Origin of the sequence: Shewanella waksmanii ATCC BAA-643 (assembly GCF_000518805.1) — a bacterium.
Lineage (GTDB): Bacteria > Pseudomonadota > Gammaproteobacteria > Enterobacterales > Shewanellaceae > Shewanella > Shewanella waksmanii.
Genome location: NZ_JAEH01000016.1, coordinates 1 through 101,591, shown reverse-complemented (window position 1 = coordinate 101,591; position 101,591 = coordinate 1). Strand labels below are relative to the sequence as shown.

General features: G+C 45.8%; 98 protein-coding genes and 1 other annotated feature. Of the genes, 70 read left to right on the top strand and 28 right to left on the bottom strand.

What is annotated here, in order from left to right; translation table 11 throughout:
* The first annotated feature begins 219 nt into the window (after positions 1 to 219).
* On the top strand, positions 220 to 417 hold the full coding sequence (locus L865_RS25505; protein ID WP_028773091.1) for a hypothetical protein: 198 nt from the start codon (positions 220 to 222) through the stop codon (positions 415 to 417).
* Positions 418 to 603: 186 nt separating this feature from the next.
* Here the strand turns inward: L865_RS25505 and L865_RS0109900 are convergent, their stop codons facing one another.
* Entirely contained in the window at positions 604 to 2,433 is a 1,830-nt protein-coding gene (locus L865_RS0109900; RefSeq protein ID WP_028773090.1) for an ABC transporter ATP-binding protein, read from the bottom strand.
* A gap of 177 nt (positions 2,434 to 2,610) precedes the next feature.
* Between L865_RS0109900 and L865_RS0109895 the strand changes: the two genes are divergently transcribed.
* The 6 genes from L865_RS0109895 to sstT all read left to right on the top strand — a co-directional run bounded on the left by L865_RS0109895 (position 2,611) and on the right by sstT (position 9,029).
* On the top strand, positions 2,611 to 3,093 hold the full coding sequence (locus tag L865_RS0109895) for a methylated-DNA--[protein]-cysteine S-methyltransferase (RefSeq protein ID WP_037470932.1): 483 nt from the start codon (positions 2,611 to 2,613) through the stop codon (positions 3,091 to 3,093).
* Between the two features lie 97 nt (positions 3,094 to 3,190).
* Positions 3,191 to 4,498 (top strand): DEAD/DEAH box helicase, encoded by a 1,308-nt coding sequence (locus tag L865_RS0109890; protein WP_028773088.1) that lies wholly within the window; start codon positions 3,191 to 3,193, stop codon positions 4,496 to 4,498.
* A 38-nt stretch (positions 4,499 to 4,536) separates the two neighbouring features.
* Positions 4,537 to 5,007 carry a dual specificity protein phosphatase family protein gene (locus tag L865_RS0109885; RefSeq protein ID WP_028773087.1) on the top strand — a complete coding sequence of 157 codons (471 nt, stop codon included), beginning with the start codon at positions 4,537 to 4,539 and terminating at the stop codon, positions 5,005 to 5,007.
* 48 nt (positions 5,008 to 5,055) lie between these two features.
* Positions 5,056 to 6,561 carry a phospholipase D family protein gene (locus L865_RS0109880; RefSeq protein ID WP_245608418.1) on the top strand — a complete coding sequence of 502 codons (1,506 nt, stop codon included), beginning with the start codon at positions 5,056 to 5,058 and terminating at the stop codon, positions 6,559 to 6,561.
* Positions 6,562 to 6,643: 82 nt separating this feature from the next.
* Positions 6,644 to 7,531, top strand: a complete 888-nt coding sequence (locus L865_RS0109875) for a chemotaxis protein CheV (RefSeq protein ID WP_028773085.1) — start codon at positions 6,644 to 6,646, stop codon at positions 7,529 to 7,531.
* Positions 7,532 to 7,811: 280 nt separating this feature from the next.
* Positions 7,812 to 9,029, top strand: coding sequence for a serine/threonine transporter SstT (gene sstT / locus L865_RS0109870; protein WP_028773084.1), 1,218 nt, complete (start codon positions 7,812 to 7,814; stop codon positions 9,027 to 9,029).
* Positions 9,030 to 9,083: 54 nt separating this feature from the next.
* Here sstT and L865_RS0109865 read toward each other — a convergent pair whose 3' ends face one another.
* Positions 9,084 to 10,451 carry a Gfo/Idh/MocA family protein gene (locus L865_RS0109865; protein WP_028773083.1) on the bottom strand — a complete coding sequence of 456 codons (1,368 nt, stop codon included), beginning with the start codon at positions 10,449 to 10,451 and terminating at the stop codon, positions 9,084 to 9,086.
* A gap of 311 nt (positions 10,452 to 10,762) precedes the next feature.
* Here L865_RS0109865 and L865_RS0109860 point away from each other — a divergent pair, with 311 nt between their 5' ends.
* Entirely contained in the window at positions 10,763 to 11,170 is a 408-nt protein-coding gene (locus L865_RS0109860) for a hypothetical protein (protein ID WP_051484547.1), read from the top strand.
* 27 nt (positions 11,171 to 11,197) lie between these two features.
* Here L865_RS0109860 and L865_RS0109855 read toward each other — a convergent pair whose 3' ends face one another.
* Together L865_RS0109855 and L865_RS0109850 are read right to left on the bottom strand one after the other, a co-directional pair.
* Positions 11,198 to 11,851, bottom strand: a complete 654-nt coding sequence (locus L865_RS0109855; protein ID WP_028773081.1) for an RluA family pseudouridine synthase — start codon at positions 11,849 to 11,851, stop codon at positions 11,198 to 11,200.
* A gap of 78 nt (positions 11,852 to 11,929) precedes the next feature.
* The gene (locus tag L865_RS0109850; protein ID WP_028773080.1) at positions 11,930 to 12,523 is read right to left on the bottom strand and encodes an acyl carrier protein phosphodiesterase; all 594 of its coding nucleotides are present in this window, start codon (positions 12,521 to 12,523) and stop codon (positions 11,930 to 11,932) included.
* Positions 12,524 to 12,666: 143 nt separating this feature from the next.
* On the opposite strand from L865_RS0109850, the gene L865_RS25725 reads away from it, so the two are divergent.
* The 10 genes from L865_RS25725 (at position 12,667) to L865_RS0109800 (ending at position 21,140) form a co-directional block, all read left to right on the top strand.
* Positions 12,667 to 12,831: a hypothetical protein gene (locus tag L865_RS25725; RefSeq protein ID WP_169732698.1), complete on the top strand. Its 165-nt coding sequence runs from the start codon at positions 12,667 to 12,669 to the stop codon at positions 12,829 to 12,831.
* A gap of 193 nt (positions 12,832 to 13,024) precedes the next feature.
* On the top strand, positions 13,025 to 14,062 hold the full coding sequence (queA, locus tag L865_RS0109840) for a tRNA preQ1(34) S-adenosylmethionine ribosyltransferase-isomerase QueA (RefSeq protein ID WP_028773079.1): 1,038 nt from the start codon (positions 13,025 to 13,027) through the stop codon (positions 14,060 to 14,062).
* A gap of 173 nt (positions 14,063 to 14,235) precedes the next feature.
* Positions 14,236 to 15,360, top strand: coding sequence for a tRNA guanosine(34) transglycosylase Tgt (tgt, locus tag L865_RS0109835; protein WP_028773078.1), 1,125 nt, complete (start codon positions 14,236 to 14,238; stop codon positions 15,358 to 15,360).
* Between the two features lie 27 nt (positions 15,361 to 15,387).
* The gene (gene yajC, locus L865_RS0109830; RefSeq protein WP_028773077.1) at positions 15,388 to 15,720 is read left to right on the top strand and encodes a preprotein translocase subunit YajC; all 333 of its coding nucleotides are present in this window, start codon (positions 15,388 to 15,390) and stop codon (positions 15,718 to 15,720) included.
* 17 nt (positions 15,721 to 15,737) lie between these two features.
* Complete coding sequence (gene secD, locus L865_RS0109825; RefSeq protein WP_028773076.1) at positions 15,738 to 17,588, top strand: protein translocase subunit SecD; 1,851 nt, start codon at positions 15,738 to 15,740, stop codon at positions 17,586 to 17,588.
* A gap of 13 nt (positions 17,589 to 17,601) precedes the next feature.
* Positions 17,602 to 18,549: a protein translocase subunit SecF gene (secF, locus tag L865_RS0109820; protein WP_028773075.1), complete on the top strand. Its 948-nt coding sequence runs from the start codon at positions 17,602 to 17,604 to the stop codon at positions 18,547 to 18,549.
* A gap of 194 nt (positions 18,550 to 18,743) precedes the next feature.
* Positions 18,744 to 19,061 carry a putative signal transducing protein gene (locus L865_RS0109815; protein WP_028773074.1) on the top strand — a complete coding sequence of 106 codons (318 nt, stop codon included), beginning with the start codon at positions 18,744 to 18,746 and terminating at the stop codon, positions 19,059 to 19,061.
* Positions 19,062 to 19,220: 159 nt separating this feature from the next.
* Positions 19,221 to 20,135, top strand: coding sequence for a precorrin-2 dehydrogenase/sirohydrochlorin ferrochelatase family protein (locus L865_RS0109810; protein ID WP_028773073.1), 915 nt, complete (start codon positions 19,221 to 19,223; stop codon positions 20,133 to 20,135).
* Positions 20,136 to 20,214: 79 nt separating this feature from the next.
* A complete protein-coding gene (locus L865_RS0109805) occupies positions 20,215 to 20,751 on the top strand; it encodes a YaeQ family protein (RefSeq protein ID WP_028773072.1) in 537 nt (178 codons plus the stop codon).
* Positions 20,752 to 20,897: 146 nt separating this feature from the next.
* Positions 20,898 to 21,140, top strand: coding sequence for a YecH family metal-binding protein (locus tag L865_RS0109800; RefSeq protein ID WP_028773071.1), 243 nt, complete (start codon positions 20,898 to 20,900; stop codon positions 21,138 to 21,140).
* A gap of 43 nt (positions 21,141 to 21,183) precedes the next feature.
* On the opposite strand, the gene L865_RS0109795 is transcribed toward L865_RS0109800, so the two are convergent.
* The 5 genes from L865_RS0109795 to suhB form a co-directional block, all read right to left on the bottom strand.
* Positions 21,184 to 21,531: a hypothetical protein gene (locus tag L865_RS0109795; protein WP_028773070.1), complete on the bottom strand. Its 348-nt coding sequence runs from the start codon at positions 21,529 to 21,531 to the stop codon at positions 21,184 to 21,186.
* The gene (locus L865_RS0109790; RefSeq protein WP_028773069.1) at positions 21,518 to 22,186 is read right to left on the bottom strand and encodes a division plane positioning ATPase MipZ; all 669 of its coding nucleotides are present in this window, start codon (positions 22,184 to 22,186) and stop codon (positions 21,518 to 21,520) included. The genes L865_RS0109795 and L865_RS0109790 overlap by 14 nt, the downstream gene beginning before the upstream one ends.
* Before the next feature lie 102 nt (positions 22,187 to 22,288).
* On the bottom strand, positions 22,289 to 22,591 hold the full coding sequence (locus L865_RS0109785; RefSeq protein ID WP_028773068.1) for a PilZ domain-containing protein: 303 nt from the start codon (positions 22,589 to 22,591) through the stop codon (positions 22,289 to 22,291).
* Positions 22,592 to 22,733: 142 nt separating this feature from the next.
* A complete protein-coding gene (locus L865_RS0109780) occupies positions 22,734 to 23,132 on the bottom strand; it encodes a phosphate-starvation-inducible protein PsiE (protein ID WP_028773067.1) in 399 nt (132 codons plus the stop codon).
* Positions 23,133 to 23,398: 266 nt separating this feature from the next.
* On the bottom strand, positions 23,399 to 24,202 hold the full coding sequence (suhB, locus tag L865_RS0109775) for an inositol-1-monophosphatase (protein ID WP_028773066.1): 804 nt from the start codon (positions 24,200 to 24,202) through the stop codon (positions 23,399 to 23,401).
* A 155-nt stretch (positions 24,203 to 24,357) separates the two neighbouring features.
* On the opposite strand from suhB, the gene trmJ reads away from it, so the two are divergent.
* The 19 genes from trmJ to purF all read left to right on the top strand — a co-directional run bounded on the left by trmJ (position 24,358) and on the right by purF (position 43,262).
* Positions 24,358 to 25,104: a tRNA (cytosine(32)/uridine(32)-2'-O)-methyltransferase TrmJ gene (gene trmJ, locus L865_RS0109770; protein WP_028773065.1), complete on the top strand. Its 747-nt coding sequence runs from the start codon at positions 24,358 to 24,360 to the stop codon at positions 25,102 to 25,104.
* 27 nt (positions 25,105 to 25,131) lie between these two features.
* Positions 25,132 to 25,953 carry a serine O-acetyltransferase gene (gene cysE, locus L865_RS0109765; RefSeq protein WP_028773064.1) on the top strand — a complete coding sequence of 274 codons (822 nt, stop codon included), beginning with the start codon at positions 25,132 to 25,134 and terminating at the stop codon, positions 25,951 to 25,953.
* A gap of 220 nt (positions 25,954 to 26,173) precedes the next feature.
* Positions 26,174 to 26,635 carry a Fe-S cluster assembly transcriptional regulator IscR gene (gene iscR / locus L865_RS0109760; RefSeq protein WP_028773063.1) on the top strand — a complete coding sequence of 154 codons (462 nt, stop codon included), beginning with the start codon at positions 26,174 to 26,176 and terminating at the stop codon, positions 26,633 to 26,635.
* Between the two features lie 80 nt (positions 26,636 to 26,715).
* Entirely contained in the window at positions 26,716 to 27,930 is a 1,215-nt protein-coding gene (locus L865_RS0109755; protein WP_028773062.1) for an IscS subfamily cysteine desulfurase, read from the top strand.
* A 39-nt stretch (positions 27,931 to 27,969) separates the two neighbouring features.
* The gene (gene iscU, locus L865_RS0109750; RefSeq protein WP_028773061.1) at positions 27,970 to 28,353 is read left to right on the top strand and encodes a Fe-S cluster assembly scaffold IscU; all 384 of its coding nucleotides are present in this window, start codon (positions 27,970 to 27,972) and stop codon (positions 28,351 to 28,353) included.
* Positions 28,354 to 28,366: 13 nt separating this feature from the next.
* Positions 28,367 to 28,690, top strand: a complete 324-nt coding sequence (iscA, locus tag L865_RS0109745; RefSeq protein WP_028773060.1) for an iron-sulfur cluster assembly protein IscA — start codon at positions 28,367 to 28,369, stop codon at positions 28,688 to 28,690.
* An 18-nt stretch (positions 28,691 to 28,708) separates the two neighbouring features.
* Positions 28,709 to 29,230, top strand: a complete 522-nt coding sequence (gene hscB, locus L865_RS0109740; protein ID WP_028773059.1) for a co-chaperone HscB — start codon at positions 28,709 to 28,711, stop codon at positions 29,228 to 29,230.
* 64 nt (positions 29,231 to 29,294) lie between these two features.
* Positions 29,295 to 31,157: a Fe-S protein assembly chaperone HscA gene (gene hscA, locus L865_RS0109735; protein WP_028773058.1), complete on the top strand. Its 1,863-nt coding sequence runs from the start codon at positions 29,295 to 29,297 to the stop codon at positions 31,155 to 31,157.
* Between the two features lie 8 nt (positions 31,158 to 31,165).
* Positions 31,166 to 31,507: an ISC system 2Fe-2S type ferredoxin gene (gene fdx / locus L865_RS0109730; RefSeq protein WP_028773057.1), complete on the top strand. Its 342-nt coding sequence runs from the start codon at positions 31,166 to 31,168 to the stop codon at positions 31,505 to 31,507.
* Positions 31,508 to 31,637: 130 nt separating this feature from the next.
* Positions 31,638 to 31,838 carry a Fe-S cluster assembly protein IscX gene (gene iscX / locus L865_RS0109725; RefSeq protein ID WP_028773056.1) on the top strand — a complete coding sequence of 67 codons (201 nt, stop codon included), beginning with the start codon at positions 31,638 to 31,640 and terminating at the stop codon, positions 31,836 to 31,838.
* Between the two features lie 175 nt (positions 31,839 to 32,013).
* Positions 32,014 to 32,445, top strand: coding sequence for a nucleoside-diphosphate kinase (ndk, locus tag L865_RS0109720; protein WP_028773055.1), 432 nt, complete (start codon positions 32,014 to 32,016; stop codon positions 32,443 to 32,445).
* 110 nt (positions 32,446 to 32,555) lie between these two features.
* Positions 32,556 to 33,686, top strand: a complete 1,131-nt coding sequence (locus L865_RS0109715; RefSeq protein ID WP_028773054.1) for a 4-phosphoerythronate dehydrogenase — start codon at positions 32,556 to 32,558, stop codon at positions 33,684 to 33,686.
* A 2-nt stretch (positions 33,687 to 33,688) separates the two neighbouring features.
* Positions 33,689 to 34,705 carry an aspartate-semialdehyde dehydrogenase gene (locus L865_RS0109710; protein ID WP_028773053.1) on the top strand — a complete coding sequence of 339 codons (1,017 nt, stop codon included), beginning with the start codon at positions 33,689 to 33,691 and terminating at the stop codon, positions 34,703 to 34,705.
* Positions 34,706 to 34,897: 192 nt separating this feature from the next.
* Positions 34,898 to 38,011, top strand: coding sequence for a FimV/HubP family polar landmark protein (locus tag L865_RS0109705; RefSeq protein WP_028773052.1), 3,114 nt, complete (start codon positions 34,898 to 34,900; stop codon positions 38,009 to 38,011).
* A 163-nt stretch (positions 38,012 to 38,174) separates the two neighbouring features.
* Complete coding sequence (gene truA / locus L865_RS0109700) at positions 38,175 to 38,960, top strand: tRNA pseudouridine(38-40) synthase TruA (protein ID WP_028773051.1); 786 nt, start codon at positions 38,175 to 38,177, stop codon at positions 38,958 to 38,960.
* 54 nt (positions 38,961 to 39,014) lie between these two features.
* The gene (gene folC / locus L865_RS0109695) at positions 39,015 to 40,274 is read left to right on the top strand and encodes a bifunctional tetrahydrofolate synthase/dihydrofolate synthase (protein WP_028773050.1); all 1,260 of its coding nucleotides are present in this window, start codon (positions 39,015 to 39,017) and stop codon (positions 40,272 to 40,274) included.
* 11 nt (positions 40,275 to 40,285) lie between these two features.
* Positions 40,286 to 40,939, top strand: coding sequence for a cell division protein DedD (gene dedD, locus L865_RS0109690; protein ID WP_028773049.1), 654 nt, complete (start codon positions 40,286 to 40,288; stop codon positions 40,937 to 40,939).
* 217 nt (positions 40,940 to 41,156) lie between these two features.
* Positions 41,157 to 41,645 (top strand): CvpA family protein, encoded by a 489-nt coding sequence (locus tag L865_RS0109685; protein WP_028773048.1) that lies wholly within the window; start codon positions 41,157 to 41,159, stop codon positions 41,643 to 41,645.
* 102 nt (positions 41,646 to 41,747) lie between these two features.
* The gene (gene purF, locus L865_RS0109680) at positions 41,748 to 43,262 is read left to right on the top strand and encodes an amidophosphoribosyltransferase (protein WP_028773047.1); all 1,515 of its coding nucleotides are present in this window, start codon (positions 41,748 to 41,750) and stop codon (positions 43,260 to 43,262) included.
* Positions 43,263 to 43,352: 90 nt separating this feature from the next.
* Here purF and L865_RS0109675 read toward each other — a convergent pair whose 3' ends face one another.
* On the bottom strand, positions 43,353 to 43,619 hold the full coding sequence (locus L865_RS0109675; protein WP_028773046.1) for a hypothetical protein: 267 nt from the start codon (positions 43,617 to 43,619) through the stop codon (positions 43,353 to 43,355).
* Positions 43,620 to 43,834: 215 nt separating this feature from the next.
* Here L865_RS0109675 and L865_RS0109670 point away from each other — a divergent pair, with 215 nt between their 5' ends.
* The 3 genes from L865_RS0109670 to L865_RS24535 all read left to right on the top strand — a co-directional run bounded on the left by L865_RS0109670 (position 43,835) and on the right by L865_RS24535 (position 47,466).
* Positions 43,835 to 45,835 carry a DNA topoisomerase III gene (locus tag L865_RS0109670; RefSeq protein ID WP_028773045.1) on the top strand — a complete coding sequence of 667 codons (2,001 nt, stop codon included), beginning with the start codon at positions 43,835 to 43,837 and terminating at the stop codon, positions 45,833 to 45,835.
* Positions 45,836 to 45,991: 156 nt separating this feature from the next.
* The gene (locus L865_RS0109665; RefSeq protein WP_028773044.1) at positions 45,992 to 46,726 is read left to right on the top strand and encodes a hypothetical protein; all 735 of its coding nucleotides are present in this window, start codon (positions 45,992 to 45,994) and stop codon (positions 46,724 to 46,726) included.
* A complete protein-coding gene (locus tag L865_RS24535; RefSeq protein WP_051484546.1) occupies positions 46,723 to 47,466 on the top strand; it encodes a type 1 glutamine amidotransferase in 744 nt (247 codons plus the stop codon). The genes L865_RS0109665 and L865_RS24535 overlap by 4 nt, the downstream gene beginning before the upstream one ends.
* Here L865_RS24535 and L865_RS0109655 read toward each other — a convergent pair.
* Positions 47,435 to 48,718, bottom strand: coding sequence for an alpha/beta fold hydrolase (locus L865_RS0109655; protein WP_028773043.1), 1,284 nt, complete (start codon positions 48,716 to 48,718; stop codon positions 47,435 to 47,437). The genes L865_RS24535 and L865_RS0109655 overlap by 32 nt on opposite strands.
* A 162-nt stretch (positions 48,719 to 48,880) precedes the next feature.
* On the opposite strand from L865_RS0109655, the gene L865_RS0109650 reads away from it, so the two are divergent.
* The 7 genes from L865_RS0109650 to L865_RS0109620 all read left to right on the top strand — a co-directional run bounded on the left by L865_RS0109650 (position 48,881) and on the right by L865_RS0109620 (position 56,484).
* Entirely contained in the window at positions 48,881 to 49,525 is a 645-nt protein-coding gene (locus L865_RS0109650; RefSeq protein ID WP_028773042.1) for an MBL fold metallo-hydrolase, read from the top strand.
* Between the two features lie 123 nt (positions 49,526 to 49,648).
* A complete protein-coding gene (locus L865_RS0109645; protein WP_028773041.1) occupies positions 49,649 to 50,698 on the top strand; it encodes an XdhC family protein in 1,050 nt (349 codons plus the stop codon).
* Between the two features lie 13 nt (positions 50,699 to 50,711).
* On the top strand, positions 50,712 to 51,332 hold the full coding sequence (locus L865_RS0109640) for a nucleotidyltransferase family protein (protein ID WP_028773040.1): 621 nt from the start codon (positions 50,712 to 50,714) through the stop codon (positions 51,330 to 51,332).
* Positions 51,333 to 51,402: 70 nt separating this feature from the next.
* Positions 51,403 to 51,900: a (2Fe-2S)-binding protein gene (locus L865_RS23510; RefSeq protein ID WP_051484545.1), complete on the top strand. Its 498-nt coding sequence runs from the start codon at positions 51,403 to 51,405 to the stop codon at positions 51,898 to 51,900.
* On the top strand, positions 51,897 to 54,140 hold the full coding sequence (locus L865_RS0109630; protein ID WP_028773039.1) for a xanthine dehydrogenase family protein molybdopterin-binding subunit: 2,244 nt from the start codon (positions 51,897 to 51,899) through the stop codon (positions 54,138 to 54,140). Before L865_RS23510 ends, L865_RS0109630 begins: the two co-directional genes overlap by 4 nt.
* 325 nt (positions 54,141 to 54,465) lie before the next feature.
* Entirely contained in the window at positions 54,466 to 54,963 is a 498-nt protein-coding gene (locus L865_RS0109625; protein ID WP_028773038.1) for a DUF1097 domain-containing protein, read from the top strand.
* A gap of 63 nt (positions 54,964 to 55,026) precedes the next feature.
* Positions 55,027 to 56,484, top strand: coding sequence for a methyl-accepting chemotaxis protein (locus L865_RS0109620; protein WP_028773037.1), 1,458 nt, complete (start codon positions 55,027 to 55,029; stop codon positions 56,482 to 56,484).
* 77 nt (positions 56,485 to 56,561) lie between these two features.
* Here L865_RS0109620 and xthA read toward each other — a convergent pair whose 3' ends face one another.
* The 7 genes from xthA to L865_RS23495 all read right to left on the bottom strand — a co-directional run bounded on the left by xthA (position 56,562) and on the right by L865_RS23495 (position 60,248).
* Positions 56,562 to 57,368 carry an exodeoxyribonuclease III gene (xthA, locus tag L865_RS0109615; protein ID WP_028773036.1) on the bottom strand — a complete coding sequence of 269 codons (807 nt, stop codon included), beginning with the start codon at positions 57,366 to 57,368 and terminating at the stop codon, positions 56,562 to 56,564.
* Positions 57,369 to 57,398: 30 nt separating this feature from the next.
* On the bottom strand, positions 57,399 to 57,698 hold the full coding sequence (locus L865_RS0109610; RefSeq protein WP_028773035.1) for a YciI family protein: 300 nt from the start codon (positions 57,696 to 57,698) through the stop codon (positions 57,399 to 57,401).
* Positions 57,699 to 57,766: 68 nt separating this feature from the next.
* Entirely contained in the window at positions 57,767 to 58,318 is a 552-nt protein-coding gene (locus L865_RS0109605; RefSeq protein WP_028773034.1) for a septation protein A, read from the bottom strand.
* A gap of 150 nt (positions 58,319 to 58,468) precedes the next feature.
* Positions 58,469 to 58,969 carry a CIA30 family protein gene (locus L865_RS23505; RefSeq protein WP_051484544.1) on the bottom strand — a complete coding sequence of 167 codons (501 nt, stop codon included), beginning with the start codon at positions 58,967 to 58,969 and terminating at the stop codon, positions 58,469 to 58,471.
* Between the two features lie 28 nt (positions 58,970 to 58,997).
* Positions 58,998 to 59,597: an HAD family hydrolase gene (locus tag L865_RS23500; RefSeq protein WP_051484543.1), complete on the bottom strand. Its 600-nt coding sequence runs from the start codon at positions 59,595 to 59,597 to the stop codon at positions 58,998 to 59,000.
* A 71-nt stretch (positions 59,598 to 59,668) separates the two neighbouring features.
* Entirely contained in the window at positions 59,669 to 59,935 is a 267-nt protein-coding gene (locus L865_RS0109590) for a DUF3081 family protein (RefSeq protein ID WP_028773033.1), read from the bottom strand.
* Positions 59,936 to 59,954: 19 nt separating this feature from the next.
* Complete coding sequence (locus L865_RS23495) at positions 59,955 to 60,248, bottom strand: DUF6482 family protein (protein ID WP_028773032.1); 294 nt, start codon at positions 60,246 to 60,248, stop codon at positions 59,955 to 59,957.
* A gap of 273 nt (positions 60,249 to 60,521) precedes the next feature.
* Between L865_RS23495 and L865_RS0109580 the strand changes: the two genes are divergently transcribed.
* Entirely contained in the window at positions 60,522 to 62,588 is a 2,067-nt protein-coding gene (locus tag L865_RS0109580; RefSeq protein ID WP_028773031.1) for an alpha/beta hydrolase family protein, read from the top strand.
* A 64-nt stretch (positions 62,589 to 62,652) separates the two neighbouring features.
* Here L865_RS0109580 and hypF read toward each other — a convergent pair whose 3' ends face one another.
* The 7 genes from hypF to L865_RS0109545 all read right to left on the bottom strand — a co-directional run bounded on the left by hypF (position 62,653) and on the right by L865_RS0109545 (position 71,906).
* On the bottom strand, positions 62,653 to 64,980 hold the full coding sequence (hypF, locus tag L865_RS0109575) for a carbamoyltransferase HypF (protein WP_028773030.1): 2,328 nt from the start codon (positions 64,978 to 64,980) through the stop codon (positions 62,653 to 62,655).
* A 211-nt stretch (positions 64,981 to 65,191) separates the two neighbouring features.
* A complete protein-coding gene (gene trpA, locus L865_RS0109570) occupies positions 65,192 to 65,995 on the bottom strand; it encodes a tryptophan synthase subunit alpha (protein WP_028773029.1) in 804 nt (267 codons plus the stop codon).
* Positions 65,988 to 67,190, bottom strand: coding sequence for a tryptophan synthase subunit beta (gene trpB, locus L865_RS0109565; RefSeq protein ID WP_028773028.1), 1,203 nt, complete (start codon positions 67,188 to 67,190; stop codon positions 65,988 to 65,990). The genes trpA and trpB overlap by 8 nt, the downstream gene beginning before the upstream one ends.
* Positions 67,191 to 67,265: 75 nt before the next feature.
* On the bottom strand, positions 67,266 to 68,723 hold the full coding sequence (gene trpCF, locus L865_RS0109560; RefSeq protein WP_028773027.1) for a bifunctional indole-3-glycerol-phosphate synthase TrpC/phosphoribosylanthranilate isomerase TrpF: 1,458 nt from the start codon (positions 68,721 to 68,723) through the stop codon (positions 67,266 to 67,268).
* Positions 68,723 to 69,754, bottom strand: a complete 1,032-nt coding sequence (gene trpD / locus L865_RS0109555) for an anthranilate phosphoribosyltransferase (protein WP_028773026.1) — start codon at positions 69,752 to 69,754, stop codon at positions 68,723 to 68,725. Before trpD ends, trpCF begins: the two co-directional genes overlap by 1 nt.
* The gene (locus tag L865_RS0109550) at positions 69,751 to 70,353 is read right to left on the bottom strand and encodes an aminodeoxychorismate/anthranilate synthase component II (protein ID WP_028773025.1); all 603 of its coding nucleotides are present in this window, start codon (positions 70,351 to 70,353) and stop codon (positions 69,751 to 69,753) included. Before L865_RS0109550 ends, trpD begins: the two co-directional genes overlap by 4 nt.
* Positions 70,350 to 71,906 (bottom strand): anthranilate synthase component 1, encoded by a 1,557-nt coding sequence (locus L865_RS0109545; protein WP_028773024.1) that lies wholly within the window; start codon positions 71,904 to 71,906, stop codon positions 70,350 to 70,352. Before L865_RS0109545 ends, L865_RS0109550 begins: the two co-directional genes overlap by 4 nt.
* A 64-nt stretch (positions 71,907 to 71,970) precedes the next feature.
* Positions 71,971 to 72,079, bottom strand: a sequence feature (Trp leader region).
* A 230-nt stretch (positions 72,080 to 72,309) separates the two neighbouring features.
* Here L865_RS0109545 and rnm point away from each other — a divergent pair.
* From rnm to L865_RS0109505, 7 genes are all read left to right on the top strand, one after another.
* Positions 72,310 to 73,203 (top strand): RNase RNM, encoded by an 894-nt coding sequence (rnm, locus tag L865_RS0109540; protein ID WP_028773023.1) that lies wholly within the window; start codon positions 72,310 to 72,312, stop codon positions 73,201 to 73,203.
* A 23-nt stretch (positions 73,204 to 73,226) separates the two neighbouring features.
* Positions 73,227 to 73,847 carry an L-threonylcarbamoyladenylate synthase gene (locus tag L865_RS0109535; RefSeq protein WP_028773022.1) on the top strand — a complete coding sequence of 207 codons (621 nt, stop codon included), beginning with the start codon at positions 73,227 to 73,229 and terminating at the stop codon, positions 73,845 to 73,847.
* Positions 73,848 to 73,951: 104 nt separating this feature from the next.
* A complete protein-coding gene (locus L865_RS0109530) occupies positions 73,952 to 74,740 on the top strand; it encodes a segregation and condensation protein A (RefSeq protein ID WP_028773021.1) in 789 nt (262 codons plus the stop codon).
* A gap of 72 nt (positions 74,741 to 74,812) precedes the next feature.
* The gene (scpB, locus tag L865_RS23490) at positions 74,813 to 75,385 is read left to right on the top strand and encodes an SMC-Scp complex subunit ScpB (RefSeq protein ID WP_051484548.1); all 573 of its coding nucleotides are present in this window, start codon (positions 74,813 to 74,815) and stop codon (positions 75,383 to 75,385) included.
* Complete coding sequence (gene rluB / locus L865_RS0109520; protein ID WP_028773020.1) at positions 75,378 to 76,241, top strand: 23S rRNA pseudouridine(2605) synthase RluB; 864 nt, start codon at positions 75,378 to 75,380, stop codon at positions 76,239 to 76,241. Before scpB ends, rluB begins: the two co-directional genes overlap by 8 nt.
* 162 nt (positions 76,242 to 76,403) lie before the next feature.
* The gene (locus L865_RS0109515; RefSeq protein WP_028773019.1) at positions 76,404 to 77,336 is read left to right on the top strand and encodes a hypothetical protein; all 933 of its coding nucleotides are present in this window, start codon (positions 76,404 to 76,406) and stop codon (positions 77,334 to 77,336) included.
* Between the two features lie 688 nt (positions 77,337 to 78,024).
* Complete coding sequence (locus L865_RS0109505; protein WP_028773018.1) at positions 78,025 to 80,649, top strand: TonB-dependent receptor plug domain-containing protein; 2,625 nt, start codon at positions 78,025 to 78,027, stop codon at positions 80,647 to 80,649.
* Positions 80,650 to 80,947: 298 nt separating this feature from the next.
* On the opposite strand, the gene L865_RS0109500 is transcribed toward L865_RS0109505, so the two are convergent.
* Both L865_RS0109500 and dusC read right to left on the bottom strand, forming a co-directional pair.
* A complete protein-coding gene (locus L865_RS0109500) occupies positions 80,948 to 81,301 on the bottom strand; it encodes a TraR/DksA C4-type zinc finger protein (protein ID WP_028773017.1) in 354 nt (117 codons plus the stop codon).
* Between the two features lie 159 nt (positions 81,302 to 81,460).
* A complete protein-coding gene (gene dusC / locus L865_RS0109495) occupies positions 81,461 to 82,390 on the bottom strand; it encodes a tRNA dihydrouridine(16) synthase DusC (RefSeq protein WP_028773016.1) in 930 nt (309 codons plus the stop codon).
* A 317-nt stretch (positions 82,391 to 82,707) separates the two neighbouring features.
* Here dusC and L865_RS0109490 point away from each other — a divergent pair, with 317 nt between their 5' ends.
* From L865_RS0109490 to L865_RS0109425, 13 genes are all read left to right on the top strand, one after another.
* The gene (locus L865_RS0109490) at positions 82,708 to 83,124 is read left to right on the top strand and encodes an HvfA family oxazolone/thioamide-modified RiPP metallophore (RefSeq protein ID WP_028773015.1); all 417 of its coding nucleotides are present in this window, start codon (positions 82,708 to 82,710) and stop codon (positions 83,122 to 83,124) included.
* A gap of 95 nt (positions 83,125 to 83,219) precedes the next feature.
* Positions 83,220 to 84,056 carry an HvfB family MNIO-type RiPP peptide maturase gene (locus tag L865_RS0109485; protein ID WP_028773014.1) on the top strand — a complete coding sequence of 279 codons (837 nt, stop codon included), beginning with the start codon at positions 83,220 to 83,222 and terminating at the stop codon, positions 84,054 to 84,056.
* Positions 84,056 to 84,811 carry an HvfC family RiPP maturation protein gene (locus L865_RS0109480; protein ID WP_028773013.1) on the top strand — a complete coding sequence of 252 codons (756 nt, stop codon included), beginning with the start codon at positions 84,056 to 84,058 and terminating at the stop codon, positions 84,809 to 84,811. The genes L865_RS0109485 and L865_RS0109480 overlap by 1 nt, the downstream gene beginning before the upstream one ends.
* A 327-nt stretch (positions 84,812 to 85,138) precedes the next feature.
* Positions 85,139 to 85,510 carry a YbaN family protein gene (locus L865_RS0109470; protein ID WP_028773012.1) on the top strand — a complete coding sequence of 124 codons (372 nt, stop codon included), beginning with the start codon at positions 85,139 to 85,141 and terminating at the stop codon, positions 85,508 to 85,510.
* Positions 85,511 to 85,715: 205 nt separating this feature from the next.
* Positions 85,716 to 86,267 (top strand): adenine phosphoribosyltransferase, encoded by a 552-nt coding sequence (gene apt / locus L865_RS0109465; protein ID WP_157577519.1) that lies wholly within the window; start codon positions 85,716 to 85,718, stop codon positions 86,265 to 86,267.
* 213 nt (positions 86,268 to 86,480) lie between these two features.
* Positions 86,481 to 89,393, top strand: coding sequence for a DNA polymerase III subunit gamma/tau (gene dnaX, locus L865_RS0109460; RefSeq protein ID WP_028773010.1), 2,913 nt, complete (start codon positions 86,481 to 86,483; stop codon positions 89,391 to 89,393).
* Between the two features lie 109 nt (positions 89,394 to 89,502).
* Positions 89,503 to 89,832 (top strand): YbaB/EbfC family nucleoid-associated protein, encoded by a 330-nt coding sequence (locus tag L865_RS0109455; RefSeq protein WP_028773009.1) that lies wholly within the window; start codon positions 89,503 to 89,505, stop codon positions 89,830 to 89,832.
* Between the two features lie 4 nt (positions 89,833 to 89,836).
* Entirely contained in the window at positions 89,837 to 90,436 is a 600-nt protein-coding gene (gene recR, locus L865_RS0109450) for a recombination mediator RecR (protein ID WP_028773008.1), read from the top strand.
* A gap of 180 nt (positions 90,437 to 90,616) precedes the next feature.
* Positions 90,617 to 92,536 carry a molecular chaperone HtpG gene (gene htpG, locus L865_RS0109445; protein ID WP_028773007.1) on the top strand — a complete coding sequence of 640 codons (1,920 nt, stop codon included), beginning with the start codon at positions 90,617 to 90,619 and terminating at the stop codon, positions 92,534 to 92,536.
* 70 nt (positions 92,537 to 92,606) lie between these two features.
* Positions 92,607 to 93,449 carry a co-chaperone YbbN gene (locus L865_RS0109440; RefSeq protein WP_028773006.1) on the top strand — a complete coding sequence of 281 codons (843 nt, stop codon included), beginning with the start codon at positions 92,607 to 92,609 and terminating at the stop codon, positions 93,447 to 93,449.
* Positions 93,450 to 93,629: 180 nt separating this feature from the next.
* Positions 93,630 to 94,274, top strand: coding sequence for an adenylate kinase (gene adk, locus L865_RS0109435; protein WP_028773005.1), 645 nt, complete (start codon positions 93,630 to 93,632; stop codon positions 94,272 to 94,274).
* Between the two features lie 372 nt (positions 94,275 to 94,646).
* On the top strand, positions 94,647 to 95,654 hold the full coding sequence (gene hemH / locus L865_RS0109430) for a ferrochelatase (protein WP_028773004.1): 1,008 nt from the start codon (positions 94,647 to 94,649) through the stop codon (positions 95,652 to 95,654).
* 150 nt (positions 95,655 to 95,804) lie between these two features.
* Complete coding sequence (locus L865_RS0109425; protein WP_028773003.1) at positions 95,805 to 97,109, top strand: inosine/guanosine kinase; 1,305 nt, start codon at positions 95,805 to 95,807, stop codon at positions 97,107 to 97,109.
* 76 nt (positions 97,110 to 97,185) lie between these two features.
* On the opposite strand, the gene L865_RS0109420 is transcribed toward L865_RS0109425, so the two are convergent.
* Entirely contained in the window at positions 97,186 to 98,505 is a 1,320-nt protein-coding gene (locus L865_RS0109420) for a dicarboxylate/amino acid:cation symporter (protein ID WP_028773002.1), read from the bottom strand.
* A 217-nt stretch (positions 98,506 to 98,722) separates the two neighbouring features.
* On the opposite strand from L865_RS0109420, the gene L865_RS0109415 reads away from it, so the two are divergent.
* Together L865_RS0109415 and L865_RS0109405 are read left to right on the top strand one after the other, a co-directional pair.
* Positions 98,723 to 101,191 carry an Ig-like domain-containing protein gene (locus tag L865_RS0109415; RefSeq protein ID WP_028773001.1) on the top strand — a complete coding sequence of 823 codons (2,469 nt, stop codon included), beginning with the start codon at positions 98,723 to 98,725 and terminating at the stop codon, positions 101,189 to 101,191.
* Positions 101,192 to 101,382: 191 nt separating this feature from the next.
* The coding region (locus tag L865_RS0109405) for a helix-turn-helix domain-containing protein (protein WP_028773000.1) at positions 101,383 to 101,591 on the top strand (209 nt) is incomplete at its 3' end.

Here is a 101,591-nt window from a genome sequence, read left to right as displayed (position 1 = left end):
GAGGTGCATGAAAAAGCCAGTTGGGAATACCAACTGGCTTAATAAAAACCGTCACCTATTTTAGGACTAGACATTTTTAGGTTTAGCGAGTCGATTTTTCATCCTTGTTAGCGTGTTATACCAATCAGTATAAGAATTTGATCTACTCAGCGCGCTTTTGGCAAACTAATTCAAGGCCGGCTAATTCAAAGTGAGTACTGAAACAATGGTTGCTCCCTTGTGAGGTTATTCAACGCAGAAGTAGGTAGCCAAAAACGCGCCAGAATGGCGAGTTTTAGCAGTCCTGATGCTGTGTTAACGAGCTTAACCGTAGAACAACTATGCTCTTCACTCGTTGCAAGCCACATGGATGCGGTGAATGTCATTAATGCAGGAGCATTTAATGACCTTGCCTCAGAACCGCTAAACTCTCGCTGAGTGACTAAATGTTTATACTGATTGGTATTAATCGGCCCTTTGTAACGTACTTTGCAATAATAATCGTGCTAAATAAGCGTATTGGACTTTTGGGTTTGATGAATTACCAGTGTCGTTTAGTGGTTTGAGCCGAGCTGCACCAGCAGCAGCAATAATCATTTTACTGCTGCTGGTACTAATCACTGCTTAATCGGTGCCGATAAAGCCACCCGTTTGATGTGCCCACAGTTGAGCATAGATTCCGCCTTTAGCTAACAGTTGCGTATGTGTGCCTTGTTCAACAATCTCGCCTTTATCGATAACCACTAAACGATCCATTGCCGCAATTGTGGACAAGCGATGGGCGATAGCAATAACAGTTTTATCTGCCATCAGCTGGTAGAGGCTTTCTTGTATGGCGGCTTCAATTTCTGAGTCGAGTGCTGAGGTGGCTTCATCTAGCACCAATATCGGTGCATTCTTAAGTAATACTCGGGCAATGGCGATGCGCTGACGTTGGCCGCCAGATAGTTTGACACCACGTTCGCCGACTTGGGCATCGAGGCCCTGGTTACCATTAGGATCGCTAAGTTGCTCGATAAAGTCATATGCTTGCGCTTTTTTCATCGCGTTGATCAACTCTTCATCTGTGGCATCGGGTTTGCCGTAGCGAATGTTTTCTCTAATTGAGCGATGCAACAAGGAAGTATCTTGGGTAACCATACCAATTTGGGCGCGCAATGACTCTTGGGTCACACTGGTTATTGGTTGATCATCAATGACAATTTCGCCTGATTCGACATCATGAAAACGCATCAACAGGTTGACTAGTGTGGATTTGCCGGCCCCCGAACGACCGACTAAACCGACTTTCTCACCCGCTTTAATCGCCAGTTGTAGCTGTTCAATTACGCCGGATTTTTCACCATAGTGAAAGGTGATGTGATTAAAATCGATTTGACCATGGCTAACCGTTAATGCCGGCGCATTGGGTTGGTCATTGATGTTGGTAGGCTTAGCAATGGTAGACATACCGTCAGCAACCGTCCCAATGTTTTCGAATAAAGAACTAATCTCCCACATTATCCATTGTGACATGCCGTTAAGGCGCAGCGATAAGCTAATGGCGACTGCAATGGCACCAATAGTGATAGCGTTTGCTTGCCATAACCATATCGCGATGGCTGCAATGCTAAAAGCGAGGACATAGTTAATCACTTGCACGCTGACGTTAACCCCGGTTACTAGGCGCATTTGTTTATGCACAGTATCGAGGAACAACTGCATGCTGTTTTTAGCGTAGCTGGCTTCCTGGCTGGTATGTGAGAACAACTTCACTGTGGTGATATTGGTGTAACTGTCCACAATTCGACCTGTCATTAACGAGCGAGCATCGGCTTGTTCAGTGGAGATTTTTTTCAACTTGGGAATAAAGTGCAGTTGCAAACCTACGTAAGCCGCGAGCCAAACTAGCATAGGTAACATTAGTCGCAGGTCTGCATCGGCAATGATGACTAACATCGATGTGAAGTAAACGAAAATGTACACCATAACATCAAGCAGTTTAGTGACCGTCTCACGCACTGCAAGCGAGGTCTGCATTACTTTAGTGGCAATACGTCCTGCGAAATCGTTTTGATAAAATGAGACACTTTGTTTAAGTAAGTAGCGGTGGGCTAACCAACGTATCGACATCGGGTAATTACCCAATAACCCTTGATAAACCACAAGCGCGTGCAACAACACGACAATGGGGATAACAACCAGAGTCAGTACCGTCATTGTAAGGAGTTCGGTGCTATGCTCCTCAAACAAGTTTTGTGGTGTACTATTGGCCAGCAGATCCACAAGATCGCCCATGAATGCAAATAGGTATACTTCTAAAATAGCTAGCGTTGCAGTTAACACTGACATGATTATTAGTGGCACTTCAAATCCACGGGTGTAGTGGCGACAAAAAGCTAATAGCCCGGTAGGAGGCTGACTGGGATCACTGTCAGGTAACGGTTGTACCCATGACTCAAATAACTTAAACATCCAATTCCTTATGCGTTTTTAAAGATATTATTGGCTCAGTAGTCACTCTACTATAGCTGGTATGATTTAACCGCACACAGCGGGTAAATTTTGTAATTTTACTATTGTGTCTACCGAGCTTGTTTCACGTTACCGACTGCGATATAAAAGTGCGACTGTCTAATTGTAAGGAATCCTATGCAGCGCGTTATTTCAAGTCCGATTGGGCCTATTGGGATCCAGGCCAGCAAAAGCGGATTGACACATTTATGGTTTGTTGACCAAGATAATCAGCAGCGTGAATCTAGCTTGGATCCTTGTTCACAATCAGCAAAAATCTTAGATCAAACTGAGCAGCAACTGAGTGCTTTTTTCGCCGGTAAGCTCCCGCAATTTTCACTGCCATTAGCACCCAAGGGCACAGAGTTTCAGTGTCAGGTGTGGCAGGCGTTAACCGAGATTCCATTTAACCAGACGGTAAGTTATAGCGATATTGCCAACGCAATTGCGCGGCCAAAGTCGGTGAGGGCGGTTGGTGCTGCTAATGGCGCTAACCCGATTCCAATCATCATTCCTTGCCATCGAGTGATTGGTAAAAACGGTAAATTGACTGGTTATGCTTATGGTTTGGCGTTGAAACAAACGTTACTTGATATTGAAGCACGATCGAGCTCGGAATAATTAGATATTTTGCCCTGCATCTGTGACTTGTTTGAGCAATTGTGCTTGAGGTGCGGTACAATTAGCTTCTGATTTTTAGGTTATCACCGTGGCTTCTATGTCTACCTCGTTAAATAGTAATTCCGCACAAAGTGAAGGTTTTGAGCAACTTCAACTGTTGCCGTCGATCACCGAGCGTTTGTCTGAGCTAGGTTATCAAAAACCTACTGCGATTCAATCGCAGGCCATCCCATCTGTTTTAGCGGGTAAAGATGTGTTAGCCGGTGCGAATACCGGCTCAGGGAAAACTGCAGCGTTTGCATTACCGCTACTGCAGGTTTTATCGCAGGGAGCAGCCGCACCGAAAGGGGCTAACTACATTCGCACACTTGTATTGGTGCCAACTCGAGAACTCGCTGCTCAGGTTGCCGATGCGTTTCAGTCTTATGCGAGCCTTGTTAAACCAAAACCGAAAATTGTGGCGGTGTTTGGTGGTGTATCGATTAACAGTCAAATGTTAAGCCTGCGTGGTGGTGCCGACGTGTTAGTCGCAACGCCAGGGCGTTTACTTGATCTACAGCAAAGTAATGCCGTTAATCTATCGAAAGTGACTAGCTTGGTATTGGATGAAGCTGACAGAATGCTTAGTTTGGGCTTTGCAGAGGAATTATCCGCCTTACTGAACTTGGTGCCCAAACAACGTCAAACTTTGATGTTTTCAGCGACCTTTCCTGACGAAGTAAAAGCGATTACCGCGCAACATTTACAACATCCTGTTGAGATTGAGATCCAAAGTGTTGCGACTAATACCGTTCAACAGCAGGTCTATACGGTAAATAAAAACCGCAAAACAGCCTTATTGAGCGAGTTGATCAAGCAAAGTAATTGGCAACAAGTATTGGTTTTCGCCAGCGCCAAAAATAGCTGCAATCGCGTGGCACAAAAACTTGAAAAAGCGGGTATTGCTGCCCAAGTATTTCATAGTGATAAAGCCCAAGGCGCAAGAAGCCGGGTGTTAGATGGATTTAAACAAGGTGATATTTCAGTATTAGTTGCCACCGACATTGCAGCGCGGGGTATTGATATTGCTAAGCTGCCGGTGGTAATCAACTATGAATTGCCCCGTAGTCCGAGTGATTATATGCACCGCATTGGCCGTAGTGGACGCGCTGGTGAGTCAGGATTAGCCATAAGCCTTATTTCCCACGATGAATATCATCACTTCAAAGTGATAGAGAAGCGTAACAAGATACGCTTGCCGCGCGAGCAATATCAAGGCTTTGAGGCCGATGAAGAAGCGCCGTTGGATTGCCCTTCCAGACAGGAAAAGCCACAAGCCAAACCTGCTGGAACGGGTAAAAAGCAGCGTAAAAAAGCGCAACAAGCAAATCAAGCTGTTTGGCAACAGTTAAAACCCAAATCATAGCTCGACATGTAGTAGTGAAGCAGTAACAAAGGTGAACAATGCAAGAAGTTTTTTGGCTTGAAGAAGGGGCATTAGCAGGACGCTGTGGGCCTAACAAAGTGGATTGGGATTTAGCGCAGTTAAAACAAGTTGGCATTGGTGCTATTTTGTCGGTCAATGGTGGAGAAGCCGTTGATGTTGATGAACTTAGTACGATGGGCATTGACTATGCCTGTTATCCATTTTCAGCCAATATTCCCCCACAACCAGGCGATTTAGAAATTTGTGTTGCGCAAGTGCCGAAAGCGCTGGCTTTTATTCATGCTTGTCAGCAACAGGGCAAAGCGGTGTTGGTTCATTGCCGCTCAGGAAAGGACAGAACCGGCTTGTTAATGGCTTACTATTTGATGGAACGTGGCGCAGCGCCAGTCCATGCCGTTAGTCAGGTGAGAGTGGCCCGTGAGATAGCATTTAGTGCTGATGGCTGGGATCAATTTGCATTTGATGTGCTTTATGCGTTACAAGAGTAGACTTAGTTAATAAAATCAAGGGATAGCATGTTCGCAAAAGGACGTTGTATGCGACTGTTAATATTGCTTTGCTGCATGTGCATCGGTGCTTGCAGCAGTGTCCCTGTATTACCAGAAAAAACTCCTAGTTATAAAGTTAGTCCACCCCACGACACGAATTTGGGCGAGTTTATCGCCAAGAGTTTGCAACAGCATGCCGGTGAAACTGGGGTCCTTCCTTTGATGTCAGGAGTCGATGCTTACATAGCACGCTTAGCCATTGTCAAAGGTGCCACTAAAAGCATTGATATGCAGTATTACATTTATCGTAATGATGATACTGGCAAGTTGCTGTTATGGCAGCTTATCGATGCGGCAGATCGTGGTGTCAGGGTGCGCATTCTGCTCGATGATCTAACTACGAAAAACCAAGATGAAAACCTGCTTTTACTCGCAAGACATCCTAACATCGATGTAAGGTTGTTCAATCCCGCATTTGAACGACGTTTTCGTGGCTGGGCGATGATTGCCGATTTCGGTCGCCTAAATAACCGCATGCACAACAAGTCGCTGACAGTTGATAATCAAATCTCCATTGTTGGAGGCCGCAATATAGGCAATGAGTATTTTTCTAATAATGATGATGTCGATTTTGGTGATTTTGACTTACTCAGTGTTGGTAAAGCCGTTGATGAGATATCTGAACAGTTTGATCAATACTGGAATGCGCCCATTGCAGTCGAGATTGCAGAGTTAAGTGACCCTAAATTTGATCAACTTGCCATTACCAGTGCGACAGAAGCTGTTGAATTACAAAAAGAAGCGTTTAAAAACAATCCATATCTTGAAAAGTTAAAAATGAGTGAATTGCTAGCGGCCATTCAAAACCAGTCTTTGGGGTGGTATTGGGGGGATGCACAAGTGATTTACGACCCGCCAGAAAAAGTACTTGGCGAGCAGCAAGAGCATTGGCTGTTATCTGATCTGTCATCGTTTTTATCACAAGCCAAGCAGCAGGTGGTTATCGTGTCACCCTATTTTGTGCCGACCAGCAGCGGAACGGATGAATTGGTCCGCGCGGCACGTTCGGGGATCGATATCACAGTGATCACTAATAGTTTAGCTGCCACTGACGTGTTAGCAGTGCATTCAGGATACCAACGCTACAGAGAGCGTCTGCTGCGTGGCGGGGTAAAAATCTTTGAAGTAAAAGCTGATGCCGAAGATAAACCCAGCGGTTGGAAGGGCAGCTCTAAAACCAGCTTACATGCTAAAACTTTTATCATAGATAGCCAATCCATCTTTGTTGGATCGTTTAATTTTGATCCGCGTTCAGCCTATATAAACACCGAAATGGGCGTCATTTTTGATGCTCAGGATCTTGCCAGCGAATTGCAACAAGGGGTGATGGCTTCACTAAACAAAACGGCCTATGAAGTTAAGTTGGTTGATGATGAATTGGTTTGGCTGGACAAGGCAACAGGGCAGTATAAATATGCTGAACCGAGCGCCGGATTTTGGCGGAAATTTATGGCGGGTTTGTTGTCGCTGTTGCCGATTGAGTCACAACTATAATCGACACAAGTTTGATTGTCGTCATCACCCTCACGCTATGATAGGTTTAAGCTGATAGCGAATAATAATGATAGAGGTGCCCATGAAAAGTAAAGCGAGCCAGTCCCAAGGACTGTTGCTATTTAAGTTGTCGCAAACACAGCTCTTTGCTCTTGGCACACTAAAAATTCGCGAGTTGGTACCTTATACGCCGTTAAGTGCGATACCTCAGTCCCATCCAACTATTATTGGCGCAGCAACCGTTCGAGGCCATACCATTCCGGTAATTGATATGGCTGCTGCGGTGGGTTATCAGCCAATATCCAAGCAAGAATACAGTAAGAGCTACATTATCATCACCGATTGTCAGCGAATGGTGATTGGTTTTCTTGTGCGGGCGATAGATAAGATTATCGAGTGTAACTGGCGAGATATTGAATCTCCACCAAACAACTTGGGAAAGAATGCCTATTTGACCGGTGTGACACGATTTAATGAACAATTGGTGCAACTATTAGATGTAGAGCTGCTAATGGCTAAGGTTTTTCCTACTAGTCCAGAGATGGCCAGAGCGATTTTGACCGACGTACAGCGTGAGAAGCTCAAACCACTGCATATTTTACTGGTTGATGACTCTAAGGTTGCACGCAAGCAGTTATCCGATGCGCTCGACAGTATTAATATTCCCTATCAAGTGACTGCCGATGGTCGTGAGGCTCTGGCAATTATGGAGAATGCGGTCAGTGACGGCCGGCCAGTTGATCTACTCGTGAGTGATATTGAGATGCCGGGGCTTGATGGTTATGAGTTGGCTTTTGAAGTGAAAAACTCGCCCAGTTTAGCAAGTGCTTACATTATCTTGCATACCTCATTATCAAGCGAAATTAGCGTTAGCCAAGCTCATCAGGTTGGGGCAAATGAAGCGTTAACCAAATTCGATGCCCATGAGTTGATTGATGCCATGTTACGCGGCGCCGACCAAAATGCCTGATTGGTCAGTCCTCTTGACCAGGTGATTTGACGCTAGGCAGCATGGTAAGGGGCTTTTACGACCAAGTTCATAGTTTTTACCCCAATATTTAGCACGATGTTATGTTTATGCTGCTACGGGGTAATATCCTCCCTTAATTTGCTGTTAAAGCTAGACATTGCCTATACATTTCTATACAAAAACAAATGAAGGAAGTTTAATCTTATGAATGTACATTCCAATAAGAGAATGACAGTGCCATAAGACTGCTTATCATAATTATATAAAAACAGGTCAATCAATGAACCAAAGCAAATCTCTATTTGCAAAGCTTGCAAATGGCAGCCTAGTGCTGCAAATTCTTGTCGGTATTATCGCCGGTATTCTCTTAGCCTCGTTGTCGCCATCATCTGCACAAAGTGTGTCGTTCTTAGGTGGTTTATTTGTAGGGGCGTTACAAGCCATTGCACCCATTTTGGTGTTCATCTTGGTTGCATCATCAATTGCAAACCAAAAGAAAAACACCCATACCAATATGCGCCCCATTGTCGTGCTTTATCTCATTGGTACCTTTATGGCTGCGCTGACCGCCGTGACCATGAGCTTCCTGTTTCCAACAACCTTAGTATTGGTGACAGGCGCTGAAGGTGCTACGCCGCCAGAGGGGATTGGTGAAGTATTACATACCTTGCTATTCAAACTTGTTGATAACCCAGTAAACGCGCTAATGACGGGTAACTACATCGGTATTTTGGCCTGGGGTGTGGGTTTAGGTATTGCGCTGCACCATGCAAGCGAGTCAACCAAGCAAGTATTTGCTGATGTAAGCCAAGGCGTTTCGACTATGGTTCGCTTTGTTATTCGTCTTGCACCTATCGGTATCTTCGGCCTAGTGGCTGTCACCTTTGCAGAAACGGGTTTCACTGCGATTGCAGGTTATGCACAGTTGCTAGCTGTGTTACTCGGTGCGATGCTATTTATCGCCTTGGTGGTTAATCCTATTATTGTGTGGATTAAAATCCGTCGTAACCCATACCCGCTAGTATTAACTTGCCTGCGTGAAAGCGGTGTCACGGCGTTCTTTACTCGTTCAAGTGCGGCGAACATTCCAGTAAATATGGCATTGTGTGACAAGCTCAATCTGCATAAAGATACCTATTCTGTGTCTATCCCATTGGGGGCGACCATCAACATGGGCGGAGCAGCAATCACGATTACAGTACTGACATTGGCTGCTGTAAATACCTTAGGTATTCAAGTTGATATCTTAACGGCTATCTTACTGAGTGTTGTGGCGGCAGTTTCTGCTTGTGGCGCTTCGGGTGTGGCCGGTGGTTCATTACTGTTGATTCCGTTGGCATGTAGCTTATTTGGTATCTCCAATGACGTTGCTATGCAAGTGGTGGCAGTGGGCTTTATCATTGGTGTGATTCAAGACTCGGCGGAAACCGGTCTAAATAGTTCTACCGATGTGGTGTTTACTGCGGCGGCTTGTGAAGCGGCGGAGCGCAAAGGCTAGGCAATCACTGATAAAAAAGGGAGCCTTATGGCTCCCTTTTTTATTTATCAGCTATCAAGCACCAACAATGCCAAGGGGTTTAGCATTGGCCCACATGCCGCGGGTAAAATCGGGTACATCTACTGAGTTGCTGCGATTTTGCAGTGATTGCTCACTTAAAATATTGATGACAGACCACGCTGCGCCGTCATAAACATCTTGATCAAGTGCCTCTCCGTTACGTAAGCAGTAAACCATGCGCCATAACATCAGAAAATCCATGCCGCCATGGCCACCATTGCGTTCAGCTTCCTTACCCATGCGTTGCCATAGTGGATGGTCATATTTGGCGTACCATGTACTCATGTCGGTATCCCACTTATGGAAATCGCCGCTGCCACCTTGCTCCAGGGCAATACGATTTGGAAAGCCGGCAAAGACACCATTAGTGCCTTGGATTAAGTTATGGCGGCTATAAGGACGTGGCGTTGTTGTATCATGTTGTACCATGATGGTTCGGCCGAGTTTGGTTTTGATTAAGGTGGTGTTGATGTCGCCATTAATGTAGTTCAACTGATTACGAGGGTGGTCTGCTGCAAACTCTCGTTGTGCATACAGCTGTCGGCCTAATGCTGGCGAGCTCATCGAGGTTAAGTAGTCGAAACGATCACCGCGATTGATATTCATGTACTGAGATACGGGACCGAGGCCATGGGTGGGGTATAAGTTACCATTGCGCTTGGTATGCCAATGGGTGCGCCATGAGCCTGTTTTCGACTCGAGCTCTTTCATTTGCCAGCGTAGTTCATGGATATAAGCGGCTTCACCGTGCAGTAATTCACCAAATACACCTTGGCGTACCATGTTGAGAACCATTAGCTCGTCACGGCCGTAATTGACGTTCTCCATCATCATGCAGTTCTTTTGAGTACGTTCAGCCGTGTCGACAATCTGCCAACACTCTTCGACACTGAGTGCCAACGGCACTTCGACAAAAGCATGTTTGCCACTTTCCATGGTGTCAATTGCCATGGGTGCATGCCATTTCCACGGAGTAGAGATGATAACGATGTCTATATCGTCACGCGCTAACATGTCTCGGTAGGCGTAATCGCTGCCTGTATAGGTTTCAGGCACAGGTAAATTTGCCTCTTTCACTGCAGAGACCGCGCGATTAAGCACTTTATCATCGGTATCGCATATGGCTGTGATTGCCACACCATCAAGGTGACAAAAATGCTTAACATGGCCAATACCCCGCTGGCCGACACCAATAAAACCAACCCGAACAATATCCATTTTAGGTGTGACTAGGCCAATAACGCTAGCGCCTTGGCTAGGTGATACGGGTGCTGCGCTGTGAGCGAGAACATTACCGGTTAGTGCGCTGGCTGTTGCGATTCCTGCGGTTTTAAGAAATTTACGTCGGTTAAAATCTGTCATTGAAACCCCTGCTTTGCTGCTTATTTTTATTGGTGCTGACTGATGCCAGTTTTGTAAAAGCTTAGTGATTCATTTTTATATTAAAAGCGTTGGGAAAGATAGTGGATTAATGCTGATCGGATGGGTTGAGGAAATTTCATTAGAATTTGCTACACTAATGAATGAATAGTGACTTAGATCGCGTTTTTATTTGCTTTATCTAATACAATTATATACAAAGGGTAAAGATAAGATCTTTAACTATTAAATGCTTACACTACCTTAAAGTAACGTTTTATTAACATTATTGTGGTTTTAGGGGTTAACTAAATATGAAGTCTGAGTTTAAAGTTATGTTGGATAAGGTACCACAAGACCAGCAAGAATCTTTACTTCAGTTAATAGAATTATCCGTTGTTGAAAAACGCAAACGCCTCAGTTGGCAGAGGGCTGATATGTCAGAAAAACATGTTTTAGGCCGATGGGTAGATGAACGTCCATCTTTAGGCGACAAAATTACTTTGTATCGTCAGGGCGACAAGCTATTTCTAGAAACTTGGTACAATGACGGCTGCCACAGTTTAGATGAGATGGAAGTCACCGAAGTTGAAGGCGGTGTGAAGCTGGAAGACAAAGGTGGCAACTTGTTTGGTGAGTACTTTATGCTCAGCGAAGGCAACAAATTACAGTTCTGCAATTCTGAGGAATGCTACTACACAGCTAAACAGCAAGCTGCGTAGTCAACAAATCGGCAGACAGCCAACAGACTAAAACGGATGTTGGCTGGTAAAGGTCAATGGTTTGTTACTGTAAGGGTGAGTAAAACTGAGGCTCTGTGCGTGTAAATTTAGCCGAGGTGATGCCGCGATAACGGTGTCATTACCGTAGAAGTCATCACCGATAATAGTATGACCTAAGGCCTTCATATGTAATCGCAGTTGGTGAGTTCTACCGGTGATCGGTTTTAGCTTCACTAAGGTTGTGTTGACTCGTCTTTCCAGTACTTGGTAATAGGTTTTAGCTGCTTTACCAGACTCATCGAGTCGCTGTAGCGGTGGGTTGGCTTTGTCGGCCATCATGGCCAATTCAATCACCCCTTCATCTTGGCTAACTTGGCCAATGACTTCCGCAACATAATATTTTTCGGTGAGTCGATTTTGAAACTGAGTCTTAATATTTGATTCTGCTTTTTTATTGAGTGCAAATACCATAATGCCTGATGTTGCGCAGTCTAGTCTGTGTACCAAAATAGCATCTGGTGCATAGTTCAATAATCGATTGATTGCACAGTCGTAGGTGTTTTCAGCGCGGCCTGGATTGCTCAATAGCCCTGATGGCTTATTGAGGACAACAATATCACGGTCTTGATAGCGAATATCTAACCATGGGATTTGTGGGGGCTGATAAGTAAACAGTTTCATTGCATCTCCTTTCAGCCGCGGATCCTATCAGAAATTTCCCTGCGACCAAAAGCGATATCAATAAAATTACCACGGTGTTTATAGATATTGGGCAGGGGTCTTACGGCTCCATATTTTGCTATAAGCCATCAGTTGTGGGTAGAAAGTACGAAAGGCGGTTTCAATTTCAATATCTAGCTTTTTAACTGTGGTGGTGGCGCCATTAAATATTTCTGGTTTTGAGACCCGTCGACTGACCGACTCAATGGCTTGGTTTAGCCCTTTGCGATGTTGGTAGGCGATAAGCCAGTTTTCTCGCTGTATACGTTTACTGACATCCACCAAGGCTTCAGGTAGCGTTTCGCATTGCTCTAGTGCTTGGTAAGCCTTTTGGGCAAACTCTTCTAATGGTTGGTGATGGTATTCGTCCCAATATTTAGCTAAGTAATAATCAAAGCTCAAATCGATCAAAATGGGCGCAGCACGCTGTAGTGCCGATGGAAACAGGCTCTTAAGTTCACGGATGAGCTCATGACTGTCGGTAAGTTTGTCTATTTCTCGATGTAACCATATCCCTTGTTGTAACGCTTTCGGGTGGTTATCAATACTGCCTTTGGCAAAATCGCCCGCTAGATTAGCGGCCAAGCTAGTGCGACTGATATCGGCAAGGTGAAGATGAGCAAGAAAATTCATTAGATTGGGTATTTTTTGTTTATTCGCGAATTTCACGGTATCATGTGCGCTAGCGCTAAGAAACCATTAATTCAAATAAAAACGATTTCTTAAGGATGTGCGCTAAAAATCATCATAATATATCGGTTTAAGGGTCATGGACGATGTGGAACTGGTTCTCCAAGCTTGTTAATAAAAAAACGCAGCCTCAGCGTAAGCGGGTCGACGTAGAAATTCCTTTTGAGCAGCATAGCTACCGCAAAGAAGACTTTGAAGTCGAGCAGTCGCGCGCTGAATTAGAAGAAGATAAATCATCGACACCGTTTTAAATTTTTTATCCCCGCTAAATTGATTATTTCTGCCTAGTACCGATTAAGGACTGCAGGGTGCCGTGTTACGTCTTGGGTGCACTTCAGCGCCGGTTTTAGTGTTTTTCGTTACCTCAAATACGACTCTTTCTTGATCTTCTGTTAACGGGGCAATAGACTAGCCGCCGATTTTATCTTTAGTTGAGACGGTGTCATGCGCGTAGCAGATTTTACTTTTGATTTACCCGATGAGCTGATTGCTCGTTATCCTACCGCTGAGCGTACAGCGTCCAGACTGCTGACCCTCGATGGTGAGACAGGAAAGACAGCAGACCAGCAGTTTACTGACATACTTGATCTCGTTAAACCTGGCGATTTGATGGTGTTTAATAACACTCGGGTTATTCCTGCACGTTTGTTTGGTCAAAAGCAGACAGGTGGCAAGCTAGAGATATTGGTTGAGCGCATGCTAGATGATAAACGCATATTAGCCCACGTGCGCAGCTCTAAGTCACCTAAGGCAGGTGCAATTATCTGTCTTGATGGTGGTTATCAAATGACGATGATAGGCCGCCATGATGCGTTATTTGAGCTTGAACTTAACGATGACAAAACCATACTTGAAGTACTAGAGGAAGTTGGCCACATGCCGCTGCCTCCGTACATCGACCGCCCAGATGAAGACGCAGATAAAGAGCGTTATCAAACGGTATATAATCAAACTCCGGGTGCAGTTGCGGCGCCAACCGCAGGTCTGCATTTTGACGATAAGATTCTGGCTGCGTTAGCAGATAAAGGTGTCGAAACGACATTTGTCACTCTGCATGTAGGTGCAGGAACCTTTCAGCCTGTAAGAGTTGATAATATTTTAGAGCACAAGATGCATTCTGAATGGGCGCAGGTGCCTGCAGATGTGGTTGAAAAAATTAAAGCAACCAAGGCCGCAGGCGGTCGAGTGATAGCTGTTGGTACCACCTCGGTGCGTTCACTGGAAAGTGCAGCGACCGCCAACCAAGGTGAAATTGCCCCATTTAGCTCCGATACCGATATTTTCATTTATCCTGGATATGAGTTTAAAGTGGTGGATGCCATGGTGACCAACTTTCATCTACCGGAATCAACATTGATCATGTTAATTAGCGCTTTTGCGGGATTTGATGAGGTTAAAAATGCCTATCAACATGCGATTGAGCAAAAATACCGCTTCTTTAGCTATGGCGATGCCATGTTTGTGACTAAAAAGTCGAACTAAAGTCTATTTTTGTTTTAAAATACCCACCCCATCTAGGCGGTGGGTATTTTTTTTGTGCAATTGGTAGGGTTAAGGGTTGATACTGAATAGTTTGGCCTTATCTCTACAGATAACCTGGCGTAGCGTAAGTTAACGCCCCAGTCTGTCAGACTGTTTCTCTGGCGAGGTGGAAAATGAAATTTGAATTAGATACAACTGATGGCCGCGCACGTCGTGGCCGATTGGTTTTTGAGCGCGGTACAGTAGAAACTCCAGCATTTATGCCTGTGGGTACCTATGGCACCGTAAAAGGCATGACACCCGAAGAGGTGCGTGCAACGGGTGCCGATATCCTGCTAGGCAACACGTTTCATTTGTGGTTACGCCCAGGTGAAGAGATCATGCGCAAGCATGGTGACCTTCACGATTTTATGAATTGGCAGCGTCCTATTTTGACCGATTCGGGTGGGTTCCAAGTGTTCAGCTTAGGGGATATCCGTAAGATCACTGAAGAAGGCGTACATTTCCGTTCACCCATTAACGGTGAGAAAATCTTTTTAGATCCGGAAAAGTCGATGCAGATCCAGGATTCACTAGGCAGTGACGTGGTGATGATTTTTGACGAGTGTACACCTTACCCTGCGACAGAAGATGAAGCGCGCAAGTCAATGCAAATGTCTTTGCGTTGGGCGCAGCGTTCACGTGATGAATTTGATCGCCTTGAAAACCCGAATGCGTTGTTCGGTATTATCCAAGGTGGTGTATACGAAGACTTACGTGATGAGAGTTTAAATGGCTTAGTTGATATAGGTTTTGATGGCTATGCTGTGGGTGGTTTGGCTGTGGGTGAACCTAAGGAAGATATGCACCGCATTTTGGAGCATGTATGTCCTCAAATTCCAGCAGACAAGCCGCGCTATTTGATGGGGGTCGGTAAACCAGAAGATCTTGTTGAAGGTGTGCGCCGTGGTGTCGACATGTTTGATTGTGTGATGCCTACACGTAATGCTCGCAACGGTCATCTATTTACCAGTGAAGGCGTCATTAAGATACGTAATGCACGTCATCGTGATGATACTTCACCGCTTGATGCTAAGTGTGATTGCTACACCTGTAAGAATTATTCTCGGGCGTATCTTTACCATTTAGATCGTTGTAATGAAATTTTGGGAGCGCGTTTAAACACCATTCACAACTTGAGGTATTACCAAATGTTGATGGAAGGTTTGCGCGGCGCGATTGAGACAGGTACATTAGACGCCTTTGTTGAGGAATTCTATACCAGTCAAGGGCGCGAAGTTCCTGAGTTATCCAATTAAATTTACTGCTAATAAAAAGAGAGAACTATGTTCATTTCAAACGCATATGCAAATGCAGCTGGCGCACCAGCAGGTGGCGGCACCATGGAATTAATCTTCATGTTGGTCATTTTCGGCCTGATTTTTTACTTCATGATTTTCCGTCCACAATCAAAACGCGTTAAAGAGCATAAAAACTTAATGAGCTCGTTGAGCAAAGGTGACGAAGTACTCACCAGTGGCGGTATCTTAGGTAAGATCGCCAAGATTAGTGATGAGAATGACTATGTTTTGCTAACTATTAACGAAACATCTGAAATCACAATCAAGAAGGATTACATAGCGGCTGTATTGCCTAAAGGCTCTATTAAGTCACTTTAAGCCAAGAGGGCGATGGTGTGTTAAATAAATACCCAATGTGGAAAAATATCATGGTGGCGTTAATCATCACCGTTGGTACTTTCTACGCAATTCCCAACCTGTTTGGTGAAGACCATGCGGTTCAGGTTGTAGCAACACGTGGTGCTGAGATCACAACCTCAACACAAACCCGTGTTAACGATATTTTAGCGAGCAATGATATTGCCGTTAAACGCTCAGAGCTTGAAGGCGGTCAATTGCTGGTTCGTGTGAACAATGCAGAACAGCAATTAGCGGCTAAAGAAGCCATTTCTGAAGCGCTTGGCAACAAGTATATCGTGGCGTTAAATTTGGCGCCGGCTACACCAAAATGGCTAGAAGCATTAGGCGGAAGCCCGATGAAGCTGGGTCTAGATTTACGTGGTGGTGTGCACTTCTTGATGGAAGTGGATATGAGCGAAGCCATCCGTAAAATGACCGAAGGTAAAATTTCTGATTTTAGAACTGACCTACGTGGCGAGAAAATTCGTTATGCAGGGATTCGTAACACGCCAAGTGGAATCGAAATTAAGTTCAGAGATGCTGAAAATCTTGCCAAAGCGGAGCGATTCTTAAAAACACGCGGTAACGATATGGTTTTCAACGATATCTCATCAGGTGGAAACTACTTCCTGCGTGCAACTATGAGTGAAAACTACCTGCGACAAATTCGTGAAGAAGCGTTGCAGCAAAACATCACTACGCTACGAAATCGTGTAAACGAGTTGGGTGTTGCTGAGCCAGTGGTACAGCGTCAAGGCGCTGAACGCATCATCGTCGAATTACCTGGTGTACAAGATACTGCACGTGCTAAAGACATTCTAGGCGCGACAGCGTCGATTGAGTTTCGCATGGTTGACCAGAAAGCTGATGCCTCGGCGATTGCGAGTGGCCGTATCTCTGCCAGTTCAGAAATTTTTGAGCGTCGCGGCGGTGGTCAGGTTGCACTAGAGAAGCAGGTGATGCTAACCGGTGATCATATCCAAGGTGCGCAACCTAGCTTTGATGAATATAGTCGTCCGCAAGTGTCTATTAACTTAGATGCAAAAGGCGGCACGATATTCTCTAATGTGACTAAAGACAATATCGGCAACCCGATGGCGACACTGTTTATCGAATATAAAGATAATGGTGCTAAAAACCCTGACGGTAGCGTCAAGATGGACAAGATTGAAGAAGTTATTTCAGTTGCGACCATTCAAGCGCGTTTGGGCCGAAACTTTGTTATCACAGGCTTAGAGCATGCTGAAGCGCAAAACCTCGCGTTACTACTTCGTGCTGGTGCCTTGATTGCGCCGGTATCGATTGTGGAAGAGCGCACTATTGGTCCAAGCCTAGGTCAAGAGAACATTGATAACGGTTTGCAGGCAATGATATGGGGCATGGCGGTCGTATTGATCTTTATGCTGGTTTATTACCGTTCATTTGGCTTGATTGCTAACTTAGCACTATCAGCGAACCTAATCATGGTTGTCGGCGTTATGTCGATGATTCCGGGCGCTGTTTTAACCCTACCAGGTATTGCCGGTATGGTATTGACCGTCGGTATGGCGGTTGATGGCAACGTGCTTATTTATGAGCGTATTCGTGAAGAGCTTCGTAACGGTCGAAGTGTCCAGCAAGCGATTCATGAAGGCTATGGCAATGCGTTTTCAACCATTGCTGATGCGAACATTACTACCTTTATGACAGCATTGATTTTGTTTGCCGTAGGTACGGGCGCAGTGAAAGGTTTCGCTGTGACGTTAATGATCGGTATTGCAACGTCAATGTTCACCTCTATCGTGGGTACCCGCTCAATTGTGAATGCAGTTTGGGGTGGTAAGCGCGTGAAGAAGCTGTCTATTTAAGGAGAAGTTGACTATGTTCCAGATTTTATCAATTAAAGGCACCATCGACTTCTTAAAGCATGCGGTTCCGGTTAGCATCTTGTCGCTAATACTCGTGATTGGTTCAATTACGTCATTAGCGACCAAAGGCATTAACTGGGGTTTGGATTTCACTGGTGGTACAGTTGTTGAGTTAGAATTTACTAACCCAGTTGATTTAAACGGGTTACGTGAAAAACTGACCTCGGAAGAGACGGCCGGTGCCGTGGTGCAGAACTTTGGTTCTACTCGCGACGTACTTATCCGTCTACCAGTTAAAGAAGATGTCAAAAGTGATGTACAAGTTTCGCATGTAATGCAGGCTGTACAGGTGATTGATGACAGCGCGATTCAAAAGCGTGTTGAGTTTATCGGTCCACAGGTAGGTAAAGAGCTTGCTGAGCAGGGCGGCTTAGCCGTACTTGTTGCACTTATCTGTATTCTTATTTACGTTTCTTTACGTTTTGAGTGGCGTTTAGCGCTCGGTTCAGTTGCGGCTCTTGGGCACGATGTGATTATCACCTTAGGTGTGTTTTCTATCTTGCAACTTGAATTCGACCTAACGGTGTTAGCTGGTTTGCTCACGGTTGTCGGTTACTCACTTAACGATACCATTGTGGTGTTTGATCGTATTCGTGAAAACTTCCTTAAGATCCGTAAAGGCACGCCAGTTGAGATTGTTAATACCTCAATCACCCAAACCATGAGCCGTACCATTATTACAACCGGTACCACGCTGGTGGTTGTGGTTGCTTTGTTCCTTAAGGGCGGCACCATGATCCATGGTTTTGCAACTGCACTACTGATGGGTATTTTTGTCGGTACATTCTCTTCTATCTATGTGGCAAGTTTCTTAGCGATTAAACTTGGTATTAATCGTGAGCATATGATGCCAGTAGAGATTGAAAAAGAAGGTGCTGATCAAGACGCGTTAATGCCATAAGGCTAGCTTGATACTTAAACAGCCACATTTATGTGGCTTTTTTTATGGATAATTATTGCCTTTTACTGAATAAACTCGACATTAACCTCGATTTAACAGTAGGATGTTGGTCGGTTATTAAGTCACCAATGGTTTAATTAGTCGCAACATCCTAATAATTTGCCAGAAGAGCAAGAGCAGTAGGGGAATAATAGATGGAACAACGCAATCGTATGGTCGCAGGTGGTAACTTGTTACAAGCCCATACTTGGAAAGGCCTTTTGGAATCGAGTGGCATATCGGTAGAACTCAAAGGTGAAGCCTTATTGGGCGGAATTGGTGAGTTGCCAGTGGATTTACAAAACGTTGAGCTCTGGGTGCCTGAAGAGCAATATGAACAAGCTAAAAGGAGTTTAGCGGCTTTAGATACCGACAGTCCCAAATGGCAATGTGTACAGTGCCATGAAACCAACGAAGGTAGTTTTGAGCTATGTTGGCATTGCAGCAGCGAGCGTAGCGAAAGTCATAACTAGCAGTGATCACTCATCGATAAGTGATGTGACGATCTTGCACAAAAAAACTGCCATTGACTCACGTCTCGCTTTAGCATGTAAAGCATCAATCGACTTGTCGTCATCTTAGCCATACAATAGCGCTAAGATGCACTTCTCATTTTTATATCTCAGGTAGTTATGCAATATTTCCCGTTGTTTGTTGATACGCAGTCGCTAAAAGTCGTTATTGTCGGCGCGGGTGACGTCGCCAGCCGTAAGCTGGATTTGTTATGCCGCACTGAAGCGGTTATTACTGTTGTGGCTCCTGAGGTCAGTGATGAAGTGTTAGCCTATGCCAAGCAAGGCAGGATAGTGCTAGAACAACGTCCAGTTGAAGCTCAGGATATTGAAGGCATTAGCCTGTTATACATGGCAACGGCAGATGAGCAACTTAATCAACACTATGCCGAGGTTGCGAGCAGTAAAGGCGTGTGGGTAAACGTGGTTGATTCGCCAGAGCTCTGCCGCTTTATCACGCCATCCATTGTTGACCGTGGCCGGTTAATCGTGGCTATCAGTACCGCAGGTGCGGCGCCGGTGTTCGCTCGTGATCTACGCGCTAAGCTTGAGAGCTTGCTATCACCCAGTATTGCGCCGCTGTTTGACTTTATCGCCAGTAAACGTGCTGAAGTCCAGTCTCGTTTACCGGTATTTAAACAAAGAAAACTGTTCTGGGAGCGCTTTTTCACCGTCAATGGTGAGCAGTTCGATACACAAACTAGCGCACTATATGAGCAATGCTTCAGTGAATTGGATGCTGCTGGAGAGCTGTTGTTGCTTGATGAGCAAGCCGATGCACAACTGTTGCCCATCGCTATTTTACCGGTACTACAGAAAATTGATGCGATATACAGCACTCAAGCACTCAAGCCATCATTACTGGAATTACTGCGCCGAGATGCGCAGCGATGTAAGTATCAAAGCATAGATGAGTTAACCTCATTACTTGATACGGGCGAAAAGATATTGGTTGTGGCGCCAAATGCGACACTGACTAACTTGAAAACCGTGTATCAGCAAGCCAAACAGATCCAGGTTGGCCATATTGCTTAAACCTATGTCTGCAGCAACTGCGGTATACTTGCACGTAGCTAGTTAACTTCCCACTAAATATAGATAAAGACAAAAACCTATGGCACCTAAGGCAACCGTTTATAAAGTCAATTTGCAAATCGCAGACATGGACCGCGGCTACTATCAAGATCATGCGCTGACACTGGCGCAGCACCCATCAGAAACCGACGCGCGGATGATGGTTCGATTGTTAGCATTTGTGCTAAATGCCAGCGACACTATCGCATTTAGCAAAGGACTTTGCGTCGATGACGAGCCAGAGTTATGGCAAAAATCGTTGGCAGACGAGATTGAGCTTTGGGTCGAGTTTGGTCAAAGTGATGAGAAATGGCTACGTAAAGCCTGTGGCCGTGCAAAACAAGTGAAGCTTTATGCCTATGGCGGCCGTGCGGTACCTATTTGGTGGCAGCAAAATCAACAGGCTTTTGAGCGCTATCAAAATTTGCAAGTGTGGAACATTGCAGAGCAAGCAGTACAAGAGATGGCAGAGCTTGTGAGCCGAAACATGACCTTACAGTACAACATCAGTGATGGCGAAGTGTGGTTGTCTGGTGACTTGGGAAGTGTCCAAATCGTACCTGAGCAATTGAAGTAGCCATAGAGTCATTTGTGGATATGGTTAACTTGATTATTCACTTAGTCGGTAAATAACTTGTACTGGGTGCGAGCTAGATCAAAGTAACTTCAGCCGATTGCGGTTATAACATACATATTATTTAAATGTTATTTGGAGCTTTTATCATGTCAGATTCAATTCACGGTCATCAAGTGATGCAACTCATGTTATCGCTGGGTAAAGCGGTTACTAAAACTGAGCTAAAAAGTTTAATGGCGAAAAATTTTGGCGAGGATGCACGTTTTCATACATGCTCGGCCAGTGAGATGGATGCTGAACAGTTAATTGCATTTTTGGATGCTAAAGGTAAATTCATCGCTTCTAATGAAGGCATAGAAACCGCCGCTAACCGTATTTGTAATCACTAATTAGTTTCGAATGGTCCCTTATTTGTATTGACGCTTTAAGGGACTACTCTTCACTTTGCTGCATAATAGCTTCAAGCTCTTTAGCAGACTTTTGACTAAATTCTGCAATCATAATTCTGATCAGTTTTGATTTGGCTAGTGTGGTATGACTGGCTAAGGCATTGAGCTGGGTGATGCTTGTTTCAGTCAGGGTGAAAGTCGCATGGCGGTATATTTTGCTGGTGCGCTTTTTGGAGTTAACCGAACTTGCAGTTTTGGTTTTTTTCTTGGTTAACCCCATAGTGCTGGGTTGGCCAAAAGCGTAGTTATTGGCATCTTCAATAAACTCTTCCACCGACATTTTCGCGCGCGGTGTTTTATTTTTACGCTTCTTAAGATCAGTTAAGCTCATAGGAATTTTCTGGTGGTATAGCGAATAGTTCATCTGCTATCGCATGAATTTCTAACGCGGCTTTACCTTCAGGCTCTATCTCAATAACCGAGGAGCCTTGCTCTTCACTGTCATCATAGATATTTCGATTAAAAGTAACGGCATCCAATACGCGTAAGCCAAATGATTGCACGACTTCTTTGGCTTCTAAAATTCGTTTGAACTGGCTAGGAAGAGAAGGGCATTGGGTCATAACGACAGCGGCGACCATTTTGGGGTTGACCATCTTACAGGTGCTCAACATATCTTCCATATGTGGCAAAGTTTTTAAATCGCGCCGTTTTGGACGTAGCGGTAACACAACATAAGTGGCGACTGACATGGCGGCACGCATTGCCAAATTATCTTGACCACCGCAGTCAACGATAACATAGTCAAAACGCTGATCTAAGCCTAATAAATCGTTACGTATTTTACCGTAGAGTTGAATACAGTTGATAGCCGGGAGTGAAGGGTCTTCATTTCTTGCCTGAATCCAATCTGAGGTCGTGCGTTGGGGATCGCAGTCGACCATAAGTACGTTAGCTTGAAATTTCTGCGTAATATGGACAGCGATATTCTGCGCCATACAGCTTTTGCCCGCACCGCCTTTTTCTCCACCCACCAACAGTATCATTACGCTTTCTCCCATTGCTTAATATGGCATCGCATCTTGGATGCCATAAAAAGTATAGAACAGCGCTGTCGAGCCTGCCGAATTATGGAGCTATAAATTAAATTAAATCAGTTGAATGGCAATATGATAGCCGAGATCGTTGCACTTAATACAACGGCAGACTTGTCCCTTGATGCTGTTTTGTTTATCGCTGCCAGCGTTGAAAGTGACAACTAATAATGCGCCAAGAGCAAATTCTTGTTTGTATTCAATTAGGGCGCCGCGTCTGGCTAAATCGATGCAGATGGCTTCATCAGTATGGTTATTGCCATCGTTGTCATCCCAATTGAGGATAATTCGCTCAGCTTCCATATCGACACGCAGTGATTGGCGACGCTCTTCATGTTCATTGGGGCTATCAACCATTGGACTCATCCTTTTGCATAGGGTGGTTAATTTTCAATCGTTTATAGAGTAAACCTAGCACAAAAAATGCGTAATGTAATGAGTGGACAGTTTAGCGAGTGATGGCTGCTTAGTGCAGCCATCTAGGAGCAGTGGGTTTGAGTTAATCTTCTTTGCGCGGATAGGGAAGTTTGAGTTGGCCCCAGCGTATAACAATCACAGTGGCTGCAAGTATTAAGGTTGATACTGAAATGGCCACAATTCGCCAGTCATCCATGCCTTTCATATCGAGAATTAGATACCGCGCGAGTGCAACAATGGCAATGTAGAGTGGCATCCGTACCGGCAATTTGCCAGATTCGGCGTAGTTGGCCACCATGGCCAGTACTTCAAGATAGATAAATAACAACAATAGATCGGCTAAAGCTACTGCACCGACATTTACGATGTGTGCGATTTCTTGGCCAATGGCGATGATTGTCGCCAAAGCAATAATAATCAGTACAAAGTGCTCAACGGCTTTAAGGCTTTTGGAGCCGTACTTGCTATAGAGGGGTCCCATTCAGATCTCCAAATTGTTATTTTTATTGATGGTAACAACATTTTGGTGCGGCGCTAAATAATTGATCGTGATGCTTATCACAGAACAATACAGTGATACCTATTTGCTTAGTTGCGCCCCTATCAGTTTAGGCTGATCAGCACAATAGGGTAATTGTAGGTCAATTATTGACCTGACATTACATTACATGGGTGTTGTGTAACCGCTATTTTATTTTGGCGAAAAAAAACCGCCCTTTGGGCGGTTTTAACATTCGGGGGATAAGCTTATCGCTTGAGACCATCACTCAGTAGGGGTCTGAAGTTCTTAACCAAAGCAACGGTCGCTTTAGGGGCGCCAGCGATAATGTTGCCTGAGTTGAAGTAACCGTGGTTACCAGTAAAGTCGGTTACTGTACCGCCGGCTTCACGAACGATAAGTTCGCCAGCAGCGATGTCCCAAGGCTTAAGACCAATTTCAAAAAAGCCATCCATACGACCGGCTGCAACGTATGCAAGGTCTAACGCAGCAGAGCCAGCACGACGTAGATCGGCACAGCGGCTGAAGGTATCCGCTAATAGCTTCATGTAGGTTTCGCTATGTTGCTTAGCTTTAAATGGGAAACCTGTAGCTAGAATGGTGTCGTTAAGGTCTTTAGCACTGCTAACACGTACGCGGAAATCGTTTAGTTTTGCGCCTTTACCGCGCACAGCAGTGAATAGCTCGTCACGAATAGGATCGTATACGACTGCAACTTCGGTTTTGCCTTTATGTTGAACTGCGATAGAAACCGCAAAGTGTGGGATGCCTCTAACAAAGTTGTTAGTGCCATCCAAGGGATCGACAATCCAAACGAAATCTTTATTTTCGCCTTTGTTCTCACCACCTTCTTCGCCCACAATCGTGTGGTCAGGGTATGATTTACGGATCTGGTATGTAATAGCAGCTTCAGCTTCTTTATCTACGTTGGTAACAAAATCGTTGATACCTTTGGCGCTAACTTCTACACGATCTAATTCGGTAAAAGCACGGATAATCGTTTGGCCGGCGGCGCGAGCGGCACGCACAGCAATAGTCTGCATCGGATGCATTACTAATCCCCTGGATGTTAAAGAACAGATATAAATAATCGGCGCGCATTATACCTGTTTTATTGGTTATATCAAATATTGATTTTTCTATAAACGATTTTGCAACCCTGTGATACCATCGCAGATTCTGTTTTATAGATTAAAAAAGTCATTTCATGCTCAGCAATATTCGTGTCGTTCTTGTAGGTACATCTCACCCTGGTAATATCGGTTCAACAGCCCGTGCAATGAAAACCATGGGGCTATCCACTCTGTATTTGGCAGAACCCAAAGTGGAGCCTGATGGGCACTCTGTTGCATTAGCAGCAGGCGCGTCGGATATTTTGAAACACGCAGTGACTGTAGATAGTTTAACCGATGCGATTGCAGATTGTAGTTTAGTTATCGCAACCAGTGCACGTAGCCGAACTTTAGACTGGCCAATGTTGGACCCACGCCAAGCAGGCGAGAAATTGGTGGGTGCGGCATTAGAAGGTCCGGTAGCTATTGTGTTTGGTCGAGAAAATAACGGCCTGACCAACGAAGAGTTGCAAAAGTGCAACTACCATGTGGCGATTCCAGCGAACCCTGAGTACACCTCGTTGAATTTAGCTCAAGCTGTGCAAATTATTTGTTACGAAGCGCGCGTTGCACATCTCAATCTGACACCTGAAACGGTGGAAACTACCGAATACCCGCTTGCGAAAGAGCAGGAGAACTTCTTTGGTCATTTAGAGCGTACCTTGTTGTCTACCGGCTTCATTGTTAAACAGCACCCAGGCCAGGTGATGACTAAGTTACGACGTTTATTTAGCCGTGCACGTATTGAGAGCGCCGAGATGAACATCTTACGTGGCATCTTAACCTCAGTGGACAAGAAAGTGGCCATTGCTGACAAGCAAAATGAGCAAGACAAGTCATAGTATTATCTAAAAAGGACGAGTAGAAGTATGGGCGTGATAGCGAGATTAAAGGACGATATTAGTTCCATTTATCACCGTGACCCAGCGGCAAATGGCACCATAGAGATCCTGTTAAATTATCCAGGCATGCAGGCCATTTGGATCCATCGCATAAGCAACAAACTATGGCGACGTAAGTGCTGTTTATCGGCTCGAATTTTGTCTACTTTTTCTCGATGGTTAACCGGCGTTGAAATTCATCCTGGTGCTACCATTGGTGATCGCTTTTTCATTGACCATGGTATGGGTGTAGTGATTGGTGAAACTGCAGAGATAGGTAACGATTGTACTTTGTATCACGGTGTCACCTTAGGTGGCACAACCTGGCAAGCAGGCAAGCGTCATCCGACTTTAGGCAATAACGTTGTTATTGGTGCTGGGGCACAAATCTTGGGGCCAATCACCATGCATGATGGCGCCAGAGTCGGGTCCAATTCTGTAGTGGTAAAAGAAGTACCAAAAGATACAACAGTCGTGGGTATTCCTGCTCGTGTGGTTGCTAAGCCGACAGAAGAGTCTAAAGAGCACACTAAGCGTCGCACTGAAATGGCAAAAAAGTATGGCTTTGATGCCTATGCGGTTTCGCCAGATAACCCCGACCCGGTTGCCAATGCGATAGGGCAAATGCTTGACCATATGCACCTGATGGATTCTAAGGTGCAAGAGGTATGTCAAGCTGTGCAAACCTTAGGTGGTAGCGTTTGTACAGAGAAACTGCCTGAGCTTGAGGTGGATGAATTTAGCGATGCTGAGTTGGCCGCGGCGAAGAAGCGTCAACATGCAATTGATGAGTTTGATCCCATTATCTAATAAATCGCAGCACTATTTGATGCTAGCCATTGAATCTTGCTGCGGAAACAGGTTAAATACCCCAGCGAAATAGCAGGGTATTCCTGTTGGTGTATCGCATCAACAATTTAATACCCACTGCCAGTAGAAATACCTGACTAAATTACTAGGTTAAATACTTGACTAAAATACTAGGTTATGTTTCAATTCAGCCTAAGCATTCTTTAGAGCAGTGGTAACCATGAAACTTACTTCCAAAGGTCGTTACGCAGTCACAGCAATGTTAGATGTTGCTATGCACTCAACAGCGGGACCCGTTCCACTTGCTGACATCTCTGAGCGTCAGGGCATTTCGCTTTCCTATCTAGAACAACTCTTCGCTAAACTCCGCAAGCACGGATTAGTCTCAAGCGTACGTGGCCCTGGTGGCGGGTATCGTTTGGGTTCCGATGCACAAGAAATCTCGGTGGGCATGGTTGTTCGCGCTGTCGATGAGTCGGTTGATGCCACTCGCTGTCAGGGTTTAGGAAATTGTCAAAGTGGAACACGCTGCCTCACACATTCGTTGTGGGGGGATTTAAGTAAACAGATTTCAGATTTTTTAAACGGGATAAGTCTTGCCGGATTGATGAACAAGCGTGATGTGCAGTTCATTTCGATCAAACAAGATAAGATTCAACAGGAACAAAGAGTGTCGCACTAGGCCTTTTTGTTATTATATAAAAATTAATATTTGTACGTGGTATGTGACCAGCGGTTTGGTCACTGAGTACGGAGTGTGAGATGAAGCTTCCTATTTATTTAGATTATGCTGCAACGACGCCAGTTGACCCTCGTGTTGCAGAAAAAATGATGCAGTGCATGACAATGGATGGCAACTTTGGTAATCCAGCGTCACGTTCGCACCGTTACGGTTGGCAAGCTGAAGAGGCTGTCGACATTGCAAGAAACCAGATTGCCGAGCTGATTAATGCCGATCCTCGTGAAATCGTTTTCACATCGGGTGCAACAGAATCAGACAACCTAGCGATTAAAGGTGTTGCTCACTTTTATCATAAAAAAGGTAAGCACATCATCACCAGTAAAACTGAACACAAAGCCGTACTCGATACGTGTCGTCAGTTAGAGCGTGAAGGTTATGAAGTCACCTATTTAGAACCTGCTGCTAACGGAATTATTCCATTAGAGAAAATTGAAAGCGCATTACGCGAAGACACCATTTTAGTGAGCATCATGCATGTGAACAATGAAATTGGTGTGATTCACGATATTGATGCGATTGGCGAGTTATGCCGTAGCCGCAAAATCATCTTCCATGTTGATGCCGCACAAAGTGTTGGAAAAATCCCAGTTGATGTTCAACAAACTAAAGTTGATTTGTTGTCAATTTCGGCGCACAAAATGTATGGCCCTAAAGGTATTGGCGCCCTATATGTTCGTCGTAAGCCTCGTATTCGTTTAGAAGCAACCATGCATGGCGGTGGTCATGAACGTGGTATGCGTAGTGGTACCCTTGCAACTCACCAGATTGTTGGTATGGGTGAAGCTGCAGCCATTGCTAAAGCTGATATGGAGTCGGACAACGCACGTATTCGTCGTTTACGCGACAGATTGTGGGATGGCATTAAGCACATTGAAGAAACCTATATCAATGGTGATGTAGACCAAAGATATTGCGGTAGCTTGAATGTGAGCTTCAACTTTGTTGAAGGCGAATCATTGATGATGGCACTAAAAGACCTTGCTGTTTCTTCAGGCTCAGCCTGTACCTCAGCCAGCCTAGAGCCTAGCTATGTATTACGTGCACTTGGCCTGAATGATGAAATGGCCCACAGTTCGATTCGTTTCTCGATTGGTCGTTTCACGACTGAAGAAGAGATTGATCATGCAATTGAGACCATTGATAAGTCTATTGGTCAATTAAGAGATATGTCACCGCTTTGGGAGATGTTCAAAGACGGTATCGATCTCGACAAGGTTCAGTGGGCACACCACTAAAACCGACCAGTAAACTAATTATAAAATTGGAGCAATATCATGGCTTATAGCGAAAAAGTAATCGACCATTATGAAAACCCACGTAACGTTGGCTCATTTGAAAAAGATGACCCAAGTGTGGCAACAGGTATGGTAGGCGCACCAGCATGTGGTGACGTCATGAAGCTACAACTTAAAATTGATAACCAAGGTGTTATCGAAGATGCGAAATTTAAAACCTATGGCTGTGGTAGCGCCATTGCATCGAGCTCACTGGTAACTGAGTGGGTTAAAGGGAAGACAATTGATGAAGCTCAGGCAATTAAGAACACGGATATTGCTGAAGAGTTAGCACTGCCACCCGTTAAGATTCACTGCTCGATTTTAGCTGAAGACGCCATTAAAGCGGCGATTGATGACTACAAGGCTAAGAACGAGAAGTAAAACTGGAGTTACGATGGCAATAACAATGACACCAGCCGCGGCCGACCGAGTGAAAAGCTTCCTCGTGGGCCGAGGCAAAGGGGTTGGACTGCGTATAGGGTTAAAAACTTCTGGCTGTTCAGGTATGGCTTACGTACTCGAATTCGTCGATGACCTTAACGCAGACGATGAAGTTTATGACATCGATGGTGTGAATATCATCATCGATGCCAAAAGTTTTATCTATCTACAAGGTATCGAACTCGACTTTGTTAAAGAGGGATTAAACGAAGGTTTTCAGTTTAATAACCCTAATGCCAAAGGCGAGTGCGGATGTGGCGAGAGTTTCACTGTTTAATCATTAAGTCCGATACAAATGAACTATTTTGAGCTGTTTAGTTTAACGCCATCTTACCGGATTGACACCGCCATCCTTGCCGAGCGATATCGCGAGTTGCAAAGAGCGGTTCATCCTGACAAGTTTGCTAACGCAAGCGAACAGGATAAACGCATGGCGGTGCAACGTACTGCACAAGTCAATGACGGTTACAGTACGTTAAAGCACCCAATATCTCGTGCCGAATATATATTGAGTTTACAAGGACTCGATCTCAGTCATGAATCAACCACTGTCAAAGACATGGGGTTTTTAACGCAGCAGATGGAGTGGCGTGAGTCCCTCGAAGAAATTGCATCACACACCGACCCTGATGAATTGATAGATGAGTTACGCGACTCATTTGGACGCTATGAAAAACAGATTAGCGTTCAGTTGGCGTCAGTGATTGAAAGCCAAAACAAAAATGATCTCAATACTGCGGCTGATCTTGTGCGTAAACTTAAGTTTATGGCTAAATTGCAAGAAGAGTTGGCTCGCGCAGAAGACGCATTGTTATAACTCGCTTTCACTCTTTACCTAACCCAATGTAGAATTGGGTTTTTATTTTTTAAGTTGGACCATTATGGCACTGTTGCAAATTGCTGAACCCGGCCAAACTGCTGCACCGCATCAACATCGTTTGGCGGTGGGCATTGACCTTGGCACGACCAATTCTTTAGTTGCTGCTGTTCGTAGTGGCGAAGCCAATACACTTGCTGACGCCAATGGCGACCATGCATTACCGTCAGTTGTCCACTATCAAAGTGACGCTGTACAGGCTGGTATTGTTGCCGAGCAAAAGGCAACCCAAGACCCGCACAACACCATTGTTTCAGTTAAGCGTTTTATGGGAAGAAGCCTGGCTGATATCCAAGCGACCTCTCATACATTGCCTTATCAGTTTGAAGCCACTACCAACGGTCTACCTTTATTTGTCACCAAACAAGGCAAGGTCAATCCTATCCAGGTATCGGCGGAAATTTTACGCCCGCTAATCGACCGTGCTGAGCAAACCTTAGGTGGCGATTTGGAAGGTGTGGTGATTACTGTGCCGGCTTATTTTGATGATGCTCAACGTCAAGCGACCAAAGAAGCAGCGGCGCTGATTGGTGTTAAAGTACTACGCTTACTCAATGAGCCCACTGCGGCAGCCATTGCATATGGCCTTGATTCTGGTCAAGAAGGCTTAATTGCCATCTATGATTTAGGTGGCGGCACATTCGATATTTCAATTTTGCGCCTTAACCGAGGTGTGTTTGAAGTGCTGGCAACCGGTGGTGATTCAGCATTGGGCGGAGACGATTTCGACCAAGCTATCTACAACCACTTACAAGCGGCTTGGCAACTTGAAGATCTAGATGCCAGCAATAGCCGTCAGTTACTTGTTGAAGCACGCCGAATTAAAGAGGCGTTAACCGATAACGATCAAGTAGACGCTAGTGTGAGTTTGACCGATGGCCAGTCACATTCGTTAGTCATTACCAAAGCAGACTTTGAACAGCTAATCAGCAAGCTGGTTCGCAGCACCATTAGCAGCTGTCGTCGCGCACTGCGTGATGCGGGCATTGAAGCAGATGAAGTGCTAGAAACTGTGATGGTAGGTGGTTCTACCCGAGTGCCACTGGTGCGTGAGAAAGTGGCAGAGTTTTTCGGCAAAGCGCCATTAACCTCAATTGATCCTGACCGAGTGGTCGCAATGGGCGCAGCCATTCAGGCAGACATTTTAGTGGGTAACAAACCCGAGTCTGATCTATTGCTGCTTGATGTTTTGCCGTTGTCCTTAGGTGTTGAAACCATGGGTGGCTTGGTAGAAAAGGTGGTATCTCGCAACACCACCATTCCTGTCGCAAGAGCCCAGGAATTTACCACTTTTAAAGATGGTCAAACGGCCATGGCCTTTCATGTGGTACAAGGTGAGCGTGAGTTAGTTGACGATTGTCGCTCGCTAGCGCGTTTTACATTGCAGGGTATACCGCCAATGGCGGCAGGTGCTGCTCACATTCGTGTGACTTACCAAGTGGACGCGGATGGATTACTGAGTGTCACTGCGATGGAGAAATCCACCGGCGTACAAGCCAGTATTCAAGTAAAACCTTCGTTTGGCTTGACCGATGAAGAAATTGGTTCAATGCTAAAAGATTCAATGGCCAATGCTAAGCAAGACATTGAACGTCGCATGCTAGCCGAGCAACAAGTCGAAGCGGCACGAGTGATTGAAACACTAAGCGCTGCGCTTGCAAAAGATGCTGACTTGCTGGATGAATCTGAGCGACAAGCGATTGAAGCGGGTATGGCCACATTAGCGCAGACCGCAGCTAATGCCGATACCGATGCGATTGAAAAAGCAATTGAAGCACTGGATGAAGCCAGTCAGTCATTTGCAGCAAAACGTATGGATAATTCTATTAAATTGGCTCTTAAGGGCCAATCTGTTGACAATATATAGGTGAGGTTATGCCGCAAATCGTATTTTTACCCCATGATGATCTGTGTCCAGATGGGGCGGTAGTAGAAGCCGAACAGGGCGAAACAGTGTTAGATGTGGCCCTAAGAAACGGCATTCATATCGAACATGCTTGCGAAAAGTCTTGTGCTTGTACCACATGCCATGTTGTCATTCGTGAAGGCTTTGATGAGCTTGAAGAAAGTGATGAACTTGAAGATGATATGTTAGATAAAGCGTGGGGACTTGAGCCTGAAAGTCGCTTATCTTGCCAATCTCGCGTACCTGATAGCGACTTAGTGGTCGATATTCCTAAGTACACCATTAATATGGTGAGCGAAGGCGAACACTAATTAGCCTGTTTTGCTCTCATATGTTGAAGGTCAGCTTAAACGCTGGCCTTTTTTATGCCTAGGCAATTAAGTCGGTAGCAACCTTCTATACTCAGTATGTGTATCGCTGAGCACAAAGTAAGGAGCAGGTATGAGTTTAAAGTGGATTGATACGCTTGAGATTGCATTGAGCCTCATCGAGATTTACCCACAACAAGATCCGCGGCAGTTAAGGTTTACCGACTTACAGCAATGGGTGCTTGCCCTAGCGGAGTTTGATGATGACCCGAACCACTGTAATGAGCGTATTTTAGAAGCTATACAGCAGGCATGGATAGAAGAGTCTGATTAACGAAGCCAGTTTCAAATAGGTCAAGTTTGCTGCTAAATCGTGCCAATGCCCAGAACCACGGTCGCGAATCTGGTATTAAGTCACATAAGCCGAGTTATAAAGGTAGGATTTTGCGTTTTTATTTCGTATAATCCGCGCGAATTTATAAAACCTGTTTACTTAAAGGAAGCTTGTCATGGCTATCGAACGTACTTTTTCTATCATTAAGCCCGATGCAGTTGCTAAAAACCACATTGGTGCAATCTATAACCGTTTTGAAACTGCTGGCCTGAAAATCATCGCTTCTAAAATGGTTCACCTAAGCAAAGAACAAGCTGAAGGTTTCTACGCTGAGCACAGCGAGCGTCCTTTCTTTGGTGCACTAGTTGCATTTATGACTTCTGGTCCTATCTGTGTTCAAGTACTAGAAGGCGAAAACGCTGTACTAGCTAACCGTGAAATCATGGGCGCTACTAACCCAGCTGAAGCTGCTCGCGGTACTATCCGTAGCGATTTCGCTGACAGCATCGACGAAAATGCAGTTCACGGTTCAGATGCAGTTGCTTCTGCAGAGCGTGAAATCGCATACTTCTTCAGCAACGAAGAACTTTGCCCACGTACTCGTTAATTTCGAGTTTAGGCAAAATAAAAAAGAGCCCAAGTGGCTCTTTTTTTGTAGCTAAAATTTGTATTTAATAGGGCGTCCCCCGCTAGCTGAATAACTTGAGAACCGTATTTATGAAAATTGTTGCTGATGAAAATATGCCCTATGTTGATGAGCTTTTTGGCCAGCTAGGGCAAGTAACTAAAGTAGATGGTCGACATTTAACTGCGCAGCAGTTAGTTGATGTTGACGTGCTATTAGTACGCTCAGTGACTCAAGTTAATCAAGCATTGCTTGAAAGTGCCAACAAACTCACTTTTGTTGGCACCGCAACCATAGGTTTGGATCATCTCGACGAGCGTTATTTGCAGCACAGGCAGCTTGCGTATACCAATGCCCCAGGTTGCAATGCCACTGCAGTGGGAGAATACGCTTTTATTGCGATGTTAGAGCTTGCCCAGCGCACAGAATCAAGCCTAAAAGGCAAGCGTGTTGGTATCGTGGGGGCAGGTAATACTGGAACGGCCGTGGCTCGATGTTTACAAGCTTACGGTGTAGAGACCCTATTGTGCGACCCGTTATTGGCACAAAGCGGAGACAGTCGTCAATTTGTATCATTAGAGACGCTAATTGAACGCTGCGATGTGATTTCATTGCATGTACCAATTACCAAAACGGGTGAGCATCCCACTTGGTACCTGTTTGATGAGAAGCGGCTGAATCAGCTCAAACCGGATACTTGGTTACTCAACTGCTGCCGTGGTGAGGTAATAGACAATCAAGCGCTAATTCAAGTAAAGCAACATCGCTCTGACTTAAGACTGGTACTTGATGTGTGGGAAGGGGAGCCGCAACCCATGCCTGAATTAGTGCCGTTAGTGGATATCGCGACGCCGCATATTGCGGGTTACAGTGTTGAGGGCAAAGCAAAAGGCACATACATGCTGTATTGCGCCTTATTAAAGCAGTTAGGCCAAGCGCCAACAACCGCACTGCATCAGTTGTTACCAGCGCTTTGGGTTGAGCAACTTCAGCTAGCTGACATCCCCAATGAAAAGGCCCTATTAACCCTGCTAAGGTTCGTTTATGACCTGCGTGATGACGACAGATTATTTAGAGAAAGGTTTCTAAATAACAATGGGTTTGACCTTATGAGAAAAAATCACAAGCACAGGCGTGAATTTAGTGCCTTAAGGGTAGCCAATAGCGGCGGTTCTGATGTAGATTGGATGCTCAAATTAGGTTTTTCAGGAGTCAGTCGGTAATTATGTCGCAAGAATATAACGTAGTCGTATTAGGTGCATCGGGCGCAGTGGGTCAAACAATGATTGAGATCCTTGAAGAGCGCAATTTCCCGGTAGCAAATTTGTATCCTTTAGCCAGCAGCCGTAGCGCCGGTGATACGGTAACGTTCCATGGTAAACAGGTAGAAATTCTTGACGTGGATAAATTTGACTGGTCACAAGCACAAATTGGCTTTTTCTCAGCTGGAGGAGATGTGTCTGCGAAATGGGCACCTATAGCCGCAGAGCATGGCTGTGTGGTTATCGATAACACCTCACATTATCGCTATGATATCGACATTCCATTGGTCGTGCCTGAAGTTAACCCTGAAGCGATTGCTGATTTCCGTAACCGCAATATCATTGCTAATCCTAACTGTTCAACCATTCAAATGTTAGTGGCACTGAAGCCTATTTACGATGCTTATGGAATTAGTCGTATTAACGTTGCTACCTACCAGTCTGTGTCTGGCTCAGGTAAGCAAGCCATTGAAGAGCTAGCAGGTCAGTGTGCCAAGTTACTCCAAGGTCAGCCTGTTGAGCCAAAGGCATACCCAAAGCAAATTGCGTTTAATGTATTACCGCAAATCGATAAATTTATGGACAATGGCTACACCAAAGAAGAGATGAAAATGGTGTGGGAAACGCAAAAAATCTTTGGCGACGATAGCATTGTAGTTAACCCAACGGCGGTACGTGTCCCGGTGTTTTATGGCCACTCTGAAGCGGTTCACTTGGAAACTCGTCAACCCGTTGATGCAGAAGATGTCAAAGCCGTGTTACGTGGTGCCCAAGGCATTGAGTTATTTGAGTCTGATGAAGAGTATCCAACCGCAGTGACAGAATCTGCCGGTACAGATCCTGTTTATGTGGGTCGAGTACGCAAAGATATCTCCCACGAGTATGGCATTAACTTATGGGTCGTATCGGATAATATTCGTAAGGGCGCGGCGCTAAATAGCGTTCAGATCGCCGAAGTGTTAATCCGTGACTATTACTAAATATTCACCGATTTAAACGCTAAATTGATTGAAAAGCCTGCACTATGCAGGCTTTTTTGTTGCTATCGTTCGTTTTTGATTTGCGAATAGTAGCAGGGTATTCAATTCTGGTTTATAGTAATCTCAATAAATACAATTGCCTAAAGCTTTGCCGTCATAATTTGTGCAAACGCGCTAGAAAGGGAAGAATGGATGAACTTTCGCACGACGTATCTTGTTGGCCTGATGGCCGCTGGTCTCCTTGTTTTTGCTACTAATTCTCCGGTCGGTTCAGCTATTGCCGCAGAGCCCCTTAAGATCACAGGCCCTGATGGTCAAGTACGTCAATCTTCCAGTCAATATGGTCCTACGCGCTCATCCGATACTTTCTGGAGCATCGCGCAAAAAACACGCCCTGACAGCTCGGTAAGTATTTATCAGGTAATGGCGGCGATATACGACGCCAACCCCCATGCTTTTTCTAGCGACAATTACAACAGTTTAGAACGTGGCATGATTTTGCTCATTCCTTCTAAAGAGGTGATGCTGCAAATACCCGCATCTTTAGCTAAAAAGCGTGCTGAGCGAGATGATAAAGGCTGGCAAGCAGCTCAATCCAATCCTAAGCCGGCAGCACCAGCGGCGACACCAAGTGTAACAACCCCAAGCACGCCCACGGCGGCCGTACCTGCCCAATTGCCAGAAGTGGTTGATAACAGCAGTGAGTTAGCTGAAGTGACTCAGCAGTTAGAGCAGGAGCAGCAAAAAAACCTGCAACTGACTGATGAGCTGGCCAGAGCACAAGATCAACTTGATGTGGGCGGTGCCGATACCCAAGCCCTAAAGGATCAGATTGAACAGCAGGGCGTGAGAATAGAAGAGCTTGAAGAGGCGCTGCAGTTACAAAAAGAGCAACAAGCGTCTTTGGTGACAGAAAATCAAGCCTTGCAACAACAGCTAGATAAACTGCAGGCCCAAGCGGTGAAAGAGCCAGAGAACCTGTGGCGCACGGTAATGAGTAATCCACTGTATCTAATTTTAGGGGCGTTAGTTCCTGGACTACTGTTGCTGTTTTTAATCTGGTTTATGCTTAAGAAGCGCAAAGATAAGGCCGAGTCAACCGAAGAGCAAGACAGTAGCGAATCGACCAGTGCTGACACTGAAACTCAGTCCGATGCAGCTCCTGAAGCCGCATTAGCCAGCGACAGTGAGGCGACCGATGACTCTGATATGGCGGTGCACCTAGATACCGAAGAGGAGGAGTCGATAGACTCGTTAATGAACGTTGACGACAATATGTTGCAGCCTGAAGCCGATATGGTGGATGCTGACAGCCAAGTTGATATGGCTGAAGAGATGTTTGTCGACAGTGGAGATACCGCTGCTGAAGAAGAAAATGATGAAGGCCAATCGCTAGATGACTTATGGGCTGAAGCGATGGGTGAGCAAGAGGAAGATGAAACGCCAGCGGACACCGCCGCCGAAGAAGATGATTTAGATGCGCTTTTAGCCGACTTAGATACCCCAAGTAGCAGTGAAACCATTGCCGCAACGGATGAAACAGATTTAGCTGAGTTTGATACCGAGTTCCCGCAGACCGAATCTAGTGATGAAGCTGCCCAATCTGAAGATTTAGATGCCTTACTCGCCGAGTTTGATGCGCCAGAAGCCGGCGCACCTGCCGATGAGTTAGCCAAAGATCCCGCTGACGATTTATTGGCTGAATCTGATGCGCAATCCGAGCAGGATCTTGATAGTTTGCTCGCCGAGTTTGATGAACCAGAAAGTGATGCGCCAAGTGAAGCGGTACAAGCGGATGAGACTGAGCAAAGTGCAGATGATATCGATAACCTGCTAGCGGAGTTTGACGAACCTGCCAGTGATGCGCCAAGCGAAGTGGCGCAAGCGGATGAGAGCGAGCAAAGTGCAGATGATATCGATAACCTGTTAGCTGAGTTTGACGAACCTGCCAGTGATGAGCCAAGCGAAGTGGCGCAAGCGGATGAGAGCGAGCAAAGCGCTGATGATATTGATAACCTGCTAGCTGAGTTTGACGAACCTGCCAACGATGCACCAAGCGAAGTGGCGCAAGCGGAGGAGAGCGAGCAAAGTACAGATGATATCGATAACCTGCTAGCTGAGTTTGACGAACCTGCCAGCGATGAGCCAAGCGAAGCGGCGCAAATAGACGATGACAGCGAGCAAGGTGCTGATGATATCGACAGCTTACTTGCTGAGTTTGATGCTGACACGCCAGAGGCAGAAGCCCAAGTAGTAACTACTGATAATGACGATGTAGCAGTAGAGAGCGACGGTGAAGACTTAACCAGTGCCATCGCTGCCGAGCTTGAAGAAGATTTACCTCAAGACTTGCCGCAAGATATTCCAGCAGACAGTGACGCAGAGCTTGATGAGCTGTTGGCAGAGTTCGATAAACCCGCGGCCGAAACACCGCCAGCGCCGGAGCTAGATAAAGAAGTTGGTGATGCCATCGCGGCAGAGCTTGATGGTGAATTAGCCAATGATGATACTGAACTTGATGACTTGCTGGCTGAGTTTGATATTGATGCCGATGCGCTAGAGATTGAAGAATCTGAGCAAGAAGATGACACTACTGAGGTCAATTTTGCTGATTTAGCCAAACCAAGTGCTGAAGCCGCCGCAGATAATGACCTCAGCAATGACTCAGCAGATCCTGCTTTAGATGCGTTATTAGCAGATTTAGAATCTGTTGATCCGCAAAACACTGCAGCAGAGCCAGGCATATTTGATGACTTAAAAGGCGGTAAATCATCCAGCGACAATAGTCTTGATTGGGATGGTGATGCGGGTCTTGATTTCGAATCCTTCTCCAATAGCAAGCAGACAGGAGCGGATGATCTGGCATCGGCAGATGATACAGATATCACTGCACTGAATTTAGATGATGATAAATTAACGGTCGACGAGGCATTAGCGGCTTTAGAAGCCGGTAGTGATGCGCCTGAACAAGCGATTTCTGAGCACGATCTCACCTCTTTCCAGAACGATAATGGCTTCATTGATATCGATAAGCTACTTAACGACGCGGACGAGGAAACTGTTGAGGTTGACCAATACAAAGAGCTTGATGTCGATATGGGCGAAATAGACGATTTAATGGGTAACGCGTCAATGGTTGACGTTGATGATGAAGAAAACTCAGTCAATGCTAAGTTAGATTTAGCCCGCGCTTATATTGAGATTGACGATAATGACAGTGCCAAAGCCTTGTTGAAAGAAGTTGAACTGGACGGCAACGAGCGCCAAAAAGAAGAAGCGGCCAAGTTAATTGATGATCTTGGTTAACGCAACACACTAACTCATTAAACGGCGCATTAGCGCCGTTTTTTTATGCAACAAACACGGCATTAGGCGTAATTGCAGATGTCGAACTAAGGTGGTTATGCTAAAATCCGCCGCCTATTTACTCTGCTCTCATTGGGCTGTTCATACACTATAGGAAAATCACATGCGGGTTGCATTAGGCATTGAATATGATGGAAGCGCCTACTTTGGCTGGCAACGCCAAGCCGAGGTCGATTCTGTTCAACAGCAATTGGAGCAAGCGCTGTCCTTTGTCGCCAATGAACCTATTGCGGTGCAATGTGCAGGCCGCACAGATGCCGGAGTGCATGCAACAGGGCAAGTGGTTCATTTTGAAACTAACGCTATTCGTAAGCTCAGTGCCTGGACATTAGGCGTAAACGTTAACTTACCCGATAATATCGCGGTGCGTTGGGCCAAAGAGGTGGATGATGAGTTTCACGCTCGCTTTACCGCCACTGCGCGACGTTATCGCTACATGATTTGCAATCACCAGTTACGTCCTGGTATTTTGCGTGCCGGAGTGAGTCATTACCCTGGTGAGATTGATGAAACTCTTATGCATCAGGCAGCGCAATCTTTGCTAGGTGAACAAGACTTTACCAGTTTTCGCGCCATTCAATGCCAATCCAATACGCCATTTAGATGTGTTCATGAGGTCAACGTGACTCGCCAAGGCATGTATATTTGTGTTGATATTAAAGCCAATGCTTTTTTGCATCATATGGTCAGAAATATTGTTGGTTCTTTATTAGAAGTTGGCTACGGTCGCCAACAAGTGGGCTGGATAGCTGAGCTCTTGGCATTAAAAGATCGCAACCAGGCCGCTGCAACAGCGAAACCTAACGGACTCTATTTGGTCGATGTCACTTACCCAGAACAGCATCAACTACCGAAGTTGGCCCTTGGGCCGCTGTTCATGTTGGATTGAGATATAGCGCCAGCTTGTACAAACATATACTAATACCAAGGCGAGAATGAGTTAATGAAATTATCGCAACAGACTAGCCTAGATGAGTGGCTAGCGTATCTGCTTGAATTACATCCAACTGAAATCGACATGGGCCTAACTCGGGTCAAACAAGTTGCTCGCCAGTTAGGTGTTGTTGACCTTGGTGAGACTAAGGTCATAACGGTCGCAGGTACTAATGGCAAAGGCAGCACCTGCGCCATGCTTGAGAGTATACTGCGTCAACAGCAAATCCGCGTCGGTGTGTATAGCTCTCCGCATATGTTGCGCTACAACGAGCGGGTACGCATTGATGGCCAAGATGCTAATGATCAAGATTTAGTTGATGCATTTTGTGCGATTGATAGCGCTCGTGGTGATATTTCGTTGACCTTTTTTGAATATGCCACCTTAGCAGGCTTATATCTGTTTAAAGCCGCACAATTGGATGTGGTTTTACTTGAAGTGGGTTTAGGTGGACGGCTCGATGCCACCAACATCATTGATGCAGATGTCGCCGTGATCACCAGTATCGATTTAGATCATCAAGAATACCTGGGCGACACCCGAGAATTGGTTGGCCGAGAAAAAGCTGGTGTGTTCAGAACCAATAAGTGCGCTATTGTTGGCGAGGCTGATATGCCCACATCGATTGTGCAATACAGTGAGCAAATTCGAGCAAAATTGATTGCGGTCGGTAAACAGTTTAGTTATCAAGAGCAGCATGATAGCTGGTGCTTTACTGGCATGGTTAGCAATCTAACGGCGCTGCCTAAACCAAGTCTACCGCTTGCTAATGCTGCAACCGCGCTGGCGGTGATTGAGCAGTTATGGCCAGATATGCCAGCGACAGCGATAGCCCAAGGGCTGCAACAAGCTAAGCTTACAGGTCGTTTTGAGCAAGTGAGCGCTGAGCCTACAGTGCTGTTAGATGTGGCGCATAATCCCCATGCGGCGCGCTATCTTGCAAAGAAAATGGCAGCGTATCAACCTAAAAAGGTGATTGCGATTTGCGGTATGCTTAAAGATAAAGATTGCAGTAGTGTGTTGAGCATAATGTCGGATGTGGTTGATGAGTGGCATTTGGTCGATTTAGATTGCCCTCGCAGCGCCGCGGCTAACGACTTACAAAATAACTTACCCACTAGCAGTCAAAGTCACACATACGCCAGTATTGCACTGGCGTGGCAGCATTTAATTCACCGCTTAAGCAAAGATGATGTGGTAATTATTTTTGGCTCATTTTACACTGTGGCTGAGTTTAAAGCGTTGAAAAATGAATTTATACAGAGCTAAAGGGTATTGCATTGTCTAGTCAGTTTCAGAATCGCCTAGTGGGTATCATCGTATTAGTCGCCCTAGGGGTGATATTTTTACCCGATATCTTAGATGGCAAAAAGCAACATCAAGAAGAGCAGTTTGCCGAAATTCCATTGCGCCCAGTGGTTGATGTAGAGCCTTTACCGCAAAGTGAGTTTGAAACAATTGAGTTGGCGCAGCAACAATCCCAACAAAGCCCCGCACAAGCCAGTGGAGAACTCGCAACGGACGAAGCGGGTCAGTGGCAGATAGTAACTGACGACGAGCCGCAAACCGCTGAGGCAAGCAGTGCTAAGCCAAAAGCGCAGACGGATAATGCCAAGCCTGCGACGCAAACTGCGCCCAAAACCGCAGAGCCAAAGCCGGTTCAGCCTAAAGCTACGGTAGCCAAAGCCTCTGCCTATACCATACAGCTAGGTAGTTTTAACAATGCCAATAATGTAAAAGCGTTGGTTAAGCAGCTTAGAGGCAAAGGTTTTACTGCTTACACTATTCCAGAAAAACCGGTTGATGGTCAGCTGACAAAAGTGTTTGTTGGTCCAGACCTTTCGCGGGTTAAACTCGAAAAAGTGCAGAAGCAGGTCGAGCAAGTCACTAAGCTAAAAGGACGGGTGATCGCTTACAACCCAACCGAAAAATAGCGTTTCGTATACAGAACACTAAAGCCTTTAAGTGAAACACTTTAAAATAAGCCGAAATAAACCTATTGCGGCTTTGTTTTATATAGACTTATTTAGCTGACGCTGCAAAATTAAACCAGCAGACAGCGATCAATTTATCTGTCGCTAGGGGGTGAGAATCTGCTCCGTCTCTGGTAAGATCGCGCCGTCTTAATGTCATGCTGGATCATCAATTTCAATGGTTTGGATCGATTACGCCATTATCGCTGTTATCGGATTGTCGACTTTAATTAGTCTTCTCCGTGGATTTGCCAAAGAAGCCATGTCGCTCGTGGTTTGGTTTGCGGCTTTTTTCATTGCGAGTCAATTTTATGAAGACCTTGCCGTCTATCTAACTCAAATGCAAGATGAGTTACTTAGGAATGGTGTGGCAATTACGATTCTTTTTGTCGCGACGCTCATTTTAGGCGCACTGGTTAACTATCTGATTGGTCAGTTAGTGGATAAAACCGGCCTTAGCGGTACAGACCGTGTTTTAGGCTTGTGCTTTGGCGCCTTAAGAGGCGCATTGATTGTCAGTGCAATATTATTTTTCTTAGATGCTTTTACTGGCGCTCCTAGTACCGATTGGTGGGAGAGCTCCGTATTAGTGCCTGAGTTCGGTGTGGTCATACAGTGGTTTTTTGACTATGTAGAAAACACCTCAAGCTTTGTACCCAAATTATAAAACAGGGCAGATTACCTGCCTCGGCACGGCTAGTGAGTGCCGACCAAAGAACGATTTGAATATTATAATTATCAGAACATCTTACAATGAGGAATCCTACCCATGTGTGGTATTGTCGGAATAGTTGGCCGCAGTTCGGTTAATCAACCTATTTATGATGCACTAACTGTATTACAGCATCGTGGACAGGATGCAGCGGGTATTGTCACCGTAGATGGTAGTGCGTTTAGACTGCGTAAAGCCAATGGTCTGGTAAAAGACGTATTTGAGCCTAAGCATATGCAGCGCCTACAAGGTAATGCGGGTATCGGTCATGTACGTTACCCTACAGCAGGCAGCTCTAGTGCATCAGAAGCGCAGCCTTTTTATGTTAACTCTCCTTTTGGTATTTCACTTGCGCACAACGGTAACCTAACCAATACCGTGGCATTGCATGAACGTCTTGTTCAGCAGCGCCGCCATGTTAATACCACTTCTGATTCTGAAGTCCTGCTTAATCTGCTTGCCGATGAACTACAGCACACAGATAGCCAACAGCTCACGGCGGATGAAGTATTTGACGCTGTCGCCAATGTGCATAACTTAACTCGCGGTGCTTACGCGGTAGCAGCGCTGATAATTGGTCAAGGTTTAGTGGCCTTTAGAGACCCATTTGGTATTCGTCCTCTTGTACTGGGTAAGCATGAAACCGAGCACGGTACTGAGTATATGGTAGCCTCTGAGAGCGTAGCGCTTGACGCAGTAGGTTTTGAAACCATGCGTGATGTGGCCCCAGGTGAAGCGGTTTATATCTCATTAGATGGTCAGCTTTATACCCGTCAATGCGCGCAATCTCCAAGCTATGCACCTTGTATCTTTGAGTATGTCTATTTTGCGCGCCCAGACTCGACCATTGATAATGTCTCTGTTTATGGCAGTCGAGTGAACATGGGCACCCGTTTAGGCGAGAAAATCAAGAAAGAGTGGGACGATCATGATATTGATGTGGTCATTCCAATTCCGGAAACTTCATGTGATATCGCGTTAGAAATTGCTCGTAATTTGGATCTGCCGTATCGCCAAGGCTTTGTTAAAAACCGCTATATTGGCCGTACTTTTATCATGCCAGGTCAGCAAGAGCGTAAGAAGTCTGTACGCCGCAAGCTTAATGCTATCAACGCTGAGTTCAAAGGTAAGAATGTGTTACTGGTGGATGATTCAGTCGTACGTGGAACTACATCTGAGCAGATTATTGAGATGGCTCGTGAAGCTGGCGCGAAGAAAGTGTACTTTGCCTCTGCCGCTCCTGAGATCCGTTTCCCTAATGTTTATGGTATTGATATGCCAACCACAAGCGAGTTGATTGCCCATGGCCGCGACGTGGATGAAATCAGTAAGCTGATTGGCGCTGACGGTATGATTTTCCAAGACATCAGTGACTTGGCTGAAGCAGTACGTCAAGAAAACCCAGATATTAAGCAGTTTGAAACGTCTGTTTTTGATGGTAACTACATTACTAATGATGTTGACCAAGCTTACTTAGACCATCTAACCCAGCTTCGTAACGACGATGCTAAAGCTAATCGTAGCAAAGACATCGGTACCAACTTAGAGCTGCACAACGTATGTCACCCTTAGGGTTGTATCTGCGTTAGCCAAAAAAAACCGACCTTAGGGTCGGTTTTTTTATGGCTGGTATTGGTGCAGTCACAGTGACAAGATTGGGTTTTAATTGAGATGCACCAGCCAAACTGTCATCCACAGTGCAAACAAGACGCTAAGCGCTATGCGCTCGATGCGTTGGCCGAAACTGACAGAAATCAGGGTATTGATGCAGGTAAGCACTATCTGCAAGCTCACCAATAACATCAACACCAATGTGTTGTCATGCTCAAACAGCGGCAAAATCAGCAGTGATATCGCGGTAAGCAATAAAAAGTGATACAGCAAAATATGGTCTAAGCGATAATGTGAAGTGGGTAATGTGGTAAGCATAATTGTCAGCCAGTGAAATATTTACCAATCATATTACTTAAATGATAATCATTCTCAATTGAATTTACATTGTAGGAAGATAAATATTTTAGTATCGCTATTTAAACCATGGCCATTTAGCGTTATTGCCGACGCTCGCGGCGTTCACTGAGATTGCGGACTCAATTAATTTGCGATACAGTTACTGTTAATTTATACAGTGTTAGTAATAATCGATGATTCTATATATTGCCGAGAAGCCAAGCTTAGGGCGAGCCATTGCCGACGTGCTGCCTAAACCACACAAAAAAGGCGATGGCTTTATCACCGCAGCTAATGGTGATTGTGTCTCATGGTGTATTGGCCATCTACTTGAGCAAGCAGAACCCGATAGTTATGACGCTGCGTATAAGTCGTGGAAGTTTGAACATCTGCCGATTGTGCCTAGCGAATGGAAAATGCGGCCAAAAACTAAGACACGTGGGCAACTGTCGGTATTAAGAAAATTGGTTAAGCAAGCCAGTCAAATTGTTAACGCTGGCGACCCCGATAGAGAAGGGCAGTTGTTGGTTGATGAGGTCATTGCTCATCTTGGCGTAAAAGGGCAAAAACTTCAGCAAGCACAGCGACTGCTAATTAGCGATCTTAATCCGCAAGCCGTTAAGCGGGCCTTAGGTCAACTGCGGCCCAACAAAGACTTTGTACCGCTGTCGACTTCAGCATTAGCCAGAGCGCGAGCAGATTGGCTCTATGGCATGAATATGACCCGAGCGTATACCTTACAAGGGCGAAAAGTGGGTTATCAAGGTGTGCTTTCCGTTGGCCGGGTGCAAACCCCCTTACTTGGATTAGTGGTCAGGCGCGACAAAGAGATTGCCAGCTTTGTCAGCCGGCCTTTTTATGAAGTATTAGCCCACCTAAGCACCCAAGATAATGATGCCTTTACCGCAAAGTGGCAGCCCAGTGAAGCGTGCCGCCCCTATATGGATGAAGACGGCAGAGTATTAGCGCGGCGGCTTGCAGAAAATGTCGTTGCTCGGATCAGCCAACAGCCCGCCACTGTCGTCGATTTACAAAGCAAGGATAAGCGGCAAGCCGCGCCTTTGCCCTATAATTTATCTTCATTACAAATTGATGCTAGTAAGCGCTTTGGTATGAGTGCTAAGCAGGTGCTTGATACGTGCCAAGCGCTATACGAAAAACACAAACTGCTGACTTATCCTCGTTCGGACAGTCGTTATTTGCCCAAAGATCAATTTGCGCTGGCGCCCAATGTTATTCGTGCCATATTAACTGGCGCCAATGAACTGGTTGAAGGTCAACCGCAGCCCGATCCGAGTATCAAATCTAAAGCGTGGAACGACACTAAGGTCGATGCACACCACGCCATCATTCCCACCGAAAAGGTCGCTGACTTAGCCAAGCTTAGTCAAGCCGAGCGCCAGCTTTATTTACAAGTGGCACGCCAGTATTTGGCGCAGTTTTATGCCGCTTATCGATATCATGAAACCCAAGTAGAGATTGAAATAGCTAAAGGCTTGTTTCGCACTAAAGCCAAACAGGAACAATCACTTGGATGGAAAGTACTCTGGCCACAAAAACAGTCAAACCGTGAAGCTGACTCTGATAAAGAACAAGAAAACCTGCAATCCTTACCCGCACTGACGGTCGGTCAGTCGCTGCACTCAGGCCAAGCACAATTACTAGAAAAACAGACTCAGCCTCCGAAAGCGTTCACCGATGCCACCTTGCTCAGCGCCATGACGGGAATAGGCCGCTATGTTACCGATCCTGAAATCCGCAAAATTCTTAAAGAGACCGATGGCCTCGGAACAGAAGCAACGCGTGCCGGGATAATTGAATTGCTGTTTAAGCGCCAATTTATCGAACGTAAAGGCAAAACGATTGTGGCTACCGCGGTCGGCATGGGGCTAATAGACAGTTTACCTAGCAGTGCAACCACCCCAGATATGACCGCGCTATGGGAAAGTCATCTCGACGCTATTTGTCGTAAAGAGTCGAAATATCAAAGTTTTATGACGCCATTGGTGGACACTCTCCAGCAGTTGATCACTCAAGCTGGCGCCCAACTGCCCACTGCGCTACAGGGAGTTAAAGCGCCTGCTCGAGCCAATCAACGCCGTTATAGTAAAAAGCGCACTACCACGAAAAAGTCGTCAACAACCGCAAAATCCGCAACTCAGCGTCAACCTAAAGGTAGTCGAAAAGCCAGTTAAAGTCGGTGAAATTGGTTGCTCAGAACTTGGCAAGGCCGCTACATAAGGTTAACATTGTGTTCATGAGGACGACCTCATTTGCTTTGTTGACCTAACAGAGCAACTTTTCATCGGGGACGGCCCCACTTGTTTAATACACAGTGGAGCTAATTTTTGATGTTACCGAAACCCCTTAAGCACGTTGTTTACCTATGTTTGTTACTGCCATGCCTAACAATCGGCCAGAGCGCGCCAGCGTTGGCCAAACCTACCCACATGGGCTTGCATGGCATGTTGATGTTTGGCGGCCAACAGGGTCTGATTGCATCGCATTTACCTATGTATCATGTACCCCACAATGCCCAGGTTTTATTTCAATTTCACTTTGTTGATGCCAAGGTCGACAAGGCGATAAAGCAAGCATTGCAGCCTAATCCTAACCAAGTTACGCCCATTTGGACCATAGTGCCGCAGCCCTTTGATTTAATGACTCTCAGCACCGAGGCTAGTGCGACATCAGTGCGCTTGATTGTGGATATTGTGGAGGGACATTTTGAGCGAGGAGGCGTAACCAAGTATCAGCAACAAGCATTAGTAATAGATAAGTTGCTGCTGTTTGCCTTACTGGATATGGGCCAGGCCACGCAAACTCCCAAGCAGGCCACCTATTGCTTGCTCAATTTAAATCACTCTACTCAGGAGCAATACCTCTACAAGCGATTGGCACAGCGCCCTGAGACCGACCATCTGCTGCGCATTAGTAGCGCCAGCCCTTTGCCTGCAAAGTGTCATAGTGTGGATGTAACGCCGGCTAATACCGCCACGATGGATACACTGAGCGAGCAGTTCTTAGCTGATGATCTTAGCGGTGAGATATCGGTCATTTATGTTGAGAGTGATGAGCTGCAATGAAGTCGGTAAACCTTAAATCTGCAAAACCGCGTATGGCGGTTTTGCAGCATCATCACGCCGAAGGTGTCGGTCGAATTGGCGATTGGTGTCAAACCCATGGCATTGAATACGACTGTTATTTTGCCCCGCAGGATTTGCCGTCTACATTGCAAGACTATCAAGGCGTTATTGTGCTAGGTGGCCCAATGGATGTGGCTGACATGCCCAGTTGGATGGCGGAGGAATTGCGATTGATCCGCCAAGCGTTAGCGCTGGATTTACCCTTGCTGAGTATCTGCTTGGGCGCGCAGTTACTCGCCCATGCTATTGATGGGCAGGTGGTTGATATGCCAATGCCAGAGCTTGGATGGTGTGATGTCAGCGCGACAAACCATGGCCAACAGCATCCGTTAGTTAAGCGTCTATTGCCCCAGCCTTTTGCCGCTATCGCTGTGCCTCAGTGGCACTACAAGCAGATAGTGCTGCCCGCACATGTGCCAGTGCTAATGACCTCGGCGCAAGCTAAGGTACAAATGTTTGCTTATCAGCGGGCGGTGGGGGTTCAATTTCATCTCGAATGGCGTGATGCCGAGTTGAAAACGTTAGCGACTGAATTTGGTACACAATGCCCATTTCACTGTGATAACACTGGCGATAATCTCCAGCCCAGTCGTGATTATCATCACTATGTACTGGACGTCGGATTATCGCAGTTACTCGATGGTATCTTTAGCGCAGTTGTTGACCTCGATTTAAACTAATCAGCTTGTCGAGAATATGCTCACCATCCATGCGAATGCCATTGTGTTCATATTCTGAGGTGAGCCAATAGCTTAAGTTATTTACCTGCTTGGTCGTTTCTAAGCTGTATTGCATTTCGACAAACATATCATTGCTGTAGATAGCTGCGGCAATAGGGACTGTGTTGGTGGCTAAAGCTGATAAGTCATACAACTTAGCCCAGTCTTGTTTCTCTGCCAATAGGTGTGCTGCTTGTTTTAATGGCTTGAGTTGGGTGAATTGCTCGAAGAACCAAGGGTAAACCATTTCCCCAGTAAAATAGAAAGGTTTATCTGCCCCATACTCGAACTGTTGATATTGCTTTCTTACCCGGTGTGCTGCCCAGTTTGACGCTGACTGTTGGCAATAAATACTTTCATGCAATAACGCAAAAATAGGGTTGGTATTGTAATCGAGCAACTGACAAAAATGCGCTAGAAATAACGGATTTAAAGTCACCCCTTTATCCGTGTCTATCAAGGCTTGTTCAAGCAGGTAATAGACTGACTCTGGGCCTTGCTCCATGCCGATGTTTATCCCAAGTAGCTGTAACATCTCTACCGTTAGACGCTCACCCGTGGCGATCCGTACGTCATGGCGTTGGATGTAGTTGGCGAGTGCTTTGACGAGTTGCTGGGCATCATCAAAGCGATTAAAGAACTCATGGTTTTTATTTAGAACTCGCTGGTAGGTCGCCTGATAGACTTCATCGGCAGTACGAGTCAGTGACGGAATGCCACCGGTGATGAACGCCTCTTCAATACCTTGTGGGGCATCATTAACGTATTTTAAAACGCAAAAACCGCCAAAGCTCTGGCCGAGAATACTCCACTTTTGCTCGGGGCTAAGTTGGGCGCGTATGGCTTCTGCATCACGGATAATGTTGTCGGCCCGAAAATGACTGAGATACTGTGCTTGCTCTGTTGAATTAAGGTGTGCTAATGACAAGTGATTAACTGGTGTCGACAAACCCGTGCCACGTTGGTCTAGCAATAGTACGCGATACTCCTTTAGGGCTCGCTTTATCCAGCCGCTGTTTTCCACAGGACGAGCGGCACCAAATCCTGGCCCACCTTGAAAGAACACCAAATACGGTAGGGCTTGCCCTTGGTGTTCTGTGGCGATAATCTCTCTGGCAAATACCTCAATATTGTTGCCGTTGGGGTTTTGATAGTCTAGCGGCAATTGAAAACGATGCTTAGTAGCGACTATACCTTTGAGTTTAGCGGTCATGTTAGGCCTTGACTGGGTTAAGAGGTCGATAGACTCAGATTGTATATAATTAGTTTTATGCTGTAATTAGTTATCCTAGATCAATTTTTTGTAAGAGAAGTTCGAGATATAGATGCAGTTGGCGTAATCTAGTGCTAGGCAGTTAGTCATGGAAAGTGATCAATGAAATATCAAATAGTTCCTGTTACCCCGTTTCAGCAAAATTGCAGCATTATTTGGTGCGAAAAAACCAAACAAGCTGCAGTCATCGACCCCGGTGGCGACAGTGAACGAATTGAGGCGCAATTAGCGCAATTAGGCCTAACATTAGACAAAATCTTGTTGACCCATGGTCATATTGATCACGTTGGTGGTGCAATCGCGTTAAGTCAGCGTAGCCAAGCTAAGATTATTGGCCCCCATGAAAGTGATGAATTTTGGTTAGATAGCTTACCCGACCAAAGTAAACATTTCGGGTTTCCGCTGGTTAACGCGTTTGCTCCACACCAATTTCTTAATCACGGTGACAGTGTCGACGTGGGCGAGCAATCGCTACAGGTGCTGCATTGCCCTGGTCATACTCCCGGCCATATTGTGTTTTTCTCTGCCGATGCACAGATAGCTTGGGTAGGGGACGTGATTTTTAGGGGCTCGATAGGCCGCACCGATTTCCCACAATCTAATCATAACGATCTCATTAACTCTATTACCCAAGTCTTGTGGCCGTTGGGTAGAGAGGTAACCTTTGTACCGGGCCATGGTCCTATTTCTACCTTTGCTGAAGAACGAGAACAGAATCCTTTCGTTGCCGATCAGTTATTTGGTTAGTTTTCCCCTCAGCTGTGCGTTGCGAATGTTTTGAAACGTTTTGCAACGCATTGATGCTTCTTATCACCATTCATCTCTGTTAGCTTAGTTTTCCAACTACTTAAGTTGATTAGATGGACAGGTATGTCTCACCACATCGAAGATTTAATTCGCCACTGGGCTGCTAAACCGCAAGACGAATGGGTACTGGCTGTGATCACCCACGTCGAGGGTTCTTCCTATCGAAAAAGTGGTGCCATGATGCTGTTTCACCCATTGGGTCATAGTGTGGGATTGATCAGCGGCGGCTGCCTTGAAGCTGACTTAGGTCGCAAAGCCCAGCAAGCCATGCAAAGCCAACAGATTGTTCGCTGCCAATATGATGCCAGTGATGAAAGCGATGCCAGTTATCAACTTGGTTGTGGCGGCATTGTCGATTTGATGTTAGTCCCGCTGACCCACGCGAACCAAGCCGCCAATCTAAGTTCACTACAAAAATTGTTAGCCACTGAGGCGCAGGGTTTCTACCTGCTACCGCTGCTGGAACATGGCGCGCCTGCGGCTGATTTTCAGGCGCGAGTGTTCAATCATGTTGCAGCTGAGCAGGTTTTTTCGGTCACAGATTTTAATCGTGCCGGCGAGCTGATATTGCCTGAACCGCAGCAGCCCCATCTTACTGCCTCTCAGTCTTATTTAGTGACCCCAGTTGCGAGACGAAAACGCATTGCGGTTTTTGGTGGAGGTATTGATGCCCAGCCACTGGTGAGTATGGCATTACAACTTGGTTGGCAAGTTGATGTGATTGATCCAAGAACCAGTTACGCCCGTGCCCATGACTTTGCCGGTGCTAACCTGTTTAAATGCCCTATAGATGATCTGCCCGCCCGTTTTTGTGACCAATTGGATGCGGTGGTGGTGATGTCCCATAACCTTGACCTTGATGCACAGGCGCTGCGCTTGGTTTGTCACAGCGAGATTCGTTACTTGGCGTTGTTAGGTCCAGCACATCGACGTGAGCGTGTGTTAAACAAAGCGGAGCTAGCCTATGAGGATGTTGACTGCTTTTTCTCCGCGCCCGCAGGGCTGGCTTTAGGCGGTGAACTGCCAAGCTCTATCGCCCTGAGCATTTTGTCACAGTGCCATGGAGTATTACATGACGCGCAATTAGTGGCACTTGATAGGGTAATGAAATGACTAAGGTAATGGCGTGAGCAAGCATCAACTGGCTAACCGTAATGAGTCAAAAACACTTGTTTGCATTCTTGCAGCGGGTGCGAGTCGACGCTTTGGTGCGCCCAAGCAGCTCGCTAAGCTTGCCAGCGGTAACTTATTACAATGTTCAATCAATACGCTAGCACAAGTGGCCAGTCAGATTAACGGGGATCTTGCGCTGGTACTTGGAGCTAACGAGATGCAGATTAAACCGCATCTCAAAGGGCATTTTATTTTATTGTCCAACTTACATTGGCAATCGGGTATGGCGAGTTCGATTGTTTGTGCTGCTCGCTATGCTGAGCAGCATCACTATACTCATTTACTGATCTGTTTAGCCGATCAGGTTGCGTTGAGCGCAACTGACTATTTAACTGTGCTTAACGCTAGCCGATGTCGGCGAGCAGCGGCCTATTATCAACACCGTTTAGCTGCGCCTGCACTCTTTTTAGCTGAAGATTATGCCCATCTAGCGGGGCTTACTGGTGATATCGGCGCTAAGCAGTTGCTGCGCAGGCATTATAGAGATGGTCAGTTAATTGCGTGTGCGCTGCCCCGTGCAAGCATAGATATTGATACCCAAGATCAACTCATAAGTTGGCAAAACAAGCTGTAGAAAATTAATACGTTAATTGGTATTCACTGGCCCAAAGAGATGAAGCGGTAGGGCAAGCAAGGAGCAAGTCATGTCGAACAAAGCCATGAAAATAAATATAAATGGTCAATCCTTTACAGTCGATGCAGACCCCAATATGCCCCTATTATGGGCGTTGCGGGATATGTTGCAGTTAACCGGCACTAAGTATGGCTGTGGTGCCGGGTTATGTGGTGCCTGTACTATCCATGTTGATGGCGAGCCCGCGCGGGCCTGTTTAACCAGCCTGAAGCAAGTCGCAGATAAAGCGGTAACCACCATTGAAGGGTTAGAGTTTGAGCAGCTAAAGCAAGCTTGGGCGCAACATAATGTCCCCCAATGTGGTTTTTGTCAGGCTGGACAATTGATGTCAGCTGCCGCATTGCTGGCAAAACATCCTAAACCTGCTGATGCCCAGATTGATGAAGCCATGTCTGGCAATATCTGCCGTTGTGGTACATACACGCGCATCAAGTCTGCAATTAAAGCCACCACCGGTGGCTATCAGGCTAGCCACAGTGCTGCCGCCTCAATGGAGGTAGAAGCATGAGCCAGTTTAACGCCGTAAAAAACTTCAGCCGTCGTGATGTGCTTAAATTGTTTGGGGCAACAGGGGGCGGGCTCGCACTGGGCGCCAGCGGTCTAACCTGGAGCCCCGCAGTGATGGCGCAATCACAAGAATCTAGGCTGAACCTATTTATCGCTATTGGCGATGATGACAAAGTCTATTTAACTTGCCATCGTTCAGAGATGGGTCAAGGTATCCGCACTGGGATACCACAGGTGCTGGCGGATGAACTCGGTGCCGCTTGGGAGCAAGTCGTTGTTGTTCAGGGTCTTGCAGACAAACGTTATGGTAGTCAAAACACCGATGGTTCGCGCAGTATTCGTAATGGTTTTGACAAAATGCGCGAAATGGGTGCCATTGCCCGAACCATGCTCGAGCAAGCTGCCGCTAATAAGTGGCAAGTCGATGTCGCTGAGGTGAGTACAGACAATGGTAAGGTGGTGCATGTCAGCTCCGGTAAGCAAGCACGCTTTGGTGATTTGGCTCATGCAGCCAGTCAGTTGCCGCTGCCGGATGTCAGTACCTTAACGCTAAAGCCTGCCAAAGATTATACCCATATCGGTGCATCACATCGCATTGTTGATATGCAAGATATGTTGAATGGCCAAGCGCAATATGGCCACGATATTACGCTGGATAACATGTTACATGCCAGTATTGTGCATCCGCCTGTTGTTGGCAGCGATATTGCGAGTTTAGATGACAGTGCTGCTCGCAAGGTCGCCGGGGTAGTGGATGTGATAGTGATGCCTGTATTTAAAGGGGCACCGTTGTTTCAACCCTTAGGCGGCGTTGCGGTGATTGCGACCAATACCTGGAGTGCGATGCAAGGGCGTAAGGCATTGCAAATAACTTGGAAGGCCAGTGTTAATGACAGTCATGACAGCGACAGTTACTTAAAATCGTTGGTGGATAAAGTCTCTAAACCAGCTAAGGTTGTGCGCCAGCAGGGACCAGAAGTGAGTGACTGGCCCAGTGAGCAAACTATTAGCGCTTTGTATACTGCGCCTTACCTTGCCCATGCGCCAATGGAAACGCCTGCAGCTACCGCTCATGTAACCGAACAAGGCTGTGAAGTGTGGGCATCAACGCAAACACCACAGCGCGCCCAGCAGGTGATTGCAGCCGCCTTGGGGTTAGCTGAAGAACAAGTGACTGTGCATGTGACCTTGCTTGGGGGCGGCTTTGGCCGGAAGTCCAAACCCGATTACTGCGCCGAAGCGGCGATGTTGTCGGCGCAACTCAAGCGCCCTGTAAAAGTCTGCTGGACCCGCGAAGATGATATCCAAAATGGTTATCTGCATGCCATTAGCGCGCAACATTATCAGGCTAAATTCGATGCTCAAGGTAAGCCGGTAGCGATTTTACAGCGTACAGGTTTTCCCAGCATTGGCTCCACATTCCAAGAAGGGGCAGAATATCCTGCGGGCTGGGAGCTAGATTTGGGTTTTGTTGATGTGCCACTGGCGATAGACAGTTTGCGCTGTGAAGCGGTTTCCGCCACCGCGCATACACGTATTGGTTGGGTGCGTTCGGTCTGTAATATTCAGCACGGTTTTGGCATAGGCAGTTTTGTCGATGAATTGGCTGTTAAGGCCGGTCAAAGTGCACCGCAAATGTGGAAGCAATTGTTAGGGCCCTTACGCCAAGAGCAATTTAAAGAGCAAGGTTTCCAATATGGTAATTACGGTGAAGATTTAGCCCGTCATCCCGTTGATATTAGCCGCTACCATGGGGTAATTGATGCGGTTGAGCAGGCTATGTTAGCCCATGGTAAACCCAAAGCGAATCAAGGTTGGGGTTTTGCGGTACACCGCAGTTTTGCAGCGTTTGTGGCCACGGCAATATTAGTGGAGGTAGACGCAGGTAAAGTGCAGGTGTTGCAAGCTATTTCAGCCATCGATGCCGGTACCGTTGTTAATCCTGATCGCGCTAAGTCACAAACGGAGGGAGCGATTATGTTTGGCTTAAGCTTAGCTATGATGGGTGAGATCAGTTTTAATCAAGGCAAAGTGCAACAGTCTAACTTTCATGACTATCCAATGTTAAGAATGGCGCAATGTCCGGCTATTGAAACCATAGTCATCGCCTCAAATGCCGCTCCAGGTGGGGTGGGTGAGCCGGGTGTACCGCCAGTTGCTGCGAGTCTAACTAACGCTATTTTTGCTGCCAGTGGACAACGGATTAGAACTTTACCCGTCAATCAGCACCTCAAAGTGTAGAACGTACACTGTGTAACCTACTGGGTTTAAAAAGAGGCATTGCGCCTCTTTTTTGCTTTCATTACCACGTAAAACTTGTTCTTGAGCAAAAAACTAGCAATTAATGTTAGTTTTGTTATGAGAACACTGTTTTTTAATTACAGAAAGGAGTAGTTTAACCCTACGCTAATCAACGTAAATTACCGGGTTATCGCGGGTTAACATTGCTGTATATCGGCATGCTGTTACCCATTGAGTCATAGATGATTAATAGAGGAGCATGGAAAGTGCCCGTATTAGCCAAATGACTGCTCGATACTCGAGTCCATAATAGAAGGGGTCATTTATGGAGCACCGATTTCAAGTCGCATTGTCTGCTGGACTACTTGCTGCCTTGTGGGCAGGGCTGGCAGATACATTTCATTTAGTTACCTGGATAGGCTTTCTCGCTTGCAGCACCTATTTTGCTCAGACCAAACCGGGTTTTCAAGGGGTGTTGCTGACTTGGTTCACCAACTTGTCCGGGGTGTTTTGGGCATGGTTAGTGATTAGCGGGACGAGTTATTTCGGCTCTGCGTGGGTTGGCTATTTGCTCACGGGTATTGTCACCAGTGCTATGTGCTTGCAAGCAAGCCACAACAAACTATCCTTTATTCCAGGCGCCTTTATTGGTTGCTGTATCACCTTCGCCATGGCGGCAGACATCGCTGCAATAGTGCCTGCGTTAATTTTAGGCGCACTGTTGGGCTACGCCATGACGTTATTGACATCTCAGTTGGTAAGCTTAAGTCAAAAATTGGGCCTAAGTGCCAAAGTCGCCACGGCGGATGAGCCTGGCCAATAGACGGATCTTCAGCAGTATTAAGCACAATAATACTTCTCATAAACCAAGGTATATGGTTGCGATATGAAACAAATAGAATTTAGAAAAATTGATGCGTTGATGATTAAACTCAGCCTCAATGGAAAATTTTTTGTAGTATGTGCCATGGTCAGTGCGATCAGTATTGCCATCGCCATGCTAAATATTTATCAGGTCACAGAGCAAGCGGCTCAGCAATCTACTCAGCGAGCACAGCAGAGTCTTGATGCATTAGCACAGGCGGCAGCAAGCTTGCAGTTAAGTGACGCAGATTTGCAGCAGTTTGCCTCTGCCAATAACCTCACTATCAGCAATCGTTCGCAACAAAACCGTACCGAGGACATGGTGACAGTGAGTGCCAATGTTGCCGGGCAAGCCGGTGTGTATTTGCAGGCACGCCATAATGTCGCGAGTTGGGAGCAACCCAATGTCGATCAAGCATGGTTTGTACTGTATTTAGTCTTGTTAGGTTTGCTACCGCTGTTTCAGTTAAGTTATTGGATCTCAACCTCATTGGGCGGTGGCTTGTGGGATATGTATATTGCCATTAAGCGTCTAGCTGATGGTGATTTATCTTGCCGGTTAAATTTCTTTGGTACCGATGATTTTAGTATGATTGCCAGAGAGATTGATCGCAGTGCCGACAATATGAGTGAGATGGTGAGCGCGATTGGTGACAACGCGACAACACTAACTAAAGCTTCCCATGAGTTTAATCAACAAGCACGGCAAAGTGATGAGCTAACTCAGTTCCAGTATCAATTTCTCGATACCGTCGCGGTGGCGATGGATCAAATGACGGCGGCCATTGAAGAGGTTTCCCACAACGCGGCTAACACCTCGGAAGACACTAAGACCAGTGCCGCGCAGGCTGACCAAAGCAAACAACGTATCGCCGATGCAATGACTCGTATTGCCCAGTTAGTCTCGCAAATTGATTCCGCTTCTGGCTCGGTAGAGCAACTCTCTAGCCATGCTGCCGAAATTGGCGCGGTGGTGACCACGATTAACGGCATTTCAGAGCAAACCAACCTGTTGGCACTCAATGCTGCAATTGAAGCCGCGCGAGCGGGTGAACAGGGCCGAGGCTTTGCCGTGGTGGCCGATGAAGTGCGTACCCTTGCACAGCGAACGCAACAGGCGACAGTTGAGATTCAGTCGATGATTGAAGGGTTACAATCAGGCTCAGGAAAACTGTCGACTATCACTCATGAGATTGTATCTGAAGCAGAGCAGGGAAGAGGCGCGATAGAGCTGGTGGGCAGCGACATTGATAGCATGGCTGATTCAATTAACCATGTATTTGATATGAGCTCACAAATTGCCGCTTCTGCTGAGGAGCAAAGTGTTTCGGCCCGTGATATTGCCGCGCAGCTTAATGAAATTCGCACCCAATCTGAAACCATAAAAACCACCTCTGAGCGCTCGGTGGTATTGGCCGATGACTTAAAAGCCTCTTCAGAGCAGCTCGAAGGTATCTTAGAGCAATATAAGCTAGCGTAACGTCTTAACCAATAAAAAAGGTCACATTACTGTGACCTTTTATGTGCTCAATTTACGCTAATCGCGCGGCTTTGTCGTTAGCTAAACGTACTCCAAATTGGCGCGTGGTCAGAAGGCTTTTCAATGCCCCTAAGCTCATAATCAACGTCTGATTCAACCAAACGTGCCGCTAATGATGGCGTTGCTAACACCACATCAATACGCAGGCCGCGATTATCCACAAAACCTTTAGAGCGATAATCAAACCATGAATAGCGCTCGCTGCGTTGCGGGTGCAATTGGCGGAAGGTATCAATGAGACCCCAATCAAGTAGAGTTTTTAACCATTCACGCTCTTCAGGTTGAAAACTGCATTTGCCGGTCTTTAGCCAACGCTTGGCGTTTGGTTCGCCAATGCCGATGTCTAGATCAACCGGTGAAATGTTAATGTCACCAATAATGGCGATATCTTCATCTGGGCTGTGGTGTTCATTGAGGTAAGTCATGAGATCTTGATAAAACTTACGCTTAGCGGGGAATTTAGTCTCGTGACTAATATTGTCCCCTTGGGGGAAATAGCCGTTGAGTACCGTTAGTAGTCGACCATTTTCCTGCTCAAAGGTAGCCATTATCATACGGCGCTGGGCATCATCGGCATCGGTAGGAAAACCCTTTTGGATCTTTAGCGCTGACTTCTTGCATAACATGGCCACACCATAGTGCGCCTTGCCGCCGTGATAATGCACTTCATAGCCCATGGCTTCTACATCAGCAATCGGAAACGCTTCATCATGAACTTTGGTTTCTTGTAGGCCAATGACATCTGGCGAATGACTATCAATGAGTGCCTGCAGTTGGTGTAAGCGAGCACGGATACCATTGATATTAAATGAGACGATTTTCATGAATGATAATACTCCTTCAAGTGCATGAAATTAAGGGAGAACGCGCTTAAATGGTTTGACGGTAACAGCGGCATATACGCCCGCTTCTATATAGGGATCGGCGTCAGCCCAGGCTTGTGCCGCTTCAAGTGAAGCAAAGTCGGCCACGACTAGTGAGTCAGTAAAGCCTGCACTGCCGGGATCTTCACTGTCTATCGCTGGGTGGGGGCCTGCGACTAATAAGCGACCTTCGTCAGTTAATGTTTGTAATCTTGCAAGGTGAGCGGGGCGGGCGCTAAGGCGTTTTTCTAAACTGTTTTCAACATCCTGCGAAGCAATCATGTACCACATAATATGAGTTCCTTTTATGGGTAAAGGTAGAGGAGTAGCGGCGACAGGCAGGGTCGCCGCGAAACGATTTATTTGTTATTCAATTCTTGCTTGTGCTCGTCGCTCATATTTTTAAATAGATAAACCACGGTGATCACGGTATTGATGAGCGTCAGCGCCGTTAAGCCGAATACTTTGAAGTTTACCCAGGTTTCCTGCGACAGGCTAAAGGCAACGTAGATATTAATTAAGCCACAGGCGACAAAGAACATGACCCAGTACCAAGTGACATGAGCCCAGATTTTATCGGCGACGATAAGCTCTTTACCTAACATGCTTTTTAATATGGGTTTATTAATGAGCTGACTAACGGCAAGTGCGATAGCGAACAGTGCATAGACCACGGTCACCTTCCATTTAATGAAGGCATCATCGTGAAAGATCAAGGTCAACGTACCGAAGAATGTGACCATCACAAAGGTGATGATATGCATCTTTTCTATGGTTTTATAAAGGGCATAACAGATGATAAGTTGTAGCGCTGTTGCTACGATTAGCGCCCCACTAGCCACGTAAATATCAAAGAACTTGTAGACGGCAAAAAAGATAACTAAAGGTAAAAAATCGAGCAATTGTTTCATATAACTATCATGGATTATGCGAAGAAAAAGTGCCGTCGAGTGTAACACGCAGTGGGCATAGCACAAAGCCTTGCCAAGTGCTTATCCATTAACAAGCGTTAATTAAAGCTTGTCTTAAATGAGGCTTAATTTTTAGTGGTGATTTCGGGTTTAATCGGTGCCATCAAATCGGTTGTAGTTAAACTCAATATCACTGACGATAAGTTGAAAATCTTGCGCGCATTGGTTGGCGATAAGAAACCCAATGTGGCTAATTTCAGTTAGGTCGGGCGCTGGTCTGTTTGGGTAGTCCTGACCGCGATAACTTTCAATAAAATCTTCAGCAACGAAATGCAGGGTTTGCCATTGGTTTACTGTGGTGGTGAAGTACGCTTTATAACTTTTAGGTTGATCCAATAATGAGGCGCAGGTTTGCAACCTGAATTGATACCTAAGGCCGTCACCGCGAACGCGCATGGTGATGGTTAGAGCGGCGTGGCTTGGATGCTCACTCAGAGTGACCGGGGCTTTAATCGACGCAAACCCACCATTGTTATCAATACTGACTGCGCCGCTAAATTGCACCTGATGTTGGCTTTGTTCGACCTGACTGTTAGAGCATCCGCCCATTACAGTATCGTTAATGCGTTGCCATATACCGATATTTACCATCATTTTCCTTAACGTGGTTTAAAAAGCGTTATTGTGATTCTCGTTGACTGAGCGCAAATGTTGCGTGAAGGTGGCGCAGATTATCAAATTGAAAGTCGGCTTGTGCTTGGTAAGGTTTGTCAGTACCGAAAGTGAGCAAAATGGATTGCATGCCCGCATTATTGGCCGCCTGTACATCATAGAGATAGTCGCCAACATAAGCGATGTGATGCGGATTAATGTTCCAACGACGGCTGATAGACAGCAAGCTTTGCGGGTTGGGTTTGGGTAATCCATCTTCGCGAGTCACAATTTGGCTTATGGGCAAGCGGCATTGATTGACTTTAACCGCAGCAGCTTGTCGACAATTTCGAGTCACTATTGCTGTTGGTATCTGCAGCTGCTGCAGAAATTGCAGTAATTTATGGGCCCCATGCAGTGCGGTCGCCGACTGCGCATCATGCATCTCATGGGCTAAAATGGTGTCATTGGCGGCCTGACGTTGACTGGCTGAAAGCGATGCCACATAGGTCAAAATATCTTGTTCGGCTGGGCAGCCTATCGCCTGCTTAATGATGGTGAAATTAAGCGATGAGCTTACTAAGGTGCCGTCTAAATCAAATATTATCGCTTTTATCGGGATTTTCACTGTGATTAATTATCTAAAGTTAACATGTAAAATTCAGTGGTACGATTTAACTGTGTCCTTGTCCCAAGCCTTTAACCTAGCTGACCTTTGACGCTGAGCTTATCAATCAGGCTCATAAAGTCATTCAGTTGCTGCGGCTGCTGGTAGTCTATGTGGTACTTGCCATGAAATAACAGCGACAGGGTGACCCCACAGGCCTTTAGGTAGCATGTATAACCGTCAAAATCATGCCAAGCTTCAATATGCTGATAGCGATAGATGCCGTCGTTTTTGGTCCCCAGTTTAACCACTTGGTTAAAGGCGTTGAGTGCTGACGTCATGTTTAGCTCATTTTTCATCGCGACCTCGCCATGTCGATTACAGTTTTAACCGCATCTTTGACTGACAGTGCTCTGTGGGGACGCCAATCATTTCATCGTAAGCGGTTTGCAAGGTAAACTCGGCTTCTTCAGCCCCTAAACTTTTCAGGAACTGTTTGGCCTGTTCAAACGACAAGCATGTTTTATGCTGGTGTTGCGGCGCACTTAGCTGATAGAAATTGCCCTGCTTATCTTCGCCGCCCACCAAATAATGGGTTGCATCTGCAGTATTAATAATAGCAGGGTATAAGTGGTTATCTTCAAACGCTTTAGCGAGTTGCTGTGGTTGCATAACTTGACCTGTTATTGATTGAAACTAATTAAACATACGCAGCGCCGGGCGTGGGGGATCACTTTGATTTAGTGGAGGGAATGCAATTTTTTAGCGACCAATACCCACAGCAAGTTGTAAATAACATTTCTATAACAAAGGTTTGCAAAAAGTAACCGTAGAGATGCGCTGGGTTAGGAAGTTGTTTACGTTTTAGTGGACTTGATTCTATAATGCGGCGTCAGATCAAGATAACAATAACAAAACACATACGGATTGGAGTCTACTTACATTATGAAGAGACAGTTTAACGCGGTTAAACAGGCCGTTGCACTATCTATTGGTTTATTGAGCGTTTCAGCGGTTGCTAGCGCGCCTTTAACAGTAGAAGAAGTCATTGGTTTACAACAAGTTGCTCAAGCACAGGTGAGTCCTTCTGGCGATAATGTGGCTTTCACACGTTATGTGCCAAGAGCGCTATATAAAGAAGAAAATGGCCTACATTGGTCTGAATTACACATTGTTGATGATGCTGGCGTTGAACGTCCCTACATTACCGGTCAGGTTAATGTGAGCAACATTCAGTGGTCTGCAGACGGCTCTCTGGTCTATTTCTTGGCCAAAATGGGCGAAGATAAGCATACTGCACTGTATCAGATCCCTTTTAACGGTGGTCAGGCAAGCAAAACACTATCGCTAAAAGAGACCAGCGTTGCAGATTACGCATTGAGCAAAGATGGCAAGCAGATTGCCTTGATTGCAAAACCGGCTAAAGATAGCAGTGTTAAAGAGTTAAAAGAACTCGGTTTTATGGCCGAAGTTTATGAAGAAGGCCTAACTAACAAGCAATTGTTTGTTGTTGACCTTGCTGCAAGTGATAAGCCACTAACACCGATCGCGTGGAATATTGCAGACTTTGTCTCTGACGTGCAATGGTCGGCCGACGGTGAGCAGTTATTGGTTAAGACGCAGCCAACGGCGCTGATTGATGATCAGTACATGAAATCACAGTGGCATATCGTGAATGTGGCCAAGCAGCAAGTGACCACTTCGTTTGCAACTGAAGGTAAGTTAGGTGCGGCTGAGTTTTCTCATGACGGCAAATATGTAGCGATTTTAGGTGCTGAAGACAAACATGATCCTGCTACGGGGCGTTTGTATTTAGCTGAAACACAATCGGGGAAGATTGCTGAGTGGATCCCTAATCATATGGGTCATATCAGTGATATTGAGTGGAAAAACAACAAGAACGAGTTGTATTTTATTACCAATATCAACACTGATTCGGTGGTAGGCCTAATCAAGCCTGGTAGCGAAAAATACAAAGTTGTGGTTAAGCCGGGCAAATTTATCGCCTCGCAGTTAAGCATTTCTAACTCAGATAAAACTCTCGCTATTCGTGCTAACACAGATAAGCACCCTAACGAAGTGTACATGTTGCGTGGCAGCAAGCATAAAGCTTCACGCCTGAGTGACTCTAACCCATTCTTAGCGGACAAGCAGTTTGCTAAGCAAGAGTCTATCTCGTTTAAAGCCAGTGACGGTGTTGAGATTGGTGGGGTGTTGATCTATCCATTGGATTACCAAAAAGGTCAGCGCTACCCATTAATCATGTCAGTGCACGGCGGACCTGAAAGTCATGATAAAGATGGCTGGTTAACCAACTATTCTCGTCCTGGGCAACTGGCTGCGGCACAAGGTTACGCGGTGTTCTATCCAAACTATCGCGGTAGCACAGGTAAAGGCGTTGATTACTCTAAGCTGGGTCAAAATGATTATGCCGGTAAAGAGTTTGATGATTTAGTTGAGTTTAAAGATCACCTGGTTGAAATGGGGTTGGTTGATAGCGCTAAAGTCGGTATTACCGGTGGTTCTTACGGTGGTTACGCTTCAGCTTGGGCGGCAACTAAGCTCACTAAGCACTTTGCTGCGAGTGTCATGTTTGTCGGTGTGACCAATCAGCTGTCTAAATTTGGTACGACTGATATCTCTAACGAAATGCATTTAGTGCATGCTCGCTCTTACCCATGGGATAAGTGGCAGTGGTATCTAGAGCGCAGCCCAATTTACTGGGCGGGTCAGTCTGAAACGCCTCTGCTTATCATGCATGGTAAGGACGATCCACGTGTTCATCCAGCGCAATCAATGGAGCTATATCGCTACATGAAAGTGCAGGGCAAAGAAGTGCGCTTAGTTTATTACCCTGGTGAAGGCCATGGTAACCGCAAGGCGCCAGCGCAATACGATTATCACCTACGTCTAATGCGTTGGATGGACAACTACCTGAAAAATGACGCTAAAACGATGCCTGATCATAAAATTGATCACAAGGCAAAGTTGGAAGCGGCTAAAGAAGCTTAATTATAACGGCTTGGTAAAGCTTGTTATTACCCCTAAAAACGCCTGAGCTTGCTCAGGCGTTTTTTTATCTATGATGAATGCCATACCAAATTTGTCCTAACGCAATACCGGCATCATTAACTGGGATGAGTCCATTGCTGAGTACCGTCAAATCCGCTTGCTGCAGTTTGGTTTGGGTATATTCAGTTAAATACCGGTTTTGAAATACTCCGCCACATAGCACTACCGGCAATTGGGGATACTTTTTTGCTGTCGCCAGCACGGCATTACCAATTGCCTGCATAAAACCGGCGGCAATATTGTTGATAAGACTAGCGGTGACAGCTTGCTGCTCAAGTTTGATTATAATTTGATGAAATAACTCATCAGCAAGCCACTGACCTTGCTGCTCAAGCAGCACAAAATCTACCGGTTTGTCGGCTTTATTGGCAGCGGCTTCTAGCAGCATGCCTGCTTGGCCTTCAAATTGGGTCACTGTGATTAACCCCAGTGCGCAGGCAACCGCATCAAACAGTCGCCCCATTGAACTAGTTTGTGGACAGGCACCGCCATTGCCCTGCGAAGATTGGTGCACTTTAGCTAAATTACCGATGAAGTTTGCCGAGTACTGCGATAAACAGCTGAGCTTATGACAGCGTGCAAGCACCTTTTCGCACTGGTGTTCTTCACTGTTACTGAGCATTAAGGCCAATACGATACGACGCGGGTCTTTGATTGCTTGCTCGCCGCCAATGAGCCTAAAGGGCTTGAGGTGGCCGAGTCGCTGATAGTCATTGATATCGGTCAGTAACACTTCTGCGCCCCATAGTTGACCGTCATCCCCAAGACCGGTGCCATCAAAACTAAAGCCAAGAACTGGGTCGGTCAGTTGATGCATGGCCATCACGCTCAATACATGGGCAAAGTGGTGCTGTACAGTGAGGCACTGAATATCGGGCTGGCGTTGTTGCAGTGCTTTACTCCAGCGAGTGGGGGCATAATCAGGGTGTTTATCATGCACGATACAGCGCGGCTTAAGTTGGTACAGCCGCTTGAAAGTGGCGATGGTGTTATCAAAATAGGCTTCAGCTTCTAGGCTAAACAGATCGCCAATATGGGGGCTGACAAAAATATTATGATCGAAGGCAAACGCTAGAGTATTTTTTTGCTGTGCGCCGACAGCCAATAAAGTGTGTTCAACCGGTTTGTCTATAGCTAAAGACAACGGCGCATAGCCTCTAGCCAACCGAATGACCTGGATTTGCCCGGCAATCACTTGCACCACACTGTCATCACAGGCGTTAATAATTGCTCTGTCGTGGTCGAGGATATAATCGATTACATGCCCGAGCTTGTCGACAATCTCTTTGCTGTCGATGATGACTGGCTCGCCACTAATATTGGCACTACTGGCGACGATAGGGCAATTTAGCGCGTCTATCAGTAGGTGATGTAATGGGGTATAAGGTAAGAATATGCCGAGCTTATCGATATCGGGCGCGACAGATCCACTGATGTGCAGCGAAGCTTGTGGCTGCTTGCTCATTAATACTATCGGCCGCTCAAGGCTTTGCAAGCACTGCCATTCTTGTTCGTTGCCGCTGACTAAATCAGCAGCTGCTTGTTGATTAGCAACCATCACAGCGAGTGGTTTCGCCGGCCTATTTTTGCGTTGTCTTAACTGTTTTACGGCGCTGTCATTGCTGGCATCGCACACTAAATGAAAACCGCCTAAGCCTTTAATTGCGACTATTTTGCCTTGCTTTATCTGCTTAATACATTGACTGAGGGCATCTTGCTTTTCGGCTAAGGTTTGCCCCTGTGGATCAAGTAAACTCAATTGTGGCCCGCAAGCTGGGCAGCTTACAGGTTGAGCATGGTAGCGACGATCTAGCGGGTCGTTATAGCTGCGCTGGCACTCAGGGCACAGTGAAAAATTGGCCATGGAGGTATGTGGCCTATCGTAGGGCAGTTTTTTGATAAGTGTGTATCTTGGGCCGCAGTTGGTGCAATTGGTAAACGGGTATTGAAAGTGACGGTTATTGAGCTCGGCCATTTCAGATAGGCAATCATCACAACAGCTTTTATCAGTGGGTACCACGACCACGGCATCGGTTTGTGAGCGGGTGGTTGTTATCTCAAATTGCTGACAACCTTCAATTACGGCTAGTTCGATTTGTTCGAAACGGTCGATACGGGAAAGCGGTGGAGGAGAGTGTTGAAGCTTGGCAATAAAGTCTTCAACATCTGCTTGCTGGCCCTGTATTTCAATACTCACCCCTTGGCTGTGATTGAGCACAAACCCGCTAAGCTGGTGGTCTTGTGCATAGCGGTAGACAAGTGGTCGAAAACCAACTCCTTGTACTATGCCTGCAATCTTGAGTCGTCGGCGGATCGGTGACTGATTGTTCATCTCAAATGGCCTAATTTCCCTGTACATTGCCAAGTCATTATGCCAGTAAATCAATGTCCTCATAGTCGGTTAGATCAATAGAGAGTACGATCAATTGCGGTTGGGCACTAAGCAGCTATAGCGCTCATCGCTATGCACAATAAAGCGCCAGCCATAAAAAATGCCTGAATAAATCAGGCATTTTAATGGGGCTGTAAATCTTAAGCTGTGGCTAGGTCGCCGCTTTCATGTTGCGAGTAAACTCTGCCAACGCTTCGAGCAAAGCAGGTTCATCTTTTTGATTAGCTTCAATAATTTTGACTACCGCAGAGCCTGAAATCGCCCCCGCTGCGCCAGCGCTAATCGCCGCTTTGACTTGCTCAGGTTCAGCAATACCAAAACCAAGCAGCGGTGGTGGAGCATCAAATGTTTTGAGGCGCGCTAAAATATCACCAATAGGCATACCAGCTTTAGATTCGGTGCCAGTGACTCCGGCCCGAGATAACAGGTAGGTGTAACCCTGTCCTTGCTCACTGACCTGTTTTAAGGTGTCACTGTCAGCATTGGGCGGTGCAATGAAGATAGGGTCTATATCGTGGGCTTTGGCCGCATCAATAAATGGCTGTGCTTCTTCAACGGGGACATCTGCAATCAGTACTGAGTCGACACCGGCCGCTTGCGCTTTGGCATAAAAGGCTTCAATACCGTTGGCATAAACCAAATTAGCGTATAGCAGCAAACCGATAGGTAGCTGCGGATATTTTTCTCTTACAGCGGCGAGCATTTCAAAGCACTGACTTGGGGTTGTGCCAGAGGCCAACGCACGCAGGTTAGCCCCTTGGATCACTGGACCATCTGCCAGTGGGTCTGAAAATGGAAACCCTAGCTCTAGCGCGTCGGCGCCATTAGCAACTAAGGTATCAATAATCTCTAATGATAGGCCTGGGTTGGGGTCGCCCAAGGTGACAAATGGCACAAATGCACCTCGATTTTGCTGCTTTAGCGCGGCAAAGGCTGCTTGGTAACGGTTACTCATTGCCACTCTCCTGTTGAGCTTTTTGCTCTAAAATATCTGAGACGGTAAAAATATCTTTATCGCCACGGCCCGATAAATTCACCACTAAAATGGTCTCTTCGGTTGCGGCTTCGGCCAATTTAAGTGCATAAGCAATGGCGTGGGAAGATTCAAGCGCGGGTATTATGCCTTCACTGCGAGCTAAAATTTGGAAAGCCTCAAGTGCTTCATCGTCGGTGGCTGACTCGTAGCTAGCACGGCCGGTCGCGGCCAAATGTGCATGTTGCGGCCCAACCGATGGGAAGTCTAACCCGGCGGATACTGAGTAAGACTCTTCAATTTGGCCTTCAGCATCTTGCATCAATGGCGCTTTCATACCGAAAAAGATCCCTGTTTTACCATGCTTTAATGGCGCGCCATGCATCGGCGTGTCTATGCCTAAACCGGCAGGTTCTACCCCAATGAGCTTAACATCGGCTTCGTCGATAAAGTCTGCAAACATACCAATTGCATTAGAGCCCCCGCCAACACAGGCGATCACGGCATCGGGTAGACGACCTTCAGCAGCGAGGATCTGGCGTTTAGTTTCTTCACCTATCATGCGCTGAAATTCACGTACTATGGTGGGGAATGGATGCGGCCCTGCGGCGGTACCTAGCAGGTAATGCGCTTTATCATAGCTGGCTGACCAGTCACGCATCGCTTCATTGCACGCATCTTTTAGGGTTGATGAACCAGAGGTGACTGGAATGACTTCCGCCCCCATTAATTTCATACGAAATACATTAGGCGATTGGCGCTCAACGTCTTTGGCTCCCATATACACTTTGCATTTTAAATCTAACAAGGCGCATGCGAGAGCCGTTGCTACGCCATGTTGTCCGGCACCGGTTTCCGCAATGATCTCTTTTTTACCCATACGCTTAGCAAGTAATGCTTGCCCCAATACTTGGTTCGTTTTGTGGGCGCCACCATGGAGCAGGTCTTCACGCTTAAGGTAGATTTTTACCAAAGGGTTAGGGCTAAGATTACGGGTAAGCGTCAACGCCGTGGGTCTACCGGCGTAATTGTTGAGCAAATCGGCAAATTCCGCTTTAAAGTCGGCATCGTTTTGGGCATCAACAAAAGCAGCTTCGAGCTGCTTAAGTGCAGGCATTAATATTTGCGGGACATACATACCGCCATATTCGCCAAAGTAGGGGTCAAGTTTGGTCATCTATTCGTTTCCTAATTTGAGCCGGTTGGATGGAGCAATTTGTCCTACCCAACTCATGCGCTCTGGTAATTTAAGTCAATATTGTCGTAGTGCAGCAAATGCCGCTTTAATCTTGTCGCTATCTTTTATTCCCGGCTTTACTTCGAGGCCCGAGTTAAAATCGAGGCCAAAAAAGCCTTGTTTGCTAGCTTGTAGAGCATTATCTGCATTAAGGCCACCGGCTAGCATGGACAGCGCTTTATTAGGCAGTGACGCTTGCCAATCAAAACGGCTACCAGTGCCGCCAAATTGAACCTGGCCGCCTTGGCTTGTTTGGCTGTCATATAACAAGCGATCGATATTGTCTGGTACGGTTAATGTTGCGGTAGCACTGGCGTCAACCTCTACAGCGATGGCTTTCCAGATCTGGCATTGACTGCCTTGCTGAGCAAGTAGCTGTTTAAGTTGGCCGATGCTGTAGTCGCTTTCATTACCGTGTAATTGCACGGCGAATAGCTTGAGCGCTTTTGCAACTTGGGCGATTTTCTCCGGCGCTTCGTTAACAAATACACCCACAAAATTAAGTGCTGCAGAGCCGCTGCGATGGCCATTAACTAATGCTAGTGCTTGTTCCTGGCTGATATAGCGTGGAGACTTCTTGGCAAAAATGAGTCCACCGTAAATCGCGCCAGCTTTTGCGGCCTGCTGTGCATCTTCTAGGCGGGTGAGGCCACACACTTTGTTATGACCCAAAGTCAGTGCGCGGCAGGCTAAATCTAAGTCATCTTCAGCCATCAATGAACTGCCAACCAAAAAACCGTCTACCAGTGGGCTGAGCCGTTTTACCTGTGCTTGGTTATAAATACCGGATTCGCTGATCACAACCGTGTCGTTAGGGATAAGCGGTGCAAGTCGTTCAGTCGTGGCCAAGTCGGTACTCAAGTCACGAAGATTTCGGTTGTTGATGCCGATAATTTTTGCATCTAAAGCAATGGCTCTATGAAGTTCTTCTTCGTTGCTGACTTCGGTCAAAATATCAAGTTGGTACTTAGCCGCTTCTTGTGCCAGTAATTGATATTGTTGGTCATCAAGTACAGAAAGCATAAGTAAGATGGCATCAGCCCCTTGGTGAGCGGCCAACTGCACTTGGTAGCAGTCGACAAAAAAATCTTTGCACAATATTGGCTGAGTCACACGCTGACGCACTTGAGGAATGTAGTCCATGTCGCCTTGGAAAAACTGCTCATCGGTGAGCACTGAGATGCCCGCAGCATAGTTGACATAAACATCAGCGATGGCGGTCACATCAAAATCTGCTCGAATAAGCCCTTTGGACGGACTGGCTTTCTTGCATTCAAATATAAAGCCGGCATTGGGTGCCTTTAGCGCATCATAAAGGCTTCTATCTGACTGTTTAGGTTGTAAACTTGCTTCGCTAAAGCGCTGTTTCAATGCGGCAATATGCGCCGCTTTAGTATCAACAATTTTTGTGAGCACATTGGCTTCTTTAGTTGCACTGGTTTCTCTAACACAATTATCCACGTGATGCTCCATTATTGCTGACTAGCGCTAGCCAGTTGTTGTAATCGATTGAAACCTTCGCCATTGGCAATGGTCTGTAGTGCAAGTGCTGTGCCTGCTGCTGGAGAGTCTGCTACGCCGGCAATATACAGGGCACAACCGGCATTGACTGCCACCGCATTTTGGTGAGCAGCTTGACCTTTGCCTTGTAAAATATCGCGGGTAAACTGTGCGTTTTGCTCTGGGGTGCCGCCAGTTAAATCTTCCAGTGCCGCTCTGTCAACACCAAGCTGTTCTGGCGTAAGACTGTAATGAGTCAACTGACCATCTTTAAGTTCACACACTTGTGTTTCACCATGCACTGCCACTTCATCTAAGCCACTGCCATGTACCACCATCGCACGCTTTACATCCAAGGCTTTCAGTACATTTGCGATAGGTTCAACTAACGCTTCGCTATATACGCCAAGGACCATAAAGTCAGGGTGAGAGGGGTTAATTAACGGACCTAGGACATTAAATAAGGTTCGGGTTTTAAGCGCTTGGCGAACAGGAACTGCGTGACGAACACCACCGTGGTAGTGAGGCGCGAACAAGAAACATAAACCAAACTTATCTAAACAGTCTCTTGCTAATTCCGGTGCCATGGTCAAATCGATGCCAAATTGCGCGAGCAGATCTGACGAGCCCGATTTGCTTGATACGCTGCGGTTGCCATGTTTAGCGACTTTTGCGCCGCTGGCTGCTGCAACGAAGGCCGCAGTGGTTGAGATATTAATGGTGTTATGGCCGTCGCCGCCTGTGCCAACAATATCAACAATACCTTGGGCTTGGGTATCGGCGTTGGGTGTAGGGAAGGGTTTAGCGGCTTCACGCAGTGCATCAGCTGCGCCTGATATTTCATCAATGGTTTCACCACGCATTTTCATAGCGATAAGCATGCCGGCCATCGTCACTTCACTCATCTCACCTTGCACAATTGTGGTGAATAGCTGTTTAGCTTGTTCTCGGCTTACGCTGTTACCGGCAAAGAGTTGTTCTAAAATTGCTTGTTGTTGGCTCATGAAAGGGGCTCCTTGCGTGTGTCATCAGTAAGATAAGCTAAGCTCTGGGTTAAAAGTTGGCTGCCTAGGGTGGTTAAAATTGATTCTGGATGGAACTGGAATCCAATCACTTTGTACTCACGGTGAGAGACGGCCATAGGCATAGATTCGGTTGTCGCGATGACCTCTAGGCACTGAGGCACTTGCGTTGCGACTAAACTGTGGTATCGAGCCACTGGCAGCGGCGAAGCTAATCCGGCAAACACGCCTTGACCATTATGGTGAGTGGCGCTGGCTTTACCATGCACCACGGTTTGGGCGCGCTCCACTTTGCCACCAAAATGTTCCACAATAGCTTGGTGACCGAGGCAAATCCCTAAGATAGGTGCCTTACCAGCAACCAATTTCAGCAGCGGCATAAGTGAGCCAGCTTCATGGGGAGCACCAGGCCCTGGGGAGAGTACCAGCGCGGCTGGCTCAACTTCGTTGGGTAATTTGTCAGCAATAAACGCAGCATCAACATCATTGCGGTAGATAACAACTTGATATCCAAGGCTGCGAAACTGATCGACTAAGTTGTAGGTAAATGAGTCGAAGTTATCGAGTAAATAGAGTTTCATAGCCCGCCTCCTAGTTTAATGGCCGAGATAACGGCTTGGGCTTTTTGGCGTGTTTCATCGGCTTCTGACTGCGGATCAGAGTCGTATACGACACCAGCACCCGCTTGAATATGGGCAATGCCTTGTTTGACAAATGCAGAGCGAATCACAATACAGGTGTCCATATCGCCTAGGCCGTTAAGATAACCGGCCGCGCCGCCATAACTGCCGCGTCTTGTTTGCTCGACGCCTCGGATAAGTTGTGCGGCACTGACTTTCGGTGCCCCTGTTAATGTGCCCATGTTCATACAGGCTTGATATGCGTGTAAGGCGTCTAAATCGTCTCGTAACTGACCTGTAACGCGGCTCACCAAGTGCATGACATGTGAGTAGCGATCAACTTTTAGAAGCTCAGGGATCTTACGGGTACCACTTTGACTAATACGTGCAACATCGTTACGCGCCAGGTCGACTAGCATTAGGTGCTCAGATAGCTCTTTCTTGTCTAGTCGTAGTTCTAATTCTATGCGGCTATCTAGATCCGCATCGATTTGACCTTGGGCATTCTTACCGCGTTTGCGCGTGCCAGCAATGGGGTAAATTTCAACTTGATTAGTGTTGGTCTCATACTTAAGCGCGCTTTCCGGTGATGCACCAAACACGGTAAAGTCATCACCGCGGAAATAGAACATATAAGGGCTAGGGTTAGTTAACCTCAGCGCCCTGTATGCGCCTAGGGTGTTGGGGCAAGGTAAGCTAAAACTTCGAGACGGCACCACCTGAAATATATCGCCGGCACAAACATGCTCTTTCAAGGCATTAACATGTTGGCAGAAGGTTTCATCAGTCATGTTGATCTTGACTTCGGCCTCTACCGGTTGCAGTGCTAGCGGTGGAACCAGCTCAGTAATTTGGCGCTTGATGGTGACAACCCGCGAGGCCAGTTCATCCGCGTAAGCATCATTGCTATCTTGTGGCTGCGAAAAGCGGTGGGTGATGACTTTAGCCGTTTCGGCTTGACGGTCGACGGTAATTAAGGTTTCAGCAAGATAAAATAGGTAGTCTGGGCAGGTATTATCGCTTTGCGGCACAGGTGGTAACGGCTCGACGGTATCAATGAGATCGTAAGCCAGCACACCGCCCAAAAATAGATCTTCAAATTGTGGCTGTTCGCCGCAATCTATGTGGTTTATCAGTGCGCGGAGCCCATCAAGTGGGGACACCGATTTTAATCTGGCATCTTCATCGAGTTGCTCAATCGATTTGTGTAGTCCGACATGCAGCACATTATCTTGTTGCTCTACGGTGGCATCATTGAAAAATTTGCCAATGGGTGACAACAAGGTTTGTCCGTTGCGGGTTAGCGCGGTGAAAGTCAGTTGGTAGCCACTGCAACGAATAGATAATGCGGCATCTGTTAAGATCAAACTGCGTATATTGTCTTTGCTTTCGATTTCAGCTGACTCTAACAGCATACTGTGGGCTTTATCTTGGGTCACCAATTGATAAAGGCTCAGCGGGTCGCTGGGGTAGTCAATCCGTTCTTTAACTGTTGTGACTTGAGCTAATGTCATCTATTTGTCTCGCTTCCAATGTTGGTATCGCAATCACGGGCAAAATGTAGGGTAAAATTCAGTTAACAAAAAGCCCGCATCAAGTGCGGGCTTATTGTTGAATCTTGTCTCTTTTACATGAGCACAGTTATTCACACCACCCGCTAAGTTGGGAAGTGCCACCACCAATTGATGTTGTTGAACTGTTTAGCCATTAATCTGTCGCTCGAATTAAAAGGTAAAAGATAAAATCTGTTTGATGGCTATATAAAACATCAGCACAGAGGTGATGTCAATTGAATATTATTCTATTTAGGAACTAAATGGCCTAAAAGCAATTTTAGTGGTGAATTTGTAGCACATTATTAAGCCTTATGTAGTGCGAGCTAGTGTTTAAATTAACAAACTCAAGTAGAATAAGCCCATGATAGATGAATCGATAGTCGTGGACTTGCATAGTCACACGTCGGCCTCTGATGGCCAACTTTCTCCTGCTGATTTGGTCGCGCGTGCGCTGCATAAAGGTGTTGGCGTGTTAGCGATAACCGATCACGACACGACTGCAGGTCTTGCCGAGGCTCACCAATTTAATCAACAGCAGTCAAACCCGCTACAATTAATCGATGGTGTCGAGATTTCAACGCGCTGGCATAATTTCGATATTCATATTGTGGCGCTAAATGTCGCCCTTGATGATCAGCCTTTGCAGGATTTTCTCAGCAATCAACGCCAGCTTAGGCAAACTCGAGCCGAAGAAATTGGCGCTCGATTAGCCAAAGCCGGTATTGAAGGCGCTTATGAGGGGGCCAGTGCATTGGCTGATGGGGCAGCGTTAAGCCGTGGTCACTATGCGCGTTGGCTTGCCGACAACGGATACGCGGTTAATCCAGCATCGGTGTTTAAAAAATACTTGGCACGGGGCAAGACCGGCTATGTGCCCAACAACTGGTCTGATATGGCCACTGCTATCTCGTTTATCCATCAAGCAGGTGGTGTTGCAGTATTGGCACATCCAAGCGGGTACAAATTGTCAGCCAAATGGCTTAAGCGCTTAGTGCGTGAATTTGCCCAGTGCGGCGGTGATGCTATAGAAGTGATACTTGGGCAGCAAAGTATTGAAGATCGCAATAATCTGATTGCGTTAAGTAAGTTAAACGGCCTAACGGCTTCACTGGGCAGTGACTTTCATTTTCCCGGCAGTTGGATAGAGCTTGGTAAAAATATGTTTCGCCCCAAAGGTGTACAGTGGGTGTGGCAAAGTGATGCTTGGCGAGCTCACGGTGCCGATATGGATAGCAATTTGGCATTGAGCCAATAATATAGTGTGGATGAGAACAAACAATGAGTCAGTTTTTTTACGTACATGAAGAAAATCCACAAACACGACTGATTGGACAAGCCGTGAATGTGCTTAAACAAGGTGGCGTGATCGTGTACCCGACCGATTCGGGTTATGCCCTAGGTTGTAGGATAGGTGACAAAGATGCCATGTCGCGCATCACGCGTATTCGTCAAATAGACAATGATCATAACTTTTCGCTTATGTGTCGCGACCAGTCTGAGTTAGCCAATTATGCTCGGGTAGACAATCAAGCTTATCGGGTACTAAAGCATAATACGCCAGGGCCTTATACCTTTATTTTTAAAGCGACTAAAGAAGTCCCGAAGCGACTGCAAAATCCGAAGAAAAAAACCATTGGTATTCGTGTGCCTGATAATGTCATTGCATTGGCTTTGCTAGAAGCGCTCGATGAGCCATTAATGTCGACCAGTTTAATCTTACCGGGCGAAGAGTTCACCGAATCAGATCCAGAGCATATTCGCGATGTGTTAGAGCATCAAGTCGATGTGATTATTCATGGTGGTTATCTTGGTGAAAAGCCCACTACAGTCATCGATATGTCTGATGGTGATATCGAAGTAGTACGTGAAGGTGCGGGCGATATCACACCGTTTGTATAGTACTGTCTATTATTTTGCTAAACGGGTATAATCGCGCGTTTGGCGAAATCAAGCTAAGGTTAACCTTAGTATTGGGCCGGTGGTAATTCGATTAAGGTGGATACATGCAAGGGACTCAGCAACGTTTACCCTTGGCGGTAGTTAGAGGTGAGGCGGTAAAACAATTACCGGCTGATCTGTTTATTCCACCTGAAGCGCTTGAAGTGTTTCTAGAGTCATTTGAAGGCCCGCTAGATTTATTACTGTATTTGATCCGTAAGCAAAAGTTAGATGTTGTCGAGCTGGCAATCGCCCCTGTTACTGAGCAATATTTGGAATATATTGACTTACTGCATGGCGCTCGGGTTGAGCTTGCGGCGGACTATTTAGTCATGGCCGCAACATTAGCTGAGATTAAATCGCGGCTGTTACTGCCAAAGCAAGTTAATGATGAAGAAGATGAAGAAGACCCTCGGGCGCAGTTGATCAAGCAATTAAAAGCTTACGAAGTGATTAAACATGCGCAGCAGTCGCTTGATGAACTGCCAAGAATGGAGCGGGATTACTTTCAAGCTAAAGCTATGCCTGCGGCTGATATCAAGCCGACTGTGTTGCCACCTTCAGTGTCTTTAAGCGATATTGCGCTAGCCTTTTCGGCAGTGTTAAAGCGAGTGGAAGCCAACGAGCATCATCATGTACAGCGAGAAACCTTGTCGACGCGAGAGCGTATGGCGAAAATACTTGCTCTGCTAGAAGGTGAAGCGTTTTTGCCGTTTGAAAAGCTGTTTGATGTCTCAGAAGGCAAAGCTGGGGTTGTGGTGAGTTTTCTGGCACTGATGGAGTTGGTGAAAGAAACGCTGGTGGAGCTAGTGCAAAATGAGCCTTTTGCAACGATACATGTAAGAGCGTACTAATTGGCAAAGAATAAAGCATTACAGATTAATCCAGATCAGCTTAAACAGCTGATTGAGGCCAGCTTATTTGTCATGGCGAAAACAGTTTCGATTAAGCATTTAATGGAATCGGTTTTGGTACCCTTTGCGGTTTCACGGGTCAAAGTGAAACATGCATTGGAGGAGCTGCAACATGACTATCAAGGCCGTGGTGTACAGTTAGTGAAAGTGGCGGGTGGTTATCGTTTTCAAACCGCGGCAGAGCTTAGTCCATATTTGCAGACGCTATGGCAAGAGAAGGCGCCAAAGTATTCACGGGCCACGTTAGAAACATTGGCAGTGATTGCCTATAGGCAGCCGGTAACCCGTGGTGATATTGAGTTTATACGTGGTGTGGCGGTAAGTAGCCATACTATTAAAAGCCTGGCAGACAGGCAGTGGGTAAAAATAGTAGGGCATAAAGATGTACCGGGACGCCCGGCACTGTATGCCACTACTAATGAATTTTTAGCCTATTTCGGCTTAGAGGCTTTAGCGGACTTACCACCGTTAACTGAACCTGAGTCATTAGAGGCATTGTTTTCGAAAACTGTCGCGGCGGAGTCGCCGCAGCACGATGAAGACGTGCCAAACCCTTTAGAAAAAGAGTCTATTACTAATGAGTGAAAAATTGCAGAAAGTCTTGGCCCGTGCAGGCCATGGCTCCCGTCGTGAGATGGAGGCATGGATTGCTGCAGGCCGAGTTAGTATTGACGGTGAAATTGCCAAGTTAGGTGATCGCGTCGAAGCCGATGCAAAAATTCGACTTGATGGCCGTGCAGTGTCAATTAAGTCTGAAGAAGACGTAGTGTGCCGAGTGATTGCCTACCACAAGCCTGAAGGCGAGATCTGTAGCCGCAAAGATCCAGAAGGTCGTCCGACGGTGTTTGACCGACTCCCTCGTACCCGCGATTCTCGTTGGGTTGCTGTTGGTCGTTTAGATATCAACACTTCCGGTTTATTACTATTTACCTCTGATGGTGAGTTGGCAAACCGATTGATGCACCCATCCCATGAAGTTGAACGTGAGTACGCTGTGCGTACATTTGGTGAGGTGACTGACGGTATTATTCAGCGTTTACGCACTGGCGTGACTTTGGAAGATGGCCCTGCCAGCTTTGATAAAGTTAAAGCTGCTGGTGGCGAAGGCATGAACAAGTGGTGGCATGTCGCGCTAGCTGAAGGCCGTAACCGTGAAGTTCGTCGTCTGTGGGAGTCGCAAGAGGTACAGGTCAGCCGTTTGATCCGTATTCGTTACGGTATGATTGAGTTACCTAAGTCTCTACCTCGTGGCGGCTGGGTAGAATTACCAATAGAGCAAGTCAATTACCTTCGTAATTTGGCAGGATTGCCGGATGAAAATCGCACTTTACTGGGAACCGATAAGCACAGTGTGGCACGCTCGAAAGTGAAAAGTGCCAAAATCCGCCGCGCTGTTCGTAAGCATAAGACATCTTCTGCTAAACCTAGGCAGCGTAGTTAACTTGCTACCACAAGGTTACTAGTTAGAATCAATTCAAAGGCCGCATAAATTGCGGCCTTTTTCATGCTTGTAAATTGAATTCAAGCGGTGTTTCAGTTTCTAAGTCAGTGCCATTTAGGTTAGGCTAATAGTTAACTAGACGATATAAATATTAGGTGTGTCATGCAGTTGATAAGTGTCAGTAAGATTTGGGATGCCGCTGAGCACAACGCTTTTACCGATTTGGTTCGTTTTAACGGTGATTTGTACACCATATTTAGGGAAGGTGAAGCTCACGTTTGTGCCAATGGTGCACTACGTTTGTTACGTTCTGTTGATGAGGGAGACTCTTGGCAATCGGTTCATCAGTTTAGTGTCGATGAGCGCGATCTTCGTGATGGTAAGCTACTTGAGTTTCGAGGACAGCTTCTCGCATTTGGCGCCGGCCCAATTCGCGAGCCTGAACCACAACCTTTAAAGTCTTTTGTCTGGCACAGTGATGACGGTGAAACGTGGAGCGCGGCAAAACATATCGCCGCTGAAGGTGAATGGCTGTGGCGTGTTAGTCAATACCAGCAAAGTCTATATGGTGTCGCTTATCATCCTCATCCTGATAACGGTTATGTAGCGTTATATCAAAGTGATAACGGCATGGATTACCACAAAGTTATTAGTCACCTTAATCAGCAAAGCTATGTCAACGAGTCGGGGTTATCATTTGTCGAAGGGGTAGATTCACCGCCTACTGCGTATTGTTTATTACGTCGAGACCCTGTTTGGTCCAACGAGCAAGATGCATTGTTAGGCGTATCGACCGCACCATTTACCGATTGGCAGTGGCAAACGTTAGATAAGCGAATTGGTGGCCCAGTCAGTTTTGTCCATGATACTAAACTCTATGCTGTTGTACGCTTGTACGACGGCGAAGTACGCACTTCGGTGGTTCATATTGATACGCAAGCGCATCAAATAAATGAACTGCTAACACTGCCTTCTGGCGGTGATACAAGCTACGCTGGCGTCGTGCTACAAGGCAGTGAACTTCTCATCAGTTACTACTCTTCACACGAAGGTCAGTCGGCGATCTATTTTGCTAGAGTAGCCCTAGCTAACTAAAGCTGCTTGTAGTGATTGGGTAAAAGAAGTTCACATTTACCCTTTCTTTATACTTGCTCTAGCGCTTCCTCTGCAGTTTCATACCAGTTGTCACTATTCCCAATTTCTCCCAGAAAATGAATCTTTCGGTTGTGGTGATTTACCCCCTTTGTTAAAAGCGAAACCATTACCGACCCTTCTAAATAATGAAAACCTCCTAGGTGAAATATATAGCTCTTAGTGATTTGAATGAAAAATAGCCGATTATGTTACCTGTATGCACAAAATTGTAGTTATTAAAATTTTAAATTAAGTGCGAATTTATAAGTCGTGTTTGTTTTTTGTTTTTATAATGTTTAGGGTTTATTAATTTGTGCATTATTATTAACTTTTAATTATCATGTGTATTATTTTGTATCCCATGTTTTCTTAGTGGGCCCCTTGTTTATTCATGCTGTCTTTGTGTTCGTTACCATGTTGTTTTTTAAGGTTTTTAATTAATTTTTAACTGCTAATTGCAAGCGATTTAAATATGTATATGTATCAATTGTTTTCAATTAAGTTGTTTGGTTGTGAATCCAATTGACTTATTTTTGTTATTTTTGCAGTATTTTTAACGAAGTGATTAACTTCTAACAACATAATAAGATAACAAATATCATCTGCTCGATAATTATTAATATTTACTCGAGTGGAGAAGGGAGAAAATATGAACTCTTTGACCTTAACGGCGAAGGCTGTACGCGTAGGATTACTTGCCGCAGCAACAACAAGCGTTGCCTTTAGCGGAGTTGCGTTTGCTGAAGAGCAGGAAGAAGGTGCTACCGTTGAACGAATTCAGGTAACTGGTTCACGCATTAAAAGAACTGATTTAGAAGGCTCTTCACCAGTAACGACAATTACATCTGCAGACATCGAAAAAACTGGCGAAATGTCAGTTGCTGACGTATTACGCCGTAGTAACTTGAACACATTTGGTTCATTTGCAGAGTCATCAGGTAGTACTTGGCAGAGTCAGGCCAACATTTCATTGCGTGGTGCTGGTGCTGACCGCACATTGGTTTTGTTGAACGGTAAACGTATGCCAGGTTCACCTACCATGGGTGGTACTGCGGTAAACTTGAATACTATTCCTACAGCTGCAATTGAACGTATTGAAGTACTGACTGATGGTGCTTCTGCTGTATACGGTTCTGATGCTGTTGCAGGTGTTGTTAACATCATTACTAAAAAGAACTATGAAGGTTTAGAGGTTTCAGCAACAGGTACTAACCCTGAGCAAGCAGGCGGTGAAGAGTGGAAAGCTCACGTCGTTGGCGGAACTTCAAGTGATAAAGGCAGCATGACTTTCTCATTTGAGCATCAGAATCGTGAGATTATTTATCAACGTGACCGTTGGTTCTCAAGCTCTACGAATGTTCTAGCAGATAAGTACTCAGATACAACAGGTGTTTCTGCTTACGCTCGTAACTTCTTAGATATGAGCACCTTCCAGTTCAAGCCAATGGATGCGTGTAACAACGACAAAATGGTTGGTGGTGGTCATGTTTATGATTACGGCGACGGTGACTTTATTTGTGGTTATGACTACACCTCTGAAGCAGCGGATCACGCAGCGCGTAGCTACACTGCTGGTTACGTGAATGCTGACTATGAGCTTTCTGATGAAATTCGTTTTGAAGGGCAAGGCCTATTTAGTCGTAACGAAACATTTGGTCGTTATGCTCCTGCAGCCGGTTGGTTTAATGTTGATGCTGGACAGATTGATGTCCAAAACTACGATGAAAATGGTAACTACATTGATACCACTAAAAATGCCAATGCCGGCCGTGTTTACTATCGTTTTACTGACGTAGGTACACGTGACTCTACCACTATCGATTACAGCACTGATATTCAGGTTGGCTTAGTTGGTGACCATGAAAACTTCGGCTGGGACGCGACTTATCACTATAACCTAGCAGAAAACAGCAACTATGGTACTGGCTACGTTCACAGACCTACTGTTGAAAATTTAGTTAAAAGCGGTGACTTTAACTTTGGCCCAGAAGGGAATAGTGATGCAGTGGTTGCTGCTATTTCTCATGATACTCTTGCTCAAGATATCATGGAGTTCCAAACAGTTAACGCAGGTATTAACTTTGAAGCACTAGACCTTCCAGGTGGCCTAGCTGGTTGGTATTTTGGTGCTGAATACATGGACTACAAGTACACTTCAAAAGTAGACGCAGAATCGGCTGCTGGTGAAGTGATAGGTTCTTCGGGTAATGGCTCTGGTGGTGACCGTCAAGTTGCAGCAGTATTTGGTGAAGCGATTCTACCGATTACTGATAAGCTAGAATTAAACTTGGCATTACGTTTCGATGATTACTCAGATTTTGGTAACGCAACAACACCTAAGGTCGCGGCGCGCTATCAGCTTCTTGAAGATTTAGTACTTCGTGGTTCTTGGGGACAAGGCTTCCGTGCTCCAGCATTGTCAGATTTATATGCTGCAGACTCTTTCAGTGCTGACTTTGCAACCGATTATCACTATTGTGACTTACAAGGTACTGCGCCTGCTGATTGTAGCTCTGCACAGTATGACGTAACTCGTACTGCTAACGAGAACTTAGAAGCTGAAACTTCAGATTTCTATAACTTTGGTGCAATTTGGAATATTACCGATGGGTTGAGTACGAAAGTAGAGTACTACAACTTATCAATTCAAGATGTGATCACATTCGTTTCGCTAGATTCGCTGCTAAGAGAAGAAGCTGAAGTTGGCTACGGTAACTTGAGCCGCGGTGAGATTATTCGTGCAGGCGATAGCCCAGACGGTAAGATCTTGGAAGCGACCACACCACTAGTAAATGGTAATGGTTTCGATACATCTGGTATTGATTTCAACATCACTTACACCGGTCTGGAAACAGCAATTGGTGACTTCGGTACAACGTTTGATTTGACCTATGTACTGACTTATGAAGATGAAGAGTACTTCGATGGTCCTGTTAACAACATGGTTGGCCGCAACGGTTTACCTGACTATCGTTTCACTTGGGTGCTAGATTGGAACTATGGTGATCACAGCGCGTCACTATTGACTCAGCACATTGCTGGTCAAGCTGAAACTATCGACCCAACAACATACGAAGAAGTAGGTAGCCTACCATCGCAAACAACTTTCGATGTTAGCTACAACTACAACACTTCATGGAATGGTAAGATTTCAGTCGGTGTACGTAACTTAACTAACGAAGATCCAGTATTGGATTCTAACTTAGCTTACGATGATTCGCTGTATAACCTTTACGGTCGTACTTACACTGCATCTTATACACAAAAATTCTAAACTCGTTTAGATACTAAAAAACCTCCCATTGGGAGGTTTTTTTATGCCAGTAAATTAAACTTGTTACAATATGACCTGCGGCAGAACATGTTCATTTGTAGCCGTTTAATAACACTCTAGCGAGCACTACTTTATTTTGAGCGGCCACAAATCCAATGACCTCTGTTTGGCAAGTAGCGTACCCAAAAATGAATCTGTTTTGATTTACGGTAGACTATGAGCCGTTTTGAAGCGAATGTAGCGTTAATTTTGGTGAAGCAATGAAGTTACCAAATTAAAGCAGTCAGTCGCATGAGGGCTAGTGAGTTAAACGCAGCTCTTGGCGATGTTGATGATAAAACTCCGCGCTACAGGCTGCACAACGTTGCTCAAGAGGGTCTTGTTGCAACCGATGTGATTCTATCTCGGATTCGCAATCGGCACATAGCCCATACATGCCGATATCTAGCTGGCAATAGGCGGCGTCCAGTTTAGTTAACTGGATAAATAATGGGTCATCACAGCGTTTTAACTGGGTGAGTATTTCGATGAGTTCACTGATAGTAGCGCTAGATGCGAGGCTGCCGAGTTGACTAATTTGCTGTCTCTCCAAGTCAGCTCTCAGATCAGCTTCTACTTCCGACAATACCTGTCTGACTGAGTTATTATTCACGTGTCTTTGCCTAATTACTGATAGTGGTTATCCAGTGTAAACAGGTGATGAATATCAGCTATGATTGAGATCAAATCTGTGTGACATTTTGTCTTGTTAGATCAAATAGTCACAGAGATCTGACCTGTATGGCGGAATTAATGCGTATTGTTAATGCTCTTATGCTTGCTTAAGCAGCGACAAAATGTCTTTGGTTTGCTTGAGCACTCTTAGTTCAACAAACAATTGTTCACCTTCTGGATAATGGCGGGCGATGAACTTTAGCCATTGCTTGATTCGGGCGGGATAATACTTCTCTTTATCACTGACAATTTCAAATTCTGAATATTGTAGTAGTAATTGTTTGACTTGCTGCCAAGCTAAAGGCGCTTGCTGCGCCTTAACAACGTGGGCTAGGTTAGGGACGGTCAAAGCACCGCGGCCTAACATCACATCATCGCAGCCACTTATGGCTTGGCAATTCAGATAGTCTTCACGACTCCATATTTCGCCATTAGCGATGACCGGGATAGCAATCGCGTCTTTTATCTGCTTGATATATTGCCAGTGAGCAGGCGGCCGATAGCCTTCCTCTTTGGTTCGCGCATGAACGGTCAGTTCTGTCGCGCCCGCAGCCTCAATGGCCTGAGCAATTTCAACACAACGACTTTTATCATCCCAGCCTAGGCGGATTTTTGCTGACACAGGTTTACTGCTATCCACAGCTTTACGTACCGCATTGACGACTTGGTAGATGGTATCAGGTTGTTTGAGCAGGGCGGCGCCGCCATTACTTTTATTGACCATTGGCGCTGGACAGCCAAAGTTGATGTCAACGCCTCGCGAACCGAGTTCAACTGCTCTTACTGCATTTTCTGCCATCCACTGTGGGTGCTGGCCGAGCAATTGCAGCCTGACCGGTGTTCCAGCAGAAGTTCGACACTGATTTTTAAGTTCACTACATAGGCGGTAAAACACCTTTTCCGGCAGCAATTGGTCAACAATACGGATAAATTCACTGATCACCAGATCGTAACCACCTACCTGAGTAAGTAGAGAACGCATTGGGGCATCAGCGACCCCCTCCATTGGAGCAAGAATGACACGCATGGTGATTGATTATCCATAGTACGCCTAAGCTCGTCCGCGAGTATTTGCGAGTTTCGCCGGCAGGTTAAATTAAGGCGCGCTATTTTACTTGAACTGACCGTGATAAACAAAGCGCCAATTTTACCTTGTTCAACAATCGCTTCCTAACAGCTTTTATTGAGTAATAATTTGCAAGATCTCACAATTTGAGTCATAAATGTGAACGATGGGTAATTTTTTTGAAATAAAGTTGTTTGCTCTCAGGTCTTATTATCCGAGCCAGCAAAAAATTGGTGTTGGCAAACATATACATGTAGAAATTATTGAAGGAATATATTATGAAATTAGTTAAAAATACTGCTGTAGCTGTTGCCTTGGGTACTGTTGTTGCTGGTTCGGCTTATGCAGGTCAAGCACAGGCAAATCCATTTGGATATAGTGAATTACAAGCTGGCTACCAAATCGTTGATGGTGAAGGTAAATGCGGCGAAGGCAAATGCGGCGGCGAGAAAAAAGGTAAAGAAGGTAAGTGCGGCGAAGGTAAGTGTGGTGGCGATAAGAAAGCCAAAGAAGGTAAATGCGGCGAAGGTAAGTGTGGCGGCGACATGAAAGCCAAAGAAGGTAAGTGTGGTGAAGGCAAGTGTGGCGGCGACAAGAAAGCTAAAGAAGGTAAGTGCGGCGAAGGTAAATGCGGTGGCGATAAGAAAGCCAAAGAAGGTAAATGTGGTGAAGGTAAATGTGGTGGTAGCCACTAATCGTCCAAACGATTATATAAGTTAGTCTACCCTCGTTGTAGGGACTTAATAGGCCAGATTTCTGGCCTATTTCATTATTCTCTAGGGGAGTTGTGATGAACCAACAAGCTTCAGTCGGACTCGGTTTACGCCGAGAAATGTTAGATGAGTTTTGTCAGTCCGTTCCGCAGCAAATTGATTTTCTCGAAGTTGCACCAGAAAACTGGATGACCTTTGGTGGCAAATTTGGACGTCAGTTTAGGCAGTTGACCGAGCAACATCAGTTCTTTTGTCATGGCTTATCATTATCTATAGGTGCCAGCGCACCACTGGATATCGCTTTTGTAAAACAAATTAAAGGCTTTTTAGACACTCACGGTATTGAGATCTACTCTGAGCACTTAAGTTATTGCTCCGGTGAGGGGCACCTGTATGATTTGATGCCCATGCCGTTTACTGGTGAAGCGGTAAAACATGTGGCAAGTCGAGTAAAGCAGGTTGAAGATATTCTAGAGCGACCACTGATTCTAGAGAACGTGTCCTTTTATGCACAGCCAGGTAGCGAAATGAGTGAATGTGAGTTTGTGAATGCCGTTTTAGCTGAAGCAGACTGCCAACTATTACTCGATGTCAATAACATCTATGTTAATTCAATTAATCAACAGTACGACCCACTCGCATTTCTTAAAGCGATGCCGACTGAACGTATCCGTTACTTACATATTGCTGGGCATTACCAAGAGGATGTCGATCTAATGGTCGACACCCATGGCGCAGATATTATTGACCCAGTCTGGTCGCTGCTACAGCAATGCTATGAAATTCACGGTGTATTTCCAACTCTGTTAGAGCGTGATTTCAATATCCCTGAAACGGCAGTTTTGCTAGAAGAGATAAATAAGATCCATCAGTATCAGCAGCATGTTTTACCGAGTGTACCAAGGAGCGCATAGTGGCATTTTCTGAAATACAGCGCTCATTTATAGACTATATTTGCGACCCAAGTCGCCCCTTGCCTGAAGGGACCGACGAGCGCCGAATGTCGGTGTATCGAGAGTTATTCTTTAATAACGTTAATGGCTTTGTTAGCAATGCATTCCCGGTGCTGTGCTCTTTATACAGTGAGCAAGCATGGCGGAAGATAGTGCAGCAGTTTTTTGTGAGCCATGACTGTCAAACCCCTTTGTTCATCGAGATTGCCCAAGAGTTCCTGCTATTTTTACAGCATGAATACCAAGCTGATGATAATGACCCAGACTTTATGCTGGAGTTGGCCCACTATGAATGGTTAGAGCTCAATGTCGTGACCGAGCGGGATAATCCACTACATGTGATGATAACTGACCAAGCGATTGATTGCGGGCAATTAGTGTTGTCAGACAGTGCTCAAATTGCGCAGTATCATTATGAAGTCCATCGAATAAGCCCTGAATACCAACCTTGCTCACCACAGGCCCAGCCGAGCTTTTTTTGTGTTTATCGAGATGCGGAAGAAGAGGTGTGCTTTTTACAGCTAAATCCGCTCAGTGCACAAGTGCTCGCTTACTTAGCTGAACATCAAGGTGTGAGCTATCAGCAGTTAGTGGAGTGGTTAACAGCAACCTTTGTTGAGATGGATCCGCAAATATTGGCCCAAGGCAGTATGCAGATGTTGCAGGACATGGCTGGTAAAGGAATCGTTAGAATGACTAAATTCAGTCAAGGTTAATACTTAAGGGCTAAAATTTGTTTGCTTAAGAGGCTATCTATCTGTGACGTTCATCACTATAATGGCGCCAAAAATTGATCTAGATCAATAAAACAACGCCAACAAACAGTGAGGAAAGCATGAGCCAGCCGTTTAAAGACCCATTTAATGCCGTTTATTTTATTGGATTTTTATTAGTCTTATTGCTACCAACATTACCCGCAAGCCTGTCGTGGTTGAAGCATGCAGGTGTGCTTTAGTCACAGTAATGATAAGCATTCCTGTTTTAGCGGATGCAATTAGGTATACTAACCACTCTTTTACGAGTGGTTTTTTATTGGAAAATAGATGGTATTAAAACGCGGTTTTTTTCTGATTGTCGGACTATGCGCCTTAGTATTGGGGCTCATCGGTATTGTCGTGCCACTATTGCCCACCGTGCCGTTTATTCTGCTTGCTGCCTATAGCTTTGCTCGTTCAAGCCAACGATTACACAATTGGTTGATGACCCATCCTTGGTTTGCTGAAGCACTGAGAGATTGGGATAGCAAACGAGCCATTCGCAAAGGATTAAAACGTAAAGCATATATTGCAAGCACCATCAGCTTTGCCATCAGTATTGCCATCGTTCCTTTGCTATGGGTTAAAGTGATGTTGATGTGCTTTTGTACCGCGCTACTGCTTTATTTGCGGCAAATTCCAGAATTGGAAGATGAATAATACTGCTGCTCAGCCGCGTTAAAATGTGCCACACAGCCTAAGCTTATTGAATTGCAAAAATGTGATCTGCCATAGCAATCTATGTTGTGGATCTCGGCATCGATTGTTGCAACTGCATCTAAAGCGGCTTAAGCTTAGCCGAAAATTCTAATCTAGTGGCCTGTTTTTGGCCTGCCCGATTTTATTCGGGATGACTCAAAAGATGATAGCAATGAACACAGATAAACTTGCGTTGATTAAGCAAAGCATTAAAACCATTCCAGATTATCCAAAGCCAGGCATCTTGTTTAGAGATGTTACCAGCTTAATGGAACAACCTGAGGCCTATCAGGCAACGATTGCTTTATTAGTTGAACACTATAAAGATTTTGGTTTTACCAAAGTGGTGGGCACTGAGGCGCGTGGATTTTTGTTTGGTGCGCCATTAGCGTTGGAGTTAGGTCTTGGTTTTGTGCCCGTACGTAAACCCGGCAAGTTACCACGCAACACGATCAGCGAAAGCTATGAGTTAGAGTATGGCCATGACATGCTTGAAATTCATACCGATGCAATTACCGCTGAAGATAAAGTACTTGTGGTTGATGATCTGTTGGCAACCGGTGGCACAATCGAAGCAACTGTGAAGTTGATTCGTCAATTAGGTGGTGAAGTGAGTCATGCGGCGTTCGTTATTTCGCTGCCAGACCTTGGCGGTGAAACAAAATTAGCAGCGATGGGACTTGAGCTGGTTAAACTGGTTGAGTTTGAAGGCGAATAAGCCGCTTTTTACTTGCCATAAAGCTAACTGAACGCCAATGATACTGTTTGTTATCGTTGGCGTTTTTGTTTTCAACGCCTTGCAAAGCTACTTTTCAGTCAGTTAGCTCGATGAAGTCTGTGCTTGCTAGCGACTTTAGCATTAGCATGGTATTGTGCTTCAGTTAGGGAGTGTATCCCGCTATCTCATTTTCATGACACGTTGGGGAGTTCCATGTCATATCAGGTGTTAGCCAGAAAATGGCGCCCTGCCACTTTTGAACAAATGGTCGGTCAATCACATGTTTTACATGCGCTAACCAATGCGTTGACCCAAAACCGCTTGCATCATGCTTATCTATTTTCAGGCACACGCGGCGTGGGCAAGACCAGTTTAGCTCGGCTATTTGCGAAAGGACTCAATTGCGAACAAGGTGTCACAGCAACCCCGTGCGGTACCTGTTCCAGCTGTATCGAGATTGCCGAAGGTCGCTTTGTTGATTTGATTGAAGTGGATGCAGCTTCTCGCACTAAAGTTGACGATACGCGTGAACTACTTGATAACGTTCAGTATCGACCTAGCCGCGGTCGTTTCAAGGTTTATTTGATTGACGAAGTGCATATGCTATCGCGTAGTAGTTTTAATGCCTTACTGAAAACGTTGGAAGAACCGCCTGAGCATGTCAAATTTCTGTTAGCGACGACAGATCCCCAGCGCCTGCCCGTCACGGTATTATCACGCTGTTTGCAATTTAATTTAAAAAGCCTGACTCAAGAACAGATCAGCCAACAATTGACCCATATCCTTGAGCAAGAGCAAGTGGATCATGAAGAAGCGGCGATTAATTTGCTGGCAAAAGCTGCCAACGGCAGTATGCGTGATGCCTTGAGTTTAACCGACCAATCGATAGCTTTTGGTGCCGGCCATATTAAACTTGCCTTAGTGCAAACTATGCTAGGGACAATCGATGAAGGCTATGTTATTGCATTGCTTGATGGGTTAACTCAGGGCGATATTGGCCAATTGATGACCTTAGTTAATCAGGTACTGACAATGGGCGCCCAGCCAGAAGAGGTGCTACGGGGTTTACTTGAGTTATTGCATCAAATTACTTTGACCCAATTTGCACCAGCTGCGGCCCAGTTGTCTGCTTACGCGCAGCAGATCAGCCATTTCTCAGGGCAACTTAATCCTGAGCAAGTACAGTTATATTACCAGCTACTTTTAAATGGCCGTCGTGACTTACCCCATGCAGCAGATCCTAAATCTGGTTTGGAAATGGCACTATTAAGGGCGGTAGCATTTGTACCTGAAAAACCTGTCAAGCGCTGGCTCGCTGAGCCCCATGTTCTAAAGCCGCTACCTAGTGTGGTTGATGATAGTAAACCAGCCCTAAGTGAGCAGAAAGTTGTTAACGCGAAACAAGCAAATAGCCAAGAGCAAACATCGAGTCAGACGGCCGCAGATGATCCAGGGGAAGCTGCAAATCCAGTAGCCAAAGCCGAGCAGATTATAGACGCTGAGCCAGCAGGTGATGTCGAAAGCGATGATGCCGAAAATGCGGCATTATTGAGCGAGCAAGCACTGATATTGAGCCAAGCGCAAAGCCAAATGCATAGCGGCCAAGTACAAGAGAGCGAAACAACATCAGCGCAGCGTGAAGACATGAGTTTGGCGTCTGGTGCAACAGCAATATCCCCGTCAACGCCCACGTCTGCCTCTAAATCAAGCTCAACACCGGCAGGGCAGGTTTCTGCTAGCAATAATCGAGATGTTAAAGATTCAGAGCTAAAACCCGCGGTTGGTCCAGAACCCGTCGCTGATCAGAGTTTTAGCGGCGATGAGCAAATACCGCTAGAACAGTACGCGATGCAATCAGGCGCGATGGATGATTCTCAAGACGGTTATTTTGTCGATGAGCCATCGCAACCTTTGTTTGATGCTCCGACGGCGACGAATAACAGCCTTGAGCCAGTTAACAGCCTTGAGCCGGGTAGCAGCCCTGAGCCAATTAACAGCCCTGAGTCTAAAAACAGCTCTGAGCAAAGTCCTGCGCCAGCTGAACCATTTGATGATCCGCTTGATGCCGTGCTTGCTGCGCGTCAATCCTTGCTCACTGACCTAGATGCAGAGCCTGCTAAGGAGAGTGACACAAAAAAGCCTTTAAGTGATAAAAAGGCCTTTGTGCCACCCACACGAAAACCCGCTGAAAGTCCTCAGTCAGCGAGTGAAGATGAAAGTAGCGATAAGCTCTTTGGCGCTGATAGTGCTCGCTCGGATAAGCCACAGGCAGAAGCCGCTGATGAAGATGAGGGCGTGTCGGCTACGCACGCCACTTCAAGTGAAGATAGGCCACCTTGGGAGCCAAACCCGCAAGCAGGTAACCTTGATATTCAAGCACAAGCTGCCGCTTTATCTGCGCCACCGACAAGCGAAGCAGGCGCTGCGAATAGCGAGCCATCAACGCAGCAAGCTCAAGACCGACCCCGCCAGGGGATAGCGCTTGATAACAGCCTTGAGCCAGTTAACAGCCATGAGCAAGTTAACAGCCCTGAGCCAGTTAACAGTCATGAACCAGATAATAGCCATGAACCAGCTAACAGCCACGATCTCATTGAGAGCCATCAACGCAGCGAAAGCGCTGTGCTCGCGGTGTTACCACCGTTAGGAGAAAATCAGGTAACTGGACATGACACTGATTTAAAATGGTATCGATTGATGTCTGTCTTGGATGTTGGCGGCCGGGTGAGGCAGTTGGCGGTCAATTCAGTATGTCCACAGTTTAGCTCGCCGTTGGCTTTGCTGCTTAAGCCAAATCAAAAACATTTAGCCGCGCCGATAGCTATAGAGCAACTGCAACAAGCGCTGGCTAATGCGTTAGGCGAGCAATATGAGATTCAGATTGATGTGGGTGTAGATTCAAATCGTGAAACACCTTTGGAAATCAGGCAACGATTCCATAAAGAACTACTCGCGCAGGCAGATTATAGTCTGCAAAGTGATGAGCATATTCAATGGTTGCATCAGTTTATGCAAATAGAGCTTGAACCCGGTAGCATCAGCTATGCTCCTGAGTTGATGACGAGTAAGGGCGAGAGTATTGAGTTGATCAGTAGTTCGAACTTTTCTCGGTTGCCAGAGTCATAGCTAATTCACAGTACTAGCAAATTATTTGAGTTTATCAACCAGCTTTAATTGCTTATTAATGCTAATTGAGTAAGATTAGCCAGATTTTATTATTGATAGAGAGATCGATATGTTTGGAAAAGGCGGTATGGGCAACCTGATGAAGCAGGCCCAGATGATGCAAGACAAGATGGCCCAAGTGCAAGAAGAGATTGCACGTATGGAAGTCACCGGTGAAGCAGGTGCAGGTCTTGTTAAAGTGACCATGACAGGCTCTCACAGTGTACGCAAAGTCGATATCGACGAAAGCCTACTTGAAGATGACAAAGAGATGCTAGAAGACTTGATAGCAGCAGCATGTAATGATGCGGCACGTCGTGTTGAAGAGAATCAAAAAGAGAAAATGGCTGAAGTGACCGGTGGCATGCAATTACCACCTGGTATGAAGATGCCTTTCTAACGCCATGAAATTTAGCCCGCTTGTTGATGAGCTGATTCAATCGTTGCGTTGCCTACCGGGTGTGGGTCCTAAATCTGCACAGCGGATGGCTTTTCAGCTTTTAGAACGTGATAGAAAGCCTGGCAAACAGCTTGCTGAAGCATTGTCGAGTGCGATGAGCGAAGTGGGTCATTGCGATGACTGCCGCACATTTACCGAAGAAGATCTTTGTCCTATCTGTGCCAATCATAAGCGCACAGAGTCAGGTGTGATTTGTGTGGTAGAAACCCCTGCCGATGTATTAGCCATCGAAGCAGGAGGGCATTTTTCAGGCAGATACTTTGTATTACTCGGCCATCTATCACCATTAGATGGTGTCGGACCTGATGAGTTAGGTCTGGCGTTATTGGCCAAGCAGATTGCGTCAGGCAAAGTCACTGAATTGATCTTAGCAACCAATCCAACGGTAGAAGGTGATGCAACGGCACATTATATTGCGGATATGGCAAAAAGCGCTGACATTAGCGTTAGTCGTATCGCACACGGTGTTCCCGTTGGCGGTGAGCTCGAGTATGTCGACAGCACCACATTAGCATTATCATTTAATGGTCGGTTACCGTTGTAACTAGATCTGCCACGACAAAGTCTGTTAAAAAGCCTAGATAATCGCTTATCTGGGCTTTTTTTGTGCAAAAACACCAAAGGTGCACTTTTTTCCTTGAAAAGCAAAAAACCAACCCCATCTCTAGTGCCATAGAGATGCTAATTGCATCGACGTGTTTAGTGAAATTAGAAGGAATAATCGATGTCACAACAAGAAACTCATGGCTTTCAAACCGAGGTCAAACAATTACTGAATTTGATGATCCACTCTTTGTATTCAAACAAAGAGATTTTCTTGCGTGAATTGGTATCAAATGCCGCTGATGCGGCAGACAAACTTCGTTATGAAGCGCTGACAAATGATGCTTTGTATGAGGGCGATGGTGAGCTACGCGTTCGCATCAGTGCCGACAAAGAGCAAGGCGCTGTCACTATCGAAGACAACGGCATTGGTATGACTCGTGATGGTGTGATTGAACACTTAGGTACGATTGCTAAGTCTGGTACTGCCGAATTTTTCAAAAACCTTTCAGGTGATGAATCTAAAGATTCACAACTGATTGGTCAGTTTGGTGTGGGTTTTTATTCTGCATTCATCGTTGCTGATCAAGTCACGGTAGAAACACGTGCTGCTGGCCATGGTGCCGATGAAGCGGTGAAGTGGGAGTCAGCAGGCGAAGGTGACTTCACCGTTGATACCATCAGTAAAGCAAGCCGTGGAACCAAGATCACTTTGCACCTACGCGAAGATGAAAAAGAGTTTGCTGATGATTTCCGTCTACGTTCAATTATTACTAAGTACTCTGATCATATTTCAGTCCCTGTAGAGATGTGGCAAGAGGGCACGCCTGCACAAGAGGCGACTGAAGAAGGTGGCGAAGCGATTGCGGCGACTGAAGGTCAGTGGCAAGCAATGAACAAGGCAACAGCGCTTTGGACACGTAACAAAAGCGATGTGACCGAAGAAGAGTATCAAGAGTTTTATAAGCACATCTCTCATGACTTTACTGACCCGCTGCTTTGGAGCCATAACCGCGTAGAAGGCAAACAGGAATACACTAGCGTGCTCTATATCCCAGCGAAAGCACCTTGGGATATGTGGAACCGCGACCGTAAACATGGTTTGAAATTATTCGTACAACGTGTGTTTGTTATGGATGATGCTGAGCAGTTTATGCCGAGCTATTTACGTTTTGTTCAAGGTCTTATTGATTCAAACGATTTACCACTTAACGTGTCACGTGAAATCTTACAAGATAACAAGGTGACCACAGCACTGCGCACCGCAGTTACCAAGCGTGTGCTAGGTATGTTAGAGAAGCTTGCTAAGAACGATGCAGAGAAATATCAGACGTTTTGGGCTGAGTTTGGTCAAGTACTGAAAGAAGGCCCTGCTGAAGATTTCGCTAACAAAGAGCGTGTTGCTGGATTACTGCGCTTTGCCTCTACAGAAGGCAATGGTGCAGAGCCAACGGTAAGTTTAGCTGACTATGTGTCGCGCATGAAAGAAGGTCAGACTAAGATTTACTTCATTGTTGCTGATAGCCACGAAGCGGCAGCAAACAGTCCTCATCTTGAATTACTGCGCAAGAAAGGCATTGAAGTATTATTGATATCTGAGCGCATCGATGAGTGGTTGATTAATCACCTTACTGAATTTGACGGCAAGCAATTGCACTCAGTAACTCGCGGTGATTTGCAACTAGGCGACCTTGAAGATGCGGCTGATAAAGAAGCACAAGAGAAGTTGCAAACAGAATCAGAAGGATTAATCACTCGAGTGAAAGATGTTCTCGGTGATAAAGTGGCCGATGTTAAGGTGACTTCACGACTAACCGATACCCCAGCGTGTGTTGTGGCCGGTGAGGGCGAGATGTCTAGCCAAATGATTAAGCTGATGCAAGCGGCTGGTCAAGAAGTACCGGAAACAAAACCAACATTTGAAATTAACCCTGAGCACCCATTGGTAGCGCGTCTAGACAACGAGCAAGATGAGCAACTATTTGGTCAGTGGGCTGAGTTGTTGTTACAGCAAGCTCAGTTATCAGAAAAAGGCAGCTTATCTGACCCATCAGCGTTCATTAAGTTGATGAATCAGATGTTGATGGCTAACTTGAAGTAATCAACAATCGTTAATTAACAAAGGCAGTGTAAACTGCCTTTGCTTTTTTTGATTAAATGCAAGGATGGTTATGCAACCTGTACTCGATCTCACTAAAGAGAATATTCAGCAAGTCGTCGATGCGTCAATGCAACAGATAATTGTGTTGAACTTCTGGAGTGAGCAAAGTCCTGAAAGCGTCACATTGCTCAATACGCTCACAGCGATGGCTCAACAATCAGGCCGTTTCGTATTGGCGAAGGTCAATTGCGATACGGAGATGGAAATCGCCAACTATTTCCAGATCCAAAGTTTACCCACCACTATGGTGCTAAGTGAAGGCAAGCCTATTGATGGTTTTGCCGGATTACAGGAAGCGCCACAGATAGAACAACTACTTGAAAAACACCTACCTGCACAATGGCAATTGGATCTGCAGCAAGCCAAGCAACTGCTAGCAGAGCAGCAGTTTGACCAAGCTTTACCTTTGTTAAAACAAGCATACAGTGAATCCACTTCTGCCGAAGTGGCGTTACCCTATGTTGATGCGTTGCTCAGTAAAGGCGATCTCGTGTTAGCGCAAAGTCTACTAGACGGCATCGGCTTAGCAGACCAAGATAGCTACTTCCAAAGTTTGAAGGCGAAATTAAGCCTAGCCCTTGATGCGGCAGACACGCCAGAAATTAGGAATTTGCAACAGCAACTAGCTACTGACTCAAGCAATATGGAGTTGGTACTTAAGCTTGCTACTGCGTTGCACCAAGCCAATCGCAATGACGAAGCACTTGAAAGCTTGTTTGCAGTATTACAAAAAGATATGAGTGCGTTAGACGGCAACATTAAGCAGTTATTCCTCGATATTTTAACTGCCATGGGCCAAGGCGATTCGCTGGCGAATCAATACCGTAGAAAGTTATATACGTTATTGTATTAACCGCTGCCTTCAGCAATTGTTTTTTGAAGAGGTTAGTGAACTGCCGCTCTAACAATTGTCGAGTAGAAATACAAGCAAAGGGGCAAAGTTAAACTCATTAACGCCCCTTCAAAATAGCGGCTATTTATGCGAAAATCGCCGCCCAATGATAAAAACTATGCGAAATAAGAGGACTCTCAGATGCGCATTATGCTATTAGGTGCCCCAGGTGCCGGTAAAGGTACCCAGGCACAGTTCATCATGGAAAAATATGGTGTTCCACAAATCTCTACAGGTGATATGTTACGTGCTGCTGTTAAAGCCGGAACGCCACTTGGCTTAGAAGCCAAAAAAGTGATGGATGCAGGTCAGTTAGTTTCTGATGAGCTTATTATCGGCCTAGTAAAAGAGCGTATTGCCCAAGATGATTGTGCAAAAGGTTTCTTATTAGACGGTTTCCCGCGTACGATCCCACAAGCCGATGCGATGGCAAATAGCGGTATTGATATTGACCACGTGGTGGAAATTGATGTACCAGATGAAGAAATCGTTAAGCGCATGAGTGGTCGCCGTGTTCACCCTGGCTCAGGACGTGTTTATCATATTGTTTTCAACCAACCAAAAGTTGAAGGCAAAGATGATGTTACCGGTGAAGATCTTGCAATCCGTCCAGATGATGAAGAAGAAACTGTGCGTAAACGCCTTGGCATTTACCATGAGCAAACTAAGCCATTGGTTGAATATTATGGCAACCTAGCGTCGCAAGATAAGCTGGTTTATAGCAAATTTGATGGCACTAAAAGTGTTGCCGATGTGAGTGCTGAAATCGTAACAGCTTTAAGCTAATCACGCTTATTAGTTTCTCTATATGAGCTAGCTCTCATATTTCAAAAAAGCCCACATTTGTGGGCTTTTTTATTGCCTAACTCGATGGTAGCCTTACATTTTCCTTACATATAACTCAAAAAATACAAACAGGTGTACATCGCGCCACTGGCCGGTGAATATCCGAGGTGATCACATAGGTTTTGTAAACTATCAGTGCAATTAGTAATGGTTGGGAAAACCACTGAATTAGCACTGAGGCTAGAGCAAGCAAAAGGAGTTGGTAAGGCGCGGGTAAATTGATTTCTATCCGCAGTGCGAGGGATAAATTTGCAAAGCGTATGTTGATGGCCATTCACATCTTTTGAGTATTGCCTTATTAAGAGAGCTAACTTGAGCATACAGTCTGAGAAAATTGGGGTTCTACTCGTTAATCTGGGAACACCGGATAGTCCAACCACTGCCGATGTCAGGCGCTTTTTACAGCAGTTTTTGAGTGACCCTCGTGTTGTAGACGTTAATCCGTTGATTTGGAAACCGATCCTTAACGGTATTATTCTTAATACTCGCCCCAAAAAGGTCGCTAAACTCTACGAGAGTATTTGGTGGGAGCAGGGATCGCCGCTGATGGTTGTCAGTGAGCGACAACAGCAAAAGTTACAAAGCATGTTGCAAGCCGCTGGGCTGAATATGCCGGTAGAATTAGGCATGAGTTACGGAAATCCGTCTTTACAATCTGGATTGGCGCAGCTTAAAGCACGCGGTGCAGAAAAGATAATCGTCCTGCCACTTTATCCACAGTACTCCTGCTCAACGGTTGCCCCCGTGTTTGATGCAATTACTTGTCAGTATCAGCAACAACGCGACTACCCAGAAACTCGCTTTAATAAACAGTATTTTGATCATCCAACCTACATTGAGGCATTGGCTCAGTCGGTGCAAAGTCATTGGCAGCAATATGGCCAAGCTGATTGCTTGCTTATGTCATTCCATGGCGTGCCTAAGCGTTATGTGACAGAGGGCGATCCTTACCAACAACAATGTCAGTCTACTGCAGAATTATTAGCACAACGTCTTGGCTTAACAAATCAGCAATGGCGCATCTGCTTCCAGTCGCAATTTGGTAAAGAAGAATGGTTAACACCATACACCGATGAGATGCTAGCTGATTTGCCTAAACAAGGTATCAAGTCGGTGGACATTATGTGCCCAGCATTTGCTGCTGATTGTTTAGAAACCTTAGAAGAAATCGCCACTGAAGGTAAACAGGAGTTTATCGAAGCGGGTGGTGAAAACTATCGTTTTATCGACTGCTTGAATGACAATGATGCTCATATTCAAATGATGGCCGAATTAGTCAAGCAACAAGCCGCGGGTTGGCTAAGTGAACAAACACTATAAATCGCTGTTCATTGCACTAAACTATGCTAGGATCTGTCGCCATTTTGTTTAATGATGGCGGCATTGCCTGAAGTGCCATGCATACTAGCACGGGGAATATAGTATGCTACTTTTAGAAGATCGCAAGGATGCCAATATTGAGAATCTGTTATGAAGTTTCCTGGACAGCGAAAGTCTAAACACTATTTTCCAGTCAAAAACAAAGATCCGCTGCTGGCCCAATTGACCCAGCAGCCGCAGCACGTCTCGACCCATATTAGTGGTATCGATCAAACATTGGTTGATATTGAAGCCAAAGTTGGCGATGAGCTATTACAGCGTTATGGCTTACCTAAAGGTAACTCAACCTTAATTGATGACGACAAGGCGCACCAGTTATATAACGAGCTGAAAGATAACCGCTTAGTCAGTGATGAGTTCGCTGGTGGGACTATCGGTAACACCGTTCATAACTATTCTATTTTGGCCGATGATCGCTCGGTATTGTTTGGGGTCATGAGTAATAATATTGCTGTGGGGAGTTATGCCTACCGTTACCTTTGCAATACATCCTCTAAAGTCGATCTTAACTTCTTGCAGCCGGTAGATGGCCCAATTGGGCGTTGCTTTACGCTGATTTCTGAATGTGGCGAGCGTACTTTTGCAATCAGCAAAGGTTCAATGGATAAGCTGACGCCAGCCTATATCGACGAAAAGATAGTTAAAACCTCTTCAGCTTTGGTATTGACCGCTTATTTAATGCGAGCTAGTGGAGGCGATCAGATCACAGCGGCGGCATTGAAAGCCATAGAATATGCTAAAGCGGCCGATGTGCCAGTGGTGTTGACACTGGGTACTCGCTTCTTAATTGAGGAAGATCCGCAGTGGTGGCGTGACTTCATTAAGGACAATGTTTCGATATTAGCGATGAATGAAGATGAAGGTGAAGCGCTAACAGGCTTTAAGGACCCACTGAGCGCCAGTGAGGCGGCTTTAGAGTGGTGTGACATGGTGTTGACTACCGCAGGGCCTCTTGGCTTGTATACGGCTGGCTATACCGACGACAGCGAAAAGCGCGAAACAAGTCATGCATTACTGCCTGGTGCTATTCCTGAATTTAACCGCTATGAGTTTTCACGTCCTAAGCGTCGCCGTGATTGTGATGAACCTATAAAGGTATATGCGCATATTTCACCTTATATGGGCGGGCCGGAAAAAATTCGTAATACCAATGGTGCCGGTGATGGTGCTTTATCTGCGCTACTACATGATTTGGCATCAAACGATTATCATCGCTCTAATGTGCCTGGTTCAAGTAAACATAAGAACGATGGCTTGTGTTACAGCTCGTTTTCACAGATCTGTAAATATGCGAACCGCGTTGCATTTGAAGTATTGGCTCAACATAGTCCACGATTATCTCGGGGTTTACCTGAGCGTGAAGATAGTCTAGAAGAGTCCTATTGGGAGCGCTAAACTAGTTTGCTCTACATAATAAAAAAGGCGCCCTTAGGCGCCTTTTTTGATCTGCTAAATACTCACTTATGGGTTATTAGCTTTTTAGCTCAGCGTTAACTTGTTCAGTAAAGCTGCCCGCAGTTTTCCCTGCTTGCGTATCATTGAAGGTTGTGTCATCAAACGCACCTTCAGATTTAGCTATCACAACAGTAGCAACAGAGTCACCGGTAACGTTAACCGCAGTACGTACCATATCAAGTAGACGGTCAACACCCATAATCAGTGCAATACCTTCTACAGGCAGTCCTACTTGGTTCAGTACCATAGCTAACATGATAAGTCCGACGCCTGGAACACCTGCTGTACCAATTGAGGCAAGCGTAGCGGTAACAACAACCATAGCATAATCGGTGATGGTCAAATCAATGCCAAATACCTGAGCAATGAATACTGTCGCAACACCTTGCATAATCGCCGTACCATCCATGTTGATGGTAGCACCTAAAGGCAAAGTGAATGACGCCACTTTGTTGTCAACACCTAAACGGTGCTCAGCGGTTTCAATGGTAACGGGTAAGGTTGCGTTTGAGCTTGCGGTACTAAACGCAAATAGTTGCACATCACGCATCTTACGAATGAAGATAAATGGATTCAGCCCAGAAAATAGCTTCAATAGTGATGGGTAAACCACAAACGCATGTATCAGCAACACGCCCAGAACCACTAAGAAGTACTTCAGTACGCTACCGAATGTTTCAACGCCTAGAGTCAGTGCGAGCTTCGCCATTAGTGCGAAAATACCATAAGGCGCCAGTGACATAACTAAGGTGACAACACGCATAATCACTTCGTTTAAGTCGCTAAATAGCGCTGCAACACGCTTACCTCTTTCACCAATGTGGGAAATGGCAAAACCAAAGATCACTGCAAAGATAATAATTTGCAGCATGTTACCTTCGGTCATAGCTTGAATTGGGTTGCGAGGAACTAAATTAATGAGTACTTCGGCTAAACCAGGCGCTTCCTTGGCGCTAAATTCAATGTGCTCTGAGGCCAGTGATGCATTACCGGGATGAATCAACAGTGCAACAAGAATTGCCATCGATAGTGCGATAGCGGTGGTGAATAAGTAAAACGCTATCGTTTTACCCCCTAGGCGCCCTAATTTTGATGGGTCGCTTAACGAGCAGGTTCCGCACACCAAAGAGATAAATACCAAGGGGACAACCAACATCTGCAAACTAGAGATAAAGATCGAGCCGATGACATTAAACAACCCTTCGGTTATGTACTCTTCAACGAACGTGCTACCTGGCAGCAGGTTTCTCAGCAACAGGCCAAATATAATACCGGTAGCCATACCGATAAGTATTTTACCCGTGAGGCCGAGTTTTTTAGATTGAGTTAAAGCCATTTTGCTTCCTGTATAATTATTATGCTTTCAATTTGCGCATTAAAGCCTAGCAAGAAAAGTTAGCAGAAGAAACGGGCAAATAGTTAAAGTTTTTGGTGATTTTGCCGAATTAAATGCAATGAGTTATGGAAAAGTTATAGGAAAATTGTGTAATGTTGACCTATAAGTAATAAACAGATGTTATAAATTTATAATCTGAGTAACAGGGAGTCTGACAATGCAGTCAGCGTTTAAAGTTTTTGTCTCATTTTTACTGTCCTTTTTTATAGTTGCGTGTAGTGGAGGGGGGGATATATCAGATTCGGGCGGTGGCACAGATCCTGCTCCAGAAGTTACCATTTCAGTTAATTTGTCTATCGATAATTCCCAAATATCAGTTGCCGAGCCTGGCGTGATAACCGCAACCGTTGTCGATTCCAATGGTGACCCGGTTGATACTCTCGTATCGTTTTCACTAAATAATGCCGACTACGGTACGTTCGATCCCATTACTGGCGATGTTCCTACTAACTCTGATGGAGTAGCAACCATTAAGGTGAACACCGCAGAAATCAATACGGGTGCAACGGTTACGGCAACCACGAGTACCGGTGAGAGCAGCTCAGTCAATCTGATTATGGTTGGCGATGGCGGCGAGGCTGGCGGAGGTGCACAAGTTTCTGTGGTGTTGACGGACCCAAGTGGCAACCCTATTCAAAGTATCAGTACGTTATCGCCAGGAAAGCTCACCGCTACGGTGACGGGCATTAGTAGTGCGGTGATTGTCACCTTTGACAGTGAAATTGGTGATCTACCGATTAAAACTGCGGTCACCGATAGCGAAGGTAAAGCCACAGTAGATATTTACGCTGGTAGTTCATTAGGCGCAGGTGAGGTCACTGCCTCGCTGACAACCAATGAAGTTGGCAAAACTATCGTGGTCGTTGGCGCGACCAATGTGGTGATGGGTAGTGGTGACCCACTACAAGAAGGCGTGGCTGAAGTCAGCACGGATGTGTTATCCGCTGGTGGTACAGCAACGATTTCAGTGTTGATTCAAGACGATCAAGGCAATGCCTTTACAGAGCCTGTTGACGTGAACTTCTCATCGACTTGTGCAACCAAAAGTCCTGCTCAAGCAGAAATTAGCTCTCCGATTTCTTCAAGTAATGGGGTTGCGACTTCAACTTATCTTGCCCAAGGCTGTGTTGGTGAAGATCAAATAAATGTCACCGCTAATGCGGGTGGTATTGCGTTATCGGCAGTGGGCATCATTAATGTATTGCAAGCTGATGTGGGCAGTATTGTATTTGTATCCGCAGAGCCTGAGAATATTGACATACTAGGCACCGGCGGTATCGAAGCATCAACAATTAAATTTAGAGTGTTGGACAAAAACAGTAACCCGGTGAGTAATCAAAATGTGCTGTTCTCGCTTAATACAGATGTAGGTGGGGTTGATTTTAGTCCTAAATCTGCGACGACTAATAGTGATGGCATTGTACAGACCGTGGTGACTACCGGTACCGTTGCGACTTCCTTAAGAGTTACAGCGACTGTAGATGATGGCTCGGTACCAGCGATAGCCAGTCAGTCGAAACAGCTTATTGTGTCAACCGGTATTCCAGATCAAGACAGTTTCTCCTTATCTGCTGCAGTATTAAATGCAGAAGGCTGGGATATTGATGGTACTGAGGTAGTGGTGACCGCGCGTATGGCGGATGCATTTAATAACCCTGTACCGGATGGAACAACAGTATCTTTTACTACTGAAGGTGGCTCTATTGAAGATGCTTGCCAGACGGTGAAAGGGGCTTGTTCGGTTAAATGGACATCACAATTACCACGGCCAGAAGGGAATACTTTGCTATCCGGTGATGGGTCGCAGACTCGTAATCCAGAATCAGGGTTAACTTATGATGCAACACTTGGTGTTTACGGCAACTTTTACGACCAGAAGTACGGTGGCCGGGCAACGATAACCGCTACGGCGATCGGCGAGGAAAGCTTTCCAGACCTTAATGGTAATGGTCGCTTTGATGCTGATGAAATGAATGAATTTATTAATGGTACCGATGTTACAGGTCAAGCTTTTGATCTAGATGATGCTTTTAATGACTACAACGAAGATACTGTGTTTAATCCGCAACCTGCTAACCAATTACCTGGGCAAATAGGTGGTGAACTTGAAGAGTTAATTGACTTTAACTTTAATCAAATATTCGATCAAAAAGACGGTCTGTACAATGGTGTGCTATGTTCAGACCCTGTGCACGCAGGCTGTGCTGATGGGGTAAGTAATTCTAAGTCAATTTATGTACGCCGTAGTCTTGTCATGGTGATGTCTGGAAGTGCCGCTTTCGCCACTGATTTAGCTGACATTGTAATTGATGATGCTCGTGGTGAAGGTAACCATCAGAGTATTCAGATTGTCGGCAAAGGTGCAGCTACGGCTTGGTTTACAATATCTGATTTACATAATCAGCAGATGCCAGCAGGTTCGATTGTTCGCTTTACCGCCAGTGCTGGCTCTGTAGTAAGTTCAAGTGAAATAGTTTGGCCTAGTACTAACTATAACGGTGGGCGAGATTTTGCCGTAACAGTTAAGGGTGAGGATGAACCTAATTCAGGCGTCTTACTTGTTGAAGTTGAAACACCAAGCGGGGTGAAAACCCAAGTAGTATCGATAGGTATTACTATCTTGTAGTTTGGATGATATTTAGAAAACTTAAAAAAGGTGCTGAGGCACCTTTTTTTATAACTAGCGTCGAGTTTGCTGATGACCTATTGGTTATGTACCATTTTATGGTCATTAAAAAAGCCACCTCAATTGAGGTGGCTTTTTAGTCGGTATTTATGTCCCGTCCTGAGATAAGTTGACACTTTGGAGACTTATCTATGAAACCTTCAAGCACAATCAGCATTAAACGTACACAACGTGATTACACATTAGGCTTTAAATTAGCCGTTGTCAGTCAAGTAGAAAAAGGCGAGCTAACCTATAAGCAAGCTCAACAGCACTACGGTATTCAAGGTCGAAGTACGGTCCTTACATGGTTAAGAAAGCATGGTAGATTAGACTGGACGCAACCCATGGAGCACTCTCC

What these genes read in the sequence shown, in the direction of transcription:
- L865_RS0109900 (WP_028773090.1), bottom strand. Translation starts at nt 2,433, where the DNA reads ATGTTTAAGTTATTTGAGTCATGGGTACAACCGTTACCTGACAGTGAT.
- L865_RS0109895 (WP_037470932.1), top strand. Translation starts at nt 2,611, where the DNA reads ATGCAGCGCGTTATTTCAAGTCCGATTGGGCCTATTGGGATCCAGGCC.
- L865_RS0109890 (WP_028773088.1), top strand. Translation starts at nt 3,191, where the DNA reads ATGTCTACCTCGTTAAATAGTAATTCCGCACAAAGTGAAGGTTTTGAG.
- L865_RS0109885 (WP_028773087.1), top strand. Translation starts at nt 4,537, where the DNA reads ATGCAAGAAGTTTTTTGGCTTGAAGAAGGGGCATTAGCAGGACGCTGT.
- L865_RS0109880 (WP_245608418.1), top strand. Translation starts at nt 5,056, where the DNA reads ATGCGACTGTTAATATTGCTTTGCTGCATGTGCATCGGTGCTTGCAGC.
- L865_RS0109875 (WP_028773085.1), top strand. Translation starts at nt 6,644, where the DNA reads ATGAAAAGTAAAGCGAGCCAGTCCCAAGGACTGTTGCTATTTAAGTTG.
- sstT (WP_028773084.1), top strand. Translation starts at nt 7,812, where the DNA reads ATGAACCAAAGCAAATCTCTATTTGCAAAGCTTGCAAATGGCAGCCTA.
- L865_RS0109865 (WP_028773083.1), bottom strand. Translation starts at nt 10,451, where the DNA reads ATGACAGATTTTAACCGACGTAAATTTCTTAAAACCGCAGGAATCGCA.
- L865_RS0109860 (WP_051484547.1), top strand. Translation starts at nt 10,763, where the DNA reads ATGAAGTCTGAGTTTAAAGTTATGTTGGATAAGGTACCACAAGACCAG.
- L865_RS0109855 (WP_028773081.1), bottom strand. Translation starts at nt 11,851, where the DNA reads ATGAAACTGTTTACTTATCAGCCCCCACAAATCCCATGGTTAGATATT.
- L865_RS0109850 (WP_028773080.1), bottom strand. Translation starts at nt 12,523, where the DNA reads ATGAATTTTCTTGCTCATCTTCACCTTGCCGATATCAGTCGCACTAGC.
- L865_RS25725 (WP_169732698.1), top strand. Translation starts at nt 12,667, where the DNA reads ATGTGGAACTGGTTCTCCAAGCTTGTTAATAAAAAAACGCAGCCTCAG.
- queA (WP_028773079.1), top strand. Translation starts at nt 13,025, where the DNA reads ATGCGCGTAGCAGATTTTACTTTTGATTTACCCGATGAGCTGATTGCT.
- tgt (WP_028773078.1), top strand. Translation starts at nt 14,236, where the DNA reads ATGAAATTTGAATTAGATACAACTGATGGCCGCGCACGTCGTGGCCGA.
- yajC (WP_028773077.1), top strand. Translation starts at nt 15,388, where the DNA reads ATGTTCATTTCAAACGCATATGCAAATGCAGCTGGCGCACCAGCAGGT.
- secF (WP_028773075.1), top strand. Translation starts at nt 17,602, where the DNA reads ATGTTCCAGATTTTATCAATTAAAGGCACCATCGACTTCTTAAAGCAT.
- L865_RS0109815 (WP_028773074.1), top strand. Translation starts at nt 18,744, where the DNA reads ATGGAACAACGCAATCGTATGGTCGCAGGTGGTAACTTGTTACAAGCC.
- L865_RS0109810 (WP_028773073.1), top strand. Translation starts at nt 19,221, where the DNA reads ATGCAATATTTCCCGTTGTTTGTTGATACGCAGTCGCTAAAAGTCGTT.
- L865_RS0109805 (WP_028773072.1), top strand. Translation starts at nt 20,215, where the DNA reads ATGGCACCTAAGGCAACCGTTTATAAAGTCAATTTGCAAATCGCAGAC.
- L865_RS0109800 (WP_028773071.1), top strand. Translation starts at nt 20,898, where the DNA reads ATGTCAGATTCAATTCACGGTCATCAAGTGATGCAACTCATGTTATCG.
- L865_RS0109795 (WP_028773070.1), bottom strand. Translation starts at nt 21,531, where the DNA reads ATGAGCTTAACTGATCTTAAGAAGCGTAAAAATAAAACACCGCGCGCG.
- L865_RS0109790 (WP_028773069.1), bottom strand. Translation starts at nt 22,186, where the DNA reads ATGATACTGTTGGTGGGTGGAGAAAAAGGCGGTGCGGGCAAAAGCTGT.
- L865_RS0109785 (WP_028773068.1), bottom strand. Translation starts at nt 22,591, where the DNA reads ATGGTTGATAGCCCCAATGAACATGAAGAGCGTCGCCAATCACTGCGT.
- L865_RS0109780 (WP_028773067.1), bottom strand. Translation starts at nt 23,132, where the DNA reads ATGGGACCCCTCTATAGCAAGTACGGCTCCAAAAGCCTTAAAGCCGTT.
- suhB (WP_028773066.1), bottom strand. Translation starts at nt 24,202, where the DNA reads ATGCATCCGATGCAGACTATTGCTGTGCGTGCCGCTCGCGCCGCCGGC.
- trmJ (WP_028773065.1), top strand. Translation starts at nt 24,358, where the DNA reads ATGCTCAGCAATATTCGTGTCGTTCTTGTAGGTACATCTCACCCTGGT.
- cysE (WP_028773064.1), top strand. Translation starts at nt 25,132, where the DNA reads ATGGGCGTGATAGCGAGATTAAAGGACGATATTAGTTCCATTTATCAC.
- iscR (WP_028773063.1), top strand. Translation starts at nt 26,174, where the DNA reads ATGAAACTTACTTCCAAAGGTCGTTACGCAGTCACAGCAATGTTAGAT.
- L865_RS0109755 (WP_028773062.1), top strand. Translation starts at nt 26,716, where the DNA reads ATGAAGCTTCCTATTTATTTAGATTATGCTGCAACGACGCCAGTTGAC.
- iscU (WP_028773061.1), top strand. Translation starts at nt 27,970, where the DNA reads ATGGCTTATAGCGAAAAAGTAATCGACCATTATGAAAACCCACGTAAC.
- iscA (WP_028773060.1), top strand. Translation starts at nt 28,367, where the DNA reads ATGGCAATAACAATGACACCAGCCGCGGCCGACCGAGTGAAAAGCTTC.
- hscB (WP_028773059.1), top strand. Translation starts at nt 28,709, where the DNA reads ATGAACTATTTTGAGCTGTTTAGTTTAACGCCATCTTACCGGATTGAC.
- hscA (WP_028773058.1), top strand. Translation starts at nt 29,295, where the DNA reads ATGGCACTGTTGCAAATTGCTGAACCCGGCCAAACTGCTGCACCGCAT.
- fdx (WP_028773057.1), top strand. Translation starts at nt 31,166, where the DNA reads ATGCCGCAAATCGTATTTTTACCCCATGATGATCTGTGTCCAGATGGG.
- iscX (WP_028773056.1), top strand. Translation starts at nt 31,638, where the DNA reads ATGAGTTTAAAGTGGATTGATACGCTTGAGATTGCATTGAGCCTCATC.
- ndk (WP_028773055.1), top strand. Translation starts at nt 32,014, where the DNA reads ATGGCTATCGAACGTACTTTTTCTATCATTAAGCCCGATGCAGTTGCT.
- L865_RS0109715 (WP_028773054.1), top strand. Translation starts at nt 32,556, where the DNA reads ATGAAAATTGTTGCTGATGAAAATATGCCCTATGTTGATGAGCTTTTT.
- L865_RS0109710 (WP_028773053.1), top strand. Translation starts at nt 33,689, where the DNA reads ATGTCGCAAGAATATAACGTAGTCGTATTAGGTGCATCGGGCGCAGTG.
- L865_RS0109705 (WP_028773052.1), top strand. Translation starts at nt 34,898, where the DNA reads ATGAACTTTCGCACGACGTATCTTGTTGGCCTGATGGCCGCTGGTCTC.
- truA (WP_028773051.1), top strand. Translation starts at nt 38,175, where the DNA reads ATGCGGGTTGCATTAGGCATTGAATATGATGGAAGCGCCTACTTTGGC.
- folC (WP_028773050.1), top strand. Translation starts at nt 39,015, where the DNA reads ATGAAATTATCGCAACAGACTAGCCTAGATGAGTGGCTAGCGTATCTG.
- L865_RS0109685 (WP_028773048.1), top strand. Translation starts at nt 41,157, where the DNA reads ATGGTTTGGATCGATTACGCCATTATCGCTGTTATCGGATTGTCGACT.
- purF (WP_028773047.1), top strand. Translation starts at nt 41,748, where the DNA reads ATGTGTGGTATTGTCGGAATAGTTGGCCGCAGTTCGGTTAATCAACCT.
- L865_RS0109675 (WP_028773046.1), bottom strand. Translation starts at nt 43,619, where the DNA reads ATGCTTACCACATTACCCACTTCACATTATCGCTTAGACCATATTTTG.
- L865_RS0109670 (WP_028773045.1), top strand. Translation starts at nt 43,835, where the DNA reads ATGATTCTATATATTGCCGAGAAGCCAAGCTTAGGGCGAGCCATTGCC.
- L865_RS0109665 (WP_028773044.1), top strand. Translation starts at nt 45,992, where the DNA reads ATGTTACCGAAACCCCTTAAGCACGTTGTTTACCTATGTTTGTTACTG.
- L865_RS24535 (WP_051484546.1), top strand. Translation starts at nt 46,723, where the DNA reads ATGAAGTCGGTAAACCTTAAATCTGCAAAACCGCGTATGGCGGTTTTG.
- L865_RS0109655 (WP_028773043.1), bottom strand. Translation starts at nt 48,718, where the DNA reads ATGACCGCTAAACTCAAAGGTATAGTCGCTACTAAGCATCGTTTTCAA.
- L865_RS0109650 (WP_028773042.1), top strand. Translation starts at nt 48,881, where the DNA reads ATGAAATATCAAATAGTTCCTGTTACCCCGTTTCAGCAAAATTGCAGC.
- L865_RS0109645 (WP_028773041.1), top strand. Translation starts at nt 49,649, where the DNA reads ATGTCTCACCACATCGAAGATTTAATTCGCCACTGGGCTGCTAAACCG.
- L865_RS23510 (WP_051484545.1), top strand. Translation starts at nt 51,403, where the DNA reads ATGTCGAACAAAGCCATGAAAATAAATATAAATGGTCAATCCTTTACA.
- L865_RS0109630 (WP_028773039.1), top strand. Translation starts at nt 51,897, where the DNA reads ATGAGCCAGTTTAACGCCGTAAAAAACTTCAGCCGTCGTGATGTGCTT.
- L865_RS0109625 (WP_028773038.1), top strand. Translation starts at nt 54,466, where the DNA reads ATGGAGCACCGATTTCAAGTCGCATTGTCTGCTGGACTACTTGCTGCC.
- L865_RS0109620 (WP_028773037.1), top strand. Translation starts at nt 55,027, where the DNA reads ATGAAACAAATAGAATTTAGAAAAATTGATGCGTTGATGATTAAACTC.
- xthA (WP_028773036.1), bottom strand. Translation starts at nt 57,368, where the DNA reads ATGAAAATCGTCTCATTTAATATCAATGGTATCCGTGCTCGCTTACAC.
- L865_RS0109610 (WP_028773035.1), bottom strand. Translation starts at nt 57,698, where the DNA reads ATGTGGTACATGATTGCTTCGCAGGATGTTGAAAACAGTTTAGAAAAA.
- L865_RS0109605 (WP_028773034.1), bottom strand. Translation starts at nt 58,318, where the DNA reads ATGAAACAATTGCTCGATTTTTTACCTTTAGTTATCTTTTTTGCCGTC.
- L865_RS23505 (WP_051484544.1), bottom strand. Translation starts at nt 58,969, where the DNA reads ATGGTAAATATCGGTATATGGCAACGCATTAACGATACTGTAATGGGC.
- L865_RS0109590 (WP_028773033.1), bottom strand. Translation starts at nt 59,935, where the DNA reads ATGAAAAATGAGCTAAACATGACGTCAGCACTCAACGCCTTTAACCAA.
- L865_RS23495 (WP_028773032.1), bottom strand. Translation starts at nt 60,248, where the DNA reads ATGCAACCACAGCAACTCGCTAAAGCGTTTGAAGATAACCACTTATAC.
- L865_RS0109580 (WP_028773031.1), top strand. Translation starts at nt 60,522, where the DNA reads ATGAAGAGACAGTTTAACGCGGTTAAACAGGCCGTTGCACTATCTATT.
- hypF (WP_028773030.1), bottom strand. Translation starts at nt 64,980, where the DNA reads ATGAACAATCAGTCACCGATCCGCCGACGACTCAAGATTGCAGGCATA.
- trpA (WP_028773029.1), bottom strand. Translation starts at nt 65,995, where the DNA reads ATGAGTAACCGTTACCAAGCAGCCTTTGCCGCGCTAAAGCAGCAAAAT.
- trpB (WP_028773028.1), bottom strand. Translation starts at nt 67,190, where the DNA reads ATGACCAAACTTGACCCCTACTTTGGCGAATATGGCGGTATGTATGTC.
- trpCF (WP_028773027.1), bottom strand. Translation starts at nt 68,723, where the DNA reads ATGGAGCATCACGTGGATAATTGTGTTAGAGAAACCAGTGCAACTAAA.
- trpD (WP_028773026.1), bottom strand. Translation starts at nt 69,754, where the DNA reads ATGAGCCAACAACAAGCAATTTTAGAACAACTCTTTGCCGGTAACAGC.
- L865_RS0109550 (WP_028773025.1), bottom strand. Translation starts at nt 70,353, where the DNA reads ATGAAACTCTATTTACTCGATAACTTCGACTCATTTACCTACAACTTA.
- L865_RS0109545 (WP_028773024.1), bottom strand. Translation starts at nt 71,906, where the DNA reads ATGACATTAGCTCAAGTCACAACAGTTAAAGAACGGATTGACTACCCC.
- rnm (WP_028773023.1), top strand. Translation starts at nt 72,310, where the DNA reads ATGATAGATGAATCGATAGTCGTGGACTTGCATAGTCACACGTCGGCC.
- L865_RS0109535 (WP_028773022.1), top strand. Translation starts at nt 73,227, where the DNA reads ATGAGTCAGTTTTTTTACGTACATGAAGAAAATCCACAAACACGACTG.
- L865_RS0109530 (WP_028773021.1), top strand. Translation starts at nt 73,952, where the DNA reads ATGCAAGGGACTCAGCAACGTTTACCCTTGGCGGTAGTTAGAGGTGAG.
- scpB (WP_051484548.1), top strand. Translation starts at nt 74,813, where the DNA reads ATGGCGAAAACAGTTTCGATTAAGCATTTAATGGAATCGGTTTTGGTA.
- rluB (WP_028773020.1), top strand. Translation starts at nt 75,378, where the DNA reads ATGAGTGAAAAATTGCAGAAAGTCTTGGCCCGTGCAGGCCATGGCTCC.
- L865_RS0109515 (WP_028773019.1), top strand. Translation starts at nt 76,404, where the DNA reads ATGCAGTTGATAAGTGTCAGTAAGATTTGGGATGCCGCTGAGCACAAC.
- L865_RS0109505 (WP_028773018.1), top strand. Translation starts at nt 78,025, where the DNA reads ATGAACTCTTTGACCTTAACGGCGAAGGCTGTACGCGTAGGATTACTT.
- dusC (WP_028773016.1), bottom strand. Translation starts at nt 82,390, where the DNA reads ATGCGTGTCATTCTTGCTCCAATGGAGGGGGTCGCTGATGCCCCAATG.
- L865_RS0109490 (WP_028773015.1), top strand. Translation starts at nt 82,708, where the DNA reads ATGAAATTAGTTAAAAATACTGCTGTAGCTGTTGCCTTGGGTACTGTT.
- L865_RS0109485 (WP_028773014.1), top strand. Translation starts at nt 83,220, where the DNA reads ATGAACCAACAAGCTTCAGTCGGACTCGGTTTACGCCGAGAAATGTTA.
- L865_RS0109470 (WP_028773012.1), top strand. Translation starts at nt 85,139, where the DNA reads ATGGTATTAAAACGCGGTTTTTTTCTGATTGTCGGACTATGCGCCTTA.
- dnaX (WP_028773010.1), top strand. Translation starts at nt 86,481, where the DNA reads ATGTCATATCAGGTGTTAGCCAGAAAATGGCGCCCTGCCACTTTTGAA.
- L865_RS0109455 (WP_028773009.1), top strand. Translation starts at nt 89,503, where the DNA reads ATGTTTGGAAAAGGCGGTATGGGCAACCTGATGAAGCAGGCCCAGATG.
- recR (WP_028773008.1), top strand. Translation starts at nt 89,837, where the DNA reads ATGAAATTTAGCCCGCTTGTTGATGAGCTGATTCAATCGTTGCGTTGC.
- htpG (WP_028773007.1), top strand. Translation starts at nt 90,617, where the DNA reads ATGTCACAACAAGAAACTCATGGCTTTCAAACCGAGGTCAAACAATTA.
- L865_RS0109440 (WP_028773006.1), top strand. Translation starts at nt 92,607, where the DNA reads ATGCAACCTGTACTCGATCTCACTAAAGAGAATATTCAGCAAGTCGTC.
- adk (WP_028773005.1), top strand. Translation starts at nt 93,630, where the DNA reads ATGCGCATTATGCTATTAGGTGCCCCAGGTGCCGGTAAAGGTACCCAG.
- L865_RS0109425 (WP_028773003.1), top strand. Translation starts at nt 95,805, where the DNA reads ATGAAGTTTCCTGGACAGCGAAAGTCTAAACACTATTTTCCAGTCAAA.
- L865_RS0109420 (WP_028773002.1), bottom strand. Translation starts at nt 98,505, where the DNA reads ATGGCTTTAACTCAATCTAAAAAACTCGGCCTCACGGGTAAAATACTT.
- L865_RS0109415 (WP_028773001.1), top strand. Translation starts at nt 98,723, where the DNA reads ATGCAGTCAGCGTTTAAAGTTTTTGTCTCATTTTTACTGTCCTTTTTT.